Here is a 114192-nt window from a genome sequence, read left to right as displayed (position 1 = left end):
TTCGACGCGATCCAGCCTGACCACCGACTGACCGATACCGTTGGGGCGGTGCGTGGCACGGGTGGCGAACACGCCGACCATGCGATTGCCGCCCAGACGTGGCGGGCGAACCTTGAGGCGGGGTTTGCTTTCCAGCGCCTGATGGAAGAGAAACAGCAGCCACACATGGCTGACCTGTTCGAGCCCGGCTACTGCTTCACCGCTGTCGAACGGCGGCAGCAACTCCAGCACACCACGTGCGGCTGGCGCCAAGCTCGGTTGGCGTGGGATGGCGAACTTCTCCTTGAAGCAGGAGCGGACGTAGCCGATCGGCGAGACGCTGTGATCCATGAAGGCTGGCCTGGGAAGCAGTCGGGCGGCTGCGCATCTTACCCGCTATGGCCGCCCGTTGCGCTTCCAGCAGGCCGACACGCACATGCATCGCCGGCCCGCCGTTGACGTGTTACAGGCCGAGCAGATTGGCGACGTAATCAGCATCCTTGTCGCCGCGGCCAGATAGATTGACGAGGATATGGCTGTCCTTGCTCAGCGTCGGTGCGGTGCGAATCGCCCATGCCACGGCGTGGGCGCTTTCCAGGGCGGGGATGATGCCTTCCACGCGCGACAGGGTCATAAAGGCGTCGAGGCATTCCTGGTCGGTCGCGGTCTGGTAGTTCACCCGGCCGATGTCCTTCAGGTAGCTGTGCTGTGGGCCGACCCCCGGGTAGTCCAGGCCGGAGGCGATGGAGTGCACCGCAGACGGATTGCCGTCGGCATCCTCCAGCACATAGCAGGCCATGCCGTGCAGTTCGCCGGGTTTGCCCTTGGACAGCGTGGCCGAATGGCGACCGGGCTTGTCCAGACTTTCGCCGGCCGGCTCGATACCCACCAGCTCGACTGCAGCATCTTCGAGGAAGGCGGTGAACATGCCCATGGCATTGGAGCCGCCACCGACGCAGGCAACCACGTGGTCGGGCAGGCGGCCATGTTTGGCGAGGAACTGCTCACGGGCCTCGGTGCCGATGATCGACTGGAAGTCGCGAACCATCTTCGGGAACGGATGCGGGCCGACTACCGAGCCGATGGCGTAGATGTAGTTGTGCGGATCTTTCAGGTATTCCTCGAAGGCGCTATCTACCGCTTCCTTGAGCGTGGCGGCGCCGCGGGTGACGGCGATCAGCTTGCAGCCGAGGATCTTCATCTTGGTGACGTTGGGATGTTCCTTCTCGATGTCCACCTGGCCCATATGGATCTCGCAGGGAATACCCACCAGTGCGCAGGCGGTGGCCAGCGCGACACCGTGCTGCCCGGCGCCGGTTTCTGCGATCACCTTTTTCTTGCCCATGAACTTGGCCAGCAGGGCGTCACCCAGGCAGTGGTTGATCTTGTGTGCGCCGGTGTGATTCAGGTCTTCGCGCTTCAGATAGATCTGCGCGCCGCCGAGCTGCTCGGACAGGCGCCGCGCATGGAAGATCGGGCTCGGGCGCCCCACGTAGTCGGCGAACAGCGCAGCCAGTTCCTGCTGGAAATCTTCGCGCTGGCGGATCTCTTCGTAGGCCAGGTTGATGTCGTCCATGGCCTGCTTCAGGTGTGGCGGCACCAGCTGGCCGCCATAGGGACCGAAGTATCCGTTGGCATCGGGCATGGCAGTGAAGCGGGGATCGGACGACATGAGTTCATCTCTGCGGGTGAAATGGTAGGGGCGCCTGCTGCGCGGCGGTGATCATAAGTCAGGACAGGGTTGCTGAAAATGCCGCGGCTGGCACCGGCGCAGACCCTCTTGCGAGCCGCCCAGAATGGCGGCTGCCGGGCCAAGTCGCGGTCGCCGGAACAGTGGCGATCCTGTACTGATTCGCGAAGTTGACGCTTATCGTGTAGGATGCGCGCCGAATTCAACATTATGGGAGCAGAATTCAACCTTTGTTTTTGGTCGGCATTGCTTTGCCGACGGGCATGGCTGTCATCAGTACGGCTGCTTTGCTTGCCCATCCCACCATCGGGTCGACGCATTCACCAATGAATTGCGTGTCGCCTGCCGCAATACGTCGCATAGCGATGTCGTAAAGCCAGAACAAGTTCAGGAGATAGAACTGATGAACGAGGCTGAGCTCTCGCCCAACGATTCCGAAGCGCCCGCTGATCGAATCAATCCCGTAGTCTTCTACGGTTCCGCCATCGCCATCGTGCTGTTTGCCGTATGGACGATGTTCTTCACCGATCGCTCGCTGGCGGTCATCAACACGGTAGTTGGCTGGATATCCAACACATTCGGTTGGTTCTACTTCCTCGCCGTGCTGCTCTACCTGTTGTTCGTGGTCGTGGTGGCGACCAGTCGCTACGGCAAGATCCGCCTCGGGCCGGATCATTCCAAGCCCGAATTCAACGTGGTCACCTGGGCGGCTATGCTGTTTTCCGCTGGCATCGGCATCGACCTGCTGTTCTTCTGTATCGCCGAACCCATCACCCAGTTTCTCGAACCGCCGGTAGGTGAGGGCGGAACCACCCAGGCAGCGCGCCACGCCATGGAGCTGACCTTTCTGCACTGGGGCCTGTCCGGTTGGGGCGTATATACCCTGGTGGGCATGTCGCTGGCCTACTTCAGCTTCCGCCAGGGCTTGCCGCTGTCGATCCGCTCCTCGCTGTACCCGATCTTCGGCAAGCGCATCTATGGCCCTATCGGCCACACCGTCGATACCGCCGCGGTACTCGGGACGATCTTCGGTATCGCCACCAGTCTGGGCATCGGCATCATCCAGCTGAACTTCGGCCTCAACTACATCTTCGGCATACCGGAAGGCACGCTTACCCAGGCGGTGCTGGTGGTGCTGATCGTGGTGTTCTCGGCGATCTCCGCGGCGACCGGGGTGGAGCGGGGGATTCGCCGGCTTTCCGAGTTCAACATGCTGCTGGCGGTATTGCTGCTGCTGTTCGTGCTGGTGGTCGGCGATACGGTGTTCCTGCTCAACGCGCTGGTGATGAATGTCGGTGATTACTTCTCCAACTTCATCAGCCTGTCGCTGGACACCTATGCCTACCGTCGGCCGACCGACTGGCTGAACGCCTGGACGGTATTCTTCTGGGCCTGGTGGATCGCCTGGGGGCCGTTCGTGGGCCTGTTCCTGGCGCGAATTTCCCGCGGTCGCACCATCCGCGAGTTCGTCATTGGCACGCTGCTGCTGCCGCTGGCGTTCATGATGGCCTGGATGTCGATCATGGGTAACAGCGCGATCGAGATGGTCATGGGGGGCGCCCTCGAATTCGGTCAGCAGGCCATGAGCAACCCTGGCTCGTCGATCTATCTGTTTCTGCAGAGCCTGCCATGGGCTGGGCTCACCACCATCGTGGTGACCATCCTCGCCATCGTCTTCTTCGTCACATCCGGCGACTCTGGTTCGCTGGTGCTGTCGAACTTCACCTCGATCCTCAAGGACGTCAACAGCGATGCGCCGGTGTGGATGCGCATTCTCTGGGCGGCAATCATCGGTGTGCTCACCCTGGCGCTGCTGGTCGCCGGTGGCCTGACCGCGCTGCAGGGCACGGTAGTAATCATGGGCCTGCCGTTCTCCATCGTGCTGTTGTTCATGATGTACGGGCTGTTCAAGGCATTGCACGTCGAAGGCGTCATGGCCGACAGCTATCAGAAGAGCCTGTCCGGCTACCTGTCCGGGCGTGCCACGCTGGAGCACACGCAGATGAACTGGAGTCAGCGCCTGTCGCGGGCGATGAGCTTCCCCAGCCGCTCACAGATCCGTCGTTACCTGAAGGATGTCTGCAAGCCGGCGATGGAAGAGATCCAGAAGGCGCTGGGCGAGAAGGGCGTGCCGGTGGAGATCGTCGAAGGCGAGCCGGGCAACGAGCACCTGGCGCTGCACGTCAATCTGGGTAGCGAGCAGGACTTCACCTACCAGATCTGGCCGGTGCGCGGCACCATGCCGTCCTTTGCCCTGCGCACGCAGAGCAGCAACGCCGACTATTACCGGCTCGAGGTGCACCTGCGCCAGGGCAGCCTGGGGTACGACCTGATGGGCTACTCCCGGCGCCAGCTGATCGAGGACATCCTCGACCACTACGAGCACCACATGCATTTCCTGCATCTGCAGCGCGAAAACGGCGGTGGTGAAAGCGGCATGCCCAACCCAGGCGCGGCGCCGACACCCTGACCCTGCACGCCTCGGGCGATCCCCGAGGCGTTCCATTCATGTCGCGGCAGCGTCGATCCGCTGTCCGCCACAAACATACAAACGAGGTAGAACATGGCCCGTTTCCCACGGCAGCAACTCTATATCCATGGCGGCTACGTCGACGCCAGCAGCAACCAGACCTTCGAGAGCATCAACCCGGCCAACGGTGAAGTCCTGGCCGAAGTGGCGGAGGCCGGTGCGGCCGATCTGGAACGCGCGGTTGAAAGTGCCGAGCAAGGCCAGCGCATCTGGGCGGCACTCACCGGCATCGAGCGGGCGCGAATCATGCGCCGCGCGGTCGATCTGCTGCGCGAGCGCAATGATGAGCTGGCGCTGCTGGAAACCCTGGACACCGGCAAGCCGCTGAGCGAAACCCGCAGCGTCGACATCGTCACCGGCGCCGACGTGCTGGAGTACTACGCGGGCCTGGCTCCGGCCATCGAGGGCGAGCAGATTCCGCTGCGTGACAGCAGCTTCGTCTATACCCGGCGCGAGCCGCTGGGCGTGGTGGCCGGCATCGGTGCCTGGAACTACCCGATCCAGATTGCCCTGTGGAAAGCCGCACCGGCGCTGGCCGCCGGCAACGCGATGATCTTCAAACCCAGCGAAGTCACCTCGCTGAGCGCGCTGAAACTGGCGGAGATCTTCAGCGAAGCTGGACTGCCCGATGGCGTGTTCAACGTGTTGACCGGCAGTGGCGCCGGTGTCGGGGCGCTGATCACTGAGCACCCGCGCATCGCCAAGGTGTCGTTCACCGGCGGCGTGGCGACCGGCAAGAAGGTCATGGCCAGCGCGGCGTCGTCGTCGCTCAAGGACGTGACCATGGAGTTGGGCGGCAAGTCGCCGCTGATCATTTGCGAAGATGCGGATCTGGACCGCGCGGCCGACATCGCGGTGATGGCCAATTTCTTCAGCTCCGGCCAGGTCTGCACCAACGGCACGCGGGTGTTCGTTCCGGCCGGTCTGAAAGCGGCGTTCGAAGCCAAGCTGCTGGAGCGGGTGCAGCGCATTCGTCTTGGTGATCCGCAGCAGGAAGAGACCAACTTCGGCCCGCTGGTCAGCTCCGCGCACATGAACAACGTGCTCGACTACATCGCCAAGGGCAAAGCCGCCGGCGCGCGGCTGCTCTGTGGTGGCGAGCGGGTGACTGAGGGCGAATACGCAAAAGGCGCCTTTGTCGCACCGACCATCTTCAGCGACTGCAGCGACGACATGGCCATCGTGTGTGAAGAAATCTTCGGTCCGGTGCTGAGCCTGCTCGAGTATCAGGATGAGGACGAAGTTATCCGCCGCGCCAACGACACCGAGTATGGCCTCGCCGCCGGCGTGGTCACTGCCGATCTGGCGCGGGCGCACCGGATCATCCATCGCCTTGAGGCCGGCATCTGCTGGATCAATACCTGGGGCGAATCGCCAGCGCAGATGCCGGTCGGTGGCTACAAGCAGTCCGGCATCGGCCGCGAAAACGGCATTGCCTCGCTGGCGCACTACACCCGGGTCAAATCGGTACAGGTAGAGCTGGGCGAGTTCGCCTCGGTGTTTTGAGGGAGGTAGAACTATGGAATACGACTACATCATCATCGGCGCCGGCTCGGCGGGTAACGTGCTCGCCGCGCGGCTAACCGAGGACGCCGACGTCAGCGTGCTGCTGCTCGAAGCCGGCGGTCCGGACTATCGGCTGGACTTCCGCACCCAGATGCCCGCCGCGCTTGCGTATCCGCTGCAGGGCACGCGCTACAACTGGGCCTACAAGACCGACCCCGAGCCGCACATGAACAACCGTCGCATGGACTGCGGCCGCGGCAAGGGCCTGGGCGGTTCATCGCTGATCAACGGCATGTGCTACATCCGCGGCAACGCCCTGGACTACGACAACTGGGCCAAGGCGCCCGGCCTGGAAGACTGGACCTACCTCGACTGCCTGCCGTACTTTCGCAAGGCCGAGTCGCGCGACATCGGACCCAACGACTACCACGGCGGCGTCGGCCCGGTCAGCGTGACCACGCCGAAGGCGGACAACAACATTTTGTTCCAGGCCATGGTCGAGGCGGGCGTGCAGGCCGGCTACCCGCGCACCGATGACCTCAACGGCTACCAGCAGGAAGGCTTCGGTCCCATGGACCGCACCGTGACACCCCAGGGCCGGCGCGCCAGTACCGCGCGGGGTTACCTGGACCAGGCCAGGGAGCGGGCGAACCTGACCATCGAAACGCATGCGGTGACCGATCGCGTCCTTTTCGAAGGCAAGCGCGCGGTGGGCGTGCGCTACCTGCGCGACCGCAAGGACCCGTACATCGCGCGGGCGCGCCGCGAGGTGCTGCTGTGCGGCGGGGCGATCGCTTCGCCGCAGATCCTGCAGCGCTCCGGCGTCGGGCCGGGCGCGCTGCTGCGCCGGGTCGGGGTCAAGCCCGTGCACGAGCTGCCGGGCGTCGGCCAGAACCTGCAGGATCACCTGGAGATGTACCTGCAGTACGAATGCAAACAGCCCGTTTCGCTCTATCCCGCACTCAAGTGGTGGAACCAGCCGGCGATCGGCGCCGAGTGGTTGTTCCTCGGCAGCGGTATCGGGGCCAGCAACCAGTTCGAGGCCGGCGGCTTCATCCGCAGCAGCGACGAGTTCGAATGGCCGAACATCCAGTTTCACTTCCTGCCGGTGGCGGTCAGCTACAACGGCAGCAACGCCCATGACGGTCACAGCTTCCAGGCCCACGTCGGCTCGATGCGTTCGCCCAGCCGCGGACGTATCGAAATCCGCTCGACCGATCCGGCCGAGGATCCGAGCATCCTGTTCAACTACATGGCCCACGAGCAGGACTGGCGCGAGTTTCGCGACGGCATCCGCCTGACGCGCGAGATCATGAACCAGCCGGCGCTCGATCCCTACCGCGGTCGCGAGCTGAGCCCGGGCATCGAGGCGCAGAGCGATGCGGAGCTGGACGCTTTCGTCCGCGAGCACGCCGAGACGGCCTATCACCCATCCTGCTCCTGCAAGATGGGTACGGACGACATGGCCGTGGTCGACGGCCAGGGCCGGGTGCACGGGGTGGAAGGCCTGCGCGTGGTGGATGCCTCGATCATGCCGCAGATCATCACCGGCAACCTCAACGCGACCACCATCATGATCGCCGAGAAGATCGCTGACCGGATTCGCGGCCGTGAGCCGCTGCCGCGTAGCACGGCGAAGTACTACGTGGCCGGCAATGTGCCGGTGCGGCAACCGCCGCGGCGTTGACGCGTTCGCCGTCAGGTGGTGGAAAAGGCTTCGCCGTTTTCCACCCTACGAGAACTTGTCGCGCAGAAACAAAAACGCCCCGCTAGTGCGGGGCGCTTTTGTTTAACCGAGCAGATCAGATCACTTCGGCCCAGAGGTCGTACTCGTCGGCGTTGGTGACGCGTACGCGGACCTTGTCGCCCGGTTGCAGTGGCTGTGCGCTGTCGACGTAGACCATGCCGTCGATTTCCGGGGCGTCGGCCCAGGAGCGGCCAATGGCGCCGTCCTCGTCCACTTCGTCGATCAGCACGTCCATCTCCTGGCCGACCTTCAGCTGCAGGCGCGCGGCACTAATGGCTTGCTGGTGCGCCATGAAACGGTCCCAGCGCTCCTGCTTGATTTCGTCCGGTACCGCTTCCAGGCCCATCACCTCGGCCGGGGCGCCATCTACCGGCGAGTATTGGAAGCAGCCGACGCGGTCGAGCTGGGCTTCGGTCAGCCAGTCGAGCAGATACTGGAAGTCTTCCTCGGTTTCGCCGGGGAAGCCGACGATGAAGGTCGAGCGGATGGTCAGCTCGGGGCAGATCTCGCGCCATTTCTTGATGCGCGCCAGGGTCTTGTCTTCGAAGGCCGGGCGCTTCATGGCCTTGAGCACCTTCGGGCTGGCGTGCTGGAAGGGGATATCCAGGTACGGCAGGATCTTGCCGGCGGCCATCAGCGGAATCACGTCGTCGACGTTCGGGTAGGGATAGACGTAGTGCAGGCGCACCCAGACGCCCATCTTGCCCAGCTCCTCGCACAGCTCGAGCATGCGCGTTTTGACCGGCTGGCCGTTCCAGAAATCCAGCTTGTACTTGAGGTCCACGCCATAAGCGCTGGTGTCCTGGCTGATCACCAGGACTTCCTTCACACCGGCCTTGACCAGGCGCTCGGCTTCGCTGAGCACATCGCCCACCGGCCGGCTGACCAGCTTGCCGCGCATCGACGGGATGATGCAGAAGCTGCACGTATGGTTGCAGCCTTCGGAAATCTTCAGATAGGCGTAGTGGCGCGGGGTGAGCTTGATGCCCTGTGGCGGTACCAGATCGACGAAGGGGTCGTGCTCGATGTTCGGCGGCACCACCTCATGCACCGCATTCACCACCTGCTCGTACTGCTGCGGGCCGGTAACGGCCAGCACGCTGGGGTGCACACCGCGGATGTTGTTCTCGTCCACACCCATGCAGCCGGTGACGATCACCTTGCCGTTCTCGGCAATCGCCTCGCCGATGGCGTCCAGCGATTCGGCCTTGGCGCTATCGATGAAACCGCAGGTGTTGACAACCACCACATCGGCGTCCTCGTAGGACGGCACGATCTGGTAACCCTCCATGCGCAGCTGGGTGAGGATGCGTTCAGAGTCGACCGTTGCCTTGGGGCAACCCAAGCTCACGAACCCGACTGTTGGCGTTTTGCTCATCGACTTTGAACCTCGAAAACCGCGCATGAAAAAGGCGCGCGAGTATACAGAGCTGAGCATTTTTTAGCCAGGCCGGGAGCGGCGCACGTGGGTCGATATGCCCTGGCGTGGCGCGACCGCTCCAGCTGCGAGTGCCGCTGCAGATCAGGCTCCGATGTCGTATTCGATTTCGGCGAGCGGCGCGAAAGACTCGCTGAGGTCGCTCACGCTGGTCGCGCCAACCAGGCGATTGCGGTATTCGCTCGGCGTGCAGCCGGCGAACTGCTTGAACACTCGGGCGAAGTAGGACGGATCGCGGAAGCCCGCCTCATAGCCGATGGTGGTGATAGGCATCTGGCTGTTGTCGAGGCGGTCCTTGGCGAACTCCATGCGCCTGGCAAGGATGTGCTCCAGATAGCAGATGCCATACACGTCCTTGAACAGCCGGCTGAAGCGCGACGGCGTCATGCCGCAGAGCTGTGCCAGCTCCTTCTGGTCGATGTTTTCGCGAAAATGCTGGTCAATGTGCTGCAACGCGCGCGCCAGCGATTGATGCTTGCGATGATCCGCGGTCAGCCTGACGCAGGCTGGCAGCTCGGGGAACACCTCGCTCATGGGTTGCCGGGGATAACCAGCACCGATGCGCCTCAACGCATGCAGTTCAAGCAGTGCACGCCGATAGCGCGCCATTTCTGCCGACGAAATGGGCAGCGTGATGTATTCCCATACCCGCGAGCGCATCGCCCATACGGCGAGCTCCTCGGTGTGCTGGACGGTAAACATGGTGATCGGAAGGGATGGCACCGAGCGCTTGAGTTGCTGCAACTGGCTCAATCCGAGCGCGTCGGGTCGATCGAAATGCATGCAGATCATGTCTGCCTGGCGCAGATGTAGGCCCGAATCTGCGACAAGGGAGTCCGGTGCGATCAGCCGACAATCGCAGAAGTCACTGAACTGAGCCATTAGCGCTTGTGTAGAGCGCTCGCAGGTCATGTCGAGCCAGAGAAGGCTGGGGCCTGTCGCGGAGTTAGACATCATTACTAGCTCTGCCGATTGTTGTTGTGCGCCTCAAACAGTATTGGCAATAAGCCATTATTGCTAAGAACCAATTCTGCTAACTGCGTCACATTTTGTTGCGGATAGGTTATGTGACAGCGCGGCCTCTGCATCAGCTGAATGAATGACCTCTAAGCGCTGCCCATTGGGGTGGCGCCTTGTCGCATCCCTTCTATCTGCGGCTACCTGTGTGCAGGCACAACGCCAGTAAAAAAATCCTAGCGATCAGCAAAGGACTCCTAACTGCCGTCTCCACTCCGCGCCTAGGGTGAAAGCAGAGCAGGGATTAATCCTGCTGGCTCCGGGTAATCACATCGAGAGGTGAGCGAGATGAAACTTCAGTCGATCAAGAGCGCAGTGGTGAAGTTCGCGAGGGATGAGGAAGGCTTGACCACGGTGGAGTATGCGATTGCCGGTGGGCTGGTGGCGGCCGTGCTACTTACGGCGTTCACAAACTTAGGGCAGGCCGTACTAGTCAAGATCAACGCGATCATCACCGCATTGGGTGGAACCACGGCCCCAACGCAGTAATGGCAATCGAGTGGATAGTTCTATTAAGCCTGGCGGGATATGCGGCGCTGATTGATCTTCGGCAACACCGAATTCCGAATTCGCTCGTGGTGTTCGGCATAGCGGCGGGGGTTGTTGGTCAGGTTTTCGGCGCAGGATGGTCCGGGCTTGGAACTAGCGCGATCAGTGCGGCGATCGGCTTTGCCATCTTCATTCCGCTCTACGCCCTCGGCGGCATGGCCGCCGGCGACGTCAAGCTGATGGCGATGGTAGGCACGTTCATGGCACCGCAGCAGGCCCTGCTGGTCTCGCTGCTGGCGCTGATGGCCGGGGGTATTGGTGGGTTGTTGCTGATCGCCGTGCACGGGCAGCTCCGGCAAACGCTGACTCGGTACACGGTGATGCTGGGCGCTCACCGCTACCTGGCGCCGGACAAGAACGAAGTTGCCGGCAAGCGCTTTCCCTACGCCATCGCCATCCTGCTCGGCACCCTGGGCAGCATGTTGTGGTTTGAATTCGCCCGCTGAAGGGGATGTGTCATGCATGTAGTCATCGATCATCCAACCCGGGACCGCGAGTTCGCAGTGGTCCAGCAACTCGCGCCACAGCCTCGCAGCATCGCCGATACCGGTCTGGATGAGGCGCTGTTGGGCGATCTTGTCTGCAAGCATCTGCACGAATCCGGCGTGCTTGATATCGGCCGGCTGGCTGACCGCCTGGCGTTGCCAGGCGCGGTGGTCGATGAGGTGCTGGGCCAGCTGCGCAAGGACGGCAGCGTCGAGGTGCTCGGGCAGACCGGTGGCAGCGGTTTGCGTTACGGGCTGACCGAGCGTGGCCGCATGGCGGCGCGAGATGCCTTCGCGCGCAGCGGCTATCTCGGGGCCGCTCCGATTCCGGTGAGTCTCTACTGTGCCTTGCTCAAGTTGCAGACCATCCATCATGGGCGGGTGACCGAGCGGGCTATGCGCGCCGCCTACAGTGGCGTGGTAATGACCGACGACCTGCTGGAGCGGCTCGGCGTGGCGATGAATTCCGGCCGCGCCATGATGATTTATGGTCCCTCCGGGACCGGCAAGACCTACATCAGCAGCCGGCTGATCCGTTTGCTCAACGAGGCGATCTGGGTGCCCCACGCCGTGGTGATCGGCGATGCCGTGCTGCAGATCTACGACCCGCAGATCCATTGCCGGCTGGAGACCGAAGAACCGGCCAGCCTGCTACTCGATCAGGGCATCGATCGCCGGCTGCTGTGCTGTTCGCGGCCACTGCTGACCACCGGGGGTGAGCTGACCATGGACCAGCTCGAAATCCGCCATGACCCCGTCAGTCGGCAGTACCACGCGCCGCTGCAGCTCAAGGCCAGCAACGGCCTGTTCATTGTCGATGACCTGGGCCGGCAGCGCATGCCGCCGGCCGAGCTGCTCAACCGCTGGATCGTGCCGATGGAGGAGCGCCGCGACTTCCTCAACCTGGGCGGCGGGCGTCACTGCGTGCTGCCGTTCGACCTGATCCTGGTGTTCTCGACCAACATCAACCCGCTGGACCTGGCCGACGACGCCTTCCTGCGGCGCATCGGCTACAAGCTGCCGTTCGGCTACCTCAAACGCGATCAGTACGAACGCATCTGGCGGCAGGAGCTGGATAAGCGCGGCCAGGCCTTCGATGCGGCGCTGCTCGACCACGTCCTGAGCGAGCTGCACGGAGCCGAAGGCGTTCCGCTGCTGCCATGCCAGCCGCGCGACCTTATCGATATGGCACTTGATCGCCAGCGCTATCTGGACCGCAGCGGTCCGTTGACGGCCGACGACCTGGACTGGGCCTGGCGAAACTACTTCGTCCAGCTCGAATTTCTCGAATGAAGGAGATTGGACATGGGCTCCCGTACGTTTTATCTGGTGCTGTTCTCGCTGCTGCTGGGACTGGGTGCGAGCTGGATGGCCAACAACTGGCTTAACGCCAGGCTCAGCGCGGCACCTGACGACCAGCAGCGCAACGTCGTGGTGGCTACCATGGAAATTCCCTTCGGCCAGGCCATCGAGGCGCAGCAGGTGATGGTCGTGCGCATGCCGCGGGGCACGGTTCCTGATGATGCCTTCGATGCGGTCGACCAGGTGGCCGGCAAGATCGCCACATTCAGCATGCTGCGCGGCGACATCGTGCGTGGCGCCCGGGTAGCCGAGCATCTGGGCGGCAGCACCCTGGCTTCGTTGATCGCCAAGGACAAGCGCGCGGTATCGGTACGGGTCGACGACGTGGTTGGCGTGGGCGGCTTCCTGCTGCCCGGCAACCGGGTCGATGTGCTGGCGACTCGTCGCATCGGCAGCGGTGAGGAAACCGAAGCCAAGACCATTCTCCAGGACCTGCGCGTGCTGGCCGTCGACCAGACCGCCAGCACTGACAAGACCCAGCCGGTAGTAGTGCGTGCCGTGACGCTGGAAATGGCACCGGACGAGGCAGAAGCGCTGGTCAAGGCGATGTCCGAGGGCCGCCTGCAACTGGCCTTGCGCAACCCACTGGATAACGACAAGCGCGTGGCCGCCGAGCCGCAGTCGCTGCAGGTGGCTGCGCCAGCACCGGTGGTGGTGCCGCCCAAGCCGGTACAGCGTCAGCGAGCTCCGGCCGACCCGGGCGTCACCATCATTCGCGGCACCGAGGTCAACGTCACCAAGGTGCGGCTCTAGCGCGATCACTGCCAACACCGGCGCTGTCACCAGCCGGTCTGCAAGGAGATTCACATGAACAGCATGAGCAAAGTGCAGCTACTGGCCGTCCTGCTGGGCGGCTGGGCGGTGCTGGGGGCGCCGGCGACCTTCGCCCAGCAGCCGGTTTCGGCTACGGCGGTGAGAGCCATGCCGGCGGTGAACAACAGCGATGTGCAGGTGCCCATCTACAAGTCGCGGGTGCTCAGCACGCGGGCGTCGGTCAACCGCATCTCGGTGGGCAACCCGGCGATTGCCGACATTCTCATCACCTCGCCGACGCAGCTGTACCTGCTCGGGCGCTCGCTGGGCAGTACCAACGTGCTGCTGTGGGACAACCGCAATCAGCTGATCGACAGCCTGGATGTGGAGGTGGTGCACGATCTCGGCGGGCTCAAGGCCAAGCTGCATCAGGTGCTGCCCAACGAGCGCATCGAAGTGTTCAGTGCACAGGGCGCGCTGGCGCTGCGTGGCCAGGTCAGCAGTGCAGCAGCCATGGACAGCGCGGTGAAGCTGGCGCAGAGCTATGCGGCGCAGGCTTCGGCGGCTGAAAGCGGCGGTGCAGCGATGCAGAATAAGCCGCTGGAGGTGATCAACCTGCTCGGTATCGGTGGCAGCCAGCAGGTCATGCTGGAAGTGAAGGTTGCCGAGATGCAGCGCAGCCTGTTCAAGAATCTGGATGTGCGCTTCAACGCGCTGGATTTCGGCTCGTCGTCACGCTGGTCGGGGGGCGGCTTCAATAACGGTCTGAACGCCGATGGCGGTGTACTGGGCCTGAATCCAGATGGTCAGGTGGACCCGAGCAAGCTGATCGGCAGTGGCAAGGCGATCTTCGGGCAGTTCCTCTCGGAGAACTTCCTGTTCAACGTCGTGCTGGACGCGGCCAAGGACAATGGTACGGCCAAGGTGCTTGCCGAGCCGACGCTTACCACGCTGACCGGACAGCAGGCGGAATTCATTTCCGGTGGCGAGTTTCCGGTGCCGGTGTCGGACGACGATGGCATCACCATCGAATACAAGGAATTCGGCGTCGGCGTGAAGTTCCTGCCGGTGGTGCTGGACTCGGGCCGCATCAACCTCAACCTCAATGTCGCGGTCAGCGAGCTGAGCAACGCCAATGCGCTGATGCTCACGACCGGCCTGGGCGGCACCAACAGCGTCGGCCAGCTGGTGCCGTCGTTGACCAAGCGCAGTGCGCAGTCCACCGTGGAACTGGGCAATGGCCAGACCATCGCCATCGCCGGCCTGATCAGCGAGAACAGCCGCGATTACGTCAGCCGCTTCCCCGGCCTCGGCGACATTCCGGTGCTCGGACAACTGTTCCGCAGCCAGCAGTACATCAACGGCGAGACCGAACTGGTCATCCTCGTCACCCCTCATCTGGTCACTCCGCTGGATGCCAAGGCCGTGCGGCTGCCGACGGAAAACTTCGTCGAGCCCAGCGACCTGGAGTTCTACCTGCTCGGCAAGACCAAGGGCAGCCAGCCCGGGCGTGCCGTGCCGGTCAGTCTCGGTGTCAGCGAAGGCCGTTTCGGCCACGACCTCAAGTAAGCGGAGAGCAGCATCATGAAACGAATCATTGCGCTGGGCTTGCTGGCCGCTTTGGGTGGCTGCGTGAGTTATGACGAGGGCCGCGTCGGCCCGCTGGGCTCGACCGTGTACCTGAGCGAATACCTGCAGATCGTCGACAAGCAGAAGGCTGCCAACCCGGGAACAGGTTTGGCGGCAGAGGGCGTCGATGGGCCGCTGACGGAGAAGGTGATGGAGGGCTATCGCGGCACCACCGGCGATGCGACGCAGGTCGCCCAGCCGATCCAGATCAACGTCAACAACTGAGGCGCCCGCCATGACAGTCCGCAGAAGCAACAGGCCGTTACCGGCACGCCAGCGCGGTGCGGTCATGGTACTTGCCGTGCTGGCGCTGCTGTCCATCCTGTTGATGGCGGCGCTGGCACTGGATGGCAGCCATATGCTGCTGAACAAGACCCGGCTGCAGAACGCGGTAGATGCGGCGGCGCTCAGCGGGGCCAAGACGTTGCAGCAGGTACTCGGCTCCGGCAGTTCTTCAAGCCTGACCCGCGACGCCGCACTCGCAACGCTGCGGCTCAACGCCCAGGCACCCGGCAACGCAGAGCTGAACACCGCGCTCGGCAGCGGGGGCACCAGCTTCGCCCGGGTTGAACTGGCCGCCAGCGTCTACGGGCCTTTCTCATACCCGGGGCCGCTCAATGCGCGCTATGTAAGGGTGTCGGTGCCCAACTACGGTTTGGTCGGCTTCTTCTGGCGGATCATGGATATGTTTGGCACGGCGCCGGAGAAAACCGTTGCCGCCGTTGCGACAGCCGGGCCAAGTCCGACCAGCCCCTGCGACATTTCACCGATGATGGTCTGTGGCGATCCTAATCAGTACAACGCGTCGAACGAGCTGTTCTGGGGCTATCGCTTTGGCGATCTGCAGGTGCTCAAGGGAGCATCCAACAGCGATCCGGTGATTGGTCCGGGCAATTTCCAGCTAATTCGTTTGGGTGGTACTAGCGGTGCCTCGGAGACACGTGACGCGCTGGCAGGTGGCTTCAGGCGTTGCAATGTCGTGGGCGACGCGGTGCCGACCGAGCCGGGCAACAACGTCGGTCCGGTGGCGCAAGGGTTGAATACCCGCTTCGGCGTCTATGACGGGCCGATCAGCAGCAAATCGGCGAGCTATCCGCCCGACCAGGTCATCAGTTTCAGCACGCCGCGCATGACCCTCAACAGCACCGTGAGTCCGCCGCGCGCCGAGTATCAGGGCCAGCCAGTGCAATCGCGCAATGGCGACCTGTACACCAGCAGTCATGCCTTGCTGGACTTCAACGACTGGCAGCGCAGCGTCGGCAACTGTCCGAACGGTTGCCAGGCGAACGGCGTTTTCGAGCGGCGTGTATTGAAGATTGTGGTGGGCAACTGCAATGGCGCGTCGGGCGGCAGCACGTCGGTGCCGGTGCTGGGCTTCGGCTGCTTCTTCCTCGTGCAGTCACTGCCCGGTGGGCAGGGCAACCAGGCCGTGGTGTTCGGCCAGTTCATTCGTGAATGCGAGGGCGACAACGTACCCGGGCCGAACTCGGTCGGCGAGACGGGGCCGCAGATCATCCAGCTGTACAAGACCTATATCGACAACAGCCGGACGCCTAGCAGCGATTCCTGAAGGAGGCGGCCATGAAGCGCAACGGAGCGGCCTATGGGGTAGGGCAGCGCGGGCTGGCCATGGTGGAATTTGCCATCGTGTTGCCGTTGCTGCTCCTCCTGCTGCTCGCCATCGGCGAGATCGGCCGCATGATGTTCCAGTACAACACCTTGCTGCAGGCCAGCCGCGACGCCAGTCGTTACCTGGCCGGCGAAGCGCGCAATCGCACCCTCGGTCAGCTCGAGCTTTCCACCGAGCTGCTGACCCGCACGCGAGCGCTGGCGGTATATGGCGTGCCGGTGGCGTCGGGCAGCACGGCGCCGCTGGTGAGCGGCCTGACCAGCGGCGCCGTGCAGGTTTCTGCGGTCGGCAGCGACCATGTGCAGGTGAGCATCAGCTACCTGTTCGTTCCGGTGGTTGGCCGGGGCATTCCGGCGTTGTTCGGTGGGGAGCTGCGCCTGGGATTTCCCCTCGTCGCCACGACCGTGATGAGGGTGCTGTGATGAGCCGCGTGCGCCAGCACGGCGCCTACACGGTCGAATTCGCGATTGTCGGCCTGCTGTTCTTCGTGCTGATGTTCGGCGTGTTGGAAATGGGCCGGCTGCTGTTCACCGTCAACGCGCTGAACGAGAGCGCGCGTCGCGGCGCAAGGCTCGCAGCGGTGTGCAACATTCAGGACCCGCGCATCTTGCGGCGGGCGATCTTCAACGAGGCGGAGCAGAGCGGTACCAGCCAGCTGATCGGCAATCTCGAAACCAGCCATCTGCGCCTGGTCTACCTCAACCAGGATGGTGCCCCGGTGGCCAGCCCGGCCGACACCACTGGTGTAACCGGCTACCGGGCGATCCGCTATGTACAGCTGCGTATCGAAGGCTTTCCCTTCCAACTGCTGATTCCAACGCTGCAGCGTGTGATCACGCTGCCGACGTTCCAGTCGACCCTTCCCCGCGAAAGCCTCGGGCGTCACCCCGAGGCCAACGTTGTTCCGGAGATCACCCCATGCTGAAGCCGACGCCGCCCAGCGCCCCAGCCGTTTCCAGCGCACGCCCGCTGCAGTTGCTGATCAGCAGCCGCGACGCTGCGGCACTGGAGCGATTGAGCACAGCCATCGGGTCGCATCCCGCATGGCAGGTCACGACCCGGTTGGTCAACAATGGCCATACCGATCCATTGTTCGGACTGGATCACCTGCCAGACCTGCTGCTGCTGCATGTGAGCAATCTGTGGCGCGACGAGCTGGCCGCTCTGCTGCTGCGTCCGGCCAGCCAGCGCCCGCCGTTGCTGGTCTGCGGGCCGCTGGACGAGCGCGAGGGGCTGCGCCTGGCGATGCAGGCCGGGGCACGGGATTTCCTCGCTGAGCCGGTCGTCGCGGCCGAGTTGCTGGCCGCCATCCAGCGCGTTGCCTTCGAGAGCCAGGCAGGCGTCGATGCCGGCGGACGGCTGGTGGCGGTGATGAACGCCAAGGGTGGCTCGGGCGCGACGATGCTGGCCTGCAACCTGGCTCATCAGCTCAGCGGGCATGGTGCCAGGACGCTGCTGCTGGATCTGGATCTGCAGTTCGGCTGCGTAGCGCACTGCCTGGACGTGCGGCCGGCGCACAGTCACCTCGAGGTGCTGCAGCGTATCGATGAAATGGACGGCATGGCCCTGAATGGCTTCTGCAGCCACTTCAGCCCGACGCTGCATGTGCTGGGTGGGCGTCCCGGCGAGCTGTGCCTGACCCAGGACGTGCGCCTGGAGCAGCTGGAAAGCCTGCTCAATCTGGCGCGGCGGCATTACGACTGGGTGGTGGTCGATCTGCCGCGACAGATCGACCACCTCACCGGTATCACCCTGGAGCAGGCGGATCGCATCTATGTGGTGCTGCAGCAGAGCCTCAGCCACCTCAAGGATGCGAGCCGCCTGCTGGCCATCATGCGTGAGGACATGGGTATCCAGGCCCAGCGGATTCAGGTGGTGGTCAACCGCTACGACAAGGCCGCTGCGGTGAGCCTGCAGGACATCACCGAGGCACTGCATTGCGGGGAGCCGATTCGTCTGGCGAACGACTATGCGGTGGTCAACGAGAGCCAGAACGCCGGCGTTCCGCTCGGCTTGCACGCGCCGCGCGCGCCGATCACTCAAGGCATCCGCCAGCTCAGCCAGGCGCTGATCGGTGCTCAGGTCGAGGCGCCGAGCCTGCTCAAACGCACATTCGGTCGACTGTTCGGGGGAAGCCATGCTCAGTGAATTCAGGAACAGACTGCATCGTCAGACCGGCAAGGACAGCGTGCCGGCCAATCCTGTCGCTACCGCCGAGCAGCCCGCCAGCTGGGAAGCCGACGCGCCGGAGAATCTGTACGAAACCCGAACTCAGCTCAACTCCATCGAGGCCGAGTGGCGTGAGCGCATCTATCAGCAACTGCTGAAGGTGATGGACCTGTCCTTGCTGGACTCGATGGAAAACGCCGAAGCGACACGGCAGATCCGCGACATTTGTCAGCGCCTGCTGGACGACCATGCAGCGCCGGTGAGCAGCAGCAGCCGGCAGTTGATCATCAAGCAGATCAGCGACGAAGTGCTCGGGCTTGGTCCGCTGGAGCCGCTACTCGCCGATGGCACGGTGTCCGACATTCTGGTCAACGGCCATGCCTCGGTGTACGTGGAGCGCCACGGCAAGCTGCAGCGTACCGATGTGCGTTTTCGTGATGATCAGCACCTGCTGAACATCATCGACCGCATTGTCTCAAGCCTCGGCAGGCGCATCGACGAATCCTCGCCGCTGGTGGACGCGCGTCTGAAGGACGGCTCGCGGGTCAACGCCATCATTCCGCCGCTGGCAATCGACGGGCCGAGCCTGTCGATCCGCCGTTTCGCCGTGGATCTGCTGAACGCCGAGAGTCTGGTCGAGATGGGCACCCTGACGCCGGCGATCGCGCTGGTGCTCAAGGCCATCGTGCGCGGCCGGCTCAACGTGCTGGTGTCCGGCGGTACCGGCACCGGCAAGACGACCATGCTCAACGTGCTGTCGAGCTTCATTCCGCACAACGAGCGCATTGTCACCATCGAGGATTCGGCGGAACTGCAGCTGCAGCAGCCGCACGTGGTGCGCCTGGAGACGCGCCCGGCCAACATCGAGGGGCGCGGCGAAATCAATCAGCGCGAGCTGGTGCGCAACAGCCTGCGCATGCGCCCGGATCGCATCGTCATCGGCGAGGTACGTGGGCCGGAAGCGTTGGACATGCTGGCGGCAATGAACACCGGTCACGACGGTTCGATCACCACCATCCACGCCAACAGCCCACGTGATGCGTTGGGCCGTATCGAGAACATGGTGTCGATGTCCGGTGCGACATTCCCGATCAAGGCGTTGCGCCAGCAGATCGCCTCGGCCATCGACGTGGTGCTGCAGCTCGAGCGCCACGAGGATGGCAAGCGAAGGCTTGTCAGTGTGCAGGAGATCAATGGCATGGAAGGCGACATCATCACTATGTCCGAAATCTTCACCTTCGAACGGCGCGGCATCGGTGAGAAAGGCGAGGTGCTGGGTGAGTATCGGCCCAGCGGCATGGTGCCGATGTTCCGTGATCGCCTGGCCAAGCGCGGCATCGAACTGCCGCTGCCGCTGTTCAGACCGGACTGGATGGAGGTCATGCAGCCATGAGGCAGATACCCACCGAGTACATCCTGGTTTTTCTCGGCATGATCTTCGTCGCGGTGGTCTTGCTCAGCCAGGGCCTGACGATTCCGGTGTTCGGCGAGGCCGGCAAGATGCGCAAGCGCATTCGTGCGCGCCTGCACCTGCTCGAACACAGCAACAACGGGCCCAGCATGCAGATGCTGCTGCGCGAGAAGTACCTGACGCGACTTTCGCCATTGCAGGCGCGGCTGGAGCAGCTGCCGATGATGGAGCGACTGGCGCAGATGATCGAGCAGAGCGGCCATCATTATCTGGCGCATCGGGTGGTGTTGGCCGGACTGGCGCTCGCGGCGCTGGCCAGTGCCGCGATCTGGGTCGTTACTCTGCAATGGTGGTTGTCGGCTGGCGCCGGGCTGGCGGCATTCTGGCTGCCCATCGGAAAGATCAACGCGGATCGTGCCAAGCGTTTCGCTGCCTTCGAGGAAGGTCTGCCGGACGCGCTGGACTCGGTCTGTCGGGCGTTGCGCGCGGGGCATCCGTTCGGTGAGTCGCTGCGTCTGGTGGCCGATGAGCACAAGGGGCCGGTGGCCCAGGAGTTCGGCCTGGTGTTTGCCGATATCAACTACGGCAATGACGTGCGTCGCGCCATGCTCGGCCTGCTGGAGCGCGTTCCCAGCATGACGGTGATGATGCTGGTGACCTCGGTGCTGATCCATCGGGAAACCGGTGGCAACCTGACCGAGGTGCTGGAGCGCATGAGTGCGCTGGTGCGCGGGCGTTTTCGCTTCCAGCGCAAGGTACGCACGCTGTCGGCCGAAGGGCGGATGTCCGCCTGGGTGCTGGTTTCCGTGCCCTTCGTGCTGGCGGCGGTGATCATGCTGACCACTCCGGAGTACCTGCCGATGCTGCTCAACGAGCCTGCCGGGCAGAAGCTCGCCGTGGCGGCCTTCGTCGGGATGCTTGCGGGCATCCTGTGGATTCGCCGCATCATCCGCATCCAGGTCTAGGGGGCTCGTCATGGATTACTTGTGGAGCGTGTTCAACGGCCTGATGGGCGATGAGCGCTGGGTACGCCTGCTGTTTCTGGCGGCGATCGGCATCAGCGTGGTGATCGCAGCGCTCACCCTGACCTTGCTTGTGGTCGGCTTGCAGGACCCGGTGCATCGACGACTGGTCACGCTCAAGCGCGGCATGGTCGATCAGGGCGTTGGCGAGCCGCCACGGGGCAACCTGCAGCTGCTGCTGGCGCAGCTGGGGGATCGCCTGGTCGCCACCGACAGCGAGCATGCCAGCGGTACGCGCGCGCTGTTGCTGCACGCCGGTTATCGCTCGGCCAGTGCCGCGCAGCTGTACTGGTCGCTGCGCCTGTTGTTGCCGCTGCTGTTGCTCGCTGCCGCAGTGGTGCTGCTGCCGTTGTTCAGCGAAGTGGAGTTTTTGACCGGGCTGATGCTGACGGCCGCAGCGGTCATCGTCGGCTGGATGATTCCGGCGATCTATGTCGAAAAGCGCAAGGAGGCCCGCATGAGTCGACTGCGTGCCGCCTTCCCTGATGCGCTGGATCTGCTGGTGGTATGCGTCGAGTCGGGGCTGGCCTTGCCGCAGGCGATCGAGCGGGTAGCCGAGGAGACGTCCGTCAGCCATGCCGAACTGGCCGGCGAACTGGCCCTGGTGAATGCCGAAATCCGCGCGGGTGTGAGCAGCTCCGATGCGCTGCAGAACCTCGCGCTGCGTACCGGTCTGGAAGACTTGCAGGGGCTGGTCAGCCTGCTCAGTCAGAGCATCCGTTTCGGCACCAGTGTGGCGGATACGCTGCGCATCTACGCCGAGGAGTTTCGTGACCGGCGTACCCAGGCGGCCGAGGAACAGGCTGCCAAAATCGGGACCAAGCTGGTCTTTCCGCTCATTCTCTGCCTGTGGCCCAGCTTCTTCGTGGTTGCCATCGGTCCGGCCATCATGGCGTTGGTCAACGCCTTCGGGAGTTCCTGACATGAAAAGATTCGGATTGCTGCTGCTCGTATCCGCCGTGCTGGGCGGTTGTCAGAGCATGGGGCCGGATACCGGCAACAGCGGACGCTCGGTGTACTCCGGCGACAACGCGCTGCTCTATCAGGTGCGCAAGCAGGCAGGCAGCGCGGACCAGGCAATGCAGCTGGCGGCGCTGGCCTATCGGGCGGGAGATCTCGACCAGTCCCTGTTTCAGTATCTGCGCGCCATGGAGCTTGAGCCAAAGCGCCAGGACGCTCTGGTCTGGGTCGGGCGTATCCACCGGGAAAGGGGCAACGATCAGCTCGCCGAACTGGCCTTCACCGAAGTGCTGGCCAAGCAGTCGGACAACCTCGATGCGCTGACTGAAATGGGCATGCTGAGCCTCTCGCAGCGCGATCAGGATCGTGCGCGGGGCCTGCTGCACAAGGCCGTTTCCCTGGATCAGCGGCGTCAGGGCGTGGCCATTGGTGAAACGCTGCCCGAGCCGCAGGCGCTCAAGGTCGACCAACAGTCGCCGCTCAGGCTGTACAACGCACTCGGCGTGCTGGCCGATCTGAACAACCGCTTTGCCTTGTCCGAGGGCTACTACCAGCTGGCGCTGAAGATCGAGCCACGCTCGCTGCTGGCGCAGAACAGCCTGGGCTATTCCTATTATCTGGCCGGACGCTGGCAGGACGCCGAGCGCACCTTCCGCCGCGCGCTGGATCAGAACGGCAGCTACACGCCACTGTGGCGCAACTATGGGCTGCTGCTGGCGCGTACTGCGCGTTACGAGGAGGCGCTTTCGGCTTTCGAGCAGATAGGTTCGCGCGCACAGGCCAGCAATGACGTGGGCTATGTCTGTCTGGTGGAAGGCAAGCTGGATGAGGCCGAACAATTCTTCCGCAGCGCCCTGGAACAGTCGCCGTCGCACTACCTCACGGCCTGGGAGAACCTCGAGCGCGTACGGCAGTTGCGCAAGATTCGGCAGCTGGGGCTGGAGCGCGCGCAGTCGGAAGTGTTCGCGGTGGTGGACGCAGAGGTCAAGGTGTTCCCCGTGCCCTGATCGGCTCAGCGGTTGCCCACCGCGACTGCAGGCGCAGTGGTGCGTTGGCGGCGCGGCAGGTAGCGTTTGAGTTTGAGCGCCGGCGACTCGATCAGGTACCAGGAGAGTACTGCGGCGGCGAGGCTGGCGGCGAAGCTCAGCAGCATGAACGGTAGCAGCGGCAGGCTGCCGTCGCTCCAGTGCATGAGCAGTTGCTGCAGCGGGAAGGCGAAGATGTACAGCCCGTAGGAGAAGTCGCCCGCCTTGCCGAACCCGGCCAGCAGCGGGATGCGCAGCTGGGCGAGGTAGAGCGTGAGATAGGGCAGCGTGAGCACGTGCACCAGCTCCCAGTAGTCGCTGCGTGCACTGAGCAGGTTTGCGGTAACCATTAGCGCGGCGAGCTTCCAGTTCCAGATCAGTTTCTGGCGATACAGATAGAGCACCACACCGGCATAGAAGAACATCCCCAGCCGCGTGGCCTTGCGCAGCAGGTCGCTCTGCACCTCGTATACCGGGATCAGGTAGAAGTGCACGCCGACCATCAAAACCAGCCCGATCAGCGCCATGCTGCGGCCGAACACCTTGAGCAAGCCGAGCGTCAGTACAGTGGCATACATCAGCACTTCGTAGGGCAGCGTCCACAGCGAGCCGTTGACCGTATCCGGGAAGGGGTTGCTGGCGAACACGCCGGGCAGGCGGAACTCCGTGATGAACACCGCGTTACCCAGGTAGGCAAATGTTTCGGGTGCGGCGAAGTATTCGCTCAGTGGCAATCGGGTGGCCAGCGGCCCCACAACCAGCACGACAAACAGCACCGAGACGATCAGCGCCGGAAGGATGCGCAATGCCCGTTTGGCGGCGAAATCCAGCACGCTGTGGCTGTTCAGCCAGGAACCGGCGATGAGAAAGCCGCTCATGACGAAGAACACGTGCACGGCGATGTCCGCCGAGTCATAGCTGCCGCTGAACAGGCGCAGCGGTTCCTGATGCGCCTGGCCCGAGAGTCCGTAGGCGTGACCGAATACCACCATCGCGGCGGCGAAAAAGCGCAGGAAATCGAAGTTGTTGTCTCTATCCGCCAGAGTGGGCGTGTGCATCGGAACCTCCTGGTCTGAGTAATCAACGCAGCGGAAAAGCCTGGCTCATGCCCAGCGTGTGGCTTTCACCGTCACGGATCGCCTGCTCGATAAGTTGCAGGCGCTCGGGGGCACGCTGGCGTCTGGCGACATATCGCAACAGGCTGAGGAAGATGCGGCGGTTCAGCCGGTATAACCAGGGCGAGGCAGCCCAGACATAGGTGTCGAACCAGGCCTGGTTGCGGGCGGTGTAGTAGGCGCGGAAATCCGAGTCGCCCAAGAGGAAGGCTTCGTAGATGTTGCGGGTGTGGGCCTTGATGTTCCAGGACAGCTCCAGCTCGTCGATCAATGCCTCGGTGACCAGCCGCAGGCGGCCACCCATCGCGGTAATGCGGCGGGTGTACTCGGTGTCATCGGCGTAGAGCACCAGCTCGCGCAGCGGCAGGCCGATCGCCTGGTACAGGCTGCGGTGCGCGAGCATGCCGCCGTAGGGGGCGAAGGGCAGGTCGATGGCCCGTGGCGGCGTACCCTTTGGCCGGCCCCAGGGCAGGCGACGCCAGATCTTGTAGGGCAGTTGCGCCACGTGGAAGCCAAAGTAGCTGGAGCGTGGCTGAACGATGAAACGCTGCGGCACGCCGCGGGCGATGTCCTCCTGCTGGCTGCGGCGAAAGCCCAGCACCGCCGCGTTAGGCAAACCCACCTCGTCGTCCAGCCGCGCCAGCTCCTCGTGCAACAGGCGCACGGCAGAGGCGGTGGGTGCGTTGTCGTCATCCATCATCCATATGTACTGGGCGCCTTCTGCGAGCGCAGCTTCCAGCCCCACGGCATAGCCGTTGGCCGAGCCGGTGTTTTGCGCAAGCGGGATAAGTCGGACCTGACCGGGCCAGCGGCTGGTCAGCTGCTCAAGCGGCGCGCTGGAGGCGTTGCTGACCACGATTACCCGGGTGATCTGCTCGAAGGCGAATGCCTGCTCAATCAGGCGGCGCAGGTAGTGCAGGCGGTCGCCATAGGTCACTGTGACGATGGTGGTCTGCCTTCGCGCCGGTGTTTCGCCGGCTTCAATAGCGATGGTCTGTGTGTCCAGGCTGCAGGTGTCAGGCACGGCGGTATCTCCTCAGGACTGTTCTGGAACGACCAGGGGCAGGCAACCGGCTGATTGCGCTGGCAACTCTTCTTCGGCGGGGCTGAAGAAGGCGTGAAAGATGCGGATGAACCCGGTGGCTGCCGGATCGCCGGGTGGGCCGGGCGCGGGAATGAGTTCGGTGTAGGAGTAGCCGTCGGCCAGAATCAGCGACGCCCTGGATGTTCCGTCTGTGCTCATGCTGAAGCTCCCTGGGTGACTGGACGCCGTGAGGCGCCGATCAGAATGAATAACGTCGGCCGTCCGTTGGCGGGAACCACAGCGAACCGGCGGCGGGTTCGGCCATGTGTCGGCCTCGATTGGTCGCGGCGCGCTCTACACCCTGACCTCCGGCCGCGGAGGCGCAGTGCTGTGCAGAATCGCTGCCTGAATGGCTGTAGGCGATCACGCTGGTGGCGCTGGCGGCATCGCAGGACGGTGTGTGGCTGCCGTGCAGATTGGCCGATGTCGGGTCTGCGCTCAGTGAGTCGACGATCACCGCCGCGCAGGCGGGATCAACCGCCAGGACAAGGGCGAAACCGAGAGCGCGGGTGGCTCTCATCCACTGCTTTACTGTGTTCATCCTTGAAACCTCGTAAGTGAATGGGAAGTTAGGCGTGCTTGACTGGCGCCACGGCAGCCGGATAGAGCGGCGTATTGGGTGCCGGTGAAGGGAAGAAATCCTGGCCGTCGTAGGCCCTCGCTTCGCGCAGCCGCGCCTCGACGAACGCCCGTATCTCCTGCTGGAAGCGTTCAATGGAAAAACGCTCCGAGTTGCTGCGGCAGTTTGCGGCGCTGATGCGCGAGCGCTGGGCTTCGAAGGTGGCGATGGCTGCAATGATCGAGGCCGTGTTCTGCTCGGGATAGAACACACCGGTGGGTTCGGGATGATCGAGACCGCGTACGGTTTCCAGCACACCGCCGCGGCCGAAGGCGATTACCGGTGTGCCACAGGCCTGAGCCTCGATCGGCGCAATGCCGAAATCCTCCTCGGCAGCGAAGACGAACGCCTTGGCGCGCTGCATGTGCTGTCGCAGCACCTCGAAGCTCTGGTAGCCGAGCAGGGTGACGTTGGGGCCGGCAACCTCGCGGGCCTTGTCCATCTCCGGGCCGGTGCCGATGACGATCAGGCGCTTGTCCGGCATCGCCGCGAAGGCCTCGATGATCAGCGGGATCTTCTTGTAAGGCACCATCCGCGAGGCGGTCAGATAGAAGTCTTCCTTGGCCTCGTGCAGGGTGAACTGGCGGGTGTCGACCGGCGGATAGATCACGGTGGACTGACGCCGGTAACTCTTGTTGATGCGCCGGCCGATGAAGTGCGAGTTGGCGATGAACTCGTCGACGCCGCTGGCGGTGCGCTGGTCCCACATGCGCATGTAATGCAGCAGCATGCGCGCGAGCTTGGCCTTGATGCCGCGCTCCAGACTGGCTTCGTGCAGGTACTGGTGCTGCAGATCCCAGGCGTAGCGGATGGGCGAATGCACGTAGCTGATATGCAGCTGGTTGGGGCCGGTCAGCACGCCCTTGGCGACCGCATGGCTGCTGGAAATGATCAGGTCATAGGAAGACATGTCCAGCTGCTCGATGGCCAGCGGCATCAGCGGCAGGTACTTCTGGTAGTGGGTGCGCGCCTTCGGCAGTTGCTGGATGAAGGTGGTGGTGGCGCGTTTGCCGCCGAGGTGGACGCGGTCTTCATCGGAAAGAAAATCGATGACGGCGAACAGATCAGCGTCCGGCCAGACGGCGCACAGGCTGGCGAGCACACGCTCGGCGCCGGCGTACGTCACCAGCCAATCGTGAACGATGGCAACTTTCATGGCATGACATCCTTGATCGAAAAAGAAGCGGCAAGCCGCGAGACGGGCACTAAAGACGTGTCAGCGGCTATGCAGGCGTACCAGTGGCATCAGGTCGTGTTGACCGGTCAGCCGTTTACCGGCGCGGCTCAGTGGCAGATCGAGCAGTTGGCGGCAGAGCAGGGCGCTGCCGAGTGTCAGCAACAGGCCGAGTACGGCAGCGATGAGGTCCGCGTTCAGGCCGGATGGATTCAGTGTCTGGGTCAGCAGCTGACTCAGGCGCTGCATTGCCGGCAGCAATAGATAGAGCGAGTAACTGAGGCTGCCGAGCCAGACGAGCAGCGGCGGCCGCAGCGCCAGCCGACTGGTCAGCAGCACAAAGGTGGCGATCGCCAGTGCATAACTGAGCAGATCCCGCGGCCAGGCCGTTGCGGCAGCAGACCAGCCGGCGACAAATACCACCGGTACAACCAGCAGGTAGATGCGCAAGATGTAGCGCGCATATTCGCGAGCCCGCCTGCGGGCGTAGCTGCTGCTTTCGTGCTGGGCGTCGTACCAGATCGATGCGAAGAACATCAGCGATAGCACCAACGGCAGCGTGACCGGCAACGCCGTCTCGACCAGCTGCTGCGTCAATGCCAGTGCCAGCGCGACGGTCAGCAGCAGGAGCGAACAGCCCGCTCGCTGGCCCACACTGCGCAGCAGCCCGAGGGCCTGAAGTGCCAGACAAAGCGCGTAGAACAGCAGCAATGGCGGTAGGGCGCCGTAACCGCCGATGACCTCGAACGCCACGCCGCTGTTTGGCGTTGTCACGCCCGGCAGCCAGGCCGGTGCTGCGGGCAGCAGGATGGCCGTCAGCAGCGCTGCCACTAAGTACACCGGCGCCAGGCGCAACAGGCGTCGAATGACGAAGCCCCGCGCGCCAGGTGCACCGCTGTGCAAGCTGACCGGCACGACGAAACCACAGCCGAGAAGGAGCCAGAGACAAGCCAGGAGGCCTGGGTCCAGGGCGTGCTCCAGCAGCCAACTACCGCCCAGCAGCGGCACCAGCAGGATTTGGAAAATCAGCAGTATTGCTGCGCTGCCGCGAAGCGCGTCGATATGCGCCAACCGTTCCATGGTCTGCCTCGTTCAGGTGATGAATGAATTGTCGGAACAGCTTTCGGATCGGCTCAGTGTCGGCCGGATGACCAGGCAAAGTTTGGCGGGCTGGGCTTGCCCATCAGGGCCTGGTCGATCAGCTGCGAGACGGTCTGCGCCGAGCGTTTCCAGGAGTAGCGCTCGACATTCGCCAGGCCGAGGGTGCGCAGGTCGTCACGCAGCCCCGCGTCCTGCAGTACGTGGCGCATACAGCGGGCGATGTCCTCGATGTTCATTGGCTCGAAATACAGCACGCTTTCGCCGAGCACTTCGGGGATCGATGCAGCGCGGGCGGCGATCACCGGGCAGCCGCATGCCTGCGCTTCCAGTGGCGGAATGCCGAAGCCTTCATAGAGCGAAGGAAAAACGAATGCCGTCGCGCCCTGGTACTGCCGTACCAGCTGCTCATCATCGAGCCGACCGAGCATACGCACGCGCGTGTTGCCCGCAACGCTGTAATCGGAGCCGGAAAACACCGAATGCGAGTCGCCGACGATATGCAGCTCCACATCGTCGAACCCCTCGAGACTGAGGAAGGCCGCCACCATTCGGGCGAAGTTCTTGTGCGCATTCGGTGACGATACCGCCAGTAGATACGGCCGGCTGGCGTCGCGGCTTTGCCCATCGGCAGGCGGGCGAAATTTTGCGGCTACGGCGTTCGGCACCACGCAGATCTTTTCGCTCGGGTAGCCGTAGTAGCGGGCGATTTCCTTGCGCGAAAAGTCGCTGACCGTGATCAGCGCCTTGATGCGCTTGAGCAGCAGCGGCGTGAGCCCCTTGTAGAGACTGCGAAAAGCGCGCGAGTAGCTCTCTGGATGGCGAACGTAGGTGATGTCGTGATGGGTGGCGATCTGGTTGCGATAGATCAGCGGCGCGGTGTTGCACAGCGACACCAACGGCGGATGCCCATGCTTGGCCAGCCACAGAGGCAGATCGATCTGCTCCCATAGATGCCCGCGGTTACGGCCGACGCGGCGTACCTGCAGGCGCTCGGCACTGGTGTGCATGCGAATGTCCTGAGGCGCGAGGAACGTCAGATCCTTGCGCATGGCGCCAAGCTCCAGGCAGACCTGCTCGGCAAAACGTTGCACGCCGCGGGTTTCCTGAGTGAGGAAACGAGCGTTGATGGCAATCATGAGTGGCTCTCCTTGGGAAACTGCGTTTATTTCGGCAAAAGCGTGAGTGGCCGTCTGAGACGGCGACGAGCGAGCGGCTGGCTCCTCGGTGATGCAGAGAGTGGTTCGCTTTAAGCGGTCGCCGCGAACCAGTGCTGGCGCAGCCCGTACGCCGGGGTGGCCGGGTCGGGCCCAGCGCAGTCGTTGTCAGTCTTCGTTGCGAACCGCATGCATGCTGATGATCTTCGGGAAGCCATCGAGCTTTACCTCGGTGCTGCAGCCGCTGCCCTTGGCTGTGCACGTCCATTCGCTGCTAGTGGTTACCCGACCGTGCTGCGGCTGAGCGGTGTCGATCATGGCGACGCGGCCGGCGTTGCCATCTGTGCTTCGCAGTTCTACCGAGCGTGGCTTGCCGGCGCTCCAGGCGACCATCAGCTCTTCCTTGTCGCGGGCGAAGCGCAGCATCACCACGTCACCCTTGGCACTCTCGTCGCGGCCGACAAAGCTGTACTCCCGGACGATTTCGCTGATCGCCGTCAGCACCGGGTAGGCCGGCTTGATGCTGAAATCCTGGCGAACCAGGCCGAAGTTGTGCTCGCGCTCGGTCTTGTCGGTGCCGTCATTGCGGAAGTCGTACCACCACATGCCCTTGATGCTGGGCAGCGTCTTGGCGAGAAAGTAGGCGCGTGCCAGATAGGCCGCCTGCAGGTTCTCGTCGATGCCGCAGGCGCCTTGATGTGATGGCCAGGACATCTCGGTCAGATAGAGCGGGACCGGGCGTCCGGCGGCGCGGGTCAGCTGTTTGTCGACCTCGGTCATCCAGTCGATCCAAGCCTCGGGCGTGTTGCGCCGCCAGCCCCGGCAGTGCACGTAGGGATGCAGCGACAGGCCATCGACCGATTGCATCAGACCGTTTTCCAGCAGGCGCAGCGCGAAGCCGGATTCGATGCCCAGGGTGGTCACCGCGCCGGCCAGCACCTTGGCGGCGGGGTCGCGCTGGCGAACGATACCGGCCGCATCGGCGATCAGGCGTGCGTAGTCCTGGGTGAATTTCGGGTCGCGCGGGTCTTCGACGTCCCACTCGTTCCAGATCTCGTAGTACGCCACCTGGCCTTTCAGTTCCTCGGTTATGAATTCGACATAGCGGTTGAACGCGGCTCTGACCGGCTCGCTGCGAGGCTTTTCGCCGCCACCATAGTGGGAGTTGCCGTAGCCGAGAATGAACTGGGTGTTCAGGCCGTGGCGGGCGGTTTCCTTCAGGTAGCGACGCCAGGAAGGCTCGATCTTCAGCTGGCCCGGCTGGCGCTCGACGTAGGCCCAGTGGGCATCGGTACGCACGGAGGTGATGCCGGCATCCCGCATCATCGCGTAGGCGCGGCCACTGGGGTCGCCCTTGTGCAGTTCATGGGCACAGACACCGACCACGAAAGGCTCTTCAGTGGTCTGGGCCGGCGCAAACGGAGCAAGGCCAAGCAAGCCGCCCAGCAGCAGGGCGTTGAGCGGGGTAGAGCGCTTCGTCATGTAAATCGTCCATGAAAGTGATTGATGCTCAGGTCAGGTGTTGCAGTTCAGGCAGCCGTTGCCCCGTCAGACTGCTGATCGGGCGGCGAGCCGGCGTCAGCACGTGGGAGATGGCCAGACCGAGGAACAGCGTGGCGATCGACACCTCCAGCACATCTGTGGCCCAGGCGACCAGGCAGATGCAGAACACGATCGGCAGCAACGCGCTGCGCAGCCGCGGCCCGCGTTCGTGCAGACGCAGCATGAGCGGGAAGGTCAACAGGTAGAGCAGTACACCGAACACGCCGAGGATTCCCCACAGATACAGGGCGGTGTTGTCGGCGATGCTCAGCAGTTCCAGTCCGGGCATCGGATAGACCTGACCGGCGCTGCCCACCGCACCGAAGCCGGCGCCCCACCAGCCCCAGCCCTCGCGGGTGATCACGCCGATAAAGTTCGGCCAGCTGTTGATCAGCCGATCGGCGAACGACGCCAGCAGCGTGCCGTTATTGGCGGCATTGGGGTCCAGACTCAGCACCAGGCTGGCCATTGGCAGTGCCAGGCCGACGAGTACAGCGATAAGGAAGGCCGTTGCGCTGGCGAAGCGGTAGGCGGTGACGACCAGCATCAGCAGTGTCAGCACATAGGCTGCCGCGGTGGATTTGTTGGTGGTCAGCACGATGCCGACCAGCGCCGCGGCATAGAGCATCAGTCGCAGCAGCCGAGAGCGGGTGAAGGCGGCGATGAACAGGCTGTACACCGCAATCATCACCGACAGCGCCGTGGACATGCGGGCGAAGCCGCCGATGCGGTCGATGTCGTCGAACGCCCAGGAGCGGTTGGCGCTCAGTTCCACCTCGCCAACCATGTAGCTGTAGCCCTTCCACGGCACGCTGGTGAGCAGGTCGAGGGCGATGCCGACGAAGCTGGCAATCAGGCAGAAGCCGATGATCCTCCGCAGCAGGCCCAGCCGCAGTTCCAGATGCCGACCGCAGATCAAGCCGAACAGCAGCGGGATATAGATGAACAGGCTGAAACCGATATTGCCCAGTTCCGCGCCATGCAGCAGTGCCAACTGGCTGGAAGTGACCAGCCCGAGCAGTACCAGCCAGAACGCGGGCCAGCCCCGATAGCGCAGCAGTTCAAGGCTCAGGGCCAGCAGGCAGGCCACCTTCGGCAGGTACAGCAGCCAGGAAATCCCGGCCATGTCGAAGTAGTAACGCAGGGCGCCGGAGAAGGTTTCAGTCAGCAGCAGCGAGGCGACGACCAGCGTCAACAATGTCGGCTTGTCGAATGCCAACGGATTCGAGTCGCGTTGGCGCGGGGTGATCAGCAGGCTCTGGTTCATGGTGGATTCTCGTTCCCTGAAGTGTTTCGTGCAGGATCGACTGGTACTGATCCAGCATGCGTTCCATATCCAGCAGCGGCAGCACGCTGGCTCGCGCCTGGCTGGCCAGCTTCTGCCGCAGTGCGCCGTCGATGTAGAGCCAGAGCATGGCGATGCCGAGCGAGTCCGGATCATCGGGCGAGCAGAGCAGGCCGTTACACTCGTCGCGAATGATCTCTGGCAGCCCGCCCATGTTGCTGGCGATCACCGGTAGGTGGTTGGCGCAACCCTCGACGGCGACCAGGCCGAACGGCTCGGCCCACAGCGACGGCACCACCAGCACATCGATGCTTTGCATGAACTCGTCGCTGTCGCAGTAACCGAGAAAGCTGACCTTCTTCGGATCGGCCATGGCCTTGAGCCTGGCCTCGTAATCCAGCTTGCCGCGCCCGGCGATATCCAGCCGAGCATCGATGTCCAGCCGCTGGAACTGCTCGATCAGCCAGCCGACGCCTTTGTTTTCCGACAGCGTGCCGATGTAGCCAAAGCGCAGCGGATGGCTGCTGCGCCTCTTCGGCTTGCTGCCCTGGCCGGGGTTGGCTGGCGTGCTGTTATGCACCACATGCTGGCGGGCGCGGCTGAAGTAACCTTGCGCGGTGATGCGTTCCAGCACGGAACGGCTGACGCCAATCACAGTGGCGACCTGGCTGGAGGCGCCGGCATGACCGAGGCGCAATACCGAGCACAGACCGCACTGGCGCTGGCAGCTCTTGCCGCGTTTGAACATGGTGTCCTTGGGGCAGAGCAGGTACAGGTCGTGCAGTACCTGAACGATGGGTAGGCCGGCGGCGCTGATTTCGTCCCAAGCGGAGATCGACCAGCCAGTGAGGTTGTTGCTCACCACGATGTCCGGCTGCTCGCGGTCGATAACTTCGCGTACATGGCGGCGCATCTCGCTGTTGTAGCGGTCGCGGTAGTGCCAGCCGAGCCGGGCAAGACTGCTCGGGCGCTGCTGGGTGTAATGCCAGTAGCTGTTTGCCAGGCTGGCGCGATAGACCCGCACACCGTCCTGAATCTGCATATCGAGGCCGGCATCCGGGCCGGTCGCCAGAACCGCCACTTCACAACCGCGACGCTGCAACCCCTCGGCCAGATGCCGGAGGATGACTTCCGCGCCGCCGCCGATATGCGGGGCGTAGAACGCATTGAGGAATAGGATCTTCATTGGTCGGCTCGCTGATTGAACCTGTCAGGGGGCAGGGGCAGCATCCACGGCGCCCTGCCTGTTCAGCAGTGGCACTGCAGATAGCGGGTGGGCACTCGAACCTTTTGTTCACGCTGCAGCAGGTTGAGCAGGATCACCGAGCGTTCCTCGCCGTCGCTGCTGACGAAGATCGCTTCGATCTCGCTGAAGCTGCCGCCACTGACGTGCACGCGATCACCGGGGTTGAACGTCGCCGTTCGCCCGCTTTCGCTCTGCGCGAGACGCTGGCGCAGCTGCGCGATCAGCTCATCGCGAACCGGCGTCGGTTGGCCACCGAAGCTCACCACGCGACTGACGCCGCGAGTGGAGCGAATCGGATACCAGTTGTCGTGAATGCAATCCAGGCGAATGAACAGATAGCCCGGAAAGAGTGCCTCGCCGGTCCTGGCGATTGGCGATCCGCGTGAAGGGGACGACGCCTTGACCGGTCGGTAGCACTCGAAGTGCTGACGCAGCAGGTGTTCTTCGGCGCGGGCTTCCTGGCGTGGCTTGGTCTGGATCAGGTACCAGCGCGCGGTGTTGCTAGGTGTCATGAGGATGTCCTTCCCGGATGATTGGCCTGCTCGAATTCCATGGCAGGCTGAATGTCTTCAAGCCAGCGTCAGCGTTGCCCTTTTCTCGTGGCCCTCGACCACGCTGAAGCGCAGCAGCAAGTCCTTGAGCGCCTCGCGGCTGTTGAACATCAGTACGTCGATGATCGACAGCGAGGGCACGAACGGATGCTTGAGCTGCGGGTAGGTGATTTCGTCCATGCGCAGGAAGCGCAGCAGCAATCCATCAGCGCGGAAGCGGGCAGGGCAGTACAGGTCCATGCCCCCGATGGGGTTCAGATACAGCTCGCCGTCCATGCGGTGGGTTAACTGGATAACCCGGTCCTGCATGTCCATCTTCGCCGGCAAGTCGAGGCTGGAGCCGCGGTAGATCGGCGTGCGAATACCCAGGTAGGCACAGAGGCAGCGCAGCGAGTTTTCGGTGAACAACGCCAGGTTGCGCTCGGGGCATTGCAGGATGCCGCGGATCAGCGGCAGCACCGCATCGCGCTGCGGTGCCTTGGCGTAACTGCGCTCGAGCGTTGTCATCAGCGCGGCGGCCTCCTTGTCGAAGTCGTCGCAGAGCCAGCGCTGGTTGATCCGCTCGGTCTGGTGGCCCTTCTTCAATGGAAAGGTGATCAGCTTGGGCTGGCCGTTGACCAGGATGCGGTTGCGGTTCATCCAGGAGCCTTTGACGTATTGCAGGTCATCGCCCAGGACGAACACATCGCTGAGCGCGATCAGTTGAAAGTAGCCCAAGTACGGAAATAGATAAGGCTGCATCATCGAGACGGTTCTGAGCACGGTGCACCTCCTCCTTGTCTGGCGTTCAGGCTTGCTGGGTGTTGTAGGTGTAGTAGCCGTAGGCTCCGCTGTCGTACGGCGAGGTGGAGGCCTTGCGCTTCACGGCATTGAGGATCACGCCCTTGAGCAGCACGCCGTTCTGTCCGAGGCGGCGTTTGGAGGCATCGATCTGTGAGCTGGTGCTGAGGCCAAAGCGGGCCACCAGCAGGTTGGTGCCGGCCTGCTGCGCGACCAGCACGGCATCGGTGACCGCCAGGACGGGTGGCGTATCGATGATGATGAAGTCGTAGAGCTTCTCCGCTTCGCGCAGCAGGCGGGAGAAGTTGTCGTGCATCAGCAGTTCGGAGGGGTTCGGCGCGGAGAACCCAGCGGAGATGAAATGCAGGTTCTTCAGTTCGGTGCGGTTGGTGATCTCAGCCAGGCTCAGGCCGCTGGCCAGGGCGTCCGACAGACCATTGCGCGGCGCCATGCCGAACAGGTTGTGCAGGTAGCCGCGGCGCATGTCGCCGTCGATCAGCAACACGCGCTGTCCGGTCTGGGCGATAACGGCGGCGAGGTTGCTGGACACAAACGACTTGCCCACCGACGGTGTGGGGCTGGTGATCATCAGCACTTTGTTGCGCGCTTCGAGCATGGCGAACTTGAGGCTGGTGCGCAGGCTGCGCAGCGATTCGACAGCGAGGTCGGTCGGCTCGGTGAGGCTGAGCAGACGGGTCTTGCCGTCACGCGCTTTGCGGCTGCGGTTCAACTGATCCTGCGAGGCGCTGTAGGGCAGCCCGGCATACACCGGCACGCCAAGCTTCTCGATCGCATCCGGGCTTTCAACGCCGCGGTAGAACGCCTGGCGCAGCAGAATCACTGCCGCCGAAGCCAGCAGGCCGACGAAGATCGCGATGGCCACGACCAATGGTTTAACCGGCTTGGACGGCTTCTCGATCATCGAGTACGCGTTGTCGATGATGCGCACGTTGCCAATGGTGCCGGCGCGCAGGATGTCCTGCTCCTGCGCCTGGTTCATCAACAGCGTGTAGGTCTGGGTGGTGACCTCCATGTCACGCTTCAGGCGCAGCAACTCCTGCTGCGTCATGGGCAATGCATCGACCTTCTTCAGTAGCTGGGCTTTCTGCGCCTGCAGCTCGTTCATCTGGGTCATCAGCGTGCGGTAGGTCGGATGCTCGCGGGTGTAGAGCCGGTCGTAGTCCACCCGCTTGAGCGTGAGCTCGGAGATCTGCGTCTCCAGCGCGACGATCTGATCGAGCACGCCCTTGGTCTCGATACTGATATCCACGGATTTGGAACTGGTCTGATAGCTGTTCAGCGCCGCTTCGGCCTTCTCCAGCTCCTTGCGCACCTGTGGCAGTTGCGAACGCAGGAACTCCAGACGCTGCGCCGCTTCTGCCGAGCTGCGCTGGATGTTCTGGCTGACGTACAGCCGACTGATCTCGTCAAGTACGCGGCTGGCCAGCTGCGGGTCCGGATCTTCCAGGGACATGTAGATGATCCCTGAGTCCTTGCCGGCCTCGCCAACCTTCAGGCGATCCTGATACTCGAGCGCCGTGGTCTGCGGGCGATTGCGCACCAGCAGGAACTCGGTGCCTGGCCGTGCCTCCAGTTCGGCGATCTGGACCTTGAAACCCTGGCTCTCGACCGCCTGGTTGACCTGGCCACGCAGAATCAGTTGCTGCTCGTCGTCGCGCAGGCTGAAGTCGCCTGCATTGCCGGCGGTCAGGGTGAGCTCCATGCCCAGATAGGCCTCGGGGACGTCAAGCTGGAAAACCTCGAGCTTCTCACCGCCCCAGGCATAGCTGGTAAAGCCGAATAGCGGTGCGGCCAGCGCTCCGTCGGTTGCGGGGTCGTGCCTGCGCGCCATGAACCCGCCAATCACCGGGAACTGACGAGGCTTGGCGACGATGTAGAGCTTGAGTTCCTCGACGGCCCTGCCCAGCACGGCACGGGATTTCAGCAGGGAAATCTCGGTGACCGCCTGGGACACCGAATCGGGTCGTACCGAAATTTCCGGCACGCCGGTGATGGCGGCCTTCTTGGGTTCGATCTGGATCATCGCGGTCGCCTGATAGATCGGCGTGGCGATCAATGCATAGAACACGCCCAGCGCGGCGAACAACCCGGTGATGGCGATGATCAGCGCCTTGTGGTCGTAGGCCGTGCGCATGATTGCGGCGAGGTCGATGCGGTTGTCCGCGTCATATTCCAGCGAAGAGCGGGTCAAGGCAGTCATTGGGAATCCTTCCTCATGGTGCGTTATTGCAAAGAAGCGGGTGCGGACTGGTCAGCTCCTGGCCAGCCGAGGGCTCAATCTGCGTAGCAGGTTGAGGCTGATGTTCTGCGCGATGGTCGATAGCGCCTGGAGCTTGCTGAAGGGCGAGATCAGCGCAAGACACGCGCCGAAGACCTGGATCAGGAAATACTCGTAGAGGGCGTTATTACCGATGCGGTTGTAGTAGCGCGCCAGGGAATAGTGGGCGTGCATCGCCATCTGGATGCGTTGCCTGCTGGGTCGCATGGAAAAGATGCCGCCCTCGTGCACGCGGTAGGCGGCGGGGCTGATCCCATCCATGAACTTGCCTTTGCCATAGGCGCCGAGCAGTGACCACCAGCAGATGTCCAGCACTTCCACACCGAGCAGCTCCGGCGGCAATTCCTGGATCAGGTTGCGAAAGCAGACGGTTAGTGTCGACAGCGGGCGACCCTGCATCAGCTCCTGTGCGGTGGCGTCCTTGCGCAGTTTTCCGGTCAGTTGCGGGCTCTGGATGATGCCCTGGCTGTTGAACATGAAGGCGTCGTGGTAGGTGATCACGTAGTCGCGGTGCTGCTCGAGAAAGTCCACCTGCTGTTGCAGCTTGCTGGGATCGGTCCAGTAGTCGTCGCCTTCGCAATAGGCGATGTATTTGCCGGCTGCACGGGCGAACAGCCGCGTGCTGAACGGCACGCCGAGACTGAACTGGTTCTGCGTCTGGTAGATCGGCTTGATGATGCTCGGATAGCGCGCCGCGTAGTCAGCGATGATCGCAGCGGTGGTATCGGTCGAGGCGTCGTCGTGAACGATCACCTCGAAGGGGAAATCCGTTTCCTGCTGGAGAAAGCTCTCCAGCGTCTTCCTGATGAAAGAGGCATGGTTGTACGCCAGGCAGACAATGCTCAGCAGCGGTTCAGTCTTGCCGCCCCAGCGTTCAATCAAGGCTTGCTCGCTCTTCAATTCCATTTTTTGATGCTCGCTTGTTGATTAGGAAATAAAGCTTGAGTACCAGTGGCTTCGAACTGGCGGCGACGGGCAGCAGGCAGATCGCTCCGCTTACCGCCAGCGCCAGCAGAATGTCGAAACGGTTGTCGCTGGCGATCAGCCTGAACAACGGCTCGCCCAGTGCTATGCCAAGTGCCGTCATAGCGGTTATCCGCAGCATGTCCCGCGCCCAGATGCCCTGCATGCCCGGGGCGAAGCGCCGGTGCACCACCGGAGGCCAGATCATGAAAGTCGCCAGGCGCAGGAAGAACCAGGCCAACGCGGCTCCATGGGCGCCGTGCACAAGCGCGGCGTAGATCACGATCGGCACGCTGACGGCCGTGGAAATCACGCTGTACCAGATATGCAGACGCAACTGCCCGTAGGCGTACTGCAGGTAGAACTGGAACGCGCTGACGGCCATCAGTGCGCTGCCTGGCACGTACCAGAACAGCATGCGCTCGCTCCATTCGGCGGCAGCCGAGTCGCCGGTCCAGGCGTAGATCAGTGCCTGTCCGTGCCAGGCGATCACTGCAGCCATGGGAAACAGCACGCTGCAGACGAAGCGGCTGGCGTTGAGGTACAGCCGCTCCATGTCGGCGATTCGCTGCTCGGCCACCAGCATGGTCATGCGTGGCAGCAAGGTCTGAACCAGCGGGTTGGTCAGCGTCATGATCCCCGTGGTAACCAGCGCCACCAGCGAGAAGTAGCCGTACTCCTTGAGCAGCAGCACCTTGGACAGCAGCACCTTGTCCAGCTGGGTCAGCACTATCCATAGCAGCGAGGTGAAACACATGCCGCCGGCAAAAGGCAGCACAGGCCGGACCACCCGCCAATCGATGCCAGTGAACAGCCGTGGACTCGACAGCTGGACGTACGCCTTGCTGGCAAATGCCAGCGTTTCCACCAGGGCGACGGCTGCCTGAAACAGGAAGAAATCCAGCGGGTCCTGGGATATGTAAGCGACGAGGAATAACCCGCCGAAATAGCGCAGAGTGGCGATCAGCATGTTCGCCGCGTTCAGCCAACCGTGCAGCTCAACCCCCTGCAGCCCGCTCTTGTACAGCGTTGCGTAGAGCCGCAAGCCCACCATCAGCCCCATCAGGCTGATGCACTGCATGATGGTGCCGGTGCTCAGCTCGCGCGCCTGCAGCCAGGTCTGAGCGATCCAGCCGCTTCCAAGGTAGATGGTGACGCAGGTGACCAGGGCGATCGGCAGCAGGAGCAGTTCGAACGAGCGCAGCAAGCGTCCGGCCGGTCCGCGACCCGCGGCCAGGTCGCCCTGGCCGCGATAGTGCGCCACCTGTCGCACCAGTGCCGGTGACATTCCAGCATCGAGCAGTTGCAACCACGCCTGAAGCACGGCGAAAAAACCGATCAAGCCGTAGGCCTCAGCCCCAAGGTGCCCCAGGTAGAACGGCAAGATCAGAATGCCGACCAGCAGGGCATAGGCCTGGCCGAGGTAGTTGAGGCTGGTGTTGCGGATCACCGAAAACCGCTTGGGATCTGACATGAGCTGTAGCTGCCCCCCTCGATGAGTCAGGAAATGCGCTTGCACTCCGCAGCGGGCAGTTGCTCCCCGCTGAGCAGCCCGAAGGCTTCGACGAAGGGCCGGAACAGAATCCGGTCTGATTGCGTGCTGTGGATCGATTCCTGGATAAGCGTCTGCATGACCTTCTCCTGGACCTTGCGCGGCAGCCCGGGGTAGATCGGCAGGCATAGCACCTTGCGACTCAGCGCCCGTGAGTGCGGTTGCGGCACCTGCGGCTGGAGGTGTTCCAGGGTGTCCAGCGAAGGATAGAAATAGCGACGCGGATTGATGCCGCTCTCGTTGAGTTGCGTTCGGCAGCGCAACAACTGCTGTTCATCGGCAAGTGCGACCGGGAAGTAGCTGAAGTTGCCTTGCGATTCGGGCTGCGGTTTCTGCAGCTCGAAATGGTCGCCGAGCCGGCGTGCGTACCGCTGACCGATCTCCGCACGGCACTCGAGGATAAGTTCGATATCGTCAAGTACGCACATACCCATGGCTGCAGAGAACTCGTTGAGCTTGGCGTTGATACCGATTCCTTCGATCTGGTCGGTATCGACGATGCCGAAGTTGCAGAGCAGACGAATCCGCTCGGCCAGGTCGTCATCATCGGTGACGATGGCGCCGCCCTCGATGGTGTGAAACAGCTTGGTCGCGTGAAAGCTCAGCGTGCTGATATCGCCCCAGCTGTAGACCGAGCGTCCTTTATAAAGGGAGCCGAAGGCGTGAGCGCCGTCATAGATGACCTTGAGGTTGTGCCTGCGCGCGACCTGTTCAATGCGTTCGACATCACAGGGGTTGCCGAACACATGGGTGGCCACGATCGCCGTTGTGTCAGGCTCGACATGCCGCGCGATCTGGTTCGGATCGAGGTTCCAGGTCGCCGGGTCGATGTCGGCGAAGATTGGCTTGATCCCTTCCCACTGCAGCGAACTGGTTGTCGCGACGAAGCTGAACGGCGTGGTTATTGCGCTGCCGGTAACTCCCAGCGCTCGATAGGCAATCTGCAGTGCAATGGTGCCGTTGTTGGTGAGGATGATGTTGCGCACCCCGAGGTAGTCCTTGAGGCGCTGCTCGAGGGCAGTCACCAGTGGCCCATGGTTGGTAAGCCAGCCGGTGTTGTAGATTCGGTCCACATACGCTTTGAACTTGTTCTTGTTGCCCAGGTACGACTTGGTCACGTTGATCATGGTGATTTCCTTATCGAAGCTCAGCCACCCCGGATGGCATCCGGGGGTTACGCTGGGTGCCACAGCTGGGCGCTCAGACCGGTTGCTGCGTACCGATTGCACTTGCCCGCCGTGCTCTGCGTTGGTTGTGCCTGAGGATCATTCGGGTCATCAGACTGCCGGCGTGGGGATCGCCGTAATGGAAGATGGCGGTAGCGCGCATCTGCGCCGGATCACAAGGTTCGTTGGCATGCAGGGATCGATAACCCCAGAACAGGTAGAGATTGCCTGGTACCAGTTGCAGGCGCTGTGGCCGGAGCAGCCCGATGCCTATCGCGCGGGTAATCAGTCTGCGGCTCAGCTTGTTCTGCAGCAGTGCCTTCTCCAGCACGTTGACCAGCACATACTTGCGAAGCTTGCGCAGGTTGGGAAACAGCAGCAGATCCCCGCGCTGGTCGCCATCCTGCGGAATTTCCACCGGTAGCAGCGCCGTTACCAGGGAAGCGTCGTAGTGAAAGCAGTTCGACTCCTTGCGACCTGTCTGACCCTGCACGCATCGCAATACCAGATAGATGCGCTTGCTCGGCGCCGCCTTGCCGGCGCCGAGCTGGTACACGTCGTCCAGAAGCGACTGGAACTCCGGTGCGCTTCTCAATGTGGCAAGCAGCGAGCCCGCTACCTGTTCACCGTCGTGATGAGCGAAGTATTCCCCATGATGCTGTCGAGCCTGCTCGTAAACTTGCTCGCGCAGTTGGGTTAGTTGTAGGTTTTTTAAATAGTCGGGTATGCAGGCATAGCCATTCTGATTCATGTCCCGCGCAATCAATGCCTTGTCCTGATCTTCTGTTCCAAAAAAGATTGTTGACACGATAGTTCTCCCTGCACAAAGGCCAGGCGAAACGGTTTGGTCGAGTGGCAGCTACTGCAGCGCCGCTGCTGATCGGCATTCTGAGTGGAAATTAAGTGATTACGACGTGATGCTGGACAGTAGGTTGTAGCCAGCTGGCATAGTTAATAATTGTCTAAACGACTTTTTCGTTTAGACAAAGCTACCGCCATCGACTTATTTGTTTGTCGATTCGAATGGCTTGTACATTATTCCCCGTCAGCTACGATCGGCTGACGCTCGCGCCAGAGTTTGAGAGATTCCGGCATGGCTACCGCACTCCGGAAACTCTACAGAGCCCGACTCTTCAATGCTTATGGCGAACGCGCCTGCATCGCTTCTTTAAAAAGCGAGACTAATCAGGCAGGGGGATTTAACTCTTGCGTTGCAAAACTTGACCTGTCCAGTTGGTCTTAAACTGCTCTGCAACGTATTGCTCCCTGTTGCGAATAGATATCCGTCATAACGTGAACCAAGTCAAGGTATGGAGCCAAAAAAAAGTTGGGGCTGGCAGTGGCGGAGAGATCAGGCTGGATAACTTATTGAGGGGAAAGGTTTTTATTTTATGGCGCGGCGGCTTATGGCTATCATCAATGGTTATAGCAGAACGCTATAATTAGCTCTGCGCTGAATAATCGAGCTAGCCCTTTGTTGGCTATAAGTACTGTGCGCATAAAGAAAGGGAGTATTATTTCCGAGTGCGCTGAGCAACTATTCCGACAAAGAGTTAATTCTTCGGGTTTCCATTTCACTAAATGCGCCTTAACCCAAGGCAACGTCGCTTGTCGGTCCGTCTCGAAAAGACACGCAAAACGAAAAAGGCCACTCGTCTGAGTGGCCTTTTCGTGATTTGGTTGCGGGAGCCGGATTTGAACCGACGACCTTCGGGTTATGAGCCCGACGAGCTACCAGACTGCTCCATCCCGCGTCTGTGGGGGCGCATTCTACAGGGTGGAAACCCGTTGTCAATCGGAAGGGCGAAAAAAGGGTAATTCATTCAAATGCTTAGCTTCGCGCCTGCGTCACCGTAGGCGCTGCTGAGCCCAGAGAATCGCAGTGCAAAAAAAAGGCCACTCATTGAGTGACCTTTTAAATTTGGTTGCGGGAGCCGGATTTGAACCGACGACCTTCGGGTTATGAGCCCGACGAGCTACCAGACTGCTCCATCCCGCGATGCGCATTCTACAGCTTCAAATGCTGCTGTCACGGGTTTATTTCAAAAAAGATGGAAATAGCCGTCAGGCATGCCAAGAGGCTAGGGCGGTTGGGTCGACTGACGTCGGCGATGGGCATGGCTGCTTCGACGGTCGTGCCTGCGGATGATGGCGCCGCGCGATCCTCATCATTCCCCAAAGCATGGCGAGCGCGACTGACAGCCAGCCTAGAAAGATCATTGCCAGTATCAGCGCAGGTTCCATCCGGTGCTTCCCTCTGTGATCCATATTCGTCCTTGTGGATGTGACCCCTGCGGCGGAAGGCGGTTCCGGCATGCCATCGGTCGCTAGCCAACGCACTCCGGAACGCGAGTGCTGCCTAACTATCAGGTGAACGATGCGGAGGTGTCCGACATGCGTATTCAGCTCGGTTTAGTCATCGCAGTACTTGCTTCAACGGCAGGCGCACAGAGTCTGGAATTGCCCTTTGCGGGAGTTCCGCTTGCTCAGAACACGGGCGCGGCAGATCGCGGTGCCGCCGGCAACGGGTCGATGGGTATCGGCGGCGGGGTCGACTACCTGGATGAGAAGCAGCGCGCCACGTCGGAGGATTCGTCATCCGAAAAAACTTCGTCGAAGCAGAACAGTTCCGCGGAGCCTGGTCATGGCGGTAACGAGACCGACATGGAGCATCGGCGCCGTCCGAAGCTGGAAAAGCGCAGCGACTAGCGCTGCCCTTGATTACCGAGGAGGTAGCTGTGAAACGAGTACTTACATCTGTTGCGGTACTGCTTCTGGCTTGCTCGGGCGGAGCCTGGGCTGGCTCATCGGAGCAGGCGCGTGAAAACAACCACTCCAGTGGTTCCTTGAGTGGATCGACGCTCGAATCTAATGCGCCGAGTTCAAGTGATGCTGATAAGGAGTCGGCAGAGCGCCAGCAGCGATCTGCCGACGAGCACCAGAACAGCGACTTGGGCACGATGGGCACCGGTAACACGGGGACCACTGGAGGAATGGGCGCTACCACGGGTACCGATACGATAGGCGGCACGATTGAGGAATAGCCGACGACGGATGTCAGGCCAGGCGTGATTCAGAGATCGGGCATCCGTACAATGCCCGCCTTTCATCATCTAGTGGCGTGATATGCAGATTGCCTTGGCACCCATGGAAGGGTTGGTCGACGAAATTCTTCGCGACGTACTTACCCGCATGGGCGGCGTGGACTGGTGCGTGACCGAGTTCATTCGCGTTTCCGACCGTCTGTTGCCGAAGAGCAGCTTTCGCAAGCTTGCACCCGAGCTAACGTCCGGCGCTGTGACCCGTGCCGGCACACCGGTGCGCGTCCAGTTGCTTGGTTCTGATCCGGTTTGTCTTGCGGATAACGCCGCATTTGCCTGCGCATTGGGCGCGCCGGCTATTGACCTCAATTTCGGCTGCCCAGCCAAGACGGTGAACAAGTCGCGCGGCGGCGCTGTGCTGTTGAAAGAGCCGGAGTTGCTGCACGCCATCCTCTGCGAAGTGCGGCGAGCCGTGCCGGCGCATGTCCCGGTTACCGCCAAGATGCGCCTTGGGTTCGACAGCCCCGATAGCGCCATCGACTGCGCTCGGGCGCTGGTCGACGGCGGGGCAGGGCAGCTGGTAGTGCATGCGCGGACCAAGGTCGAAGGCTACAAGCCACCGGCGCACTGGGAGTGGATTGCGCGGGTGCAGGAAGCGGTATCGGTACCCGTCTACGCCAATGGCGATATCTGGTCGCTGGCCGACTGGCAGCGCTGCCGTGAAGTCAGCGGCGCGGAGAACATCATGCTGGGTCGCGGCCTGGTTTCCCGGCCGGATCTGGCACGGCAGATCGCTGCGGCGAAACAGGGCCTGAGTCTCCCGGAGATGAGCTGGGCAGAGTTCCAGCCGACTTTGGTGGACTTCTGGTTGCAGGCCCGCGGCAAGATTGCGCCACGCTACGCACCTGGCAGACTCAAACAGTGGCTGGCCTTGCTGACACGCAACTACCCCGAAGCCGTGGCGCTGTTTGCGGCCATGCGGCGGGAAAACGATTGCGCACGCATCGATGCGATGCTTGGCGTCGATACCGGCATTCAGGTCGCGGCGCTGGGTTAGTACCGATCAGCGCCCGCCACTGACATCCAGCAGCGCGCCGGTGGTATAGCTGGCCTGCTCGCTGGCCAGCCAGAGGATGGCCTCGGCGATTTCCTCGGCCTGACCGCCGCGCCCCATGGGCACGCTTGCCTTGACCCGCTCGATGCGATCCGGTTCGCCACCGCTGGCGTGAATCTCGGTATGAATCACGCCAGGTCGTACTGCATTCACCCGAATGCCTTCATCGGCCACTTCCCTGGCCAGCCCGACAGTCATGCTGTCGATGGCGCCCTTGGCCGCCGCGTAGTCGATGTACTCGCCGGGCGCACCCAACCGAGCGGCGATGGAAGAGAGATTGACGATCGACCCGCCCTGGCCGCCGTGCTTCGTGGACATTCGTTTGATCGCCTCGCGGGCGCATAGAAAGCTGCCGATGACGTTGGCGCCGAGCACGCGCATCCAGCGAGCGGCATCCATCTGCTCCAGACGCATCTGCTGTTCGAGCATGCCTGCGTTATTGACCAGCACATCGAGGCGGCCGAACTCGCGATCGATCACTTCGAACATCTGCAGCACCTGGCTCTCGTCGGCGACATCGGCCTTGACCGTGATTGCCGACACGCCCGCAGCGCGGACCTGCTCGAGCACCTGATTTGCTGCGTCTTCGCGCTGGTGGAAATTGAGGCAGAGCGCGTAGCCCTGGCGAGCTGCAAGCCGCGCAGTGGCGGCGCCGATACCACGGCTGGCACCTGTGATCAGCATGACTCTGGACATGGCGTTACCTCTCATCGGCAGGTTCATTTTCTGCGCCTTGAAATCTGCAGAACGGTTCCTATCTAAGGCTCAGCGGGATGCCGAAGCCGGGTCCCGCCTGTTTCAACTCGCTGATTTCAGGAGGTTTATCATGAGTTCGTTTCCCATGGCCCCTCTGTTCCGGCAGTCCGTGGGCTTCGATCGTTTCAACGACCTGTTCGAGTCCGCCCTGCGCAACGACACCGGCAGCTCGTATCCACCCTATAACATCGAGAAATACGGTGACGACCAGTATCGAATCGTGGTCGCTGCCGCCGGATTCCAGGAGTCCGATCTCGATCTGCAGGTAGAGCGTAGTGTGCTGACCATCAGTGGCGGGCGGCGCGAGAGCGAGGCCGAGAACGTCACCTATCTGCATCAGGGTATCGCCCAGCGGGCGTTCAAGCTGTCGTTCCGGCTGGCCGACCACATCGAGGTGCAAGGCGCTGCGCTGAACAGCGGCCTGCTCAATATCGATCTGGTGCGCGTGGTGCCGGAAGAGGCCAAGCCCAAGCGCATCCCGATCAGCGCCGATCAGCGGCCCGCGCTGGAGGGTTGATCTGCAAAGAAGAGAAGGGCGCTATAGGCGCCCTTTCTTGTAGTTGTCTCGTCTGGTCAGTCACCGCGTTCAGCATCCAGCAGTGCCATGAAGGCCCTCGCCGCATTGGACAGGGTGCGTTCCCTATGCAGGATGTAGCCAAGTTGCCGGGTCAGCTGAATGCCTGGCAAGGGCAGGCTGACTACCTGTTCGTCGAGCATGCTGCGCGGCAGTACGCTCCAGGCGATGCCGATGGAAACCATCATCTTTATGGTCTCCATGTAATTGGTGCTCATAGTGATATTGGGCGTCAGCCCCTCGCGTTCGAACAATCGCTGGGCAATGTGGTGGGTGAAGGTATTGCCGCCGGGAAAGACGGCCGGATGCCCAGCGATATCGGCGAGCTGGATGTCAGTCTTGCTCGCCAGTGGGTGCTCGGGGGCTACGACGAAATCCAGCGGGTCGTCCCACACCTTCACCGCTCTGACCGGTTCGGCTGTCTGCGGCGCAAGGGTGATCACCGCGAGTTCAGCGCGGCCGTGCAGCACTTCGTCATATGCCACTTCCGAGTCGAGAAAACGGATATCCAGGCTGACCTGCGGATGGGCGCGGGTAAAGGCGCGCAACAGCGGCGGCAGACGATGCAGGCCGATGTGATGACTGGTCGCCAGGCTCAGCCGGCCGCCGATGTCGCCGTTGAGGTTGGTCAGGGCGCGGCGGGTGTCGTCGAGCACGTTGAGAATCTGATAAGCGCGCGGCAACAGCGCGCGGCCGGCCTCGGTGAGCCCGATCTCACGGCCGAGCCGGTCGAAAAGGCGTACATCGAGTTGCGACTCCAGTGCCGCGATGCGCTTGCTGACGGCTGGTTGAGTCAGGTGCAGGCGCTCTGCGGCCAGCGAAAAGCCACCTGTTTCGGCGACAGCAATGAAAGCGTTGAGGTTAGCCAGGTCCACGTGTCGTTCCGATTCCAGGTGGGAATGTATTGGATGAAAAATATGAATTTGAGTAATTGAATGCAAGCCCCTAGCATCGACCCCATAAGCGCAAGGGCTATTTGCCCCGCATAGAAAGCAGATGAGGAAAAGTCCGATGGCCGGCAAGACGCTTTACGACAAACTCTGGGAAATGCACGAGGTGAAACGTCGCGACGATGGCTCGTCGCTGATCTACATCGACCGTCACATCCTTCACGAAGTGACCTCGCCACAAGCGTTCGAAGGCCTGCGGCTGGCCAACCGCAAGCCGTGGCGCATCGATGCCAACATCGCCACCCCGGACCACAACGTGCCGACCACCAAGGGCGAGCGCCAGGGCGGCCTGGAAGCCATCGCCGACGAAGTGTCGCGCATCCAGGTGCAGACGCTCGACGAGAACTGCGACGACTTCGGCATTCTCGAATTCAAGATGAACGACGTGCGTCAGGGGATCGTCCATGTCATCGGCCCAGAGCAGGGCGCGACATTGCCTGGCATGACGGTGGTCTGCGGTGACTCGCACACCTCCACCCACGGCGCCTTCGGTGCCCTGGCCCACGGCATCGGCACCTCGGAGGTCGAGCATGTGCTCGCCACCCAGTGCCTGGTGGCAAAGAAGATGAAGAACATGCAGGTGCGCGTCGAAGGCAAGCTGCCGTTCGGCGTCACCGCCAAGGACATCGTGCTGGCGGTGATCGGCAAGATCGGCACCGCCGGCGGCAATGGCCATGCCCTGGAGTTTGCTGGCAGCGCAATTCGCGATCTGTCCATGGAAGGGCGCATGACCATCTGCAACATGTCCATCGAAGCCGGTGCCCGAGTGGGTATGGTGGCAGTGGATGAAAAGACCATCGCCTACGTCGAAGGCCGCCCATTTGCGCCGAAGGGCGACGACTGGGACAAGGCCGTCGAGTTGTGGCAGGGCTTGGTTTCCGATGACGACGCGGTGTTCGACACCGTCGTCGAGCTCAAGGCTGAGGACATCAAGCCGCAGGTCAGCTGGGGCACCTCGCCGGAAATGGTGCTGGCCGTCGACCAGAAGGTGCCGGACCCGGCCGTCGAGGCCGATCCGGTCAAACGTGACTCCATCATGCGCGCGCTGAAGTACATGGGGCTGAACGCCAACCAGCCGATCACCGAGATCAAGCTGGACCGCGTGTTCATAGGTTCTTGTACCAACTCGCGGATCGAGGACCTGCGCGCGGCGGCTGAAGTCGCCAAAGGGCGAAAGGTGGCGGCGAACGTCAAGCAGGCGCTGGTGGTGCCGGGTTCGGGGTTGGTCAAGCAGCAGGCCGAGGCCGAAGGGCTGGACAAGATCTTCGTCGAGGCCGGCTTCGAGTGGCGCGAACCGGGCTGCTCAATGTGCCTGGCGATGAACCCGGACAAGCTCGGCAGTGGCGAGCATTGCGCCTCGACCTCCAACCGCAACTTCGAGGGGCGTCAGGGCGCCGGTGGACGCACCCATCTGGTCAGCCCGGCCATGGCGGCCGCTGCGGCGGTAACCGGCCACTTCATCGATGTACGCGAACTGGTCCAGGCCTGAGGAGAGAACGGATGAAAGCCTTTACCCAACACACCGGCCTGGTCTGCCCGCTCGATCGTGCCAACGTCGATACCGATCAGATCATTCCGAAGCAGTTTCTCAAGTCCATCAAGCGCACCGGCTTTGGCCCTAATCTGTTTGACGAGTGGCGCTATCTGGACGTCGGTCAGCCGAACCAGGATTGCTCGCAGCGTCCGGTGAACAAGGACTTCGTGCTGAACTTCCCCCGCTATCGGGGTGCAAGCGTCCTGCTGGCTCGGGAGAACTTCGGCTGCGGCTCCTCCCGCGAGCACGCGCCGTGGGCCCTGGAGGAGTACGGCTTCCGTACGATCATCGCGCCGAGCTTTGCCGATATCTTCTACAACAACAGCTTCAAGAACGGCCTGCTGCCGATTGTGTTGAAGGAAGAGGAAGTCGATGAGCTGTTCGCACAGGCCGAAGCCAGCGAGGGCTACCAGCTGACCGTCGACCTCGCCGCGCAGGTCGTGACACGCCCGGACGGCAAACAGTACAGCTTCGAGGTCGACGCTTTCCGTAAGCACTGCCTGCTCAACGGTCTGGACGATATCGGCCTGACGCTGCAGGACGCCGAGGCGATCAAGACCTTTGAGGCCCGCCACCAGCAGAACCAGCCATGGTTGTTCGGCGCCATCAAGTGATATGAGGGTAGGGTGGATGACGCATCATCCGTCCACTTGCAGAGTTTTGGTGGATGAACACAACGGCATCCACCCAGTGAAAATCGAGGAATGTGATGAGCAAACAGATTCTGGTTCTGCCCGGTGATGGTATCGGCCCGGAGATCATGGCCGAGGCGGTCAAGGTTCTGCAGCTGGCCAATGACAAGTTCCAGCTGGACTTCGAGCTGAGCTATGACGAGTTGGGTGGCGCAGCAGTCGACAAATATGGCGTGCCGCTGGCGGACGAAACCCTGGAGCGTGCGCGTGCTGCCGATGCGATTCTGCTTGGCGCCGTTGGCGGCCCGAAGTGGGACACCATCGATCCGGCCATTCGTCCCGAGCGCGGTCTGCTGAAGATTCGCTCCCAGCTGGGCCTGTTCGGTAACCTGCGTCCGGCACTGCTTTATCCGCAGCTGGCAGAGGCTTCGTCGCTCAAGCCGGAAATCGTCGCCGGTCTGGATATCCTCATCGTTCGCGAGCTGACCGGTGGCATCTATTTCGGCCAGCCGCGCGAGAGCAAGGTGCTGGAGAGCGGCGAGCGCATGGCCTACGACACGCTGCCGTACAGCGAGAGCGAGATCCGCCGCATCGCCAAGGTCGGCTTCGACATGGCCATGGTGCGCAACAAGAAGCTCTGCTCGGTGGACAAGGCCAACGTACTGGCGTCCAGCCAGCTTTGGCGTGCCGTGGTCGAGGAGGTGGCCAAGTACTACCCGGACGTCGAGCTCAGCCACATGTATGTCGATAACGCGGCCATGCAGCTGGTGCGCGCACCGAAGCAGTTCGACGTCATCGTCACCGACAACATGTTCGGCGACATCCTTTCCGACGAGGCGTCGATGCTGACCGGCTCGATCGGCATGCTGCCATCTGCCTCGCTTGATGCGGGCAACAAGGGCATGTACGAGCCATGCCACGGTTCGGCACCGGATATCGCTGGCCAAGGCATCGCCAATCCGCTGGCGACCATCCTCTCCGTTTCGATGATGCTGCGTTACAGCTTCAATCAGGTCGCAGCGGCCGATGCCATCGAGCAGGCGGTGAGCGATGTGCTCGATCAGGGCCTGCGTACCGGTGATATCTGGTCCGAAGGCTGTACCAAGGTCGGTACTCAGGCGATGGGCGATGCAGTAGTCGCGGCCCTCGCGAAGTTGTAATCTTCTGGCCCGCCTTAATCTGCGCGGGCCACTTTTTCTATAGGTGTAGTTGCGATGAAACGTGTAGGTCTGATCGGTTGGCGCGGTATGGTCGGTTCCGTGCTCATGCAGCGGATGCTGGAAGAGCGGGATTTCGACCTGATCGAGCCCGTGTTCTTCACCACTTCCAATGTCGGCGGCCAGGGCCCCGATATTGGCAAGGAAACCGCTGCGCTGAAGGACGCCTACAGCATCGACGAGCTGAAAGGTCTCGATGTGATCCTGACCTGTCAGGGCGGCGACTACACCAATGAAGTCTTCCCGAAGCTGCGTGAAGCCGGCTGGCAGGGCTATTGGATCGACGCGGCGTCGTCGCTGCGCATGCAGGACGATGCGGTGATCGTGCTCGATCCGGTGAACCGTCGTGTGATCGACCAGCAACTGGATGCCGGCACCAAGAACTACATCGGCGGCAACTGCACCGTCAGCCTGGCGCTGATGGGGCTTGGCGGTCTGTTCGAAGCCGGTCTGGTCGAGTGGATGAGCGCGATGACCTATCAGGCAGCCTCCGGCGCCGGCGCGCAGAACATGCGCGAACTGATCAAGCAGATGGGTGCAATCAATGCGGCCGTGGCCGATGATCTGGCCAATCCCGCCAGCGCGATCCTGGATATCGACCGTAAGGTGGCTGAAACCCAGCGTAGCGAAGCATTCCCGGTCGACAATTTCGGCGTGCCGCTGGCCGGCAGTTTGATCCCCTACATCGACAAGGAGCTGCCGAACGGGCAGAGCCGTGAGGAGTGGAAGGCGCAGGCTGAGACCAACAAGATCCTCGGTCGCTTCAAGAACCCGATCCCCGTTGACGGCATTTGCGTCCGCGTCGGCGCTATGCGCTGTCACAGCCAGGCCCTGACCATCAAGCTGAACAAAGATGTGCCGATCTCCGATATCGAAGGGCTGATCAGTCAGCACAATCCCTGGGTCAAGCTGGTGCCGAACCACCGCGATGCCAGCATGCAGGAGTTGAGTCCGGCGGCAGTCACTGGAACCCTGAGCGTGCCGGTGGGGCGTCTGCGCAAGCTGAACATGGGCTCCCATTATCTAGGCGCGTTCACTGTGGGTGACCAACTGCTGTGGGGTGCTGCCGAGCCTCTGCGTCGTATGCTGCGTATCCTGCTGGAACGTTGATGCGTCTTCTGTGAGGTGCCCGACGCCGCGACTTTGTTCGCGGCGTTTTCATTTATGCGGTGTGCCGCTCGGCGGCGCTGCTTGCAGCGATCTGTCATTTCGCTACAGTGCCGGTCCTTAATGCGTGGAGGTGGCGATGCCTACAGGTGTCGGTGTTGCGGTTGTCGGATCGGTCAGCCTGGTAGGCGAAGCGCTGGTCGAGGTGCTCGAGGAGCGTGCGTTTCCGCTAAGCGAGTTGCACCTGCTGGACGCCGGCGAGGGTGTTGGCCACACGGTTCCGTACAACGGGCGAAATTTGCGCGTAAGCGCGGCGGATCGTTTCGATTTCGCGCGTGTGCAGCTGGTGTTCCTCGTCGGTGCCTCCGCTCTGGTGAGCGCGTGCCATGTCGCGGCGAGTGCCGCCGGCTGCCGGATCGTTGATCTTTCAGGCTCGATCTCCGTGGACGAACAGCCGTGTCTGGTTCCGGAGGTCAACGGTGCGGTGCTCGATTCTTCATCGGATCGCCGTGCTGTTGCCAGTCCACTGCCGGCGTCTGTTGCACTGGCGCTTGCGTTGGCACCTGTTCGGCATCAGCTGGGGTTGCTAGGCGTCACGGTTACGGCGTGCCTGCCAGTCTCCAGTCGTGGTGTCGCAGGGGTGAAAGAGCTGGCGAGACAGACGACCGAACTACTGAACGCTCGCCCGTTGGAGCCACGCGTGTTTGGTCGGCAGATGGCGTTCAACTTGCTCGCGCAGACGGAAGAGGTCGATTCGCATGGATACGGCGCGCAGGAACGGCGCCTGGTCGACGAGCTTCGTCAGCTCCTGCAAAACCCTGAACTGGCGGTGGCTGTCACGTTCATCCAGGCGCCGGTTTTTTTTGGTGAAAGTCTTGTAGTGTCGTTGCGCTGCAGTCTTGAGGTCGATCCGCAGGCGCTATCTGCGGCTCTCGAAGCGGCTCCGGGTGTTGAAGTCGTGGGCGGCGATGACTACCCGACGGCGGTCGGTGATGCGGTCGGGCAGGATGTCATCTACGTCGGCAGGGTGCGCTGTGGCATCGGCGATCCACGCCAAGTCAATTTGTGGATTGTGTCTGATAACTTGCGAAAAGGCGCGGCACTGAATGCTGTGCAGTCCGGTGAGTTGTTGATAAAAGACTATCTGTAAAAGATACTTACTGGTAATTCAAAGAATATTTCTAGCCGATGCGCTGAACGGCTTATTGCTGATGGGGAGCCACCTGCAGGTGGCACGGGCAGTGAAATAAGACCCTCTCGTAGTTCGAGAAAAAAAGATAAACAAGGGATTAAATAATGGTTCGGGTTCGCAATCTGGTGCTGGCAATCGCGGCTGCTACCGCGCTGACTACAGAAATGGCCCACGCGCTTGGGTTGGGAGAGGTCACGCTTCAGTCGTCATTGAATCAACCGCTGATCGCGGAAATCGAACTGCTGGATGCCAAAAGCCTGGCTCCGGGAGAGGTCATTCCCGTCCTGGCTTCGCTTGAAGAGTTCAATCGTGCCGGTATTGATCGGCAGTACTTTCTGACAGACCTGAAATTCACTCCCGTATTGCGGCCGAATGGCAAAAGCGTAATTCAAGTCTCCTCCAGCAAGCCGGTACGCGAGCCGTATCTCAATTTTCTCGTAGAGGTACTCTGGCCGAACGGGCGCCTGCTACGCGAATATACCTTGCTGCTCGATCCACCACTTTACTCGCCTGAAACAGCCGCTGCCGCCGCGCCCCAGCTGCCTATTTCCGCGCCGGCACCGCGAGCCGTTGAGCCAGCACGTCCTGCACCTGTTCGTTCGGCTGCCGCTTCCCCTGCCAGCGTTGCCACTGCTGCCCCGACGCAGGATGGCAGTCAATACAAGACCTCCGCCCGCGATACGCTTTGGGACATAGCTGAGCGTAATCGCCGTAGCGGTACCGTGCATCAGACAATGCTGGCGATTCAGGATCTCAATCCGGATGCCTTCATTGACGGCAACATAAATCGCATGAAGAGTGGGCAGGTGCTTCGTCTGCCGGATGCTCAGCAGATATCCAAGCGTTCGCAGGGTGAGGCGATCGCTCAGGTGGCTGAGCAGAATGCGGCGTGGCGCCAAGGTCGGAATGCTGCGGTTGCTGGCTCTCGCCAGCTGGACGCGACGCGTCGTACCGAGGCAGGCGATGCGCCGTCACGTAGCGATACCGGCGATAATCTCCGCCTTGTGGCGGCCGATGCTGGTAAATCTACTGCAGGCTCCGATACAGGCTCTGGCGATAGCGGCAAGGCTCTGCGGGACAAGCTTGCTGTAACGCAGGAAAGCCTCGATTCCAGTCGCCGCGAAAACGATGAGCTGAAAGATCGTCTGAATGACCTGCAAGGGCAGCTGGAAAAACTGCAGCGTCTGATGCAGCTCAAGGATGACCAGCTTGCCAAGCTCCAGGTGCAGCTGGGTGCTGAAGGTCAGGCCCCCGCTGCGATTGACACTGCAGGCCAGCAGCAGCCGTCTGTTGCGGCGGATGATGCCCGCTCAGCGCAAGATAGAGCTAGCGGGACTGGTGCTGACTCTGAGGTCGACTCCACGCCGACCAACCAGCAAGAGCCGGCGCCGGTCGCTGCTCCTGCGCCTGTCGAGCGTCCTGCTGCTGCCAAGCCGGCGCCTAAACCTGCGCCTGCGAAGCCTGTAGCACCTGTTGAGCCGGAGCCCAAAGGGCTGATCGATGATTTGCTGTCGAATACCCTGCTGCTTGGCGCGGTTGGTGGCGGTGCATTGCTGCTGCTTTTGGTAGGTTTGATGGCACTATCGCGCCGCAATGCGATGAAAGAGGCCGAGTTGCAGGAAAGTCTGATGGCAGTCGACACGGTCGATGACCTGCGAGTCGGGACGCCCGCCTTCGTCGATATTGGTCAGGAGCAGCCTGAGCCAGCACCGTTTCAGACATCCAGCGCGGCTGCGCCGGACGAGCTGACCGGAACCACTGGCGATGCTTTGGCCGAGGCAGATATCTACATTGCGTACGGCCGTTTCAATCAAGCCGCAGAGTTGCTGCAGAACGCCCTCAATGACGAGCCGCAGCGCAGTGATCTGCGTTTGAAACTCATGGAGGTTTACGCCGAGCTGGGCAATCGCGAGGGCTTCGCCCGTCAGGAAGCTGAACTGCGCGAGATCGGTGGTGCAGCGATGGAAGTGGAGCAGCTGAAGCATAAGTATCCAGCGATGGTCACAGTTGCAGGCGCGTCGGCAGCTGCGGTTGCAGCAACTCAGTTGGATGTGGATAGCTTCGACCTCGACGATCTTCAGCTGGACGATCCGGCTCCTCTGGCCGCAGGGCAGGATCTGGACGATGCGTTCGATCTCAGCCTCGACGATCTCGATATTGATCTGAGCGATAAAGCTCAAAGCGCTGCACCGGTCGACCAACCATTCAACTTCGATGATCTGTCCCTGGATGAGCCCGAGGCTGGGCGCGATGTTCAGCCTGCGGCGAGCGATTTCTCCTTCGATCTGGAAGAAGAGGCAAGCGTTCCAGATGCTAAACGGGACGATTTTTCGGATTTCTCGTTTGATCTGGATAGCGAAAACAATACCGCAGCGACCGACACTGAGTTTTCGCTGAGTCTTGATGAGGAATCGCCCGTAGCTCCTGCGGCTATGGAAAGTGATGAACTTGACTTCGAACTGGCTGAGCCCACTGGCACATCGAACGATGAGCTTCCAGATGGGTTCGACATCTCGCTCGACGAGCCTGAGTTCGAGGCGCAGCCGAATGGCTTTGCCGAGCAGCTGAGCGAAGTGGAAGCGGATCTGGACAATTTGTCCCGGGATCTGCAGGAACCGGCCGCCGCTACCGCCGGCGGCAGCGCTGATGGGGCGCCGGATGACGACTTCGATTTCTTCTCGGATACCGACGAAACCACCACGAAACTGGATCTCGCCCGGGCCTATATCGATATGGGTGATGCCGAAGGCGCTCGCGATATCCTTGATGAGGTGATTTCCGAAGGCAGCGATGCCCAACAGCAAGAGGCGCGAGATATGCTCGCCAAACTAGCCTGATCATGACCCAAGCAGTACCCGATACGGCAGCCGAAATGGCTGCCGTCGGCGTTTCCAGGATCGCTCTGGGCGTCGAATACAAGGGATCCCGCTACCGTGGATTCCAGCGCCAGCGCGCAGGCGTGCCGTCGATTCAAGAATCACTCGAAACCGCGCTGAGCAAAGTCGCCGGTGGTCAGCCCGTAACTTTGAGCTGTGCCGGACGCACCGATGCGCTGGTGCACGCCAGTGGTCAGGTGGTGCATTTCGATACGACCGTCGCGCGTAGCATGCATGCGTGGATCATGGGGGCGAACATGAACTTGCCGCCTGATATCAGCGTCACCTGGGCGAAGGAGATGCCGCAGCGCTTTGATGCTCGTTTCAGTGCCATGGCGCGCCGATACCGTTATGTGATCTACAACGATCAGATTCGCCCAGCGCATATGGCTGAAGAAGTGACCTGGAATCACCGCCCTCTCGACATCGAGCGGATGCGTGCTGCCGCCGCGGCATTTGTCGGTACCCATGATTTCAGCGCCTTCCGAGCCCGGCAATGCCAGGCTAAATCGCCAATCAAAACCATCCATCACCTCGAGTTGCTCGAACATGGTCGGCTGATCGTCATTGATGTGCGAGCGAACGCTTTCCTGCACCATATGGTGCGGAATTTCGCGGGTGTGTTGATGACCATCGGTGCTGGTGAGCGGCCAGTCGAATGGGCTGGGGAAGTGTTGCAGTCGCGTATACGCCGAACCGGCGGGGTTACGGCACACCCCTATGGCCTCTATCTGGTCGAAGTCGACTATCCGGAAGAGTTCGAGTTGCCGAAACGCTACCTCGGTCCGCACTTCCTGTCGGGTTTGCCGGATGTGCGTTGCTGATGCGTGCGACCCAATATCCAGTCGCCTATTTGCTTGCAGGTGACCGATCTTTTGTTACCATCCCGTTTCCCTCTCGATAGGTAGATAGTCGGTGCCAGTCGTTCGCAGCAAGATATGCGGGATAACTCGTGTCGAAGATGCACTGGCCGCCGCTCACGCAGGCGCAGATGCCATTGGCCTAGTGTTCTACTCCAAGAGTCCCCGCGCTGTGAGTGTTCAGCAGGCCCGTGAGATCATTGCGGCCCTTCCTCCTTTCGTTACTACGGTCGGTCTGTTCGTCAATGCCAGCCGTTGCGAGATCAACGAAATTCTCGACGCTGTTGCGCTGGACGCTCTGCAATTTCATGGCGACGAAACGCCTGCGCAGTGCGAGGGCTTCCATCGTCCGTGGTTCAAGGCGCTGCGAGTCGGCGGCGATGAGGATGTCGCCGGCCAGGTAGCTCGCTATGTGAATGCCAGCGGTATTCTGCTGGATACCTTTGTTGCCGGCGTGCCGGGTGGAACGGGCGAGCGCTTCGATTGGTCGCTGATTCCGCCTGGGCTGACCAAGCCCTTGATTCTTGCGGGAGGCCTGACGGCAGAGAATGTCCAGCAAGCCATTGCCGAGGTCCGGCCATACGCGGTGGATGTCAGCGGTGGTGTGGAAGCGAGCAAAGGCATCAAGGATGCGGCCAAGGTGCAGGCCTTTGTGGAGCGCGTTCGTTCGGCCATGTGACGCATGGGCAGCCGTGGCCGTCCAGTAACGAGTCGCTGGGAGACCAGCACCGTATTTGTGGATTTCCGCCACGTGGTGGAAATCGGAGTTCCGCGGCTGCGCCTCGTAAGCGCATCGCTCACGCGATCCAGTGCTTGTATGCATGATCGCAACGATGAATCTACCCGTAGTGCGAGTGCGCTCGGGACTGAAGCTTTGGAGAACAAGAGCATGAGCAACTGGCTGGTAGACAAACTGATCCCTTCGATCATGCGCTCGGAGACGCAGAAGAGTTCGGTCCCCGAAGGCCTCTGGCACAAGTGCCCCTCCTGTGAGGCGGTTCTGTACCGCCCCGAGCTGGAAAAGACCCTCGATGTCTGTCCTAAGTGCCAGCATCACATGCGCATCGATGCCCGCACTCGGCTCGATATCTTCCTCGATGCCGAAGGGCGCGAGGAGATTGCCGCGGAGCTGGAGCCGGTAGACCGTCTCAAATTCCGTGACAGCAAGAAATACAAGGATCGCCTGTCGGCAGCTCAGAAGCAGACCGGCGAAAAGGATGCCTTGGTCGCGATGAGTGGCAAGGTTGTCAACGTCCCGGTAGTGGCCTGTGCCTTTGAGTTTTCCTTCATGGGTGGCTCCATGGGGGCGATCGTTGGTGAGCGCTTCGTTCGTGCTGCCAACGTCGCGCTGGAAAAGCGCTGCCCATTGATCTGTTTCTCCGCTTCAGGCGGTGCGCGGATGCAGGAAGCCCTGATCTCCCTGATGCAGATGGCCAAGACTTCGGCGGTGCTGGCACGTATGCGCGAAGAAGGCCTGCCGTTCATCTCCGTTCTCACCGACCCCGTTTACGGCGGCGTTTCCGCCAGTTTGGCGATGCTCGGTGATGTAATCGTCGCAGAACCCAAGGCGCTGATCGGCTTCGCCGGGCCGCGAGTGATCGAACAGACAGTACGGGAAAAACTGCCGGAAGGTTTCCAGCGTAGCGAGTTCCTATTGGATCATGGTGCGATCGACCTGATCATTCCTCGTTCGGAGTTGCGCGCACGCCTGTCGCGTCTGCTGGCTCAGATGCAGAAACTGCCGAGCCCGGTCGAACCCGCTCAGGTAACGGCTACTGCATGACCGAGCGGAGTCTGGCTGACTGGCTCGCCTACCTTGAGCAGGTGCATCCCATGGCCATCGACATGGGGCTGGATCGGGTCCGGTTGGTGTCAGCCAGGCTTGGCCTGACGCGGCCGGCTCCTCTGGTCGTTACCGTTACCGGGACTAACGGCAAGGGGTCTACTTGCGCGTTTATAGCCTCACTGCTGAACAGCCAGAGGATGCGGGTTGGCAGCTACAGCTCGCCACATCTGCTGCGCTACAACGAGCGGGTACAGCTGGACGGTTGCGAGGCAAGCGATCAGGAGTTGTGCGAGGCGTTTGCCGCAGTCGAGGCTGCCCGTGGTGAAGTGTCTCTGACCTATTTCGAGATGGGAACACTCGCTGCCTTCTGGCTGTTCGAGCGTGCCGAACTCGACGCTGCTGTGCTTGAAGTCGGACTTGGTGGGCGTCTCGATGCCGTCAACATCGTCGATGCCGATCTGGCGGTAATCACCAATATCGGGCTCGATCATGCCGATTGGCTGGGCGATACCCGCGAAAGCGTTGCGTACGAAAAAGCCGGAATCATGCGGGCAGGCAAGCCGGTACTTTGTGGTGATCTGGATGTTCCTGCACCGCTACTGCAACAGGCTGAGTCGCTGAAGGCGCCGCTCTTGCTGCGCGGTCGCGATTTCGATCTGGCGTTCGCTCCCCGCGCCTGGCACTGGCGGGGTGTCGGCCCAGCGGCAGAACCGTTGGAGCTGCACGGACTGCCACTGCTTTCGTTGCCGATGGAGAACGCTGCAATAGCCCTGCAGGCGTACGCTTCGTTGGGTTTGCCGTGGGATGTGAAGGTTCTGTCCGCGGCGCTGGAGCAGACTCGCGTGACAGGGCGTCTTGATCGTCGGCAGATCACTTGGCGTGGCCGCAAGGTCTCGCTGTTACTTGACGTCGGCCACAACCCGCACGCCGCCAGTTATCTCGCTCAACGCATCGAGCAGCGATCGATTGCTGGTCGCCGGCTGGCCGTTTTTGGGCTACTGGCAGATAAGGATCTCGACGGCGTGCTCGATGCAGTGCAAGCGAGCATCACTGACTGGGCCGTGGCTCCGCTACCGACGCCACGTACGCAATCAGCTACACAGTTGTCGGCTGCGCTGCTTGAGCGAGGCGCTCTGGTCGGCGAGTATGCGAGCATAGAGCAGGCGCTCGACGCTCAGTGCGCCAAGGCTGAACCCGATGACGAAGTGTTGGTGTTCGGATCGTTCTATTGCGTAGCTGCAGCGCTTGGGTGGCTGGAACGGCAGGCGGAGGAGTGTGGGGATGGCGATGCTCGATAAGGGGCTGTTGCAACGCATGGTTGGTGCGCTGGTGCTAATCGCGCTGGCTGTGATTTTTGTCCCGATGCTTTTCAATCGCGAAGACGATCTGCGGCACGTCACCGTCGACGCGCCCACCATTCCCGCTGCATCGGTGGTTGCTGAAATCGAGATGCAGCCAGTCGACGTCCCGGAACCGGAGCAAGAGCCGGGGTCGGTGCCGGAAGGTTTCGAAATCATCGAAGAGGATGCTGAGCCGGCTACCGGCCCTGCGATTGCCGAGCAGGCGCCGGCGCCGATCGAGCCGGTTGCTCCGGTGGCGCCAGCCGCTGCCCCGGCAGCGCCTGCTGCGCAAGCGCAATCGCCGGCCGCTGAACCTCGCCTGGATAACAACAACCTGCCGGTCAGCTGGGCGATTCAGCTGGCCAGCCTGTCTAATCGCGCCAGTGCCGAGAACCTGCAGCAGACATTGCGCTCGCAGGGCTATAACGCTTACATCCGCACCGCTGATGGTATGAACCGCGTTTTCGTCGGTCCGCTGGTGGAGCGTAGCGAGGCGAATCGGCTTCGCGATGTGTTGCAGCGACAGCAGAAGCTCGATGGCTTCGTCGTGCGCTTCAAGCCAGAAGGCAGTTGATCCGCTGAGGCGCCGGCCGAACGCCTGAACAAAGGCCTCGATCGGCGCATGGCTGCCGGCGAGCCGGCGCGTATTCCTGGCGCTCGCGCTCTGCTAAAATGCGCCGCCTTTTCCCCATTGCAGAAAACATCGTGGCATTCACCTGGGTCGATTGGGCCATCATCACCGTTATTGCAGTGTCGAGCCTGATCAGTTTGAAGCGCGGTTTCGTCAAGGAAGCGCTTTCGCTGGTCACCTGGATCATTGCGGGCGTGGTCGCATGGATGTTCGGTGGTGCGTTGTCCCACCATCTTGCTGAATACATCAGCACACCATCGGCGCAAGTCATCGCAGCCTGTGCGCTATTGTTCGTAGCCACCTTGCTGGTGGGGGCGTTGGTCAATTTTCTGATCGGTGAGCTGATCAGGGTGACGGGGTTGTCCGGCACTGACCGGTTTCTCGGAATGGTGTTCGGTGCGGCACGTGGTGGTCTTCTGGTGGTAGTGCTGGCGGGCTTGCTGAGCCTTGCACCCGTCGAGCAGGACCTATGGTGGCGCGAGTCTGTGTTGTTGCCACATTTTCTGTTGATCGCTGATTGGTCGAAGAATCTCATCCTGGGGTTCAGCGGCCAATGGTTCGCCGCTTCGCTCAACCCGCCCGGTTGAGTCTTTTTCCACGGATGCCCGGTCTGTCGTCGTATCCGGTCTGCCTGTAATAACTGAGAGGTTCCTTGCATGTGTGGCATTGTCGGCATTGTCGGTAAGTCGAACGTCAATCAGGCGCTGTATGACGCGCTTACCGTACTGCAACACCGCGGCCAGGATGCAGCCGGTATCGTGACCAGCCACGACGGCCGGCTGTTTCTGCGCAAGGACAACGGGCTGGTTCGTGACGTTTTCCAACAGCGCCACATGCAGCGCCTGGTCGGCAACATGGGCATCGGTCATATCCGTTACCCCACGGCCGGCAGCTCCAGTTCAGCCGAAGCCCAGCCGTTCTACGTGAACTCGCCTTATGGCATCACGCTGGCACACAACGGCAATCTGACCAATGTCGACCAGCTGACCAAGGAGATCTACGAGTCGGATCTGCGTCACGTGAACACCAGTTCCGATTCGGAAGTGCTGCTCAACGTGTTCGCCCATGAGTTGGCGGTACGCGGCAAGTTGCAGCCGACCGAAGAAGACGTCTTCGCCGCGGTGAGCAAGGTTCACGAGCGCTGCCGCGGTGGCTACGCAGTGGTGGCCATGGTGACCGGCTATGGCATCGTCGGCTTCCGCGACCCCAATGCGATCCGCCCGATCGTTTTCGGCCAGCGCCATACCGACGAAGGCGTCGAATACATGATCGCCTCCGAAAGCGTCTCGCTCGATGTCCTCGGCTTCACCCTGATTCGTGATCTGGCGCCGGGCGAGGCGGTGTACATCACCACCGACGGCAAGCTCTTCACCCGCCAGTGCGCTGACGCGCCAAAGCTCGCGCCGTGCATCTTCGAATACGTCTACCTGGCGCGTTCCGACTCCCTGATGGACGGCGTTTCGGTGTACAAGGCACGCCTGCGCATGGGCGAGAAGCTCGCCGACAAAATTCTGCGCGAGCGTCCCGAGCACGATATCGATGTGGTCATCCCGATCCCCGACACCAGCCGCACCGCCGCGCTGGAGCTGGCGAACCGGCTCGGCGTGAAGTTCCGTGAGGGCTTCGTCAAGAATCGCTATATCGGCCGCACCTTCATCATGCCGGGGCAGGCCGCGCGGAAGAAATCGGTGCGCCAGAAGCTCAATGCCATCGATCTGGAGTTTCGCGGCAAGAACGTGATGCTGGTGGATGACTCCATCGTCCGTGGCACCACCTGCAAGCAGATCATTCAGATGGCGCGCGAGGCCGGGGCGAAGAACGTCTACTTCTGCTCGGCCGCACCGGCGGTACGCTATCCGAACGTTTACGGCATCGACATGCCCAGCGCGCATGAGCTGATCGCGCACAATCGCAGCACCGAAGAGGTGGCTGAGCTGATTGGTGCTGACTGGCTGGTTTACCAGGATCTGGAAGATCTCATCGACGCCGTGGGCGGTGGCAAGGTCAAGATCGATAATTTCGATTGCGCCGTATTCGATGGGAAATACATCACTGGCGACATCGATGAGGCTTATCTGCACAAGATCGAGCAGGCGCGCAATGACCTGAGCAAGGTCAAGACCAATGCAGTCAGCGCCATCATCGATCTCTACAACAACTGATTCATGCCGGTGTGGCGGCCTCGGCTGCCCCGGCCGAGGTAATAGCTATGACGAGTGAATGGGAAGCCGGACGGCTGGACAGCGACCTGCAGGGCGTCGGGCTCGATACTCTGGCAGTACGCGCAGGCCAGCGCCGCACACCGGAGGGCGAGCACGGCGAGCCGCTGTTCTTCACCTCCAGTTATGTCTTCCGCAGTGCGGCAGATGCAGCGGCGCGGTTCGCCGGTGACGTTCCCGGCAACGTCTATTCGCGTTACACCAACCCCACCGTACGTGCCTTTGAAGAACGTATAGCGGCGCTGGAAGGCGCCGAGCAGGCGGTTGCAACAGCGTCCGGCATGGCGGCCATTCTCGCCACCGTCATGAGCCTGTGCGCGGCCGGTGACCACGTGCTGGTGTCGCGTAGCGTATTCGGCGCCACCGTTTCCTTGTTCGAGAAGTACCTCAAGCGCTTCGGGGTGCAGGTCGACTACGTTCCGCTGACCGATTTCTCCGCCTGGGAGTCGGCATTCCAGGAAAATACCAAGCTGGTTTTCGTCGAGTCGCCGTCCAACCCGCTGGCCGAGCTGGTGGATATCGCTGCCCTGGCGAAGCTCTGCCATGCCAAGGGAGCCATGTTGGCGGTGGATAACTGCTTCTGCACGCCGGTGTTGCAGCAGCCGTTGGCGCTGGGTGCCGACATCGTGATCCATTCCGCGACCAAGTACATTGACGGTCAAGGGCGCTGCCTGGGCGGCGTCGTTGCCGGCCGCAGCGAACAGATGAAAGAGCTTGTCGGGTTCCTGCGCACCGCCGGACCGACGCTCAGCCCGTTCAATGCCTGGGTCTTCCTCAAGGGGCTGGAGACGCTACGGCTGCGTATGCAGGCGCATTGTGCCAGCGCTCAGGAGCTTGCCGAGTGGCTGGAGCAGCAGCCGGGTATCGAGCGCGTCTACTATGCGGGCTTGCCCAGTCATCCACAGCACGAGCTGGCCAAGCGTCAGCAGAAAGGCTTTGGTGCGGTGGTGAGTTTCGAGGTCGCCGGAGGCAAGGACGCCGCTTGGCGCTTCATTGATGCGACCCGGTTGATCTCGATCACAGCCAATCTCGGCGACAGTAAGACCACCATTACCCATCCCGGCTCCACCACCCACGGTCGGCTTTCAGCCGAGGATCGGGCAACGGCCGGTATTCGCGACAGCCTCATTCGCGTCGCGGTCGGCCTTGAGGATGTCGCTGACCTGAAGGCCGACCTGGCCCGAGGACTGGCGGCACTCTGAGCCTGCTTCGCATCGAACTCAGGTCTGCGAGAACGGCCTGAGCTCGATGCGGAAGTCTTCCCTACTGACGTAGATCGATTGCTGGAGCGGGTTGGCCGCGGCCATCGAACAGCTGCGTCGGATTCGCTGGCAGGATGGTGGGGCTGGCCGAATCCGTTTCGATGACCCGTATGTCGCTGTATTTCTTCCCGGAAAGCGCTGCCAGGCCGGCACGGTCGCGAATGACTGTTGGCCGCAGGAAGACCATCAGGTTGCGTTTGATGTGAGTTTCCTGCGTCGACCGAAACAGTGCGCCCAGCAACGGAATATCGCCCAGCAGCGGTACCTTGGCATTGGTGCGGGTGACGTCGTCCTGAATCAGGCCGCCGAGCACGATGACCTGGCCATCTTCGGCAAGAATAGTGCTCTTGATGGCGCGCTTGTTGGTCACCAGGTCCACCGCCTGCGCGGTCAGGCTGGCACTTGGAGCGATCGAGGAAATCTCCTGCTCGATCTGCAGGCGTAGCGTGGCGCCCTCGTTGATATGTGGAGTGACCTTGAGTGTAACGCCGATATCCTGGCGCTCGATCGTGGTGAACGGGTTGTTCGCTCCGGCTGCATCGGTGGTGTACGAGCCCGTCTGGAATGGCACGTTTTGACCGACGAGAATCTCTGCTTCCTGGTTGTCCAGTGTCAGCAGACTTGGCGTGGACAGCAGGTTGCTTTTGCTGTTTGACGACAGCGCGGTGATCAGTGCACCAAAACTGCGGGTGCCAATGCCGATGATCGCGCCATCTGGCAGGTTGTCGGGAATCTCGTTCTCGTTAATCGCGTTCAGCACGCTACCGACTGAAATGCCGGTGTTGCCGAAGTTGACCCCGCCGGCTCCGCCCCTACTACCGCGCGCGTCCACCGCCCACTGCACGCCGAGGGCGTCGGTGATATCTCCCGACACTTCGACGATGGCCGCTTCGACCATCACTTGTGCGCGGGGTACGTCGAGTTGGCGAACGATGCTCTCCATGGTGCCGATCAGCTCTGGGTCCGCGAGCAGCACCAGGGCGTTCAGGCTCTCGTCGGCGCGGATGAGGATATTCTGCGGCCGGGTTGTAGTGGCCTCGCCGCTCTCTGGATTCTTCAGGCCCTCGGAAATATCGCCCAAGGTTTCTGCTAGTGATTTGGCGTCGTTGTGACGTAGCCGGATGACACGGGTATTGGCTGAGCGCGTGGTCGGAGTGTCGAGGGTCTGCGCCAGAGATGCCAGCTTGCCGCGGGCCTCGCTGGGGCCGATGAATATCAGGCGGTTTGTGCGTGAGTCCGCGATGATCTGCACCCCGGCGGTCGTCTTGGCTTCACCCCGCATCAGTGAGTTGCGCAGCACTTCAGCGATATCCACCGCCCAGCCGTGTTGCAGGTTAAGCACGCCGTAATCGTTGCTCTCGGCACGATCGAGCTGGCGAACCAGATCCTGAATGCGCGCGATATTGGCGCTGCGATCGCTGATGATCAGTGCGTTGGCCGAAGAAACTGCAGCCAGATGGCCGAACTGCGGTACCAGCGGGCGAATCAGCGGTATCAGTTCAGCGGCAGATGTGTGCTGCACCTGGATCACTCGGGTTTCCAGCTGATCACCGCCGGACGGACCGCCACCTGCCTCGGCCTTGGCTTCGGCATTGGGCACCACCCGGGCGACGTCGCCCTGGGTCAGCACACTGAACCCATGCGTGGCCATCACCGAGAGAAACAGCTGGTATACCTCGCTCAGCGACAGGGTGGCGTTAGAGACGACGCTGACCTGTCCCTTCACTCGCGGGTCGACGATGAAGGTCTGGCCGCTGAGCTGGCTGATCTGGTCGATGAAGGCACGGATGTCCGCATCCTTGAGGTTGATGGTCCAGCCATCCTGTCGGGTGGTGCTCGGTTCGATGCCCTGCTCGGCGGCAAGCAGGGGCAGGGGAGCGGCCAGCAGGCTGGTAGCAAGCAGGGCAAGTAACGGGCGCGAAAAAGGCTTCGGCATCGGTCAATCGTCTTCCATGGGCTGGTCATTGGCGGGCGCGGCATCGGACTGGTTGACGGCGTCTTCCAGCTGCTGGCGCAAGGTGTCCATCTGCTGCTGCATCAGCTGCGTTTCCTCATCCGATGGCTCGGCATATGGGGCTTCGTCCTGATAGGGCGTGTCGCTCAGTGCGTCGGGAACGTAGTTTGGTGAGCGGATCTGCGGAAAATGCAGGACTTCAACGGTACCGTTGCGCCGCAGCTCGACTCGATCAGGGTAGACCTTGTGCAGGCTGACACCACCGGATAGCTCCTCGCCTTGCCAGTACAGTCGAGGTGGCTGACCGTCGACCTGGACGATGGCGCTGGAGCGTTGCGGTTCGACATGGACGAAGCTGCCGCGCAGAGTGAATCCGCTGGCAGCTACGGACGGCGCCGTTGCATCGGTCGGGGCAGCTGAGCCGAAGAGTATTTCCAGCCGCTGCATATCGGGCCCGCCGGGGTTCGCGGTGCCCTGCTCGTAGATGTCAGTCGGAGCCGGGGCGCGGGATAAGAGCATCCATTGCTCGATCTGCATAGCGAGGTATACCGCGAACAGGCAGAGAAGCACGGTGCTGATGGTCAGGGGGGCGTAGCGGCGGTAATTGCGCAGTTTTCCCAGCAGTGGCAAGCGAAATACTCCGTGGCGCTTTTGTTATTCGGTTCCCTGGACGCGGGCTTGCCTCTGTCAGGCGATAAAGCTCTTTTAGAACACTTTCGAGTAAGCCGCAGCGAATTTGTACCCAGCCTTCCCAATCCGATGATGCACCGGCCAGGTTACAAAGCGTGGTGGCAGCATCAGTTGACCACAGTGCCCTAAAAAAAATTCAATGCTGTTGTTGACTTAGCGTAGGGGGGTGAGTAAATTGCGCGCCTCGCAAGGCGATCGGCTGATTAGCTCAGCTGGGAGAGCACCTGCATCACACGCAGGGGGTCGGCGGTTCGATCCCGTCATCAGCCACCAACCTTTGTGAGATTTCGGACGAAAGTCCGGCCGACGCGCAGCGGTAGTTCAGTCGGTTAGAATACCGGCCTGTCACGCCGGGGGTCGCGGGTTCGAGTCCCGTCCGCTGCGCCATACACATCCTCCTTTTGAACTAAAGGATGGAACAGAGAAAGCTGCCAAGGGCAGCTTTTTTTGTGCCCGCTGATTGGCCCTTGCCGGAGTTTTGCGGGAAATTACTCTGACGCCAATCTTCGAGGCCGATGCCAACCAGGGCGCTTGGTCTCACCTCGCCATATGCGGTGGCACAGGTTGAGAAGGCTGATCCCGCGTTCCGATGCGATATTCACGGTTCGATTCGTTGCGCCTTCGGCCAGCTGCTAATCCACAAACGGCCTGAGTGTTTCGGCGCAGATGTCAGGCAATCGTCGATCTCCAATGAACGGGTCGAGCGCTTGAGGTACAGCGCACTCAGTTCGATGGATGACTGCTCCCTCGTTGCACACGCGCCACCGCTATTTCTGCCAACCCGGCGTTGTACCTACTGGTGCAGGCGTTCATCAGCTTCCAACCAGGTACCGGTTGCCAGGCTGGTGGGGGCGTAATCGTGAAACTGCCATCGGATCGCTACCGCGCCTGCTCGCAGCACCACGTGCTCGACTTCGAAGGCCCAGAGCCGCTCGGCGCCCTCGAAGGCTTTGATCAGCGGGCTGTCCAGTAGCAGTTCCGTGCGGCCGGTGAGTTGTAGCATGTCGCCCGTGGCGAAATCGACGAAGAGCAACCCGGCAACCGGATTAGCCTGCAGATTCCCCAGGGTGTTGAAGAAAAGGTTGCCCGCATAATCCGGAATGGTCAGGCGGCTGCCTTCGACCTTGATGAAACCGGCACGGCCACCGCGATGGGAAACATCCACGGCGCGCGTGCGAGCGTCATACCCGACGTAGCTGGCGACGAAGAAGGTGTCAGCCGCGCGAATGAGCGCGCTGGTGTGTGCGTCCAGGCTGCTGAATTCCCGGCACGGTTCAGCGTCGTCTGCTGGCCGCCGGACCCGGGTATAGGAACGCGTCTGAATGTACTTCGGGCAGTTGCCGTACGACTGCTCGACCAGTACCTCAAGGCCGTCGGTCGAGGAACGCTGAATCACCCCATTCATGCGATTGCGCCTCCGCGTATGCAACTCAATGCCGAGCAAGCCGATGGCCTGGCCCGCGCGCAACCCGGAGGCGGCTGGATCGTGTTGGTCGGCGTGCGCTGCCAGAAACAGGTGCTGTGGATCTGCGGAGGTGGCAAAGCCTTCCGGCCCTTCCAATAGGGTGGCCCAAGGACGATTTTCGGCGTCCACCGCGCCGACTACCACGAACGGCAACTGGTGAAAGAACTCCCGATGCTGATCAGGCATGTGGTCTCGAATGACTCTCTGTCCGAGCACCTCCAGCCGCTCAGAGGCATGAAAGGCCTCCTGGAGCTTCTTTTCACCGGCGTGCCAGGGCGATTTACGGTGTTCGGGTAGGCGATCCATGGCTGATGCTCCTCGAGTTGCTGCCGGAAGCCCGGCAGTTCGGTTCTTACTCAGCGGTTTGCAGACCAATGGCGGTGCGCTGCATGGGTACGAAGCCGGGCAGGGCTTCAATGCGCTCCAGCCAGGCTCGCACGTTCGGATAGGGCTCAAGCGAGACGTTGCCCTCTGGCGCATGGGCGATGTAGGTGTAGTTAGCGACATCGGCAATGGTGGGTTGGGCACCCGTCAGGAAGCGCTTGCCGGCGAGTTCGGCGTCCATCACCTGGAGCAGCATATGGGCGCGCGCGATGACCTCTTCGGCGTTGAAGGGTGCTCCGAACACCGTGATCAGCCGGGCCGCCGCAGGGCCGTTGGCCAGCTGACCGGCAGCCACCGATAACCAGCGCTGGATGCGTGCTTCTGCGAGTGGGTCGGGCGTCTGCCAGCTGTCGCCGCCGTATTGCTTGGCCAGGTAGACCAGAATCGCGTTGGAGTCGCTGATCAGGGTGCCGTTGTCGTCAATGACCGGCACCTGGCCAAACACGTTGATGCTCAGAAACTCGGAGGATTTGTGTTCGCCCTTGGCCAAGTCGACAAACAGAAGCTCGTAGGGCAGCTTCAGCAGCGAAAGCATCAACTCAACTCGATGGGCGTGCCCCGAAAGCGGGTGACGATACAGTTTGATGGGCTGTGGCATGGTGATAGCTCCGCAATGTGTTCCAGGGAATCAGCGCAGCGTCAATTCACCTCGGTGGTCATCGCGCTGGTGGAACCATGCTGCGCGCTTGCAGGGCTAAGCAGAATCACCACGCCGAGCAATCCATAATTTCGTTTTCTGAAATACAGGCACGCTGTGCGCAGTGAAATGCTTCGTCAGTTTAGTGCTTGGAAGGCTGGGTGGGCGCGGAGCAAAGGCGCGGCGAAGTCAACGAAAGTCCGCACACGCGCCTCGGCGCGGCGGCCATGCCGGTAGATCAACTGCACCGGCACGTCGGCGGCGGCGAAACCTGTCAGTACCGGTTCAAGAACGCCGCGGTGCAGTTCATCGTGGGCTTCGAAATTCATGCAGCGGAGCAGCCCAAGCCCCAGGGTGGCCGCATGGATAGCCGCGCGCTGGGTCGTGCAGGTGAGTACGGGCTTGGGTTTTACCGAACGGATGGAACGTCCACAGCGAAAATGCCAATGTGCAGCGTAACCAGCTGCGGTGGAGGCGACCGCCCGATGTGCTTTGAGATCGTCGGGGATCTCGGGCCGCCCCCATGTGTCGAGGTAGGCCGGTGAGGCACAGACAATCGGCCTGACTGCGCCCAAGGGCATGGCGAACTCCGATGAGCTGGGCAACTGGCCAAGGACCAGCGCAACATCAATGCCTTCTTTGAGCAGTTTGGGTACGCCTTCGCGGGATTGGATGTTCAGCTGCACGTCCGCAAACGCATTCAAATAGGCGAGGGCGATGGGCGTGAATATCTGCAGATCCATCAGCAACGGTAACGCCACCGTCAGCTGCCCATTGGGACTGGCATGTAGGCCGGCCGCAGAGCGCTCGGCCTCCGTGGTTTGTTCCAGGATGTGCCGACCGTTCTGCGTGAACTGCTCGCCAGCAGGGGTCAGCTCGACACCGCGCGGTCCGCGAATCAGCAGGGTGTTGTGCAAGCGCGCTTCCAGCGCGGCAATGGTGCGCATGACTGTCGCCGACGACTGCCCCAGCTGCCGTGCCGCCGCGGCCAGACTGCCGGCCTGTGCCACGGCTTCGAAGGTCTGCAGCTGGCTATATCGGCTCACTATTTAGGTTACCGGCGCAGCTTGCAGCGCCGAGTCTGCCATGAACCGGCTGGCGCAATAATCGACAAACGTGCGCACCTTGGCGGGTAGTCGTTTACCTCCCTGATACACAACATGTACCGGCAGCGCTGTAGTCTCAAAAGCCTCAAGGACGATCTCCAACTCCCCCTTTGCCACCCACTCGGCCACTTGGTAGGACAGTACTCGCGTGAGGCCCCAGCCCATGCGTGCGGCATTGATCGCAGCGTGATTGGAGCTGACCATCAGGCGCGGTTTGGGATGCAGGGCGATGACGGCTTCGCCGACCTTGAATTGCCACTCTGTGAGCAGGGTGCTTGCCGATGACATCACCATCGGCAGCGCCAGCACATCCTTGGGTTGTTGCGGTCGGCCGACACGTTCGAGAAAGGCAGGCGCGGCACACACGACCGGGCGAATATGTCCGACGTTGATGGCCTGGAGGCCGCTTTCCGGCAGCTCGCCGATGCGGATGGCGACATCCACGCCCTCGTCCACCATGTTCACCAGACGATCCACTAGCAGGGCATTGAGGGTCACTTCGGGGTTCGCGGCAAGATACTCGGTGATCAGCGGTATCAGAAACAGCTCGCCGAACATCACCGGTGCCGTCACCGTCAGGTTGCCGCGGGGGCGAATATTGTTGCTAGTGGCCAGCTCTTCGGCTTCGTCCAGGTCCATCAGAATGCGCTTGCAGTCTTCCACGAAACGCCGACCCGCTTCAGTCAGACGCAGGCTGCGCGTATTGCGTGCCAACAGCAGGGTGCCCAGCCGATTTTCTAATCCTGCTATCACCCGGGTCACGCTCGGCGGTGACATACCCACCAACCTAGCGCCTGCGGCGAAGCTTTCCGCTTCCGCAACGGCCACTAGCACCTTCATTTCCTGGAACTTGTCCACAATCACCGCCAGCTTGCAGAGTGGGGTTGAACCGCTCACAGCGTAGCGGCTGATGGAAGCCTCGCCTACTGCGGCTCAGGGTGATGGGGCATTGACCCTAGCCAGTCGCCACGGCGACTGGATGCGACAGGGTGAAATCGGGACGGTGTCGAATGTGTCTGGCTTGGCGCCGGCGGTATTGGTGCAGCTTCGTTCCCATACGGCCCGCTATAGGCCTGCCTACAGCAAGCAGGCCGGGGCTACCTACTACATGAACCACTGCGAGCACTGCGGAGCCAAGCTGGGCGATTTCTATATGCACTCAGAGCCGGGTGGCGCGTTCTTTCCAAGGTCGCCGGCCGATGCGAGCAAGAGGATGCTGCGCAAGGTCGACGCACCGTTCGCGGCGAATGGCAGCGCCGGATATGCATCGGATAACTTCGTCGAGTTCATGCAACGCAAAGACAATGCATAACGCTAATGCAGGGTTCGAGTCGCCCGGCCACTCGTCGAGGCCACGCTTCGCGGGTTGCTGATCCGCCTATGGCTTCTCCAGCTTGCCAAACAGGGCGTCGAGCTCTGCGCCTGAGGCGGCGTTTGAAAAACCATCGAAGCGTCCGTGTTCGGCGATAGAGCGCGCTGCGCTTAGAAAGCCGGCCCACGCGGCGCGTGCCAGGGCGCCGCCGACACTGATGCGGCGCACGCCGAGATCGGCGAGGTCCTGAACAGTCAGGTCGCTGTCCCAGCCGATCAGTACATTGACCGGTTTGGGTGCGACTGCGGCGACGACCGCGCTGATCTGTTCGCGGGTCCTGATACCCGGCGCATAGAGACAGTCAGCGCCTGCCTCGGCGTACGCCTGAAGACGCTGAATGGTGTCGTCGAGATCCGGGCGCCCTACGAAGAAATTCTCGGCGCGACCGATCAGTAGTGTTTCGCCGCCTGTTGCGTCGATCGCCTCACGTGCGGCGTACATTCGCTCCGTGGCCTGCGAGATCTCCCGCAGCGGCTCGCGCGGGTCGCCTGTGGAGTCTTCGATGGAAATGCCCGCTATGCCGGTCTCGACTGCCATGCGCACGCTTTCAGCCACCCCTTCGGGTGTCTCGGCGAATCCGCTTTCGAAGTCGCCATTCACCGGTAGAGCGGTCGCTTGAACCATGCCGCGCATATGGGCCAGCACTTCGTCTCGCGCCATCTGTCCATCGGCACGGGCGCAGGACCAGGCGTAGCCGGAGCTGGTCGTGGCCAAGGCCTTGAAGCCCATTGCAGCCAGAACGGCCGCGCTGCCGGCATCCCAGGGATTGGGCAGCACGAAGCAGCCTGACTGGTGCAGTGCACGAAAAACGGCGCGCTTGTGAGACACACTGGAATCGATCATGAAGCCTCCTGGTCGGTGATATGGGCGGGCGGCAACGCGCTTCGATTGTCGCGTCGTGCATCCAAGACTAGATGGCATACGCGTGTTGTGACTTTCCAGAAAACACCGCAATCGGTGCCGCAACGCGCTTGCGGATAACAATCGCATCTTTGTTGCGATCCAGTCGGCGAAAGAACGCAGTCACACCAGCTGTCGCGAATGGACGGTCGGTCATGACGGTGCCGGTTGTCTACAGGTTTCGTCTGCGCAGTGGGGCTACGCTTGCAGGCTGGAAACAAGGCTGCAGTGAGCGGCACCCTGCGTCGGTTTCGCCTGCGGCCCTGATGCAATGCAACCGTCGTCTTCAAGGAGACCCCCATGACCGGCAAGAACACCATTTGCCTCTGGTACGACGATGCTGCGCTAGACGCTGCGACGTTCTACGCCAGGACCTTCCCGGACAGCGCTGTGGGGGCTGTCCTTCTTGCGCCTGGCGACTATCCGGCGGGCAAGCAGGGCGATGTCCTTACTGTCGAATTCACCGTCCTGGGCATTCCCTGCCTTGGCCTGAACGGTGGGCCGGCGTTTCAGCACAACGAGTCGTTCTCCTTTCAGGTGGCAACCGACGACCAAGCCGAAACGGACCGATTATGGGATGCGATCGTTGGCAATGACGGCCAGGCGAGCGCCTGCGGCTGGTGCAAGGACAAGTGGGGCGTGTTCTGGCAGATTACTCCGCGCGTCCTGACGCAAGCGTTGGCCGGTTCTGATCGGGCGGCGGCCAAGCGTGCCTTCGATGCAATGATGCAGATGAGCAGGATCGACATTGCGGTGATCGAAGCAGCTCTGACGCATTGAGAGGCGACGCAGTTTTGCGCGGTCGAGGTGAGCCGTGCTTGTCCCGGGCGACCGTGATCGTATGGCATCGACGTCGGGCGGGGAGGTGGGCTTGGCTAACAGCGGCTGCGTGCGCTTCCGTATTTCGGTCTCGGGCCTAGGACCTGGCTTGCTCAAGCAGCGCTCGGCGAAACGCCTGCGCCACAGGGCCGAGCGGTTCGTCCAGGCGGTGAGCCAGGTAGGCCTCGGATTGCACCTCGCCGTTTCTGCCCAGATCGGGAATGGCTACGCGCACCAGCCGACCAGCTTCCAGGTCTTCCCCGATTTGCCATGCCGGCAGTCTCCCCCAGCCGAGGCAGGTGCGGATCAAGGTCGCCTTCGCTTCCTGGGTGTTCACTCGACAGGTGAAAGGGGATAGCACGCCGAACGAGCGGCCCTGGGAGAGCGAGGTAGGGTCGGTCAGGACCACCTGCAGATGGCCAGCCAGGTCCGCCAAGCCCAGCGGTGCGCGGTCGCTGTGCTTGGCGAGCGGGTGTGCTGCAGCTACCACTGCGATCTGCCGTACCGAGCCGATGGCTTCCAGCGCCACCCGAGGGTTTCGGAAGTCCTCGCCGACGATGATCGCGAGCGTGCAGCGCTTGTCATCCAAGGCCGCAATCGGGCCGCCCAGCGGTTGCGACTCCAGGCGAAAGCTGGTCGAGGGAAACGCTGCGCTGGCGGCGCTGACGGCTCGTGCGACCAGTTCGATGGGAAACAGGGTATCCACCACCAGTGACAGCTCCAGTTCGACGCCGGCGCCCAGGGCGCGCGCGCGTGCGCGCATGGCGTCGGCCCGCAGCAGGATGTCACGCGCGTGGGCCAGCAAGGCCTGGCCTTCGGCGGTGAGCACGGGACGGTAGCCACTGCGATCGAAAAGCTGCAGGCCAAGCTCGGATTCGAGATTGGCGATCGCATGGCTGACCGCCGATTGCACCCGCAAAAGTCGCGCGGCGCCAGAGCGGAAGCTACCGCTGTCGGCCACGGTTACGAAGGTACGTATCTGATCCAGCGTCATTCCATCGAGCATGATCTGCACCGTAGATCGAGTTGATCGAAATTTAATCACTCTTCGTGAGCGTTTGTAGTGATTAGCCTTGCTTGCGTCAACGCCATCTGAGGATTGCAACAATGACGAAAGTACTGGTGCTCTATTACTCCTCCTACGGTCATGTCGAGGCGCTAGCCCAGGCCGTTGCCGAAGGTTCCCGTCAGGTGGGTGCGCTTGCCGACGTCAAGCGAGTTCCCGAACTGGTCCCCGAGCAGGTCGCGCACAAGGCGGGCTACAAGATTAGCCAATCAGCAGGCGTCGCTTCCGTGTCGGAGCTGCCTGACTACGACGCCATCGTGATCGGTACGCCAACGCGCTTCGGCAACATGGCATCGCAGATGAAGAACTTCCTCGATCAGTGTGGCGGCCTATGGGCCGAAGACAGGCTGGTCGGCAAGGTCGGCAGCGTCTTCACCTCGACGGGCAGCCAGCACGGCGGCCAGGAGAGCACAATTCTGGCAACACATACGGTATTGCTGCACTTGGGCATGGTCGTGGTCGGCCTGCCGTATAGCTTCAAAGGCCAGCTGCGCATGGATGCGGTGACCGGCGGATCGCCCTATGGCGCTTCGACGCTCGCCGACGACGGCAGTGGCGGTGATCGGCAGCCGAGCGAGAACGAGCTGGAGGGCGCGCGTTACCAAGGCGCGCATGTCGCCCGCATCGCTGCTGCTCTGGCGACGCATTCGTTCGGGACGCCGCGGTGAATGCCGTGCTCCTTGCGCCGCCGAGGCGGCTTGTCGCCTGGGTCATCCTGGCTTGCGGCGTGGTGGCGTCCCTGCATCTGGGCAAGGCTGCCATCGCCGCGCCGATGCTGCAGACGGATCTGGGGGTGAGCCTGGGCCAAGTCGGCTGGTTGACCGGGATATTTGCCGTGCTCGGCCTGCTGGGCGGTGCGCCAGCAGGCGCGGTGGCGGCCGCGCTAGGCGGCCAGCGAACCCTGCTGTTGGGTCTGGGCATAACAGCATTCGCCGGGGCCGCGGGTGGTCTCGCACCGTCCTTCGCCGTCCTGCTGGTTTCCAGGCTGCTGGAGGGCCTGGGATTCCTGCTGATCATCGTCGGCGGGCCGGCGATACTTGAGCGCCTGCTGACCGGCGTGGCACGCGACAAGGCGTTCGCGCTCTGGAGCTGCTTCATGCCGTGCGGGATGGCGCTTGTCATGGTTGTTGGGCCGCTTTTTCCAGGCTGGCAATGGCTCTGGTGGGCGAGCGCGGCGCTCGCCGTGCTTGCCGCTACGATGGTCGTGTACTGCATACCTCGGGACGCTTCGCGTGGGCTGTCGAGCCGGGTGATCGCTGATATTCGGCAAGTGTTGCGTTCCCGCGCGACCGCGTTGCTGGCGATCGTATTCGCGTTGTACAGCCTGATGTTCTTTGCGCTGTTCAGCTTTCTGCCGGTTCTGCTGATGGAACGTATGGACATCAGCTACCGCAGCGCGGGCCTGTTGAGCGCGCTGGCTAGTGTGGTCAATGCCGTCGGCAACCTGGCGGCGGGATACCTGCTGGGTCGGGGCGTCGGGCGTAGCTCTTTGCTGATTCTCGCCAGCGCGGTCATGGGGGCGTGTGGGCTCGGTATTTTCCTCGGCCTGTTCGAGGCGCCGACGACTTTCCTGTTATGCCTGCTGTTCTCCGCCGTAGGCGGGCTGATCCCGGCGACTTTGCTGGCCTCTGCGCCGCTGGCCGTACGTGAAGCCACGCTGGTACCGATCGCCGTCGGCCTGCTCATGCAGGGCAGCAATCTCGGCCAGCTCTTCGGTCCGGTCGCGGTCGGCAGCGTGACAACGGCGTTTGGCTGGAGCGCTGCCGGTGTGGTCGTGCTGCTCGCTGCCACGGCCGCCTGCGCAAGCGCACTGCTTTTGCGCGCTGCGCTTGAGTGCGACGTGCCGGCAGCAGCAAGGCGAACAACTATTGCACCTGCGGCGAAGCGTGGAATGCACTAACCTGCCGGGCTCCGCTTGGCTAGGGGACGCATGAGCACCAAGTTGGCGCATGGGTCCGCGCCGCGACAGGCGGCTGCGCCGTTGTGGGGCATCAGCGGAGCCAATGGCAGCCGCAAACGCGCAGTTGCACTGGCGCTGCGGCTGGAGCGCTTCTTGCTCAGTAGTGGCTTTCTGCCTTTTCGGCTCATTCGTTCTGCGCCCGGAGCTGAGCTTCGTCAGCGCCGGACGGGCCGCAACCACTGCAAGCATGCCCCCCATGACTCTTGATTCTTCTGCCAACGGTCCGAGCACTCTGCTCTCCTGCGAAGTGCTGGACCGCTCTCGTGTGCTCGACACCTTGATCAACAACCTGGAAGGCATGGCCTACCGCTGCCGCAACGATGCATCGTGGACGATGATCTTCGTCAGTCAGGGCGCGCTGGGCTTGTGTGGATACAGCGCTGCGGAGCTGGTTGATGAAACGCGCATTACGTGGGAGCGGATCACGCATGCAGACGATCGACTGCGCGTGCGGCGCTGTATCGAGCAAGCCGTCGCCGCGGTGGGGCGTTTCTGCGTGCATTATCGAATCCGTACCGCGTCGGGGATTCTCAAGTGGGTAATCGAACGCGGCGTCGCGGTGGCGGACGAGCAGGGCGAGATCGTCGTGGAGGGCTTCATCGAGGATATCACCGCGCAACGGGCCATCCTCGATGCCCTGGAACAGGCCGAGCTGCGTTATCGCAGCATTTTCGAGAACGCCTCCGAGGGGATTTTCCAGTCGACCCGTGACGGTCGATACCTGGCGGCCAATCCTGCCCTGGCGCGCATTTACGGTTACGACAGCGCCACCGAACTGGTGGCTGATCTCGCCGACATCGAGCGCCGCCTGTATGTGGAAGGCGGGCGTCGCGAGGCGTTCTGTCGGCTGATGGAACACCAGGGCGAGGTGCTCAATTTCGAGTCCGAGGTGTATCGCCGAGACGGCACGCGTATCTGGATATCCGAAAACGCCCACGTGGTGCGCGGCGCCAACGGCGAGTTCATTTGCTACGAAGGCACGGTGCAGGACATTTCCGAGCGCAAGCATTATCAGCAACAGCTCGAGCGCCAGGCCAACCATGATCTGCTGACCGGACTGCCCAATCGCATCCTGCTCAACGACCGTATCGAGCAGGGGCTCGCGCGCGCGGCGCGCCTGGGCTACTACCTGACCTTGGTGTTCATCGATCTGGACAACTTCAAGTTCATCAACGACGGCCTCGGTCATGTCGCCGGCGACGAGCTGCTCAAGAGCATCGCCGCCCGCTTGGCCGGCAGCCTGCGCGGCTCCGACACCGTTGCGCGGGTGGGTGGTGACGAGTTCGTGCTGGTGCTCAGCGATCATTACCGCATCAGCACAGTCATTTCGCTGCTGGAGCGGGTGCTGAACGAGATCCGGCGACCTGTCACGCTGGCCGGTCGGGAGTTTCAGGTGGGTGCGAGCATCGGTGTAGCGATGTTTCCGGGGGATGGCGAGGACGCGCAAACCTTGCTCAAGCATGCCGACATCGCCATGTACGCGGCAAAAAAACGCGGACGCAACAATTTCCAGTTCTTCACCCATGACCTCAACCGGATCGCTGACGAGCGACTGAACCTTGAAGCGGCGATGCGCGCGGCGTTGGAGCGTGATGAGTTTTCGGTGCATTACCAGCCGAAGGTCGATGCCTCGCGACGCATAGTCGGGGTCGAGGCACTGGCACGCTGGACCGATGCGCAGTTGGGCGTCATCGGGCCGGATCGTTTCATTCCCGTGGCAGAGGAAAGCGGCCTGATCATGCCGCTGACGCTGGCCGTGCTGCGCCGCGCCTTCAGCGACGCTCGGCAGTGGAACGCGGGGCGGGCCATCCCGCTGATGGTGGCGGTCAATCTGTCACCGCTGCTGTTTCTTGGTGATGATGTGGTTGACCGGGTCTGTACAGTACTGGATGACGTCGGTCTGCCGCCGAACCAGGTCGAATTGGAAATCACCGAAACGGTATTTCTCGGTGACGGTACGCGCGCCGTGGCGATTCTTGCCGAGTTCAAGGCGCGGGGCTTTCGGCTGGCGATGGACGATTTCGGTACCGGTTACTCGGCGCTCAGTTATCTGCGACGTTTCCCGCTGGACATCATCAAGATCGATCGCTCGCTGGTCACCGGGCTGGAACAGGAGGAGGAGGTGGCGATGATCGCCCGCGCCGCCATTTCACTGGGCAAGAGCCTGCACAAGACGGTGGTCGCCGAGGGGGTAGAGAACGCCGCGCAGTTCGACTTCCTGTGCCGAAATGGTTGCGACGAGTTCCAGGGCTACCTGCTCTCGCGGCCACTTCCGGCGGCACAGTTCACCGCTTTGCTCGCTGCAGGTGGGATTGTGCGGTTCTGATCTAGGGCGATCCGCCAGGAATCGCGCCGTCCTTCCAGAGCTGCAACAACTCTTGAGGGGCCCGCTCCTCGGCGATCTGCAGGATCATCTCGGCGTCATCGTTCTCGCGGCGGTAATGCACCTCGACCTTGAAAAAACGTTGGTCGCCATGGCCGACATGCTTGCTGGCAACAGGCAGGCACTGTTCGAGTACCGAGCAGAGACCCTGGCGCTGGGCCGCGTTGCAGTCGGCGAATTCGATCTGGCGCGGTCGCGCCAGGCCAGGCGCGGCGGCGAAACCGCCCTGGCGTGATACGCGCAAGGAGGCATCCGGACCGAGTGCAGGCATTTTCATGTTGCCTCCTTAGCGTGGCACTACGCCCACCGACGTCCATGCTTCGTGCAAGGCCTGCACCTGCGACGACTGCCGGCCGAACAGTTTCGCAGCGTGGGCCAGGGTCGCGCTGGAGAACGTCACGAAGTCCGCATCGTTGGGCAATTGCGGGTCACAGAGGGTGGCGTACCAGATCCGCCCGGCCTGTTCCCAGGCATAGCCGCCCAGCGCAGTGGCGACGAGATAGAACGCGCGGTTGGGAATGCCCGAGTTAAGGTGCACGCCGCCGTTGTCTTCGCGGGTCTCGACGAAGTCGCGCATGTGTGCTGGCTGCGGATCGCGCCCGAGCAGCGGGTCGTCATAGGCTGTACCCGGATTGGCCATGGAGCGCAGGGCCACGCCGCTGACCTTGTCGGTGAGCAGCTCGGCACCGACCAGCCAGTCCGCCTCGGCGGCAGTCTGGCCGAGTGCATGCTGTTTGGTCAGTACGCCGAACACGTCCGAAATGGATTCGTTCAGCGCGCCGGGCTGATTGAAGTAGACCAGCCCCGCTTCGCTTTCGATCACCCCATGGGCCAGCTCATGCGCAACCACATCCAGCGATCGGGTGAAACGCTGGAACAGCTCGCCGTCGCCGTCCCCGAAGACCATCTGCTCACCGTTCCAGAAGGCGTTCTCGTAGCCCTGCCCGTAGTGGACTGTGCCGATCAGTGGCATGCCCAGGTCATCGATCGAGTCGCGCTGAAACACCTGCCAGAAGAATGTGTAGGTAGCGCCCAGCGCGTCATAAGCCTCGTCTACGGCCGCATCCCCGCTGGCCGGCAGGCCTTCGCGACGCCGCGGTATGCCAGGTAACTGCATGCGCTGTTCGGCATCGTGAATTCGCCGCTGTGGATGCCCGGGTGTGCGTAGTTCGCCAAGCTCGGCGATTGCCGTGGGGCGAGGCGGGCCGGGGTTGGGCAGCAGGCTGTGAACGTGGTCGAGGGTTTGTCGCGCACACCCGCGCTGGTAAGGCGAGCCGTGGTCGATGATGCGGTCGAGGATGTACGGCGGAATGAAGGAACGGATCTGCACCGGCAGGACTCCTCGGTTGACTCGGCTGTGACCAGCATAGACCCGGGGTGTGCGGTCGGCCCGACCGTCGATCCAGGCGCGACGACTTGGCGCGGCGGTTGCGCTGCACCCTTGGCGCGATCTGCTGTCATTTGTGCTGGACCCCGTATTCGCCGTCACAGACGAGGCGGGCGGTCATTTGACGAGGAGCTGCCCATGTTCGGATTGGAAGCACTTGAGCTTGCGCGAATCCAGTTCGCTTTCACCATCACCTTTCACATCATCTTTCCGGCCATCACTATCGGCCTTGCCAGCTTTCTAGCGGTGCTCGAAGCGCTATGGCTGAAGACCCGGCAGGAGGTCTACCGCGATCTGTACCACTTCTGGCTGAAGATCTTTGCGGTCAACTTCGGCATGGGCGTGGTGTCCGGAATCGTCATGGCGTACCAGTTCGGTACCAACTGGAGCGCCTATTCCGAATTTGCCGGAAGCGTCACCGGGCCGCTGCTCACCTATGAAGTGCTGACTGCGTTCTTCCTGGAGGCGGGCTTTCTCGGCGTGATGCTGTTCGGCTGGAACCGCGTGGGTGAGCGGTTGCACTTCTTTTCGACGCTGATGGTGGCCATCGGCACGCTGATATCGACCTTCTGGATCCTGGCGTCCAATAGCTGGATGCACACCCCGCAAGGCCACGAGATCATCGACGGCATCGTGGTGCCGGTGGACTGGTTCGCGATCATCTTCAATCCGTCGTTCCCTTACCGCCTTGCGCACATGGCCGTCGCGGCGTTCCTCGCCACGGCGTTCTTCGTCGGCGCTTCCGCCGCCTGGCACCTGTTGCGCGGCAAGGACACCCCGGCCATCCGCAAGATGCTCTCGATGGCGATGTGGATGGCGCTGCTGGTTGCGCCGGTGCAGGCGGTGATCGGCGACTTTCACGGGTTGAACACCCTCGAATACCAGCCGGCGAAAATCGCCGCGATGGAAGGACACTGGGACAATTCCGAAGGCGGGCCGACCCCGCTGCTGCTGTTTGGCTGGCCAGACATGGAGGCGGAGGAAACGCGCTACAAGATCGAGATCCCCTATCTTGCCAGCATCATTCTCAAGCACAGCCTGACCGAGCCGATTCCGGCGCTGAAGGATTTTCCGCCTGAGGATCGGCCGAACTCCACCATCGTGTTCTGGACCTTCCGCATCATGGTCGCGCTCGGCCTGCTGATGATCGTCACGGGGATCTGGAGCCTGCTGCTGCGGCGGGGGGATCGCCTGTACAGCTCACGGCCGTTCCTGCGCCTGGTGCTGTTGATGGGGCCGTCAGGGCTGATTGCCATTCTGGCCGGTTGGTACACCACCGAGATCGGCCGGCAGCCCTGGGTGATCTACGGCCTGATGCGCACCGCCGATGCGGTATCCAATCATGGTGCCGGCCAGCTGGGACTCACCCTGGCGATGTTCGTGGTCGTCTACTTCGCCGTGTTCGGGGTGGGGATGGTGTATGTCCTGCGGCTGGTGAAGAAAGGCCCGGTGGTCAGCGAAGGTCGCGAAAAAGGCGCCGGAGGTCCTGGGGAGGCGCGGACGCCGATGCGGCCCATTTCCGCTGCGGACGAGGCCACCTCTCATGAACAAGGCGATCAACTGGGCGAGAGGAACTGAGCCATGGGTATCGATCTTTCTCTTATCTGGGCCGTGATCATCATCTTCGGCATCATGATGTACGTGGTGATGGACGGCTTCGATCTGGGCGTTGGCATCCTCTTCCCGTTCGTGCAGGACAGTTCCGATCGCGACGTGATGATGAATACCGTAGCGCCGGTCTGGGACGGTAACGAGACCTGGCTGGTACTTGGCGGGGCAGGGTTGTTCGCGGCCTTTCCGCTGGCGTATTCCGTGGTGCTGTCCGCGCTGTATCTGCCGATCATCTTCATGCTGATGGGGCTGATCTTCCGCGGCGTGGCTTTCGAGTTCCGCTTCAAGGTGGTTCGCGAGCGCCAGCACGTCTGGGATAAGGCCTTCATTGGCGGCTCGCTGGTCGCGACGTTCTTCCAGGGCGTCGTGCTAGGCGCATTCATCAGCGGGTTGCCGGTCGAGGATCGGGCCTACGCCGGCGGAGCACTGGACTGGCTGACGCCATTCTCGCTGTTCTGCGGGCTGGCGCTGATCGTTGCCTATGCACTACTGGGTTGCACATGGTTGATGATGCGCACCGCCGGCGATCTGCAGCGACGCATGCACGATATCGGCATTCCGCTGGTCTGGGCGGTGCTGGTGGTCACCGGCATCGTCAGCCTGTGGACGCCGTTGACCCATCCGGACATCGCCGAGCGCTGGTTCAGCATGCCCAATCTGCTCTATTTCATGCCGGTTCCGGTGTTGGTGTTGCTCTGTGCCTTCGGGCTGCTGCGCTCGATTCAGCGCTACGCCAACTACATGCCTTTCCTTCTCACGCTGGCGCTGATCTTCCTCGGCTACAGCGGGCTGGGCATCAGCCTGTGGCCGAACATCATCCCGCCGTCGGTGAGCATCTGGGAGGCTGCGGCACCGCCACAGAGCCAGGGCTTCACCCTGGTCGGGGCGCTGCTCATTCTGCCGTTGATCCTGATGTACACGGCGTGGAGCTATTACGTGTTCCGCGGCAAGGTCAGTGCGGAGGATGGGTATCACTGATGGGGCAGCAGGCGAAAAGACCGGCCTCCGGTGGCGAGCCAAAGCCGCTCTGGCAGCGTATGAGCTGGCTGGTGCTGATCTGGAGCGGCAGTGTGCTGGCGCTGGGTGTCGTGGCCTGGCTGTTACGCCTGGCGATGAACGCTGCCGGGCTGTCGTCTCCCTGAGGCGTGCACTGGTATAGGGCGTGGTTTCGGGGCCGGCGCCGTTTTGAAGCTGCCGGCGACCGTGAATCACGTCACGATTCCTTCATTTGCGGCGTATAGCCTTCCTGGCACGAACCTTGATGGACGACAGGCACAGCGCCTTGAGCAAACAGACGACGAGGAATCTTGCTATGGATGATTATCAGGACGAACTTCTCGAGTGGCACGCCGCTGAGCAGGACCATCCGGATTGCGCCGAGGATGCGGTCGAGCTCTAACCGATGATCGGCGGGGCGGGTCAGACTCCGCGCCGCTGGGTGCGCCGGTAATCTCCCGGTGTCTGCCCGCTCCAGCGCTTGAACGCGCGTTGAAAGGCTTCTGCCGACGAGAAGCCAAGCAACCAGGCGATTTCGCCGAACGCCGATTCGGTATCGCGGATATAGGCCATCGCCAGGTCGCGGCGGGTGTCGTTGAGGATCGCCCGGTAGCTGCTGTCTTCTTCTGCCAGCTTGCGACGCAACGTCCAGGCCGGCATCTGTAGCCGAGCGGCTATCTGCTGCAGATCTGGCTCCTGCCCCTTGAGCATCGGGCCGAGTATCTGCGCGACGCGTTCGCGCAGGCTGCGCGTGCGGGTGCGTCGTTCCAGCTCGGCTTCGCACAACTCGAGCAGATGCCGCCAGGTACCGGGGCAGTGATCCGGGTTGCGCAGGGCCAGGGTGCGCTGGTCCAGCTGCAACTGGTTCGCTTGTGCTTCGAAACATACCGGCCGGCCGAACAACGCCTCGTAGCGTTGTGCGTAATCCGTCGCCGCAAACTCAATGTGAATCGCCGTTGGCACTATCGCCTGACCGCTCAACCGGGCGAGCTGCGCGACCCAGCTGGCCAGTACGGTGTCCACCACGAAGCGGTTGTAGGCGTTGTATGGGCTGATGGAGTAGAAGCGTAACCAGGCGCCTGCCGCATCTTCGTGAAAGCTCGAGCTACCACGGTAGTTGGACGCATACAGTGCCTCGTAGCGAATCAGCGCGCGGGCCGCTTCACGCACGGTAGGTGCCTGAGCTGCGGTCAGGCCGGCCAGGCCCAGGTGGCCGGGCTTGCGCAAGCGGCCCATCTCCAGTCCTAGGGCTGGGTCGCCAGCAAGTTGAATGGCTGCATGTCCCAGGCGCATGTAACGAGGAATCGACAGCCGTGCGTGGGGTTCGGCCAGGCGCTCGGCATCCAGTCCGTAGGCTTCGAGAAGCGGCTTCGGATCATGTCCATGGAGCTGCAGCGCCTCACTGAGGCTGTGCAGAAAACCAACCGACAGATCACCCAGCCGAACGCGCTGGGTATTCATGGATTGTTGCCGAGCCAGTGGTTGTGTATCTGCACCGGAATGCCATGCCCGGGCGGGGCCGGGCGACGTGGAGAGCCAAGCAGGTTCCAGGGCAGTGCGAGAGTTTGTACCGGCATCAGCGTTCGCTCGCCTTGGGTGTCGGGAAGCGTGCTGCCGCAGCTGGACTGCGGATCCGCCAGAGCGCCGGGTATCGCGAGCAGCTTCGCTTCGGCGGGCGTTCGCTCGAGGTAGGCATCACAACCCAGCAGCACCGCCAGCGACCCAGCCGGCGTTTCGATCAGGCGGCGTGGTTCGGGGATCGGTGCGACGCTGTAGCGCCGTTCATAGCGGCTCAGCGCGTGCTTGTATTGCAGCGTACCCAGCGGCTTGCCACGGCCATCGAAGGTCAGGCTGACCTGGCGCAGCGGGCCGTCCCCGACCTTGAGTCGGTCGTTCTCCAGGTAGGGCTCCGGCAGCACGATCGAACCGGCTACAAGCGTCACGCCGAATTCGCTGGCCAGGCCGCCAAAGATCGTCTGGTACTCCTCGGCCATCTGCCGGGCTTTCAGGCGCAGCACGGCGCCGGTGCGGCGATCGTCGCCCTGGTTGCCGGTGAGTGCGCGCAGATAGCTGCCTGGATTGCTGAGTGCCATCCACTGCATGGCGTCGCGCAGGGTGCGAGCCTGCTGGACTTCCGGCTTCTCGCCGAATGCGAACAAGCCCGTACCGACATGTTCCGGCAGCACCACGACGGTGCGCTCGCTGAGCATCCCGGCGTCGGCTGCCTGTTGGAGGTAGGTCCGAAACTTCAGCTGGAGTCTCTCGCGACTCTGGAAGTCGGCGGGTTGCAGGCGCGCTTCGATGCCCAGCAGGTTGCCCTCCGTGCCCGCCCGCCCGCGGCTCTCGATAGGCAGGGTGCGTAGATCGGACAGCAGGGGGCTGCTGCGGCGGTCGTGCGTCCAGTCGAGGTAGACCGCAAGCGAGACGCCGGCAAGAACTGCCAGCAGTGCGATATTCAGATAGGTACGCATGGCAAGAAGGGCTGTGATGGACGCCGACAGCCTAGGTAAAGCGAGCCATATTGCCAAGCGTTTTGCGCAGCAGGATCAAAAAGTTGTCACTTTGGATCATTGAGCGCAGCAGCTGCGCTGTTTATCGTCGCTGCATACCGACCGCAGCCCCATGAGGCTCGGCACTCGTAATGATGAGGACGCACCGATGACCGCTTTCCCGAAACTGCTGGCCCCGCTCGATCTCGGCTTTACCACACTGCGCAACCGCACCTTGATGGGCTCCATGCACACCGGTTTGGAGGAGATGCCCAACGGCTTCGAGCGGATGGCTGCGTTCTTCGCCGAGCGTGCCCGCGGTGGTGTCGGCCTGATCGTCACCGGCGGAGTCGGGCCCAACGAGGAAGGTTCGGTACGTGCCGGAGCCGCCAAGCTCTCGACGCCCGAGGAGGCCGAGGAACACAAGATCGTCACCCAGGCGGTTCATGAGGCTGGCGGCAAGATCTGCATGCAGATTCTGCACGCCGGGCGCTACGCCTATAGCCCTCAGCTGGTGGCGCCGAGTGCCATCCAGGCGCCGATCAACCCCTTCACGCCACGCGAGCTGGACGAGGAGGGCATCGAGAAGCAGATCTGTGACTTCGTCAACTGTGCAAGCCTCGCCCGGCAGGCGGGTTATGACGGCGTTGAGATCATGGGATCGGAAGGCTACTTCATCAATCAGTTCCTGGTGGCGCACACCAACCATCGCACTGATCGTTGGGGTGGCAGCTACGAGAATCGCATGCGTCTGCCGGTAGAGATCGTGCGCCGTGTACGCGAAGCGGTAGGACCGGATTTCATCATCATCTACCGGCTTTCGATGCTCGACCTCATCGAAGGCGGCAGCATCTGGGAAGAGGTGGTGCAGCTGGCCAAAGCCATCGAGCAGGCTGGTGCCACACTGATCAATACCGGCATCGGCTGGCATGAGGCGCGGATTCCGACTATCGCCACCAAGGTGCCACGTGCGGCCTTTACCAAGGTCACCGCCAAGCTGCGCGGTGAAGTAAGCATTCCGCTGATCACCACCAACCGCATCAATACACCGGAAGTGGCCGAGCAGGTGCTGGCCGAGGGCGATGCCGACATGGTGTCGATGGCCCGCCCGTTCCTCGCCGACCCGGACTTCGTCAACAAGGCGGCTGCCGGTCATAGCGAGCGCATCAATACCTGCATCGGTTGCAATCAGGCCTGTCTGGATCACACCTTCAGCGGCAAGCTGACGACCTGCCTGGTCAATCCGCGTGCCTGCCACGAGACCGAACTCAACTACATTCCCACCACCACGGTGAAGAAGATTGCCGTCGTCGGCGCCGGTCCGGCGGGCCTCGCTGCGGCGACTATCGCAGCCGAACGCGGCCACCAGGTAACGCTGATCGATTCGGCCGGCGAGATCGGCGGCCAGTTCAATGTCGCCAAGCGCGTCCCAGGCAAGGAAGAGTTCTACGAGACGCTGCGTTATTTCCAGAATCGCCTGCAGGAAACCGGCGTCGAGGTGCAGCTGAATACCCGCGCGACGGTGGAAACGCTGCTGGCTGGAGGGTTCGACGAAATCATTCTGGCTACCGGCATCGCACCGCGAATCCCGGCGATCCCTGGCATCGATCATCCGAAAGTGATCGGTTATCTGGATGCGATTCTGGAGCGCAAGTCGGTCGGCCAGCAGGTAGCGGTGATCGGTGCCGGCGGTATCGGCTTCGATGTGTCGGAATACATCACTCATGACGGTGAATCCACCAGCCTGGACCGTGAGGCGTTCTGGAAAGAGTGGGGAATCGATCTCGGACTGGCGGTGCGCGGTGGTATCGCCGGTATTCAGCCGGCTCCGCATGCGCCGAAGCGTCAGGTTTATCTGCTGCAGCGCAAGAAGTCCAAGGTGGGTAATGGCCTGGGCAAGACCACTGGCTGGATTCACCGTACCGGTCTGAAGAACAAGCACGTGCAGATGCTCAATTCGGTCGAGTACCTGCAGATCGACGATGCCGGTCTGCATATTCGTGTGGGCGAGGGTGAGCCGCAGGTGCTGCCGGTCGATACGGTGATCCTCTGCGCCGGCCAGGAGCCGCTGCGCGAACTTCAGGAGGGCCTGGAAGCAGCGGGCGCACGCGTGCATCTGATTGGTGGTGCGGACGTGGCGGCCGAACTGGATGCCAAGCGCGCGATCAATCAGGGCTGCCGCCTGGCTGCAGCGCTCTGATTCGAAACCCATCGGCCACACTGGCAAGAGGATTAGGTATGGAGAGTGCAATAGCGCTGCAAGCGGGCGCCGCGAGTAGCCTGCAAGCCTGGCATCGGATGATCGCCGAGCGTGATCTCAGCCGGCTGCCCGAGCTGTTGCATCCGCAGGCGGTGTTTCGCTCGCCGATGGCCTACAAACCGTACGAAGGAGCGGCGGCGGTCAATCTGATCCTCAATACCGTGCTGCAGGTCTTCGAGGATTTCCGCTATCACCGTGAACTGGCGAGCGCAGAAGGCACAGACGTGGTGCTCGAATTCAGCGCGCGGGTGGGCGATCGCGAGCTCAAGGGCATCGATCTGATTCGGTTCGACGAGGCGGGGAAGATCGTCGAGTTCGAGGTCATGATTCGTCCCATGAGCGCCTTGCAGGCGCTGGGCGACGAGATGAAGCGCCGTCTTGCTGCCCAGAGCGCAGGCTGATTTAGCAAAGCTCATCGCAAAATCCGCAGGGCGCTGCGTCGCGCGGCGCCCAATGCCGGGATTCGCTGCCAACCCAGTCACATTGCCTGCTTGAACATTTCCCCTAAACTTGCGGCACTAACGGAGCGACGGCATTGGATGGCCGTATCGCTCCGGACAATGCTGGCTCGCTGCTGCGGGCAATAAAGGAAGTCGAGCATGCAGAACAAACCGCAGATGGTCGAAGCCGTACTGTTCTTCAACGAAGGCGCCATTTGCAAGGAAATGCTGTATCCGGAATTCGAGGCGGTGCTTGACGGAGTCGTTGCACTGCCCGAGTTCGCGGATCGCCAGATGCATGCCGTATACGTGATGATCAACCCGCGGCTGCAAGTGCGCGCCGCGGTGTTTTTCTGTCTCGACTTCAATGATGACGGATCCGCCGATGCAGGCTGGAACATTCCGTTGCGCCAGTTGGCCGAGCGCACCGGCCGCGGCCCGGACATGGGCGCCGGCCCGATTCGTCTGGCCTGCCGCAGCCAGTGTCCGGTGTCCTGGCACCAGATGCACATGTGGGACCCGAAGGTCAGCCCCGAGCGCAACGATCTGGTTGTGCTGCGCGAAACCATCAAGCGCAATCAGCTTGGTCTGCTGGTTGAAGATGAAACGCCTCAAGCAGTACCCGCCGAACGTCTGCAGATGGTCGCCGAAGACGCCTGGTATGCCGAAGCGAGCAAGGACGCCGCTGCCAAACGATCCGAAAGCCACGAACGCGAGCAGCGGCAGAAGGCCGCGCTGCTGATCAAGCAGCAGCGTCAGCGCATTGCCAACCTGGAGCGGTTGCGCGAGGAAAACGCGCTCAAGCTCGCGGCTGCTGCGGAAAAAGAACGCAAGACGACGCAGGATGAGATCCGCACGCTGCAGCATCAGTTGCAACAGCAGACGGAGATCAATGCCAGCCTGCATGCGCAGCTGACCGCGCAGGGTGAGAGCTTCCAGAAAGCCCGCGAGGAAATGAGCAAGCAGCTGCGCACCCTTGAGGTCAGTGGCCGGGTCGAGATTGGCGCGGCCCGCGAACAGTTCGAGCACGAAGCCCAGGCGCGTATTGCTGCGGCAGTGGCCGAGTACAAGGAGCAGGTAGCGATCCGCGACGTCGAACTGGCCTATCGCAACGAGCTGGATGCTCAGCTGGAAGAGGAAATCCAGCGGCTGAAGAGCGAGTGCGAGAAGTTGGGTGGTAGCGGCGACCGGGTGCTGGAGGAGCTGTCTCGTCAGGGGGTCGTATTCATGGCCTACCATCCGGGAGCAGGGCATCTGACCATCGCCTTGCAGGATCTCGCCCGCTACCGCGCCAACCCCTTGGCCTACGCTGCAGCCAAGTGCTTCGTCTCCGAGGAGCAATATCGGCAGTGGTTGGAGCATTATCAAAAGCCAGCCTGCGTCGCGACCCTTTCCAGCGGTGAGCGTTGCGCAATGCCGCTGGACAAGGTCGATACGCCGAGCCGTTTCGTGATCGGCGAATCCAACTGCTGCACTCGGCACCGTAAGGAAGACCGGCAGCGCACCGGTAGTTGAGCGTTTGCCTTCATCCCATCCCTTCGCTAACCCGCTGATCCTGCAGCCACTATCGCTTGACTGGTTGCAGCGCAGCAGGGTCGAAGTCGCGGTACTACGCCTGGATCTGGTGGACTTCGAGCTATCCGGCAACAAGTGGTTCAAGCTGATAAAGCATCTGGACGCGGCCCGTCGTGCTGGCGCTGAGGGGCTGATCAGCCTCGGCGGTGCGCATTCCAATCATCTGCATGCAGTGGCAGCAGCGGGGCGTCGCTTCGGTCTGGCTACCGTCGGCCTGCTGCGCGGACACGAACAGCAAACGCCGACGGTGGCCGATCTACGTGCCTGGGGGATGGAATTGCACTGGCTTGGTTACGGCGGTTACCGGGAGCGCCACCTGCCGACGTTCTGGGAATCGTGGCAAGCGCGCTACCCGGATTTCTACCCGATACCGGAAGGTGGCGGCGGCTTGCTCGGCGCTCTGGGCTGCGCCGCGCTGGTTCCAGCTTTGCAGGCGGCGCTTGGGTCGGTCGGTTGGGACGACTACGACGCTATCTGGCTGGCCGCCGGTACCGGAACCACACTGGCTGGCCTGGTCATTGGCGAGGCCGGCCGACATCGAGTGTTCGGCGCGCTGGCCGGCCCGCCTTCGCATTCGGTGAGTGCGGGTGTGGCGGGGCTGCTTGAGCAGGCCGGCGTAGCCGATGACGGTTATGAGTTGCTGGACGCCAGTCGTGGTGGGTTCGGACGGTTCGACCAGGAGCTGGCCCGGTTCATCCTGGCGACTGAACGTGACGGTGGCGTGCCGCTCGATCCGATATACACTGCTAAGACCATGATGGCATTGCGCCTTTATGTCGAGCGCGGTTATGTTCCTGCCGGTACGCGGTTGGTCTTCGTCCACACCGGTGGTCTGCAAGGGCGCCGTGCTGCGGAGAGCCAGCTGCAGAAGCTGATTGACGGATAGACGATTGGATTTTCTTGGATGAACAAGCCGCTGCACCCCGACCAGCTGCGCAATCTTGTCCCGCTCGATGGCCTTTCGCCGCGCCAGCTGTGGGAGCTCCGCGCACGGATCGCGCCGCTAGCGCTCGGGGCTGGCCAGGTTCTGCGGCCTGAAAGTGCATCCTCGGCTCGTCATTATCTGATGTCCGGCAGTCTTCTGTTGAACGACCGCGACGGGCAGCAGACACGTGTCGTGGCCGGCTCGCCAGCTGCCCTGCACAGTATCGCCTTGGCTCAGCTGGTTGAAGTTCGCGCTCTGGAGGACTGCCAGTTGCTGACTGTGGACGGCGCAGAGCTGGAGCGGCTGCTGTCCTGGCGTCAGGCCCTTCAGGATGTCTTGCTGCAGCTGTCGATGGATGGCGAAGACGGCGAATGGCTCGAGCGACTGCTGGAAAATCCGCTGTTCGCTCAGGTGCCACCAGCCAACATACGCAGCATGCTGGGCCGTCTTGTGGAGATCGATGCACCGGCTGGCCGAACCCTGATCCATGAGGGTGAGGTGGGTGATTGCTGCTATTTCCTCAAGAGTGGTCGCGCGCAGGTGCTCAAGGCTGTCGGTGGCGGAAAGCAACTGCTGGCGGAACTCGAGGCCGGAGCCTGTTTTGGCGAGGAGGCACTACTTGAGGAACGCCCCCGTAACGCCAGCGTAGCCATGATCGAGGATGGGTCCGTGCTGCGGCTTGCGCGGGCGGACTTTCTCGAATTGCTCAAAGCACCGGTGGTAAGCGAAGTCGATCTGGATGACGTGGCCGATCTGCTCGGCTGTGGTGCTCAGTGGCTGGACGTTCGGTTGCTTGACGACTACGAGCAGGGTCATGCCATGCAAGCGTTGCACATGCCGCTGCACTTGCTACGGTTGAAAACCCGCCTGTTGAACCCGCAGCGTCCCTATCTGTGCTATTGCGAAAGCGGTAAGGGCAGTGCCAACGCCGTATTTCTGCTAACCCAGCTCGGCTTTACCGCCTATGCATTGCGCGGCGGGCTCGACGCGCTCAGCGCGGAAGAGCGGGGTGCACTGCTTTGGGAGTGCGGTTCTGGCTACCTTGCCCGCTCTGACGGCAGGATCGAACGCAGTGTCTAGGCCGCAGTATTTACCCTTCACCTAGACCGTCGCCCTGCGAAGCGCAGTTTGGCGGCGAATCTCGCGACGTGCGCTGCGAGCCAGGCGCACGCTGAGCAGCAGCGCTGCGCAGCTCAGTCCGGCGATCAACCCCTGCCATAAGCCCGCTGGTCCTGTGGCAGTGCCGAGGTGATCGGTCAGGCCGAGCAGATAGCCCACCGGCAGCCCGATGCCCCAATAGGCGAAGAGCGTGTAGATCATGGTCATGCGCGTGTCCTGATAGCCGCGCAGCGCGCCAGCCGCTGTGACCTGCACGACATCGGAGAACTGAAAGAGCGCAGCATAGAAAAACAGGCTTGCCGCAACTGCGATGACCGCCGGGTCCGGTGTATAGATCCGGGCGATCTGCTCGCTGAACAACAACATCACGCTTGCTGAGAAACAGGCGTAGATCAGCGCCGCGGCGATCCCCACGCCGGCGACGAAACGGGCATCTCTCGGTGCACTGCGGCCCAGTTCCTGGCCGATGCGTACGGTCACGGCCATGCCCAGTGACAGCGGAATCATGAATATCAGGGAGGTAAAGTTCAGTGCGATCTGGTGGCCGGCGACGACCGTTGCGCCGAGTGCGCCGATCAGCAGCGCAATCACGGAAAAGATGCTGGCTTCGGCGAACACCGCGACGCCAATCGGTACGCCGACTGACAGCAGATGCCGAAGCATCGGCCAGCGCGGCCATTCGAAGTGGGAGAACAGCTGGCTGCGCTGATAAGCCGGTGCTCGTTTCACCCAGACGCTCATCGCTATCAACATGAACAGCATCACCAGCGCGGTGGACACACCACAGCCAACGCCGCCCATCGCCGGTATGCCGAACTTGCCATAGATGAACACGTAGTTCAGCGGGATGTTCAGCAGCAGGCCGAGGATGCCAATTACCATGCTCGGCCGCGGATGTCCCAGCCCGTCGCTGAAGCAGCGCAGGACCTGGTAGAGCGCCACGGCCGGGAAGCCGCAGGCGACGGCGCGCAGATAGGCCATGGTCGGCTCGATCAGCGCCGGCTCGACACGCATCAGGTGCAGCACCGGCTCCGCGTTCCACATCAGCAGCGCGCTGGTCAGGCCGATTCCTGCGCCCATCCACAGCGCCTGGCGGACAAGCGGGCCGATTTCGCCATGGGCTCCGGCGCCGTAACGCTGCGCCACGTTCGGCGTCGTCGCCAGGGTGATACCGCTCAGCAGCAGATACACCGGCACCCAGATCGAATTGCCCAGGGCGACCGCAGCCAGATCGTGCGGGCTGACGCGCCCGGCCATCACGGTGTCGACAAAGCCCATGGCGGTACTGGCCAGCTGGGCGATCATCATGGGCAGGGCGAGAGCGAAGAGGGTGCGCAATTCAAGGCGGACCCGTCTGAGTCTGAGCTCAGTGGGCATCAGGAAACGTTCCGGTTGTATACAAGAAGCGCGCTAGTCTACGCCGCGCACGTTCACTCAGGAAGGCGGCAAAGCAGTGGCAAGCCGTCTAGAATGTGCTTCCCCTCACCGGAGCCGTGTCATGCATATCCTCGCCGATGAAAACATTCCCCTGGTCGATGAGTTCTTTGCCGGGCTGGGTGAGATCCGGCGTATGCCCGGCCGCAGCATCAATCGCGCGGCACTGGAAAATGTCGATGTGCTGCTGGTGCGCTCGGTGACACGAGTCGATCGAGATTTGCTGGAAGGCACCGCGGTGCGCTTCGTTGGCACCTGCACCATCGGTACGGATCATCTGGATCTCGATTACTTCGAACGGGCAGGCATCGACTGGGCCAGTGCGCCGGGGTGCAACGCGCGCGGTGTGGTCGATTATGTGCTCGGCAGCCTGCTCACGTTGGCAGAGGTGCGTGGTGAAGCGTTGGGGCAACGCCGCTTTGGTGTCGTCGGTGCCGGTGAAGTCGGCGGGCGACTGGTGGAGGTGCTTCGGGGGCTCGGCTGGGATGTGCGCGTCTGTGATCCGCCGCGAGAAGTCCGTGAGACGGGCGGCTTCGTGTCGCTGGACGAAGTGCTTGCCGAATGCGATGTGATCAGTCTGCATACCCCGCTGAGCATGGATGGCGCCTGGCCGACCTTTCACCTTCTCGATCAGCAGCGGCTGTCCAGGCTGCGCCCGGGAGCCTGGCTGATCAATGCCAGCCGCGGTGCCGTGGTGAGTAACGCTGCGCTGCGCGATCTGCTGCAGCAGCGTCCGGACATCGAAGCAGTGCTGGATGTCTGGGAGGGTGAGCCGCAGGTGGATGTGGCGCTTGCCGGGTTATGCCGGATCGCCACGCCACACATCGCCGGATACAGCCTGGACGGTAAGCTGCGCGGTACAGCGCAGATCTATACGGCGCTGTGCATGGCGCGGGGGCTGGAGCCTGTGGTCGAGCTGGCGCATTTGATGCCCGGTGCGCCACTGACCGAACTGACCTTTGCGTCCTCCGCGGAGCCGGTCGATATGCTGGCGACGCTATGCCGGGCGGTCTATGACCCGCGCCGCGATGATGCAGATTTTCGCCGCAGCCTGATGGGCGATGAAGCGCAGCGCCGCGCAGCGTTCGATCTGCTGCGCAAGCAGTATCCGTCGCGACGCGAGATCGATGGGCTCGCGGTGCGTATCGTTGGTAGAAACCCGGCGCTTGAGGCGGTGGCTGCGGCGCTCGGTGCCCGATTGCTGGACTAACCGGCAGATAGAACGCGGCTCGGATGCAATTTCCATCCTGCTCCGCTAGCATTACCCGTCCTCTGCCTTGTCCCCGCGATGGTGTTATGAGTTATCAGGTTCTTGCACGTAAATGGCGTCCGCGCTCGTTCCGCGAAATGGTCGGCCAGACGCATGTGCTCAAGGCCCTGATCAATGCGCTGGATAACCAACGCCTGCATCATGCCTACCTGTTTACCGGTACGCGCGGCGTTGGCAAGACCACCATCGCGCGGATCATCGCCAAGTGTCTGAACTGCGAGACCGGTGTCAGCTCGACGCCTTGCGGTCAGTGCTCGGTATGCCGGGAAATCGATGAAGGCCGCTTCGTCGATCTGATCGAGGTCGACGCCGCGAGCCGGACCAAGGTCGAAGACACCCGCGAGCTGCTGGACAACGTGCAATACGCGCCGAGCCGTGGGCGTTATAAGGTCTACCTGATCGACGAAGTGCACATGCTCTCGTCGCATTCATTCAACGCACTGCTCAAGACGCTTGAGGAGCCGCCGCCCCACGTCAAGTTCCTGCTGGCGACCACCGACCCGCAGAAGCTGCCGGTCACCATCCTTTCCCGCTGCCTGCAGTTCTCGCTGAAGAACATGCCACCGGAGCGCGTGGTCGAGCATCTCACCCACGTGCTGAGTGTCGAGAACGTTCCTTTCGAAGACGACGCACTCTGGCTGCTGGGCCGCGCTGCAGATGGTTCGATGCGCGATGCAATGAGCCTGACCGACCAGGCGATCGCCTTCGGGGAAGGCAAGGTGCTGGCTGCCGATGTGCGGGCGATGCTCGGTACCCTCGATCACGGCCAGGTCTACGGCGTGTTGCAGGCATTGCTCGAAGGCGATGCCAGGGCGTTGCTCGAAGCGGTGCGTCATCTTGCCGAGCAGGGGCCTGACTGGGCTGGCGTACTGGCCGAAATTCTCAATGTCCTGCACCGCGTCGCCATCGCCCAGGCCTTGCCGGAAGCCGTGGACAATGGCCAGGGCGATCGTGATCGCGTGCTGGCGTTGGCCCAGGCGCTGCCGGCCGAAGACGTGCAGTTCTATTACCAGATGGGGTTGATCGGGCGGCGCGATCTGCCATTGGCGCCGGACCCGCGCAGCGGCTTCGAAATGGTACTGCTGCGGATGCTGGCGTTTCGTCCGGCCGGCAGTGATGACGCGCCGCGAACACCGCTAAAGACCTTGGGAGTCAGCCCGGCCACAGCTGATTCCAAGCCCGCAGCGGTGGCCGACATGGTTCCGCTCGGCGTGTCGCCGGCCCCGGCCCCGGCCCCGGCCGCTTCCGCTGTTGTGGCTCCGACGCCAGCCCCGATCGCGCCGGTCAGTATTGCCGAACCATCTGCACCAGCCGCCTCCGAACCCCCGATTGCGGCTGAAGTGAAAGCGCCGCCTGCGGTGGAAGAGCAGGCGCCGCCCGTGATCGACGTACCCTGGAACGAGCCGCCTGATGTGCCACCGGTAGCGGTCGAAGCTGCTGCCGTTTTACCAGAGCCTGCACCATTGGATGCGGCTGCCGATCACGTAGCCTCCGTCGTGCAGATCGAAGAACCGGACGATGATGAGCCGCCACTGACCGACGAGGACTACTTCGAGGTCGAGAATCAGGCCGAGGCCTATCTGGACGAGTTGAGCAGTGCCAGCGACGAGCCCGAGCCTGCCGAGCCGCTGCCGGCGGTAGAACCGGCCACTGGCCTCGCTGCCGAGTGGCTAGAGCTTTATCTCAAACTTGGATTATCCGGTCTCACCGGTAGCATTGCCGCCAACTGCACGTTGATTGCGGTTGAAGGTGATCGCTGGCTGATGCACCTCGATCCGGCGCAGAGTGCGCTGTTCAATCCCACCCAGCAGCGGCGGTTGAACGATGCGTTGAATCAGTACCATGGACGCACGCTGCAGTTGGACATTGTGCTGCAGAAGCCGGAGCAGGAAACGCCCGCCCAGGCTGCCAACCGCCGGCGTGCCGAGCGACAGCGCGCTGCGGAACAATCGATTCACTCGGACCCTCTGGTCCAGCAACTTATGCAGCAGTTTGCGGCGGTGATCCGCGAAGGCACCATTGAACCCGTAGAACACTCAGAACCCTGATCGAATTGAGGTGATACCCATGATGAAAGGTGGCATGGCCGGCCTGATGAAGCAGGCGCAGCAGATGCAGGAAAAAATGCAGAAGATGCAGGAAGAGCTGGCGAACGCCGAGGTCACCGGCCAGTCGGGCGCTGGTCTGGTCAGTGTCGTGATGAATGGCCGCCATGACGTCAAACGTGTCAGTCTCGATGACAGCCTGATGCAGGAAGACAAGGAGATCCTGGAGGATCTGATCGCCGCTGCAGTGAACGACGCCGTACGCAAGATCGAGCAGAACAGTCAGGACAAAATGGCGGGCATGACCGCCGGCATGCAGCTGCCGCCAGGCTTCAAGATGCCGTTCTAGTTCATACGAACACCTCGGAAGCTGCCTAACGCCGATATCGGAGCATTCGATGTCAGGCGTGGCAGCTTCTTGCGTTTTTCAGCACCCGCTTCGAGATAGCCATGAGCTTCAGTCCTTTGATTCGTCAACTCATCGACGCCTTGCGCATTCTTCCCGGCGTCGGCCAGAAAACTGCGCAGCGCATGGCCCTGCAGCTGCTGGAGCGTGATCGCAGCGGCGGCCTGCGCCTTGCGCAGGCGTTGGCAAAGGCGATGGAAGGCGTTGGCTACTGCCGACAATGCCGTACGCTGACCGAGGACGACCTGTGTCCGCAGTGCGCCGATCCACGGCGTGACGACTCGCTGTTGTGTGTCGTGCAGAGCCCGGTCGACGTGTTTGCCGTCGAGCAGACCGGTTTTCGGGGGCGTTATTTCGTGCTCAAGGGACACCTGTCACCGCTCGATGGCCTGGGCCCGGAGGCCATCGGTATTCCCGAACTGCTTTTACGCGTTGGCGAGGGGGCGTTCACAGAGGTGATCCTGGCCACCAACCCAACGGTCGAAGGCGAAGCCACGGCGCACTACATCGCCCAGATGCTGATTCCAAAAGGCCTGACCATCAGCCGAATCGCCCACGGCGTGCCCCTGGGCGGTGAGCTGGACCTGGTCGACGGTGGCACGCTGGCCCATGCACTGGCAGGGCGCAAGCCGATCAGTCTATAACCTCAGGCGCTGACCTTATGCCTCCTCGGTAGTGCCGTTTCTTGTTTGGATCGGGTAAAGTTCTAAGCCACAAAAGTTAAATAACCAGATCGAATATAAGCCTTCGATCTGGTTATATGCATTGGCTATCCGATCGAGGTTAGAATGAAAGCAAAGCTTTGGCTGGTTCCTGCTCTTGTGCTCCTGAGCGCGTTCGCCCAGGCGCAAGAGAAGTTCAAGGTTGGCTACATCCGAGTGATGGATGATGCTCAGGCGATGGTTGCGCATGAGGCCGGGCTGTACGAGAAGCACGGCCTGAACGTCGAGCTGATCGAGTTCAGCTCCGGCACCGATCTGATCAAGGCCATTGTTGGCGGGCAGCTGGATACCGGTGTGTTGGGCTTTACCAATGCGGTGGCCTGGGCGTCCAAGGGTGCGGACCTGAAGGTGGTAGGCGGCGCGCAGCAGGGTTATCACTCGATTCTGGTAAGGGAAGACACGAATATTCAGGATGTCGCGGGCCTGAAGGACCGCACCCTTGCTTCCCAGCGCGAAGGCAGCACGGCCGACGCGGTTCTGCGCGGTGTGACCTTGAAGAGCGCCGGCCTCAAGCCGAGCGATGTCAACATCATGGGTGTCAGTCCTGCGGTGGCGGTGCAATCGCTTGTATCCGGCCGTGTCGATGCGGCTTTCCTGTTCGAGCCTTATGACCGTATCGCGCAACTGGTGGCACCGGTCCGTCAGGTCTATGAGATCGGGGAGGTCTGGCCATTCCCTTGCATGGTGGTGATCACTTCCGGCGAAACCCTGGCCAAGCGCAAGGACGCTGTCTGGAAATCGCTGGACGCCCAGCGCGAAGCTATCGAGATGCTCGACAAGCAGCCAGCCGAAGCGGCCAAGCTGATTGCCAGCTACTTCATAGCTGAGCCGACCCTGAAGACGCTCAAGCGTGGCGAGCTGCCGCGTGAAGTTGTAATCGAAGAAGCAATCGGCACCCAGACCTTCAGCGCGAAGCTTGACGCGAATGACCTCGCGCGTATCCAGGAGCTGGCTGACATCCTGCAGGAGCAGGGCTCGCTGAAGACCCGTGATGGCAAGTCGTTCGACACCAGTGCGATCCTCGATCTGACCTGGCAGGAAGCGCGCGAACTCTAAGCGGTTTGCGGTTCGGTATCACCAGGGCCCGGCTTTTTGCCGGGCCGTTTACCCCGCCCGCATTGCCGGGCAATTTCGTTTCTGGATTTGCGGATTTTTATGCAGCTCAGGTTTGAAGATGTAGACAAGCGCTTCGGGCAGCTCGAAGTCATCAAGGGCTTCAGCGGCGAATTCGCCCAGGGCGAGCTGGTTGCCCTGGTCGGGCCCTCCGGCTGCGGTAAATCGACCCTGCTGCACCTGGTGGCGGGGCTGGAGAAGCCCAGCGCCGGACGCGTGCTTGCCGACGGCAAGCCGATCAGCGAACCGAGTCCGCGACGCACCCTGGTCTTTCAGGAGCACGCGCTGTATCCCTGGCTGAGCCTGCAGGGCAATGTCGCCATGGCGCTCGAACTGCAAGGTGTCGCCAAGAGCAACGCGTTCGAGCAGGCCCAGAGCTGGCTAGAGCGCGTTGGGTTGAATGGATTCGAGCATTACTACCCGCATCAGGTATCTGGCGGCATGCGTCAGCGCACGGCTTTGGCTCGCGCCTTCATCGCCAAGCCAGAGGTGCTGCTGCTGGATGAGCCGTTCGGTGCACTCGATGCCTTGACCCGTATGGCATTGCAGGACGTGTTGCGCGAGCTGATCGAGGAGCATCAGCCAACCGTGCTTTTGGTTACCCACGATGTCGACGAAGCGCTTTACCTGGCCGATCACGTGCTGGTGTTCAGTGCACGGCCAACGCGCGTGCTGAAAACCTTCAACTTCACGCATTGTGAAAAGAGCCACGACCTGTCGGATTTCGCTGCCGAGCGTAAGGAAATTCTCAGCCTGCTGGGCATCAAGACGGAGGTAACGCACCCATGAGCCAGGCACGTCGCCTTACTGGGCCCAAGAAGTACCTTGCCGTCGTTCTGGCCATCCTGTTCATCCTGCTGATTTGGCAGGCTGCAGCCTGGAGTCTGCCGGCCTTTCTGATGCCTGGCATTCCAACCGTCTTCGAGCGCCTGGTTACCACCGTCCAGCAGCCTGAGTTCCGCGAAGGGCTTTATGGCAGCATGAGCCGGCTTGGTAGTGGCTACAGCTTCGCCCTGTTGTTTGGCATTGGTTTCGGTCTGGTCGGAGGTGTGCTGTTTTTCTTCCGCGAGATTCTGCGTTCGGCCATCGTCATCCTGCAGTCGATTCCGTCGATCGCCTGGGTGCCGCTGTTCCTGATCGTGATGGGCTTCGGCAACCTGCCGATCATCGTCGTTGTAGCCCTTGCCGCCTTCTTCCCGATGGCGCTTTCGGTGATGAATGCCACGGAGAGCGTGCAACCGGTGCATGTGTCCGCCGCGCGGGTAATGGGAGCGTCGCGCTGGCAGTTGCTGCGTCGTGTCTACCTGCCAGCCGTGATGCCCGAACTGATCACGGGTGCGCAATTGGCGTTCGGCAATGCCTGGCGGGCGTTGATCTCCGCGGAAATGCTGATCGGTTTCGGTCAGGGGCTCGGCCGCTCGCTCGCCTATTCGGGCGAAATTGCCGACATGGTGGGTGTGATGATGAACATTCTGGTCATCGCCATCCTCGCCACGCTGATCGATCAGGTGGTACTGGAGAAGTTCAAGCAACGCATGTTGCGTTACCAGTACGTCTGAGGCCCCTGTGTCCAGGTTTTTGTGCGTCGCTCTTTGTCTGGCCTTGCTCGGCCCGACGGCGCTGCTCGCAGAGCCGCTGCGGGTTCAATTGCCCCAGTACCGGACACTCTCCAGCAGCGAAACGGAGAGCTTCGAGCTGGCGTTGCTAGAGCGGGTGGCTGGGGGGCTTGGACGTCCTGCTTCGCCTGTAGCCTCGGCGCAACACGCCGATGTGCGCGTGGTCGAGGGTGACCCCGCCGAGGCTGCCATCTACTATCGCGCTGCGCCCGCCGCGCTCAGTGCCACGGAAGGCGGTCTTGGTGCCTGGTCCGATCTACAGGGACAGCTGGTCTGTGTCAGCCGAGATAGCCCACATAGCGAGATTTTGCGTACTCGCTTCGCTGCACGCCCACATGAATACCCGAGCACAGCGCATGCGCTCATTGGTCTCAAGCTCGGCGAATGCCGTGCGGTAGTCGATGACGATGAGTTGTTGAAAGAGATCGCCACCTTGCCAGAGTGGCAGCGCTACAGACATCTGTTGCCAACGCTTACCGATGCCAAACGGCATTTAAGCCTGGCTACGGATGACTCAAACCTGCAGCAGCAGATCAATACGTTGCTGACACAGTGGGAAGCGGGCGGGCAACTGGCTGAGCTGACCCGGCAATGGGTCGACGAGGTGGCGTTCCAGGCCTATGTACTGGCCGATACGTTGGACTGCCACTGATTTTTGCGGAACGGCTTCGACGGTAAATCAGCGCTCTTTGTCCAGTACCTGCGGCAACATCTCGCGCAACCCATCCAGCTTCAATGGCGCGCGAATGTGCCCGCGCAAACTGCCATTCGGTGCCACCAAAGCCAGGTTGCCGCTATGGCTGACACTGTAATCGCCCTCAGTTTCGCTGGCTGGAACGAAGGGGAGCCCCAGGGCTTTGGACAGCTTTTGCAACTGGTCCATGTCTCCGGTCACGCCAACGAAGCCTGCACGGTAGTAGCTCAAGTAGGTCTTCAATTGTTGCGGTGTATCGCGCGCTGGATCGGCACTGATCAATACCAGCTGCACCCGCTCGCGGGTGTCGGCGGGCAGCTGGCTTAGCAGCCGGCGCATGTCGCTCAAGGTAGTGGGGCAGATGTCAGGGCACGCCGTAAAGCCGAAAAACAGAATGTGCCAGCGCTCCTGGAGTGCTGTGCTGGTGAATGGCTGGCCATCCTGATCGACCAGCTCAAATTCGGGTATGGCGCGTTCGCGTGGCAGTAGCAGGAGGTTTGCCTGATCCAGCAGTGTGTCGCGATCGGATGCGAAGGAGGGCGAGACGCAAGCCAGAGCAAGGATGAGCAGGCTGCGCTGAAGCATCGTAAACACGAGATATTTCCTTCAGATCGCGTCGAGTAAAGCCGGATCGGGCGGAGCTCGTCGCTAGCGGTCGCTCAAGGCAAAGGCGGTCAGGGTAAAGGTGGGAATGCCCATATCCTGGAGCTTTTGCGACCCGCCCAGTTCTGGCAGGTCGATGATCGCAGCCGCTTCGTGTATGTGCGCGCGCATGCGTCGGACCAGTTGCGCAGCGGCGATGAGAGTGCCGCCCGTGGCGATCAGGTCATCGAACAGCAGCACCGAATCACCCTCGCACAGGCTGTCGGCATGAATCTCGAGATGAGCCTCTCCGTATTCGGTGCAATACGCCTGGGACAGCACATCCGCCGGCAGCTTGCCCTGCTTGCGGAAGAGGACCAGTGGCTTGTTCAGTTCGTACGCGAGAATCGAGCCAACCAGAAAGCCGCGGGCGTCAAGGGCGCCGATATGCGTGAAATCGGCTTCAACGTAGCGCTGAATAAAGCTGTCGGCCACCATGCGCAGCGCTTTCGGTGATTGGAACAGCGGTGTTATGTCACGGAATACCACGCCTGGACGGGGGAAATCCGGCACCGGGCGTATCAAGGTCTTGATGCTGAACTCATCGAAGATCATCGGACTGCTCCAAACGCGGTGAACTCAGACGTCCATGGCGCCGCCGGCAAGGGCGCACAGACCGATGGAATCAAGGATGCGTACCTCCTTGCCTTCGGCCTCGAGCAAGCCGTTCTGCTGAAACCGGGTGAACACGCGCGAGACGGTTTCGACTGCCAGACCCAGGTAATTGCCAATCTCGTTGCGTGACATGGGCAGGCGGAACTGGTTCGCCGAGAAACCCCTTGCACTGAAGCGCGCAGAGAGGTTGATCAGGAAGGTCGCAATGCGCTCATCGGCGGTTTTTTTCGACAGCAGTAGCATCATTTGCTGATCGTCGCGGATTTCCCGGCTCATGATGCGCATGAGCTGACGACGCAACTGCGGCAGCAGCACGCTCAGCTCGTCGAGACGCTCGAAGGGAATCTCGCAGACTGAGGTGGTTTCCAGTGCCTGGGCCGTGACCGGATAGCTTTCGGTATCCATGCCGGACAACCCCACCAGCTCACTAGGCAGATGGAAGCCGGTGATTTGCTCCTCGCCGCCATCGGTCACGCTAAAGGTACGCAGCGCACCGGAGCGTACCGCGAACACAGAGCTGAAAACGTCACCCTGACGGAACAGGGTTTCACCTTTTTTCAGCGGACGGCCACGCTTGACGATGTCGTCCAAAGCGTCCATGTCGTGCATGTTCAGTGACAGGGGCAGGCAGAGGCCGGAAAGGCTGCAATCCTTGCAATGGGCTTGCCGCTGCGCACGGACCTTGATCGATTCGGACATAGATGGCTTCCTGGAAACCTGGTTATAGCGCGCAAGGTTAACTCAGGACGTCTGCGATGGCCAATCGGCTAGAGCGTCGCAGGACTGGCAGAGCAGAAAAAGTTCCCTAGATCACGCGCGAAAAACCGTGATTGGTATGCTCAGGTAGATAGTGATCAAAAAGCATGCAAATTGATCTGACCAAAAGACGCCCGGCTGGCTGGATCAGCAGGTGGGAATCACTCAGTTCGATCAGGCCGTCCGCCGACATTTGCTCCAGCATTGGCCATGCGTCGGCGAAATACTGGCGGAAATCGACCGCGTAATCGCGCTGGAGCTGCTCGAAGCCGAGGGCGAAGTCGCAGATGAGCGACTGAATGACCGCGCGGCGGATGCGATCATCCTGATTGCAGCGCAACCCCCTTGCGGTGGCCAGCTGGTTCTGGTCCAGACGTTGCTGGTAGGCCGCTATGTCCGAGGCGTTCTGACAATAGAGATCGCCGACCTGGCTGATCGCTGAAACCCCCAGGCCCACCAAATCGCAATGGCCGTGGGTGGTGTAACCCTGGAAATTTCGGTGCAGGCTACCGTCTTCCTGCGCCATCGCCAGTTCATCATCTGGCAGGGCGAAGTGGTCCATGCCGATGTAGCGATATCCGGCATCGGCAAGCAGCATGATGCTCTGCTCGAGCATGCGTAGCTTCTCGCTCGGCGCGGGTAGGTCCGCGGCATTTATGCGCCGCTGTGGCGCAAAGCGTTCGGGTAGGTGGGCATAGTTGAATAGCGACAGCCGATCGGGCTGCAGATCAATGATCGCCTCGACCGTTTTGCCGAAACCTGCCGGGGTCTGTAGCGGCAGACCATAGATCAGGTCCACGTTCAGCGAGCGGTACTGCAGCGTGCGGGCCGCTTCGATGATGGTGCGCGTCTGCTCGAGCGTCTGCATGCGGTTGATAGCGCGTTGTACGTCCGGGTTGAGATCCTGAACGCCAATGCTGATGCGGTTGAAACCGAGCTCGCGCAGCAGGCCGATGGTAGGCCAGTCGGCCTCACGCGGATCGACTTCGACGCCGAAATCGCCGTGGTCGTCATCCTGGAGGTGAAAATGCTGACGCAGATGGCCCATCAGCCGGCGCAGTTCGTCATGACTGAGGAACGTAGGCGTGCCGCCACCGAGGTGTAGCTGCTCCACCACCTGATCCTTGCTCAGGTGGCAGGCGACCAGCTCGATTTCTTTTTCGAGGCGCTCCAGATAGGGCAGTGCGCGGCCCCGATCCTTGGTGACGACCTTGTTGCATGCGCAGTAATAGCAAACGTTGGCGCAGAACGGCAGATGGACGTAAAGGGACAACGGGCGTGACGCCTGACGGCTGCTGCGCAGAGCATGCAGCAGGTCGAACGAGCCAATCTTGTCATTGAACTGGGCCGCGGTCGGGTACGACGTATAGCGCGGGCCAGCCTGATCGTAACGACGGATCAGGTCGGAATCCCAGCGAATGGAGTCGAGCATGTGCGTTCCCGGTCATGACGGCGGTCGCTGGATTTTAGGGGCAGGGCCCTGCGGCAGACTTGACCTGTATCAAACTTGATCCGACGCTAGCGCGCTGGGCCAGATCGGTGCCGACAGCCGGAGGGATCTCGCTGATTCGTGGTCAGATGATCATGCAGTGTCTTGTTGTTTCTGCAGAGCCTTCATATCAACAGAGGAGAGTTTCATGCACAGCCGCCAGCAGGAAATCGCAACCGCGCTCAAAGTCTGCGCGCCATTTAGCGGGCCGGAGTCGGTACAGGCTGAAATTGATCGCCGAGTGAGCTTCATCCAGTCGTGCTTGCGCGAGTCGGGGCTGAAAACCCTGGTGTTGGGGATCAGTGGCGGGGTCGACTCAACCACTGCGGGCCTGCTGGCGCAACGGGCAGTCGCTGCTATGCGCGAAGCGGGAGAGGGAGACGACTATCGTTTCATTGCCGTGCGCCTGCCTTATCAGGTGCAGCACGACGAGCATGAAGCGCAGATGGCGGTGGATACCATCAAGCCCGACGAGTGCCATACCGTGAATATCGGCACTGCCGTGCTGGGCCTGGCGGCAGCCACGCAGGCGCTCGACCCGCTGAGCCCTGCGCAGCGTGATTTCGTACTGGGGAACACCAAGGCACGGATGCGCATGGTTGCTCAGTACACCATCGCCAATGCTCGACAGGGACTGGTTATCGGAACCGACCATGCGGCCGAGGCGGTGATGGGTTTCTTCACCAAATTTGGTGATGGTGCGTGTGACCTGACCCCGCTTGCCGGCTTGGTCAAGGATCAGGTTCGGCAGATTGCGGCAGCACTGGGTGCTCCGGATCAACTGGTGCACAAGGTGCCCACCGCCGACCTCGAGGAGCTCTCGCCAGGCAAGCCCGACGAGGCCGCCCATGGCGTCAGCTATAGCAACATCGATGATTTTCTACAGGGCAAGCCAGTACCGGACGAGGCCGCCCGAATCATTGTCGAAACCTACGACAAAACGGCGCACAAGCGGCAGTTGCCCAAGGAGCCCTGAGGCCCTCGCCAGCGCTACCCTAGTGCGCGTGCTGCCCGTGTGAAGCCACCGCGCCATGCCCCATCAGCCACTGCTGGTGCGGGCCGGGCAGCGTCCACAGGCCGAAAAGAATCACCATCACGCCGCCGATGACCCGTACGCCACGCTTGCGTAACAAGGCGGTAAGCCGCTCGGCAGCCAGGCCTGTGGCAAGCAGTACCGGCCACGTGCCGACGCCAAAGGCCAGCATCAGCATTGCGCTATCCAGCGCATCGCCCTGGCTGGCCGACCACAACAGCGTGCTATAGACCAGGCCGCAGGGCAGCCAGCCCCACAGCGCACCCAATAGCAGGGCGCGCGGCACGCTGGTGACAGGCATGAAGCGGCTGGCGACGGGCTGGATATGCCGCCAAAGGCCTCGACCTAAGGCCTCGATGCGCGTCAGCCCGCTCCACCAGCCCGCCAGATACAAGCCCATGGTAATCAGCAATAGCGCGGCAACGACGCGCAGCGCCATCGCTGCGGGACTGTTGGCAACCGCCCAGCCCGCCAGGCCAATGAGGAAGCCGGCAAGGGCATAGCTCGATACGCGACCCAGGTTGTAGGCGATCAACAGGCGAAGGCGCTTGGCGCGCTGATCAGCCGGAATGGCCATGGTCAGCGCACCCATCAGGCCGCCGCACATGCCCAGGCAATGACCGCCCCCGAGCAGGCCCAGCACGAATGCGGACAGTAGCAGCGGCGCCAGCTCACTCACCGTTGCGTTTCCCTTGCTCGGTTTCCGGGTTTTTCTGTAGTTCGGAGCCGGTAGGCTTCTGCGGCTCCTCATCATCGAACAGGATGCTATGGGCGGGCCCGTCGAGATCGTCGAATTGCCCGCTGTTCACGGCCCAAAAGAATACCCAGATCGCAACGGCCACCAGGACCACCGCAACAGGGATGAGGATATACAAAGCGGCCATCAGGACCTCCAGGATCCGAAGCGAAGTCTTCAGCTGCGATTACTGTGCGGCAGTGGCGTCAACTAAGTACGCCACTGCCGCGCCACAGCACATCTCGACTGGAGTCAGCCGTTATTCGCAGGCTGACGTGTCAGCCGCAGGGCATTCAAAACCACCAGCAGCGAGCTGATCGACATACCCAGCGCTGCCCAGAGCGGAGTCACCCAGCCGATGGCGGCAAAGGGCAGAATCAGGCCATTGTACAGGCTTGCCCAGGTGAGGTTTTCGATGATGATGCGGCGGCTACGCCGCGCAACGTCGAACGCCTGGGCCAGGCTGGTGAGGCGGTTGGATAGCAGCACTGCATCGGCGCTGGTTTTTGCCAGGTCGGTGGCCGACCCCATGGCAACGCTGATGTCCGCTGCCGCGAGCACCGGGACGTCATTGACCCCATCGCCGAGCATCAGCACCCGATGCCCCTGAGCTTGCAGTGCCTGCAGTCGCGTGAGCTTCGCAGCAGGAGTCATGCCGCCTTCGGCCTGGTCGATGCCGAGTTCTTTAGCAATCTGGCCGACCATAGGCGAGCTGTCGCCGGAGAGCAGCAATGTCTGCCAGCCGCGACGACGGCAAGCAGCCAGCAAAGCAGGCGCATCGTCACGAAGACGGTCGTCGAGCACCAACCAAGCCAGCGGACCCCGTTCATCGCCAAGCAGCAGCCATTGGCCCTGTTCACCGGGAATGACGGGCGCCGGCTGGGAAAAGCCTTCGGCGACGAAATTGGGTTGGCCTATGCGCAGGTTGCGTCCCTCGACGCAGCCCAGCAAGCCGAGCCCCGGCACCGTCTCGACCGATTCGGCGGCCAGAGGTGCTCGGCCGAAGGCACGCGCAATCGGATGTTCGGAGCGGTTCTCGAGAGCTGCGGCCAGCGCCAGGCAAGCATCGGCGTCGAGGGCGCCGAGTGGGTGTACGGCGGTAAGCGTCAGGCGCCCCTCGGTGAGGGTGCCGGTCTTGTCGAATACCACGGTATCGATCTGATTGAGACCCTCGAGCACGTGCCCGCGGGTCAGCAACAGGCCGAGTTTGTGCAGCGTGCCGGTTGCTGTCGTGAGTGCCGTTGGAGTTGCCAGCGAGAGCGCGCAAGGGCAAGTGGCAACCAATAGCGCCAGCACGATCCAGAACGCGCGCTGAGGGTCGATTTGCCACCACACCAGCCCTACGACGGTTGCAACCACCAACACCACCAGCAGGAACCATTGCGCGACCTTGTCGGCCAATTCGGCAAGCTTGGGTTTGTCCGCCTGGGCGCGTTCCAGCAGGCGGACGATAGCGGACAGGCGGGTATCATCGCCCAAGGCCTGCACTTCGACGGTCAGCGGGCCTTCGACATTCAGCGTGCCGGCGGTCACTGCATCGCCGCAACCGCGCGGGAGGGGGAGGTATTCGCCGGTGAGAACCGACTCGTCGACGCTCGATTGGCCACTGATGATGGTCCCGTCTGCAGGAATCAATGCGCCAGGTTGCACCAGCACACGGTCACCCAGTTGCAGTTCGCTGAGCAGGATGCGATTGCTGTGCCCGTCGGCATCGAGCTTCAGGCACGACGCCGGCAGCAGATTGACCAGCTGTGCCGTAGCGTCTGCGGTGCGCTCGCGCGCGCGTCGCTCCAGGTAACGTCCGGCCAGCAGAAACAGGGCAAACATGCCCACGGCATCGAAGTAGAGTTCGCCCTGGCCGGTAATCGTCGACCAGATACCGGCAACGTAGGCGCCGCCGATGGCCAGCGAGACCGACACGTCCATGGTCAGGTGGCGGGTGCGCAGATCTCTCAGGGCTCCCTTGAAAAAATCTGTGCAGCAATAGAACACGATCGGCGTGGTCAGCAGCAGAGCCGTCCAGCGCAGCGTGACAAAGAAGCTTTCCGAGAGGTCGAGGTTGAACTCCGGCCAGGTGGCCATGGTGGCCATCATCACCTGCATCCAGAGCAGGCCGGCGACGCCCAGTTGCCGTAAGGATCGGCGGTTCTCGCTGGCCAGACGCTCGGCGGCCTGATCGGCCTGATAGGGGTGGGCCGCATAACCGATTCGACGCAGCTCGCCTAGCAGCTCGCTGAGCGGAAGCTGGGCATCGCTCCAGCGTACGCTCAATCGGTGGTTGGACAGATTGAGACTGGCCTCGGCCACGCCGTTCAGGTTGCGCAGGTGGCGCTCGATCAGCCAGCCGCAGGCGGCGCAGCTGATGCCTTCGATCATCAACGATGTACTGGCCAACTCGCCCTGGTGCTGAACGAAGGGCTGCTGTACATCCTTGCGATCGTACAGGGCCATCTCCTCATTAAGCTCCTGTGGGAGCGACTGCGGATTGATGGCGGTGTCGCTTCGGTGCTGGTAGTAGCTTTCCAGTCCACCTTTGACGATAGCTTCGGCAACTGCCTGACAGCCTGGGCAGCACAAGGCCCGCATCTCTCCCAGCACGCGGGCCTGGTACGGGCTGCCAGTCGGAACTGGCAGGCCGCAGTGGTAACAGGGAAGGGGTTTTGCCATCAGCTGATCAGGGCTTCAGTTCGACGGCGCGGCCAGTCTCGATGGTCTTTTCCCCGTACAGGCGCCAGTCCTGCTCGCCTTCCCGGCCGAGCAGTTCGATGAAGCGGCGGCCGCTGATCGGCTCCTGCATCTGTCCTTGATAGAGACCATCTCCCTGAGGCTGCAGGATGACGCGACGATCACGCTCGGGTTGGGTCGGAGAGAGCAAATTCAGCACAAGCTGTTGCGGGCGGCTTGCGCCGCTCAGCTGCACCTCGGCAAGACCCCGCTCGTCATTGAGTGAAATGCTCGCCTGCATTTGCAGACGCTCCGCCAGCTTCTCGCGCTCCAGCGACTGATTGATGCCTTTTCCGGCGTCGTAGTAATTGTCCGCGACGAGCGTGTCGGCATTGCGAATCGCGATGGTCAGCAGTGACAGCCCCAATACAACCGCGAAGACCAATATTGCGATGACAAACCAAGCCCAGAACTGGGTGTACCAACGCGTTTGTTCGTTTTCAGAGCGCATGTATTACCTTGCTTAGCGGATGCTCGGGCCGATGAAACGGCTGTCGGCATCATCGTTTATCGATGCATCGTCTATCGAGCGGATGCTGAAGACGATCTCATTGGTGCTCGAAGGTAGCTTCTCAGGCGCGATGGACAGTTCAACCGGAATGGTGACCAGTTCGCCTGCTTCGGCGCGTACCTCACTGCGACCTTCATAGACCAGGCCGTCCAGGCCGGATGCCTCAATCACGAAGGTCTGCTCGCGTTGAGCCTTGTTCATGATTTTCAGGGTGTAGACGTTTTCGATGTTGCCCAACTCGTTCTCGCGGTAGAGCACACGATCCTTGAGCACGTCCAGCTTGACCAGCGGGCGATCATACACGGCGTAGGAGAACAGACTCATCATGGCCAGCAGCGCAACCGCATAGCCGATCAGGCGCGGACGCAGCAGGTGAGTCTTCTGGCCCGACAGGTTGTGCTCAGTGGTGTAACTGATCAAACCGCGCGGGTAGTTCATCTTGTCCATGATGGCGTCGCAGGCGTCGATGCATGCAGCACAGCCGATGCATTCGATCTGCAGTCCGTCACGGATATCGATACCGGTGGGGCAGACCTGCACGCACATCGTGCAGTCGATGCAATCGCCAAGACCCATGGCTTTGTAGTCCGCGTCTTTTTTGCGTGGACCACGTTTTTCGCCGCGACGCGGGTCGTAGGAGACGATCAGGGTGTCCTTGTCGAACATCACGCTCTGGAAGCGCGCATACGGACACATATAGATGCACACCTGCTCGCGCAAGAAGCCGGCGCTGCCGTAGGTGGCAAGGGTGAAGAAGCCGATCCAGAACGCAGCCCAGCCGTTGACGTTCAAGGTGAGCAGATCGGGCACCAGCTCGCGGATCGGCGTGAAATAGCCGACGAAGGTGATGGCCACCAGAATGCCGACGGCCAGCCAGATCGCGTGCTTGGCGAGTTTGCGAGCGAACTTGTTGGCGCTCATTGGCGCCTTGTCGAGTTTCATGCGTTGGTTGCGATCACCTTCGGTGATCTTTTCGGCCCACATGAATACCCAGGTGAAGACACTCTGCGGGCAGGTGTAGCCGCACCAGACACGGCCGGCAAAGACCGTGATGAAGAACAGGCCGAAGGCGCAGATGATCAGCAGCCACGACAACAGCATGAAATCCTGAGGCCAGAACGTAGCCCCGAAGATATGGAATTTGCGCTCTGGCAGGTCCCACCAGACGGCTTGACGGCCGTTCCAGTTTAGCCAGACGGTTCCGAAGAACAGGATAAACAGAACTGCGCCGCCAACGCGTCGCAGGTTGCGGAACAAGCCGCTGAAGGCCCGGGTGTAGATCTTTTCGCGCGCGGCGTAAAGGTCAGCTGACGCTCCGGCCTTGGACGGGGGGGTTACATCACGAACGGGGATCTGCTCAGTCATCGAGTGCGTACCACGGCGGAAGGTGGGTGTCCTGGTCGATACGTGCCAACCAGGATCATTTTTCTGTCCAGCTGCGAATGGTACGCCCGGAGCTTTGAGGTCGGGTGTGACAGGACGTCACTCCCGACCTCGATCTTTCACTGCTCCGGTTGCTGCGACAGGCTGTAGACGTAGGCTGCCAGCAAGTGCACCTTGTCATTGCCAAGGATTGCTTCCTGGGCCGGCATGCGGCCGTTGCGACCGTAGCGCAGGGTCTGCTGGATCTGAGCGAAGCTCGAACCATAGAGCCATACATTGTCGGTCAGGTTCGGCGCGCCCATGGCTGCAACGCCCTTGGCTTCCGGTCCATGGCAGACTACACAGTTGGCGGCGAAGATTTTTTGACCCTGCTCAATGTCGACGCTGATACCCTCTGGGGTATCACGGCCAGAGAGGCTGCGAACGTAGCCAGCCACGTTACGGATGCCTTCTTCACCGAACACGTCCTTCCAGGCCGGCATTGCAGCCTGACGGCCATGCAGGATGGTGGTCTTGATCGTCTCAGGCTCACCGCCCCACAGCCAATCGTCGTCGGTCAGGTTCGGGAAGCCGTAGGCGCCCTTGGCGTCGGAGCCGTGACAGACCGAGCAGTTGGAGGCGAACAGGCGGCCACCCATCTTCAAGGCTTGCGGATCCTTGGCAACTTCTTCGACCGGCATGGCAGCGTACTTGGCATACAGCGGGCCGTACTGCTCATCGGCCTTGTCCATCTCGCGCTGCCATTCCTTTACCTGGGTCCAGCCATCTTCATAGCCGGGCAGGATGCCTTTCCAGTTGCCCAGTCCCGGATACAGCACCAGGTAGCCGAGGGCAAAGATCACGGTGCCGACGAACAGCATGAACCACCAGCGTGGCAGCGGGTTGTCGTATTCCTCGATGCCGTCATAGGAATGGCCGACAGTTTCTTCTGTGCTGTCAGGGCGTTGGCCCTTGCGAGTTGCCAGTAGCAGCCACACCAGCGCGGCAATGGTGCCGAGGCTCAGCAGGGTGACGTACCAACTCCAAAACGAGGTCATTTATTTCTTACTCCTGGAAGCTTCTTCATCACGCTTCTTGGCGTCGGTCTCGTCGTCTGCGAAGGGCAGGTTGGCTGCTTCGTCGAAGCTTTGCTTGCGTTTGCTGCTGTAGGCCCAGAGCACCACGCCGATGAAGGCGACGAATACCAGAATTGTGCCCAGGCCGCGAAGAGTCCCGATTTCCATCATGCGTTACCGTTTGTTGGTGAGTGCAGTGCCGAGTACTTGCAGGTAAGCCACCATGGCGTCCATCTCGGTCTTGCCGCGAACGGCATCCCGGGCACCAGCGATGTCTTCTTCGGTATAGGGCACGCCGAGGGTGCGCAGCGCCGACATCTTCTTGGCGGTGTCCTTGCCGTCGAGGGTGTTCTCGACCAGCCACGGGTAGGACGGCATCTTCGACTCGGGCACTACGTTGCGCGGGTTGTACAGGTGCGCACGGTGCCAGTCATCGGAGTAGCGGCCGCCGACACGGGCGAGGTCCGGACCGGTACGCTTGGAGCCCCACAGGAACGGATGGTCATAGACGCTTTCGCCGGCAACGGAGTAGTGGCCGTAGCGCTCGGTCTCCGCACGGAACGGACGCACCATCTGCGAATGGCAGCCGACGCAGCCTTCGCGGATGTACAGATCGCGGCCTTCCAGTTGCAGCGCGGTGTAGGGCTTCATGCCTTCGACCGGCTCGTTGACGGCGTCCTGGAAGAACAGCGGGACGATCTGGGTCAGACCGCCGATGCTCACCGCCAGGATCATGAACAGGGTCAGCAGACCGATGTTCTTTTCAAGTATTTCGTGGTTCTTCATCTATCCGTTTCCTCAAGCGATCTGCGCGGCAGCGTCGTACTGGGCTGCTTTGGCGACACGCACGGTGCGCCAGGTGTTGTAGGCCATCAGCAGCATGCCGGCGAGGAAGAAGGCGCCGCCGAGTGCGCGGACGATGAAGCCTGGGTGGCTGGCTTCCAGTGCTTCCACGAAGGAATAGGTCAGCGTGCCGTCTTCGTTGATCGCGCGCCACATCAGGCCCTGGGTGATGCCGTTGACCCACATCGAGGCGATGTAGAGCACGGTGCCGATGGTGGCCAGCCAGAAGTGCGCGTTGATCAGGCCGATGCTGTGCATCTGCTCGCGACCAAACACTTTCGGGATCAGGTGGTACATCGAACCGATGGTGATCATCGCGACCCAGCCGAGGGCGCCGGCGTGTACGTGGCCGATGGTCCAGTCGGTGTAGTGGGATAGTGCGTTGACGGTCTTGATCGCCATCATCGGACCTTCGAAGGTCGACATGCCGTAGAACGCCAGCGATACCACCAGGAAGCGCAGGATCGGGTCGGTGCGCAGCTTATGCCAGGCGCCCGAGAGGGTCATCATGCCGTTGATCATGCCGCCCCAGCTCGGAGCCAGCAGGATGATCGACATCACCATGCCCAGGCTCTGCGCCCAGTCCGGCAGCGCGGTGTAGTGCAGGTGGTGTGGGCCGGCCCAGATGTAGAGGGTGATCAGCGCCCAGAAGTGGACGATCGACAGGCGATAGGAGTACACCGGGCGCTCGGCCTGCTTCGGCACGAAGTAATACATCATGCCCAGGAAGCCGGTGGTCAGGAAGAAACCTACGGCATTGTGGCCGTACCACCATTGCACCATCGCATCGGTCGCGCCCGAGTAGATCGAGTAGGACTTGAACCAGGAAACCGGAATTTCCAGGTTATTGACGATGTGCAGCATCGCCGTAACCAGGATGAAGGCGCCGAAGAACCAGTTGCCTACATAGATGTGCTTGGCCTTGCGCTTCATGATGGTGCCGAAGAACACGCCGATGTACGACACCCACACCAGAGTGATCAGGATGTCGATCGGCCACTCCAGTTCCGCGTACTCCTTGGAGCTGGTAAAGCCCTGCGGAAGAGTGATGACCGCAAGCACGATCACAGCCTGCCAACCCCAGAAGGTGAAGGCTGCAAGTCCGTCGGAGAACAGCCGCGCCTGACAGGTGCGCTGAACCACGTAATAGGACGTGGCAAACAGTGCGCAACCACCGAAGGCGAAGATCACCGCGTTGGTGTGCAATGGTCGCAGACGGCCGAAGCTCGTCCACGGCAGGTCGAAGTTGAGCGAGGGCCACACCAACTGCGCGGCGATCAAGACACCCAGGCCCATCCCGATGATTCCCCATACCACCGTCATGATGGCGAATTGGCGAACCACCTTATAGTTATAAGCAGTCTCACTTATTGCTGTGCTCATGCAAGGCTTCCACGCTAATGGCATTTTCGAAGGCAAAAACGGCGGCAAGTATGGAGAAAGCAGGGGGGCAATGCAAACCACGCCCGGGCTCTCTTTGCTAGCCAAAACCCTGATTTAAAGCGTTTTCCATGCGCTGCGCAGGGATGTTTCGCACCAGGCCGGTGCGCCAGAAATACCGAGTTCGCCTTATGGTTCTAGGTGGCGCGGCGAGTCGGAAGCAAAGCTTAGAAGTGCGTAAGCGGGCGGGGAAGGTCTTCGGTCGGCTGGTGATGCGACAGATGGTCGCAGCGCGACGAAATTGCCTGGGGACAAGGCGGGAAGGGCGGTACGAGTGTACCGCCCTTTTACGACTTACTGCTTGGCGAGTTGTTCCGGTTTCTGCGACAAGCTGTAAACGTAGGCGGCTAGCAGGTGAACCTTGTCGTCACCCAGATACTGCTGCTGAGCAGGCATCTGACCATTGCGACCGTGGCGGATGGTCTGCTGCAGCTGGCTGAGGCTCGAGCCGTAGATCCAGCCGGAGGCATGCTGAAGATTCGGCGCACCCAATGCAGCCATAC

The 114192-nt window shown here is 62.0% G+C and carries 105 protein-coding genes, 4 tRNA genes and 1 pseudogene (2 of these 110 cut by a window edge); 58 read left to right on the top strand and 52 right to left on the bottom strand.

Features of this window, described 5'->3' with window-relative positions; genetic code table 11:
- Together tsaA and trpB are read right to left on the bottom strand one after the other, a co-directional pair.
- A protein-coding gene (tsaA, locus tag BHD08_RS10860; RefSeq protein ID WP_125022140.1) for a tRNA (N6-threonylcarbamoyladenosine(37)-N6)-methyltransferase TrmO crosses the window boundary here: on the bottom strand, window positions 1-330 show its 5' end (the start). The gene continues 378 nt to the left of window position 1, outside the view; only the first 330 of its 708 coding nucleotides appear in the window; it begins with the start codon at window positions 328-330; the stop codon falls past the left edge of the window.
- Between the two features lie 112 nt (window positions 331-442).
- Complete coding sequence (gene trpB / locus BHD08_RS10855) at window positions 443-1651, bottom strand: tryptophan synthase subunit beta (RefSeq protein ID WP_125022138.1); 1209 nt, start codon at window positions 1649-1651, stop codon at window positions 443-445.
- A gap of 421 nt (window positions 1652-2072) precedes the next feature.
- Between trpB and BHD08_RS10850 the strand changes: the two genes are divergently transcribed.
- The 3 genes from BHD08_RS10850 to betA all read left to right on the top strand — a co-directional run bounded on the left by BHD08_RS10850 (window position 2073) and on the right by betA (window position 7392).
- Window positions 2073-4139, top strand: a complete 2067-nt coding sequence (locus tag BHD08_RS10850) for a choline transporter (RefSeq protein ID WP_125022136.1) — start codon at window positions 2073-2075, stop codon at window positions 4137-4139.
- 93 nt (window positions 4140-4232) lie between these two features.
- Window positions 4233-5705 (top strand): betaine-aldehyde dehydrogenase, encoded by a 1473-nt coding sequence (gene betB / locus BHD08_RS10845; RefSeq protein WP_125022134.1) that lies wholly within the window; start codon window positions 4233-4235, stop codon window positions 5703-5705.
- A gap of 13 nt (window positions 5706-5718) precedes the next feature.
- Entirely contained in the window at window positions 5719-7392 is a 1674-nt protein-coding gene (gene betA, locus BHD08_RS10840) for a choline dehydrogenase (RefSeq protein WP_125022132.1), read from the top strand.
- Between the two features lie 115 nt (window positions 7393-7507).
- On the opposite strand, the gene rimO is transcribed toward betA, so the two are convergent.
- The gene (gene rimO, locus BHD08_RS10835) at window positions 7508-8830 is read right to left on the bottom strand and encodes a 30S ribosomal protein S12 methylthiotransferase RimO (protein WP_015277404.1); all 1323 of its coding nucleotides are present in this window, start codon (window positions 8828-8830) and stop codon (window positions 7508-7510) included.
- A 144-nt stretch (window positions 8831-8974) separates the two neighbouring features.
- Window positions 8975-9847 (bottom strand): DNA-binding response regulator, encoded by an 873-nt coding sequence (locus BHD08_RS10830; RefSeq protein WP_015277403.1) that lies wholly within the window; start codon window positions 9845-9847, stop codon window positions 8975-8977.
- 348 nt (window positions 9848-10195) lie between these two features.
- Between BHD08_RS10830 and BHD08_RS10825 the strand changes: the two genes are divergently transcribed.
- Genes BHD08_RS10825 through BHD08_RS10760 form a run of 14 tightly spaced genes read left to right on the top strand, consistent with a single transcriptional unit; the run spans window position 10196 to window position 22884 of the window.
- Window positions 10196-10396, top strand: a complete 201-nt coding sequence (locus tag BHD08_RS10825) for a Flp family type IVb pilin (RefSeq protein WP_015277401.1) — start codon at window positions 10196-10198, stop codon at window positions 10394-10396.
- On the top strand, window positions 10396-10902 hold the full coding sequence (locus BHD08_RS10820; RefSeq protein WP_125022130.1) for a prepilin peptidase: 507 nt from the start codon (window positions 10396-10398) through the stop codon (window positions 10900-10902). Before BHD08_RS10825 ends, BHD08_RS10820 begins: the two co-directional genes overlap by 1 nt.
- Window positions 10903-10914: 12 nt before the next feature.
- Entirely contained in the window at window positions 10915-12234 is a 1320-nt protein-coding gene (locus tag BHD08_RS10815; RefSeq protein ID WP_125022128.1) for an AAA family ATPase, read from the top strand.
- A gap of 12 nt (window positions 12235-12246) precedes the next feature.
- Window positions 12247-13056 (top strand): Flp pilus assembly protein CpaB, encoded by an 810-nt coding sequence (gene cpaB, locus BHD08_RS10810; protein ID WP_015277398.1) that lies wholly within the window; start codon window positions 12247-12249, stop codon window positions 13054-13056.
- 54 nt (window positions 13057-13110) lie between these two features.
- Entirely contained in the window at window positions 13111-14625 is a 1515-nt protein-coding gene (locus tag BHD08_RS10805) for a type II and III secretion system protein family protein (protein ID WP_015277397.1), read from the top strand.
- 15 nt (window positions 14626-14640) lie between these two features.
- Window positions 14641-14910 (top strand): hypothetical protein, encoded by a 270-nt coding sequence (locus tag BHD08_RS10800; RefSeq protein ID WP_015277396.1) that lies wholly within the window; start codon window positions 14641-14643, stop codon window positions 14908-14910.
- Window positions 14911-14920: 10 nt separating this feature from the next.
- Window positions 14921-16255, top strand: a complete 1335-nt coding sequence (locus BHD08_RS10795; RefSeq protein WP_125022126.1) for a TadE/TadG family type IV pilus assembly protein — start codon at window positions 14921-14923, stop codon at window positions 16253-16255.
- An 11-nt stretch (window positions 16256-16266) separates the two neighbouring features.
- Window positions 16267-16737: a TadE/TadG family type IV pilus assembly protein gene (locus BHD08_RS10790; protein ID WP_125022124.1), complete on the top strand. Its 471-nt coding sequence runs from the start codon at window positions 16267-16269 to the stop codon at window positions 16735-16737.
- Window positions 16737-17240, top strand: coding sequence for a TadE/TadG family type IV pilus assembly protein (locus BHD08_RS10785; RefSeq protein WP_125022122.1), 504 nt, complete (start codon window positions 16737-16739; stop codon window positions 17238-17240). The genes BHD08_RS10790 and BHD08_RS10785 overlap by 1 nt, the downstream gene beginning before the upstream one ends.
- Complete coding sequence (locus tag BHD08_RS10780) at window positions 17234-18463, top strand: AAA family ATPase (protein ID WP_125022120.1); 1230 nt, start codon at window positions 17234-17236, stop codon at window positions 18461-18463. The genes BHD08_RS10785 and BHD08_RS10780 overlap by 7 nt, the downstream gene beginning before the upstream one ends.
- Window positions 18453-19877 (top strand): CpaF family protein, encoded by a 1425-nt coding sequence (locus BHD08_RS10775; RefSeq protein WP_125022118.1) that lies wholly within the window; start codon window positions 18453-18455, stop codon window positions 19875-19877. Before BHD08_RS10780 ends, BHD08_RS10775 begins: the two co-directional genes overlap by 11 nt.
- Window positions 19874-20860 (top strand): type II secretion system F family protein, encoded by a 987-nt coding sequence (locus tag BHD08_RS10770; protein WP_125022116.1) that lies wholly within the window; start codon window positions 19874-19876, stop codon window positions 20858-20860. Before BHD08_RS10775 ends, BHD08_RS10770 begins: the two co-directional genes overlap by 4 nt.
- Before the next feature lie 10 nt (window positions 20861-20870).
- On the top strand, window positions 20871-21839 hold the full coding sequence (locus BHD08_RS10765; RefSeq protein WP_125022114.1) for a type II secretion system F family protein: 969 nt from the start codon (window positions 20871-20873) through the stop codon (window positions 21837-21839).
- 1 nt (window position 21840) lies between these two features.
- Complete coding sequence (locus tag BHD08_RS10760) at window positions 21841-22884, top strand: lipopolysaccharide assembly protein LapB (protein ID WP_125022112.1); 1044 nt, start codon at window positions 21841-21843, stop codon at window positions 22882-22884.
- A 5-nt stretch (window positions 22885-22889) separates the two neighbouring features.
- Here BHD08_RS10760 and BHD08_RS10755 read toward each other — a convergent pair whose 3' ends face one another.
- The 19 genes from BHD08_RS10755 to BHD08_RS10665 form a co-directional block, all read right to left on the bottom strand.
- Window positions 22890-23960 carry an acyltransferase gene (locus BHD08_RS10755; protein WP_125022110.1) on the bottom strand — a complete coding sequence of 357 codons (1071 nt, stop codon included), beginning with the start codon at window positions 23958-23960 and terminating at the stop codon, window positions 22890-22892.
- A gap of 22 nt (window positions 23961-23982) precedes the next feature.
- Window positions 23983-25041 (bottom strand): glycosyltransferase, encoded by a 1059-nt coding sequence (locus BHD08_RS10750; protein ID WP_375708249.1) that lies wholly within the window; start codon window positions 25039-25041, stop codon window positions 23983-23985.
- Between the two features lie 12 nt (window positions 25042-25053).
- On the bottom strand, window positions 25054-25260 hold the full coding sequence (locus tag BHD08_RS10745) for a hypothetical protein (RefSeq protein ID WP_125022108.1): 207 nt from the start codon (window positions 25258-25260) through the stop codon (window positions 25054-25056).
- A gap of 40 nt (window positions 25261-25300) precedes the next feature.
- On the bottom strand, window positions 25301-25642 hold the full coding sequence (locus BHD08_RS10740) for a hypothetical protein (RefSeq protein WP_015277384.1): 342 nt from the start codon (window positions 25640-25642) through the stop codon (window positions 25301-25303).
- Between the two features lie 28 nt (window positions 25643-25670).
- Complete coding sequence (locus BHD08_RS10735; protein ID WP_125022106.1) at window positions 25671-26876, bottom strand: glycosyltransferase family 4 protein; 1206 nt, start codon at window positions 26874-26876, stop codon at window positions 25671-25673.
- Between the two features lie 60 nt (window positions 26877-26936).
- Complete coding sequence (locus BHD08_RS10730; RefSeq protein WP_125022103.1) at window positions 26937-27974, bottom strand: acyltransferase family protein; 1038 nt, start codon at window positions 27972-27974, stop codon at window positions 26937-26939.
- Window positions 27975-28027: 53 nt separating this feature from the next.
- Window positions 28028-29131, bottom strand: coding sequence for a glycosyltransferase family 1 protein (locus BHD08_RS10725; RefSeq protein ID WP_125022101.1), 1104 nt, complete (start codon window positions 29129-29131; stop codon window positions 28028-28030).
- Between the two features lie 186 nt (window positions 29132-29317).
- A complete protein-coding gene (locus BHD08_RS10720) occupies window positions 29318-30631 on the bottom strand; it encodes a hypothetical protein (RefSeq protein WP_125022099.1) in 1314 nt (437 codons plus the stop codon).
- Window positions 30632-30659: 28 nt separating this feature from the next.
- Window positions 30660-31958 (bottom strand): hypothetical protein, encoded by a 1299-nt coding sequence (locus BHD08_RS10715; protein ID WP_125022097.1) that lies wholly within the window; start codon window positions 31956-31958, stop codon window positions 30660-30662.
- Complete coding sequence (locus tag BHD08_RS10710; RefSeq protein WP_015277378.1) at window positions 31852-33162, bottom strand: glycosyltransferase family 4 protein; 1311 nt, start codon at window positions 33160-33162, stop codon at window positions 31852-31854. The genes BHD08_RS10715 and BHD08_RS10710 overlap by 107 nt, the downstream gene beginning before the upstream one ends.
- Before the next feature lie 62 nt (window positions 33163-33224).
- On the bottom strand, window positions 33225-33734 hold the full coding sequence (rfaH, locus tag BHD08_RS10705; RefSeq protein WP_015277377.1) for a transcription/translation regulatory transformer protein RfaH: 510 nt from the start codon (window positions 33732-33734) through the stop codon (window positions 33225-33227).
- A gap of 57 nt (window positions 33735-33791) precedes the next feature.
- Entirely contained in the window at window positions 33792-34535 is a 744-nt protein-coding gene (locus BHD08_RS10700) for a WbqC family protein (protein WP_125022095.1), read from the bottom strand.
- Between the two features lie 25 nt (window positions 34536-34560).
- Complete coding sequence (locus BHD08_RS10695; RefSeq protein ID WP_015277375.1) at window positions 34561-36774, bottom strand: polysaccharide biosynthesis tyrosine autokinase; 2214 nt, start codon at window positions 36772-36774, stop codon at window positions 34561-34563.
- Window positions 36775-36825: 51 nt separating this feature from the next.
- Window positions 36826-37758 carry a glycosyltransferase gene (locus BHD08_RS10690; RefSeq protein WP_125022093.1) on the bottom strand — a complete coding sequence of 311 codons (933 nt, stop codon included), beginning with the start codon at window positions 37756-37758 and terminating at the stop codon, window positions 36826-36828.
- Window positions 37727-39289 (bottom strand): lipopolysaccharide biosynthesis protein, encoded by a 1563-nt coding sequence (locus BHD08_RS10685; protein ID WP_125022091.1) that lies wholly within the window; start codon window positions 39287-39289, stop codon window positions 37727-37729. Before BHD08_RS10685 ends, BHD08_RS10690 begins: the two co-directional genes overlap by 32 nt.
- 26 nt (window positions 39290-39315) lie before the next feature.
- Window positions 39316-40494, bottom strand: a complete 1179-nt coding sequence (locus tag BHD08_RS10680; RefSeq protein ID WP_125022089.1) for a DegT/DnrJ/EryC1/StrS aminotransferase family protein — start codon at window positions 40492-40494, stop codon at window positions 39316-39318.
- 73 nt (window positions 40495-40567) lie between these two features.
- Entirely contained in the window at window positions 40568-41284 is a 717-nt protein-coding gene (locus tag BHD08_RS10675) for a hypothetical protein (RefSeq protein ID WP_177412667.1), read from the bottom strand.
- A gap of 926 nt (window positions 41285-42210) precedes the next feature.
- Window positions 42211-42287, bottom strand: a tRNA-Met gene (locus BHD08_RS10670).
- A gap of 168 nt (window positions 42288-42455) precedes the next feature.
- Window positions 42456-42532: transfer RNA gene (locus tag BHD08_RS10665), tRNA-Met, on the bottom strand.
- Window positions 42533-42927: 395 nt separating this feature from the next.
- Here BHD08_RS10665 and BHD08_RS10655 point away from each other — a divergent pair.
- A complete protein-coding gene (locus tag BHD08_RS10655) occupies window positions 42928-43242 on the top strand; it encodes a hypothetical protein (protein ID WP_125022085.1) in 315 nt (104 codons plus the stop codon).
- Window positions 43243-43659: 417 nt separating this feature from the next.
- Window positions 43660-44631 (top strand): tRNA-dihydrouridine synthase, encoded by a 972-nt coding sequence (locus BHD08_RS10645; protein WP_125022083.1) that lies wholly within the window; start codon window positions 43660-43662, stop codon window positions 44629-44631.
- 6 nt (window positions 44632-44637) lie between these two features.
- On the opposite strand, the gene BHD08_RS10640 is transcribed toward BHD08_RS10645, so the two are convergent.
- Window positions 44638-45384: an SDR family oxidoreductase gene (locus BHD08_RS10640; protein ID WP_125022081.1), complete on the bottom strand. Its 747-nt coding sequence runs from the start codon at window positions 45382-45384 to the stop codon at window positions 44638-44640.
- Between the two features lie 130 nt (window positions 45385-45514).
- Here BHD08_RS10640 and BHD08_RS10635 point away from each other — a divergent pair, with 130 nt between their 5' ends.
- Window positions 45515-45961 carry an Hsp20 family protein gene (locus BHD08_RS10635; protein ID WP_375708248.1) on the top strand — a complete coding sequence of 149 codons (447 nt, stop codon included), beginning with the start codon at window positions 45515-45517 and terminating at the stop codon, window positions 45959-45961.
- 56 nt (window positions 45962-46017) lie between these two features.
- Here the strand turns inward: BHD08_RS10635 and BHD08_RS10630 are convergent, their stop codons facing one another.
- Window positions 46018-46893 (bottom strand): LysR family transcriptional regulator, encoded by an 876-nt coding sequence (locus BHD08_RS10630; RefSeq protein ID WP_015277366.1) that lies wholly within the window; start codon window positions 46891-46893, stop codon window positions 46018-46020.
- 136 nt (window positions 46894-47029) lie between these two features.
- Here BHD08_RS10630 and leuC point away from each other — a divergent pair, with 136 nt between their 5' ends.
- The 14 genes from leuC to BHD08_RS10560 all read left to right on the top strand — a co-directional run bounded on the left by leuC (window position 47030) and on the right by BHD08_RS10560 (window position 63564).
- On the top strand, window positions 47030-48457 hold the full coding sequence (leuC, locus tag BHD08_RS10625) for a 3-isopropylmalate dehydratase large subunit (RefSeq protein WP_015277365.1): 1428 nt from the start codon (window positions 47030-47032) through the stop codon (window positions 48455-48457).
- 11 nt (window positions 48458-48468) lie between these two features.
- Window positions 48469-49116 (top strand): 3-isopropylmalate dehydratase small subunit, encoded by a 648-nt coding sequence (gene leuD / locus BHD08_RS10620; protein WP_015277364.1) that lies wholly within the window; start codon window positions 48469-48471, stop codon window positions 49114-49116.
- Window positions 49117-49211: 95 nt separating this feature from the next.
- The gene (gene leuB, locus BHD08_RS10615) at window positions 49212-50294 is read left to right on the top strand and encodes a 3-isopropylmalate dehydrogenase (RefSeq protein WP_015277363.1); all 1083 of its coding nucleotides are present in this window, start codon (window positions 49212-49214) and stop codon (window positions 50292-50294) included.
- 54 nt (window positions 50295-50348) lie between these two features.
- Entirely contained in the window at window positions 50349-51461 is a 1113-nt protein-coding gene (gene asd, locus BHD08_RS10610) for an aspartate-semialdehyde dehydrogenase (protein WP_015277362.1), read from the top strand.
- A 136-nt stretch (window positions 51462-51597) separates the two neighbouring features.
- Window positions 51598-52608 carry an aspartate-semialdehyde dehydrogenase gene (locus BHD08_RS10605; RefSeq protein WP_125022079.1) on the top strand — a complete coding sequence of 337 codons (1011 nt, stop codon included), beginning with the start codon at window positions 51598-51600 and terminating at the stop codon, window positions 52606-52608.
- Between the two features lie 146 nt (window positions 52609-52754).
- Window positions 52755-55487: a FimV/HubP family polar landmark protein gene (locus BHD08_RS10600; protein WP_125022077.1), complete on the top strand. Its 2733-nt coding sequence runs from the start codon at window positions 52755-52757 to the stop codon at window positions 55485-55487.
- Window positions 55488-55489: 2 nt separating this feature from the next.
- Complete coding sequence (gene truA / locus BHD08_RS10595; RefSeq protein ID WP_015277359.1) at window positions 55490-56350, top strand: tRNA pseudouridine(38-40) synthase TruA; 861 nt, start codon at window positions 55490-55492, stop codon at window positions 56348-56350.
- Between the two features lie 91 nt (window positions 56351-56441).
- Window positions 56442-57065 (top strand): phosphoribosylanthranilate isomerase, encoded by a 624-nt coding sequence (locus BHD08_RS10590; protein ID WP_015277358.1) that lies wholly within the window; start codon window positions 56442-56444, stop codon window positions 57063-57065.
- A gap of 210 nt (window positions 57066-57275) precedes the next feature.
- On the top strand, window positions 57276-58169 hold the full coding sequence (accD, locus tag BHD08_RS10585; protein ID WP_015277357.1) for an acetyl-CoA carboxylase, carboxyltransferase subunit beta: 894 nt from the start codon (window positions 57276-57278) through the stop codon (window positions 58167-58169).
- Window positions 58166-59470 (top strand): bifunctional tetrahydrofolate synthase/dihydrofolate synthase, encoded by a 1305-nt coding sequence (gene folC, locus BHD08_RS10580; RefSeq protein WP_125022075.1) that lies wholly within the window; start codon window positions 58166-58168, stop codon window positions 59468-59470. Before accD ends, folC begins: the two co-directional genes overlap by 4 nt.
- Window positions 59454-60086, top strand: coding sequence for an SPOR domain-containing protein (locus tag BHD08_RS10575; protein WP_125022073.1), 633 nt, complete (start codon window positions 59454-59456; stop codon window positions 60084-60086). The genes folC and BHD08_RS10575 overlap by 17 nt, the downstream gene beginning before the upstream one ends.
- Before the next feature lie 131 nt (window positions 60087-60217).
- Entirely contained in the window at window positions 60218-60730 is a 513-nt protein-coding gene (locus tag BHD08_RS10570) for a CvpA family protein (protein ID WP_125022251.1), read from the top strand.
- A 69-nt stretch (window positions 60731-60799) separates the two neighbouring features.
- Window positions 60800-62305, top strand: a complete 1506-nt coding sequence (purF, locus tag BHD08_RS10565) for an amidophosphoribosyltransferase (RefSeq protein WP_015277353.1) — start codon at window positions 60800-60802, stop codon at window positions 62303-62305.
- 47 nt (window positions 62306-62352) lie between these two features.
- Entirely contained in the window at window positions 62353-63564 is a 1212-nt protein-coding gene (locus BHD08_RS10560; protein WP_125022071.1) for an O-succinylhomoserine sulfhydrylase, read from the top strand.
- Window positions 63565-63625: 61 nt separating this feature from the next.
- Here the strand turns inward: BHD08_RS10560 and gspD are convergent, their stop codons facing one another.
- A complete protein-coding gene (gspD, locus tag BHD08_RS10555) occupies window positions 63626-65560 on the bottom strand; it encodes a type II secretion system secretin GspD (protein WP_125022069.1) in 1935 nt (644 codons plus the stop codon).
- A 3-nt stretch (window positions 65561-65563) separates the two neighbouring features.
- Window positions 65564-66208 carry a type II secretion system protein N gene (locus BHD08_RS10550; RefSeq protein WP_125022067.1) on the bottom strand — a complete coding sequence of 215 codons (645 nt, stop codon included), beginning with the start codon at window positions 66206-66208 and terminating at the stop codon, window positions 65564-65566.
- Between the two features lie 257 nt (window positions 66209-66465).
- Here BHD08_RS10550 and BHD08_RS10545 point away from each other — a divergent pair.
- Window positions 66466-66541: transfer RNA gene (locus tag BHD08_RS10545), tRNA-Val, on the top strand.
- Between the two features lie 37 nt (window positions 66542-66578).
- Window positions 66579-66655, top strand: a tRNA-Asp gene (locus BHD08_RS10540).
- Between the two features lie 409 nt (window positions 66656-67064).
- Here the strand turns inward: BHD08_RS10540 and BHD08_RS10535 are convergent.
- From BHD08_RS10535 to BHD08_RS10520, 4 genes and pseudogenes are all read right to left on the bottom strand, one after another.
- A pseudogene (locus BHD08_RS10535) lies at window positions 67065-68039 on the bottom strand (pyridoxamine 5'-phosphate oxidase family protein); the annotation flags it as partial.
- A gap of 46 nt (window positions 68040-68085) precedes the next feature.
- Entirely contained in the window at window positions 68086-68715 is a 630-nt protein-coding gene (locus BHD08_RS10530; protein WP_015277348.1) for a glutathione S-transferase family protein, read from the bottom strand.
- A 176-nt stretch (window positions 68716-68891) separates the two neighbouring features.
- Window positions 68892-69800 (bottom strand): LysR family transcriptional regulator, encoded by a 909-nt coding sequence (locus BHD08_RS10525; RefSeq protein ID WP_125022063.1) that lies wholly within the window; start codon window positions 69798-69800, stop codon window positions 68892-68894.
- Between the two features lie 3 nt (window positions 69801-69803).
- Window positions 69804-70700: a LysR family transcriptional regulator gene (locus tag BHD08_RS10520; RefSeq protein ID WP_177412666.1), complete on the bottom strand. Its 897-nt coding sequence runs from the start codon at window positions 70698-70700 to the stop codon at window positions 69804-69806.
- A gap of 70 nt (window positions 70701-70770) precedes the next feature.
- Here BHD08_RS10520 and BHD08_RS10515 point away from each other — a divergent pair, with 70 nt between their 5' ends.
- Window positions 70771-71172 (top strand): hypothetical protein, encoded by a 402-nt coding sequence (locus tag BHD08_RS10515; RefSeq protein ID WP_256678647.1) that lies wholly within the window; start codon window positions 70771-70773, stop codon window positions 71170-71172.
- A gap of 66 nt (window positions 71173-71238) precedes the next feature.
- Here BHD08_RS10515 and BHD08_RS10510 read toward each other — a convergent pair whose 3' ends face one another.
- Window positions 71239-72075, bottom strand: a complete 837-nt coding sequence (locus BHD08_RS10510; protein ID WP_125022061.1) for an oxaloacetate decarboxylase — start codon at window positions 72073-72075, stop codon at window positions 71239-71241.
- Between the two features lie 357 nt (window positions 72076-72432).
- On the opposite strand from BHD08_RS10510, the gene BHD08_RS10505 reads away from it, so the two are divergent.
- A complete protein-coding gene (locus BHD08_RS10505) occupies window positions 72433-72912 on the top strand; it encodes a VOC family protein (RefSeq protein WP_125022059.1) in 480 nt (159 codons plus the stop codon).
- Window positions 72913-73048: 136 nt separating this feature from the next.
- Here BHD08_RS10505 and BHD08_RS10500 read toward each other — a convergent pair whose 3' ends face one another.
- Window positions 73049-73957 (bottom strand): LysR family transcriptional regulator, encoded by a 909-nt coding sequence (locus tag BHD08_RS10500; protein ID WP_125022057.1) that lies wholly within the window; start codon window positions 73955-73957, stop codon window positions 73049-73051.
- Between the two features lie 101 nt (window positions 73958-74058).
- On the opposite strand from BHD08_RS10500, the gene wrbA reads away from it, so the two are divergent.
- The 3 genes from wrbA to BHD08_RS10485 all read left to right on the top strand — a co-directional run bounded on the left by wrbA (window position 74059) and on the right by BHD08_RS10485 (window position 78303).
- Window positions 74059-74685, top strand: coding sequence for an NAD(P)H:quinone oxidoreductase (gene wrbA / locus BHD08_RS10495; RefSeq protein WP_125022055.1), 627 nt, complete (start codon window positions 74059-74061; stop codon window positions 74683-74685).
- Window positions 74682-75917 (top strand): CynX/NimT family MFS transporter, encoded by a 1236-nt coding sequence (locus tag BHD08_RS10490; protein ID WP_125022053.1) that lies wholly within the window; start codon window positions 74682-74684, stop codon window positions 75915-75917. The genes wrbA and BHD08_RS10490 overlap by 4 nt, the downstream gene beginning before the upstream one ends.
- Window positions 75918-76173: 256 nt before the next feature.
- A complete protein-coding gene (locus tag BHD08_RS10485) occupies window positions 76174-78303 on the top strand; it encodes a bifunctional diguanylate cyclase/phosphodiesterase (RefSeq protein WP_125022051.1) in 2130 nt (709 codons plus the stop codon).
- A gap of 1 nt (window position 78304) precedes the next feature.
- Here the strand turns inward: BHD08_RS10485 and BHD08_RS10480 are convergent, their stop codons facing one another.
- On the bottom strand, window positions 78305-78637 hold the full coding sequence (locus BHD08_RS10480) for a protealysin inhibitor emfourin (protein ID WP_015277339.1): 333 nt from the start codon (window positions 78635-78637) through the stop codon (window positions 78305-78307).
- Window positions 78638-78646: 9 nt separating this feature from the next.
- Entirely contained in the window at window positions 78647-79690 is a 1044-nt protein-coding gene (locus BHD08_RS10475; RefSeq protein ID WP_125022050.1) for a M4 family metallopeptidase, read from the bottom strand.
- Window positions 79691-79885: 195 nt separating this feature from the next.
- Here BHD08_RS10475 and BHD08_RS10470 point away from each other — a divergent pair, with 195 nt between their 5' ends.
- The 3 genes from BHD08_RS10470 to BHD08_RS10460 are packed head-to-tail and all read left to right on the top strand — an operon-like array spanning window position 79886 to window position 82500.
- Complete coding sequence (locus BHD08_RS10470; RefSeq protein ID WP_125022049.1) at window positions 79886-81325, top strand: cytochrome ubiquinol oxidase subunit I; 1440 nt, start codon at window positions 79886-79888, stop codon at window positions 81323-81325.
- Between the two features lie 3 nt (window positions 81326-81328).
- Window positions 81329-82336, top strand: coding sequence for a cytochrome d ubiquinol oxidase subunit II (gene cydB / locus BHD08_RS10465; RefSeq protein ID WP_015277336.1), 1008 nt, complete (start codon window positions 81329-81331; stop codon window positions 82334-82336).
- The gene (locus tag BHD08_RS10460) at window positions 82336-82500 is read left to right on the top strand and encodes a DUF2474 domain-containing protein (protein ID WP_015277335.1); all 165 of its coding nucleotides are present in this window, start codon (window positions 82336-82338) and stop codon (window positions 82498-82500) included. The genes cydB and BHD08_RS10460 overlap by 1 nt, the downstream gene beginning before the upstream one ends.
- 277 nt (window positions 82501-82777) lie before the next feature.
- Here the strand turns inward: BHD08_RS10460 and BHD08_RS10455 are convergent, their stop codons facing one another.
- Both BHD08_RS10455 and BHD08_RS10450 read right to left on the bottom strand, forming a co-directional pair.
- Window positions 82778-83815 carry an AraC family transcriptional regulator gene (locus BHD08_RS10455; protein ID WP_125022048.1) on the bottom strand — a complete coding sequence of 346 codons (1038 nt, stop codon included), beginning with the start codon at window positions 83813-83815 and terminating at the stop codon, window positions 82778-82780.
- Window positions 83812-84825, bottom strand: coding sequence for a carbon-nitrogen hydrolase (locus BHD08_RS10450; protein WP_125022047.1), 1014 nt, complete (start codon window positions 84823-84825; stop codon window positions 83812-83814). The genes BHD08_RS10455 and BHD08_RS10450 overlap by 4 nt, the downstream gene beginning before the upstream one ends.
- A gap of 187 nt (window positions 84826-85012) precedes the next feature.
- Here BHD08_RS10450 and BHD08_RS10445 point away from each other — a divergent pair, with 187 nt between their 5' ends.
- The 5 genes from BHD08_RS10445 to BHD08_RS10425 all read left to right on the top strand — a co-directional run bounded on the left by BHD08_RS10445 (window position 85013) and on the right by BHD08_RS10425 (window position 91123).
- On the top strand, window positions 85013-87043 hold the full coding sequence (locus BHD08_RS10445) for an NADPH-dependent 2,4-dienoyl-CoA reductase (RefSeq protein WP_125022045.1): 2031 nt from the start codon (window positions 85013-85015) through the stop codon (window positions 87041-87043).
- A 38-nt stretch (window positions 87044-87081) separates the two neighbouring features.
- Window positions 87082-87504, top strand: coding sequence for a nuclear transport factor 2 family protein (locus BHD08_RS10440; RefSeq protein ID WP_125022043.1), 423 nt, complete (start codon window positions 87082-87084; stop codon window positions 87502-87504).
- Window positions 87505-87702: 198 nt separating this feature from the next.
- Entirely contained in the window at window positions 87703-89058 is a 1356-nt protein-coding gene (locus tag BHD08_RS10435) for a chromosome partitioning protein ParA (protein WP_125022041.1), read from the top strand.
- A gap of 4 nt (window positions 89059-89062) precedes the next feature.
- On the top strand, window positions 89063-90004 hold the full coding sequence (locus BHD08_RS10430) for a 1-aminocyclopropane-1-carboxylate deaminase/D-cysteine desulfhydrase (RefSeq protein ID WP_125022039.1): 942 nt from the start codon (window positions 89063-89065) through the stop codon (window positions 90002-90004).
- 18 nt (window positions 90005-90022) lie between these two features.
- Window positions 90023-91123: a cyclic nucleotide-binding domain-containing protein gene (locus tag BHD08_RS10425; protein ID WP_125022037.1), complete on the top strand. Its 1101-nt coding sequence runs from the start codon at window positions 90023-90025 to the stop codon at window positions 91121-91123.
- 21 nt (window positions 91124-91144) lie between these two features.
- On the opposite strand, the gene BHD08_RS10420 is transcribed toward BHD08_RS10425, so the two are convergent.
- Entirely contained in the window at window positions 91145-92539 is a 1395-nt protein-coding gene (locus BHD08_RS10420) for an MATE family efflux transporter (protein ID WP_125022035.1), read from the bottom strand.
- 121 nt (window positions 92540-92660) lie between these two features.
- On the opposite strand from BHD08_RS10420, the gene pdxB reads away from it, so the two are divergent.
- The 8 genes from pdxB to BHD08_RS10380 all read left to right on the top strand — a co-directional run bounded on the left by pdxB (window position 92661) and on the right by BHD08_RS10380 (window position 100420).
- Entirely contained in the window at window positions 92661-93806 is a 1146-nt protein-coding gene (pdxB, locus tag BHD08_RS10415) for a 4-phosphoerythronate dehydrogenase PdxB (protein ID WP_125022033.1), read from the top strand.
- Between the two features lie 86 nt (window positions 93807-93892).
- On the top strand, window positions 93893-95914 hold the full coding sequence (dnaX, locus tag BHD08_RS10410; RefSeq protein ID WP_125022031.1) for a DNA polymerase III subunit gamma/tau: 2022 nt from the start codon (window positions 93893-93895) through the stop codon (window positions 95912-95914).
- A gap of 19 nt (window positions 95915-95933) precedes the next feature.
- Window positions 95934-96260: a YbaB/EbfC family nucleoid-associated protein gene (locus BHD08_RS10405; protein ID WP_003294866.1), complete on the top strand. Its 327-nt coding sequence runs from the start codon at window positions 95934-95936 to the stop codon at window positions 96258-96260.
- A gap of 101 nt (window positions 96261-96361) precedes the next feature.
- Entirely contained in the window at window positions 96362-96961 is a 600-nt protein-coding gene (gene recR, locus BHD08_RS10400) for a recombination mediator RecR (protein WP_015277324.1), read from the top strand.
- Window positions 96962-97105: 144 nt separating this feature from the next.
- On the top strand, window positions 97106-98095 hold the full coding sequence (locus tag BHD08_RS10395) for an ABC transporter substrate-binding protein (RefSeq protein ID WP_015277323.1): 990 nt from the start codon (window positions 97106-97108) through the stop codon (window positions 98093-98095).
- A gap of 99 nt (window positions 98096-98194) precedes the next feature.
- Window positions 98195-98941, top strand: a complete 747-nt coding sequence (locus BHD08_RS10390; RefSeq protein ID WP_125022029.1) for an ABC transporter ATP-binding protein — start codon at window positions 98195-98197, stop codon at window positions 98939-98941.
- Window positions 98938-99711 carry an ABC transporter permease gene (locus BHD08_RS10385; RefSeq protein ID WP_015277321.1) on the top strand — a complete coding sequence of 258 codons (774 nt, stop codon included), beginning with the start codon at window positions 98938-98940 and terminating at the stop codon, window positions 99709-99711. The genes BHD08_RS10390 and BHD08_RS10385 overlap by 4 nt, the downstream gene beginning before the upstream one ends.
- A 7-nt stretch (window positions 99712-99718) precedes the next feature.
- Entirely contained in the window at window positions 99719-100420 is a 702-nt protein-coding gene (locus BHD08_RS10380) for a transporter substrate-binding domain-containing protein (RefSeq protein ID WP_125022027.1), read from the top strand.
- A gap of 27 nt (window positions 100421-100447) precedes the next feature.
- On the opposite strand, the gene BHD08_RS10375 is transcribed toward BHD08_RS10380, so the two are convergent.
- The 4 genes from BHD08_RS10375 to hemN all read right to left on the bottom strand — a co-directional run bounded on the left by BHD08_RS10375 (window position 100448) and on the right by hemN (window position 103907).
- Entirely contained in the window at window positions 100448-101056 is a 609-nt protein-coding gene (locus BHD08_RS10375) for an SCO family protein (protein ID WP_125022026.1), read from the bottom strand.
- 54 nt (window positions 101057-101110) lie between these two features.
- Entirely contained in the window at window positions 101111-101659 is a 549-nt protein-coding gene (locus BHD08_RS10370) for an adenine phosphoribosyltransferase (protein WP_125022024.1), read from the bottom strand.
- A gap of 24 nt (window positions 101660-101683) precedes the next feature.
- A complete protein-coding gene (gene fnr / locus BHD08_RS10365; protein ID WP_015277317.1) occupies window positions 101684-102418 on the bottom strand; it encodes a fumarate/nitrate reduction transcriptional regulator Fnr in 735 nt (244 codons plus the stop codon).
- 106 nt (window positions 102419-102524) lie between these two features.
- A complete protein-coding gene (gene hemN, locus BHD08_RS10360) occupies window positions 102525-103907 on the bottom strand; it encodes an oxygen-independent coproporphyrinogen III oxidase (RefSeq protein ID WP_125022022.1) in 1383 nt (460 codons plus the stop codon).
- 205 nt (window positions 103908-104112) lie between these two features.
- Here hemN and nadE point away from each other — a divergent pair, with 205 nt between their 5' ends.
- Window positions 104113-104940, top strand: a complete 828-nt coding sequence (gene nadE, locus BHD08_RS10355; protein WP_125022020.1) for an ammonia-dependent NAD(+) synthetase — start codon at window positions 104113-104115, stop codon at window positions 104938-104940.
- A gap of 19 nt (window positions 104941-104959) precedes the next feature.
- Here the strand turns inward: nadE and BHD08_RS10350 are convergent, their stop codons facing one another.
- From BHD08_RS10350 to ccoP (BHD08_RS10305), 10 genes are all read right to left on the bottom strand, one after another.
- Window positions 104960-105676, bottom strand: coding sequence for a sulfite exporter TauE/SafE family protein (locus tag BHD08_RS10350; RefSeq protein ID WP_015277314.1), 717 nt, complete (start codon window positions 105674-105676; stop codon window positions 104960-104962).
- The gene (gene ccoS / locus BHD08_RS10345; RefSeq protein ID WP_125022018.1) at window positions 105669-105881 is read right to left on the bottom strand and encodes a cbb3-type cytochrome oxidase assembly protein CcoS; all 213 of its coding nucleotides are present in this window, start codon (window positions 105879-105881) and stop codon (window positions 105669-105671) included. The genes BHD08_RS10350 and ccoS overlap by 8 nt, the downstream gene beginning before the upstream one ends.
- Window positions 105882-105985: 104 nt before the next feature.
- Window positions 105986-108400, bottom strand: coding sequence for a heavy metal translocating P-type ATPase (locus BHD08_RS10340; protein WP_015277312.1), 2415 nt, complete (start codon window positions 108398-108400; stop codon window positions 105986-105988).
- Between the two features lie 7 nt (window positions 108401-108407).
- Window positions 108408-108908, bottom strand: a complete 501-nt coding sequence (locus tag BHD08_RS10335) for a FixH family protein (RefSeq protein WP_015277311.1) — start codon at window positions 108906-108908, stop codon at window positions 108408-108410.
- A gap of 12 nt (window positions 108909-108920) precedes the next feature.
- Entirely contained in the window at window positions 108921-110333 is a 1413-nt protein-coding gene (gene ccoG / locus BHD08_RS10330; RefSeq protein ID WP_015277310.1) for a cytochrome c oxidase accessory protein CcoG, read from the bottom strand.
- Window positions 110334-110470: 137 nt separating this feature from the next.
- Window positions 110471-111388 carry a cytochrome-c oxidase, cbb3-type subunit III gene (gene ccoP / locus BHD08_RS10325; protein ID WP_015277309.1) on the bottom strand — a complete coding sequence of 306 codons (918 nt, stop codon included), beginning with the start codon at window positions 111386-111388 and terminating at the stop codon, window positions 110471-110473.
- Window positions 111389-111574, bottom strand: coding sequence for a CcoQ/FixQ family Cbb3-type cytochrome c oxidase assembly chaperone (locus BHD08_RS10320; RefSeq protein ID WP_003294837.1), 186 nt, complete (start codon window positions 111572-111574; stop codon window positions 111389-111391). It lies immediately after the preceding gene.
- 6 nt (window positions 111575-111580) lie between these two features.
- Window positions 111581-112192: a cytochrome-c oxidase, cbb3-type subunit II gene (gene ccoO / locus BHD08_RS10315; RefSeq protein WP_015277308.1), complete on the bottom strand. Its 612-nt coding sequence runs from the start codon at window positions 112190-112192 to the stop codon at window positions 111581-111583.
- Between the two features lie 12 nt (window positions 112193-112204).
- Window positions 112205-113632, bottom strand: a complete 1428-nt coding sequence (ccoN, locus tag BHD08_RS10310; protein WP_015277307.1) for a cytochrome-c oxidase, cbb3-type subunit I — start codon at window positions 113630-113632, stop codon at window positions 112205-112207.
- 351 nt (window positions 113633-113983) lie between these two features.
- Window positions 113984-114192, bottom strand: partial view of a cytochrome-c oxidase, cbb3-type subunit III gene (gene ccoP / locus BHD08_RS10305; protein WP_125022016.1) — the final stretch only. The gene runs 727 nt beyond the window's last position; 209 of the gene's 936 nt are visible here — the last part of the coding sequence; its start codon lies off the right edge, out of view — the gene reads right to left on this strand; it ends in the stop codon at window positions 113984-113986.

This window comes from Pseudomonas sp. SCT, from assembly GCF_003864275.1.
GTDB lineage: Bacteria > Pseudomonadota > Gammaproteobacteria > Pseudomonadales > Pseudomonadaceae > Stutzerimonas > Stutzerimonas stutzeri_AE.
This window is presented reverse-complemented; position numbering and strand designations above follow the sequence as displayed.

What these genes read in the sequence shown, in the direction of transcription:
- BHD08_RS10675 (WP_177412667.1), bottom strand. Translation starts at nt 41,284, where the DNA reads ATGAATCAGAATGGCTATGCCTGCATACCCGACTATTTAAAAAACCTA.
- BHD08_RS10505 (WP_125022059.1), top strand. Translation starts at nt 72,433, where the DNA reads ATGACCGGCAAGAACACCATTTGCCTCTGGTACGACGATGCTGCGCTA.
- BHD08_RS10530 (WP_015277348.1), bottom strand. Translation starts at nt 68,715, where the DNA reads ATGCCACAGCCCATCAAACTGTATCGTCACCCGCTTTCGGGGCACGCC.
- BHD08_RS10450 (WP_125022047.1), bottom strand. Translation starts at nt 84,825, where the DNA reads ATGCGTACCTATCTGAATATCGCACTGCTGGCAGTTCTTGCCGGCGTC.
- BHD08_RS10480 (WP_015277339.1), bottom strand. Translation starts at nt 78,637, where the DNA reads ATGAAAATGCCTGCACTCGGTCCGGATGCCTCCTTGCGCGTATCACGC.
- BHD08_RS10820 (WP_125022130.1), top strand. Translation starts at nt 10,396, where the DNA reads ATGGCAATCGAGTGGATAGTTCTATTAAGCCTGGCGGGATATGCGGCG.
- BHD08_RS10725 (WP_125022101.1), bottom strand. Translation starts at nt 29,131, where the DNA reads ATGATTGCCATCAACGCTCGTTTCCTCACTCAGGAAACCCGCGGCGTG.
- BHD08_RS10320 (WP_003294837.1), bottom strand. Translation starts at nt 111,574, where the DNA reads ATGGAAATCGGGACTCTTCGCGGCCTGGGCACAATTCTGGTATTCGTC.
- gspD (WP_125022069.1), bottom strand. Translation starts at nt 65,560, where the DNA reads ATGCCGAAGCCTTTTTCGCGCCCGTTACTTGCCCTGCTTGCTACCAGC.
- BHD08_RS10755 (WP_125022110.1), bottom strand. Translation starts at nt 23,960, where the DNA reads ATGCACACGCCCACTCTGGCGGATAGAGACAACAACTTCGATTTCCTG.
- BHD08_RS10470 (WP_125022049.1), top strand. Translation starts at nt 79,886, where the DNA reads ATGTTCGGATTGGAAGCACTTGAGCTTGCGCGAATCCAGTTCGCTTTC.
- BHD08_RS10640 (WP_125022081.1), bottom strand. Translation starts at nt 45,384, where the DNA reads ATGTCCAGAGTCATGCTGATCACAGGTGCCAGCCGTGGTATCGGCGCC.
- purF (WP_015277353.1), top strand. Translation starts at nt 60,800, where the DNA reads ATGTGTGGCATTGTCGGCATTGTCGGTAAGTCGAACGTCAATCAGGCG.
- BHD08_RS10510 (WP_125022061.1), bottom strand. Translation starts at nt 72,075, where the DNA reads ATGATCGATTCCAGTGTGTCTCACAAGCGCGCCGTTTTTCGTGCACTG.
- pdxB (WP_125022033.1), top strand. Translation starts at nt 92,661, where the DNA reads ATGCATATCCTCGCCGATGAAAACATTCCCCTGGTCGATGAGTTCTTT.
- BHD08_RS10515 (WP_256678647.1), top strand. Translation starts at nt 70,771, where the DNA reads ATGGAAGCCTCGCCTACTGCGGCTCAGGGTGATGGGGCATTGACCCTA.
- BHD08_RS10340 (WP_015277312.1), bottom strand. Translation starts at nt 108,400, where the DNA reads ATGGCAAAACCCCTTCCCTGTTACCACTGCGGCCTGCCAGTTCCGACT.
- BHD08_RS10500 (WP_125022057.1), bottom strand. Translation starts at nt 73,957, where the DNA reads ATGCTCGATGGAATGACGCTGGATCAGATACGTACCTTCGTAACCGTG.
- fnr (WP_015277317.1), bottom strand. Translation starts at nt 102,418, where the DNA reads ATGTCCGAATCGATCAAGGTCCGTGCGCAGCGGCAAGCCCATTGCAAG.
- BHD08_RS10735 (WP_125022106.1), bottom strand. Translation starts at nt 26,876, where the DNA reads ATGAAAGTTGCCATCGTTCACGATTGGCTGGTGACGTACGCCGGCGCC.
- ccoG (WP_015277310.1), bottom strand. Translation starts at nt 110,333, where the DNA reads ATGACTGAGCAGATCCCCGTTCGTGATGTAACCCCCCCGTCCAAGGCC.
- BHD08_RS10605 (WP_125022079.1), top strand. Translation starts at nt 51,598, where the DNA reads ATGCCTACAGGTGTCGGTGTTGCGGTTGTCGGATCGGTCAGCCTGGTA.
- BHD08_RS10370 (WP_125022024.1), bottom strand. Translation starts at nt 101,659, where the DNA reads ATGATCTTCGATGAGTTCAGCATCAAGACCTTGATACGCCCGGTGCCG.
- ccoS (WP_125022018.1), bottom strand. Translation starts at nt 105,881, where the DNA reads ATGGCCGCTTTGTATATCCTCATCCCTGTTGCGGTGGTCCTGGTGGCC.
- ccoP (WP_015277309.1), bottom strand. Translation starts at nt 111,388, where the DNA reads ATGACCTCGTTTTGGAGTTGGTACGTCACCCTGCTGAGCCTCGGCACC.
- wrbA (WP_125022055.1), top strand. Translation starts at nt 74,059, where the DNA reads ATGACGAAAGTACTGGTGCTCTATTACTCCTCCTACGGTCATGTCGAG.
- BHD08_RS10455 (WP_125022048.1), bottom strand. Translation starts at nt 83,815, where the DNA reads ATGAATACCCAGCGCGTTCGGCTGGGTGATCTGTCGGTTGGTTTTCTG.
- leuD (WP_015277364.1), top strand. Translation starts at nt 48,469, where the DNA reads ATGAAAGCCTTTACCCAACACACCGGCCTGGTCTGCCCGCTCGATCGT.
- trpB (WP_125022138.1), bottom strand. Translation starts at nt 1,651, where the DNA reads ATGTCGTCCGATCCCCGCTTCACTGCCATGCCCGATGCCAACGGATAC.
- recR (WP_015277324.1), top strand. Translation starts at nt 96,362, where the DNA reads ATGAGCTTCAGTCCTTTGATTCGTCAACTCATCGACGCCTTGCGCATT.
- BHD08_RS10685 (WP_125022091.1), bottom strand. Translation starts at nt 39,289, where the DNA reads ATGTCAGATCCCAAGCGGTTTTCGGTGATCCGCAACACCAGCCTCAAC.
- BHD08_RS10560 (WP_125022071.1), top strand. Translation starts at nt 62,353, where the DNA reads ATGACGAGTGAATGGGAAGCCGGACGGCTGGACAGCGACCTGCAGGGC.
- BHD08_RS10645 (WP_125022083.1), top strand. Translation starts at nt 43,660, where the DNA reads ATGCAGATTGCCTTGGCACCCATGGAAGGGTTGGTCGACGAAATTCTT.
- BHD08_RS10435 (WP_125022041.1), top strand. Translation starts at nt 87,703, where the DNA reads ATGCAGAACAAACCGCAGATGGTCGAAGCCGTACTGTTCTTCAACGAA.
- BHD08_RS10710 (WP_015277378.1), bottom strand. Translation starts at nt 33,162, where the DNA reads ATGAAGATCCTATTCCTCAATGCGTTCTACGCCCCGCATATCGGCGGC.
- ccoO (WP_015277308.1), bottom strand. Translation starts at nt 112,192, where the DNA reads ATGAAGAACCACGAAATACTTGAAAAGAACATCGGTCTGCTGACCCTG.
- BHD08_RS10730 (WP_125022103.1), bottom strand. Translation starts at nt 27,974, where the DNA reads ATGGAACGGTTGGCGCATATCGACGCGCTTCGCGGCAGCGCAGCAATA.
- BHD08_RS10680 (WP_125022089.1), bottom strand. Translation starts at nt 40,494, where the DNA reads ATGATCAACGTGACCAAGTCGTACCTGGGCAACAAGAACAAGTTCAAA.
- leuC (WP_015277365.1), top strand. Translation starts at nt 47,030, where the DNA reads ATGGCCGGCAAGACGCTTTACGACAAACTCTGGGAAATGCACGAGGTG.
- BHD08_RS10335 (WP_015277311.1), bottom strand. Translation starts at nt 108,908, where the DNA reads ATGCGCTCTGAAAACGAACAAACGCGTTGGTACACCCAGTTCTGGGCT.
- BHD08_RS10830 (WP_015277403.1), bottom strand. Translation starts at nt 9,847, where the DNA reads ATGATGTCTAACTCCGCGACAGGCCCCAGCCTTCTCTGGCTCGACATG.
- BHD08_RS10765 (WP_125022114.1), top strand. Translation starts at nt 20,871, where the DNA reads ATGGATTACTTGTGGAGCGTGTTCAACGGCCTGATGGGCGATGAGCGC.
- BHD08_RS10405 (WP_003294866.1), top strand. Translation starts at nt 95,934, where the DNA reads ATGATGAAAGGTGGCATGGCCGGCCTGATGAAGCAGGCGCAGCAGATG.
- BHD08_RS10850 (WP_125022136.1), top strand. Translation starts at nt 2,073, where the DNA reads ATGAACGAGGCTGAGCTCTCGCCCAACGATTCCGAAGCGCCCGCTGAT.
- accD (WP_015277357.1), top strand. Translation starts at nt 57,276, where the DNA reads ATGAGCAACTGGCTGGTAGACAAACTGATCCCTTCGATCATGCGCTCG.
- BHD08_RS10390 (WP_125022029.1), top strand. Translation starts at nt 98,195, where the DNA reads ATGCAGCTCAGGTTTGAAGATGTAGACAAGCGCTTCGGGCAGCTCGAA.
- BHD08_RS10770 (WP_125022116.1), top strand. Translation starts at nt 19,874, where the DNA reads ATGAGGCAGATACCCACCGAGTACATCCTGGTTTTTCTCGGCATGATC.
- BHD08_RS10425 (WP_125022037.1), top strand. Translation starts at nt 90,023, where the DNA reads ATGAACAAGCCGCTGCACCCCGACCAGCTGCGCAATCTTGTCCCGCTC.
- hemN (WP_125022022.1), bottom strand. Translation starts at nt 103,907, where the DNA reads ATGCTCGACTCCATTCGCTGGGATTCCGACCTGATCCGTCGTTACGAT.
- betB (WP_125022134.1), top strand. Translation starts at nt 4,233, where the DNA reads ATGGCCCGTTTCCCACGGCAGCAACTCTATATCCATGGCGGCTACGTC.
- BHD08_RS10780 (WP_125022120.1), top strand. Translation starts at nt 17,234, where the DNA reads ATGCTGAAGCCGACGCCGCCCAGCGCCCCAGCCGTTTCCAGCGCACGC.
- folC (WP_125022075.1), top strand. Translation starts at nt 58,166, where the DNA reads ATGACCGAGCGGAGTCTGGCTGACTGGCTCGCCTACCTTGAGCAGGTG.
- BHD08_RS10720 (WP_125022099.1), bottom strand. Translation starts at nt 30,631, where the DNA reads ATGACGAAGCGCTCTACCCCGCTCAACGCCCTGCTGCTGGGCGGCTTG.
- BHD08_RS10520 (WP_177412666.1), bottom strand. Translation starts at nt 70,700, where the DNA reads ATGAAGGTGCTAGTGGCCGTTGCGGAAGCGGAAAGCTTCGCCGCAGGC.
- BHD08_RS10740 (WP_015277384.1), bottom strand. Translation starts at nt 25,642, where the DNA reads ATGAACACAGTAAAGCAGTGGATGAGAGCCACCCGCGCTCTCGGTTTC.
- BHD08_RS10460 (WP_015277335.1), top strand. Translation starts at nt 82,336, where the DNA reads ATGGGGCAGCAGGCGAAAAGACCGGCCTCCGGTGGCGAGCCAAAGCCG.
- BHD08_RS10385 (WP_015277321.1), top strand. Translation starts at nt 98,938, where the DNA reads ATGAGCCAGGCACGTCGCCTTACTGGGCCCAAGAAGTACCTTGCCGTC.
- asd (WP_015277362.1), top strand. Translation starts at nt 50,349, where the DNA reads ATGAAACGTGTAGGTCTGATCGGTTGGCGCGGTATGGTCGGTTCCGTG.
- dnaX (WP_125022031.1), top strand. Translation starts at nt 93,893, where the DNA reads ATGAGTTATCAGGTTCTTGCACGTAAATGGCGTCCGCGCTCGTTCCGC.
- BHD08_RS10395 (WP_015277323.1), top strand. Translation starts at nt 97,106, where the DNA reads ATGAAAGCAAAGCTTTGGCTGGTTCCTGCTCTTGTGCTCCTGAGCGCG.
- BHD08_RS10420 (WP_125022035.1), bottom strand. Translation starts at nt 92,539, where the DNA reads ATGCCCACTGAGCTCAGACTCAGACGGGTCCGCCTTGAATTGCGCACC.
- truA (WP_015277359.1), top strand. Translation starts at nt 55,490, where the DNA reads ATGACCCAAGCAGTACCCGATACGGCAGCCGAAATGGCTGCCGTCGGC.
- rfaH (WP_015277377.1), bottom strand. Translation starts at nt 33,734, where the DNA reads ATGACACCTAGCAACACCGCGCGCTGGTACCTGATCCAGACCAAGCCA.
- BHD08_RS10785 (WP_125022122.1), top strand. Translation starts at nt 16,737, where the DNA reads ATGAGCCGCGTGCGCCAGCACGGCGCCTACACGGTCGAATTCGCGATT.
- BHD08_RS10790 (WP_125022124.1), top strand. Translation starts at nt 16,267, where the DNA reads ATGAAGCGCAACGGAGCGGCCTATGGGGTAGGGCAGCGCGGGCTGGCC.
- BHD08_RS10690 (WP_125022093.1), bottom strand. Translation starts at nt 37,758, where the DNA reads ATGGAATTGAAGAGCGAGCAAGCCTTGATTGAACGCTGGGGCGGCAAG.
- BHD08_RS10760 (WP_125022112.1), top strand. Translation starts at nt 21,841, where the DNA reads ATGAAAAGATTCGGATTGCTGCTGCTCGTATCCGCCGTGCTGGGCGGT.
- BHD08_RS10635 (WP_375708248.1), top strand. Translation starts at nt 45,515, where the DNA reads ATGAGTTCGTTTCCCATGGCCCCTCTGTTCCGGCAGTCCGTGGGCTTC.
- BHD08_RS10795 (WP_125022126.1), top strand. Translation starts at nt 14,921, where the DNA reads ATGACAGTCCGCAGAAGCAACAGGCCGTTACCGGCACGCCAGCGCGGT.
- BHD08_RS10775 (WP_125022118.1), top strand. Translation starts at nt 18,453, where the DNA reads ATGCTCAGTGAATTCAGGAACAGACTGCATCGTCAGACCGGCAAGGAC.
- BHD08_RS10575 (WP_125022073.1), top strand. Translation starts at nt 59,454, where the DNA reads ATGGCGATGCTCGATAAGGGGCTGTTGCAACGCATGGTTGGTGCGCTG.
- BHD08_RS10745 (WP_125022108.1), bottom strand. Translation starts at nt 25,260, where the DNA reads ATGAGCACAGACGGAACATCCAGGGCGTCGCTGATTCTGGCCGACGGC.
- BHD08_RS10695 (WP_015277375.1), bottom strand. Translation starts at nt 36,774, where the DNA reads ATGACTGCCTTGACCCGCTCTTCGCTGGAATATGACGCGGACAACCGC.
- BHD08_RS10815 (WP_125022128.1), top strand. Translation starts at nt 10,915, where the DNA reads ATGCATGTAGTCATCGATCATCCAACCCGGGACCGCGAGTTCGCAGTG.
- BHD08_RS10715 (WP_125022097.1), bottom strand. Translation starts at nt 31,958, where the DNA reads ATGAACCAGAGCCTGCTGATCACCCCGCGCCAACGCGACTCGAATCCG.
- BHD08_RS10600 (WP_125022077.1), top strand. Translation starts at nt 52,755, where the DNA reads ATGGTTCGGGTTCGCAATCTGGTGCTGGCAATCGCGGCTGCTACCGCG.
- BHD08_RS10800 (WP_015277396.1), top strand. Translation starts at nt 14,641, where the DNA reads ATGAAACGAATCATTGCGCTGGGCTTGCTGGCCGCTTTGGGTGGCTGC.
- BHD08_RS10485 (WP_125022051.1), top strand. Translation starts at nt 76,174, where the DNA reads ATGACTCTTGATTCTTCTGCCAACGGTCCGAGCACTCTGCTCTCCTGC.
- BHD08_RS10440 (WP_125022043.1), top strand. Translation starts at nt 87,082, where the DNA reads ATGGAGAGTGCAATAGCGCTGCAAGCGGGCGCCGCGAGTAGCCTGCAA.
- ccoN (WP_015277307.1), bottom strand. Translation starts at nt 113,632, where the DNA reads ATGAGCACAGCAATAAGTGAGACTGCTTATAACTATAAGGTGGTTCGC.
- BHD08_RS10445 (WP_125022045.1), top strand. Translation starts at nt 85,013, where the DNA reads ATGACCGCTTTCCCGAAACTGCTGGCCCCGCTCGATCTCGGCTTTACC.
- leuB (WP_015277363.1), top strand. Translation starts at nt 49,212, where the DNA reads ATGAGCAAACAGATTCTGGTTCTGCCCGGTGATGGTATCGGCCCGGAG.
- rimO (WP_015277404.1), bottom strand. Translation starts at nt 8,830, where the DNA reads ATGAGCAAAACGCCAACAGTCGGGTTCGTGAGCTTGGGTTGCCCCAAG.
- cpaB (WP_015277398.1), top strand. Translation starts at nt 12,247, where the DNA reads ATGGGCTCCCGTACGTTTTATCTGGTGCTGTTCTCGCTGCTGCTGGGA.
- BHD08_RS10825 (WP_015277401.1), top strand. Translation starts at nt 10,196, where the DNA reads ATGAAACTTCAGTCGATCAAGAGCGCAGTGGTGAAGTTCGCGAGGGAT.
- cydB (WP_015277336.1), top strand. Translation starts at nt 81,329, where the DNA reads ATGGGTATCGATCTTTCTCTTATCTGGGCCGTGATCATCATCTTCGGC.
- BHD08_RS10655 (WP_125022085.1), top strand. Translation starts at nt 42,928, where the DNA reads ATGCGTATTCAGCTCGGTTTAGTCATCGCAGTACTTGCTTCAACGGCA.
- BHD08_RS10805 (WP_015277397.1), top strand. Translation starts at nt 13,111, where the DNA reads ATGAACAGCATGAGCAAAGTGCAGCTACTGGCCGTCCTGCTGGGCGGC.
- nadE (WP_125022020.1), top strand. Translation starts at nt 104,113, where the DNA reads ATGCACAGCCGCCAGCAGGAAATCGCAACCGCGCTCAAAGTCTGCGCG.
- betA (WP_125022132.1), top strand. Translation starts at nt 5,719, where the DNA reads ATGGAATACGACTACATCATCATCGGCGCCGGCTCGGCGGGTAACGTG.